116 protein-coding genes, 1 pseudogene and 1 other annotated feature (2 of these 118 only partly in view) are annotated in these 115343 nt (G+C 39.1%); of the genes and pseudogenes, 39 read left to right on the forward strand and 78 right to left on the reverse strand.

Translation table 11 applies throughout. From position 1 onward, the window contains the following. A protein-coding gene (locus KUV80_RS13265; RefSeq protein WP_222463228.1) for a serine hydrolase domain-containing protein crosses the window boundary here: on the forward strand, positions 1-758 show its final stretch. It extends 904 nt beyond the left edge of the window; only the last 758 of its 1662 coding nucleotides appear in the window; its start codon lies beyond the left edge, outside the window; its stop codon occupies positions 756-758. An 83-nt stretch (positions 759-841) separates the two neighbouring features. Here the strand turns inward: KUV80_RS13265 and fdhD are convergent, their stop codons facing one another. Both fdhD and KUV80_RS13275 read right to left on the reverse strand, forming a co-directional pair. Next, positions 842-1633, reverse strand: coding sequence for a formate dehydrogenase accessory sulfurtransferase FdhD (fdhD, locus tag KUV80_RS13270; protein WP_222463229.1), 792 nt, complete (start codon positions 1631-1633; stop codon positions 842-844). A 20-nt stretch (positions 1634-1653) separates the two neighbouring features. Further along, positions 1654-1998, reverse strand: a complete 345-nt coding sequence (locus KUV80_RS13275) for a DUF2294 domain-containing protein (RefSeq protein WP_222463230.1) — start codon at positions 1996-1998, stop codon at positions 1654-1656. Between the two features lie 340 nt (positions 1999-2338). Here KUV80_RS13275 and fdhF point away from each other — a divergent pair, with 340 nt between their 5' ends. Then, positions 2339-5266 (forward strand): formate dehydrogenase subunit alpha, encoded by a 2928-nt coding sequence (gene fdhF / locus KUV80_RS13280; RefSeq protein ID WP_222463657.1) that lies wholly within the window; start codon positions 2339-2341, stop codon positions 5264-5266. Positions 5267-5281: 15 nt separating this feature from the next. Next, positions 5282-5761, forward strand: a complete 480-nt coding sequence (locus KUV80_RS13285; RefSeq protein ID WP_222463231.1) for a DUF1641 domain-containing protein — start codon at positions 5282-5284, stop codon at positions 5759-5761. Positions 5762-5816: 55 nt separating this feature from the next. On the opposite strand, the gene KUV80_RS13290 is transcribed toward KUV80_RS13285, so the two are convergent. From KUV80_RS13290 to KUV80_RS13310, 5 genes are all read right to left on the reverse strand, one after another. Beyond that, on the reverse strand, positions 5817-6440 hold the full coding sequence (locus KUV80_RS13290; protein ID WP_222463232.1) for an STAS domain-containing protein: 624 nt from the start codon (positions 6438-6440) through the stop codon (positions 5817-5819). A gap of 12 nt (positions 6441-6452) precedes the next feature. Further along, on the reverse strand, positions 6453-6650 hold the full coding sequence (locus KUV80_RS13295; RefSeq protein ID WP_222463233.1) for a hypothetical protein: 198 nt from the start codon (positions 6648-6650) through the stop codon (positions 6453-6455). A gap of 194 nt (positions 6651-6844) precedes the next feature. Then, entirely contained in the window at positions 6845-8392 is a 1548-nt protein-coding gene (gene lysS, locus KUV80_RS13300) for a lysine--tRNA ligase (protein ID WP_222463234.1), read from the reverse strand. 164 nt (positions 8393-8556) lie between these two features. Then, positions 8557-8832: a binding site (T-box leader), on the reverse strand. A gap of 369 nt (positions 8833-9201) precedes the next feature. Beyond that, the gene (locus tag KUV80_RS13305; protein WP_222463235.1) at positions 9202-10056 is read right to left on the reverse strand and encodes an amidohydrolase family protein; all 855 of its coding nucleotides are present in this window, start codon (positions 10054-10056) and stop codon (positions 9202-9204) included. A 24-nt stretch (positions 10057-10080) separates the two neighbouring features. Further along, a complete protein-coding gene (locus tag KUV80_RS13310) occupies positions 10081-13200 on the reverse strand; it encodes a GNAT family N-acetyltransferase (protein ID WP_222463236.1) in 3120 nt (1039 codons plus the stop codon). Between the two features lie 499 nt (positions 13201-13699). Between KUV80_RS13310 and KUV80_RS13315 the strand changes: the two genes are divergently transcribed. The 8 genes from KUV80_RS13315 (at position 13700) to KUV80_RS13350 (ending at position 19783) form a co-directional block, all read left to right on the forward strand. Beyond that, on the forward strand, positions 13700-14422 hold the full coding sequence (locus KUV80_RS13315) for an HAD family hydrolase (protein WP_222463237.1): 723 nt from the start codon (positions 13700-13702) through the stop codon (positions 14420-14422). Between the two features lie 361 nt (positions 14423-14783). Continuing rightward, positions 14784-15143: a DUF4383 domain-containing protein gene (locus KUV80_RS13320; RefSeq protein ID WP_222463238.1), complete on the forward strand. Its 360-nt coding sequence runs from the start codon at positions 14784-14786 to the stop codon at positions 15141-15143. 130 nt (positions 15144-15273) lie between these two features. After that, on the forward strand, positions 15274-15945 hold the full coding sequence (locus KUV80_RS13325) for a YdeI/OmpD-associated family protein (protein ID WP_222463239.1): 672 nt from the start codon (positions 15274-15276) through the stop codon (positions 15943-15945). Positions 15946-16105: 160 nt separating this feature from the next. Then, the gene (locus KUV80_RS13330; RefSeq protein WP_222463658.1) at positions 16106-17392 is read left to right on the forward strand and encodes a serine dehydratase subunit alpha family protein; all 1287 of its coding nucleotides are present in this window, start codon (positions 16106-16108) and stop codon (positions 17390-17392) included. A gap of 129 nt (positions 17393-17521) precedes the next feature. Further along, a complete protein-coding gene (locus tag KUV80_RS13335) occupies positions 17522-18337 on the forward strand; it encodes a phosphotransferase family protein (RefSeq protein ID WP_222463240.1) in 816 nt (271 codons plus the stop codon). A gap of 42 nt (positions 18338-18379) precedes the next feature. Further along, positions 18380-18769 (forward strand): VOC family protein, encoded by a 390-nt coding sequence (locus KUV80_RS13340; RefSeq protein WP_222463241.1) that lies wholly within the window; start codon positions 18380-18382, stop codon positions 18767-18769. Position 18770: 1 nt separating this feature from the next. Further along, positions 18771-19181 (forward strand): hypothetical protein, encoded by a 411-nt coding sequence (locus KUV80_RS13345; protein ID WP_222463242.1) that lies wholly within the window; start codon positions 18771-18773, stop codon positions 19179-19181. After that, positions 19178-19783, forward strand: coding sequence for a GNAT family N-acetyltransferase (locus KUV80_RS13350; protein ID WP_222463243.1), 606 nt, complete (start codon positions 19178-19180; stop codon positions 19781-19783). Before KUV80_RS13345 ends, KUV80_RS13350 begins: the two co-directional genes overlap by 4 nt. A gap of 17 nt (positions 19784-19800) precedes the next feature. On the opposite strand, the gene KUV80_RS13355 is transcribed toward KUV80_RS13350, so the two are convergent. From KUV80_RS13355 to KUV80_RS13365, 3 genes are all read right to left on the reverse strand, one after another. After that, positions 19801-20388, reverse strand: coding sequence for a nucleotidyltransferase family protein (locus KUV80_RS13355; protein ID WP_222463244.1), 588 nt, complete (start codon positions 20386-20388; stop codon positions 19801-19803). A gap of 119 nt (positions 20389-20507) precedes the next feature. After that, on the reverse strand, positions 20508-21473 hold the full coding sequence (locus KUV80_RS13360; protein WP_222463245.1) for a LacI family DNA-binding transcriptional regulator: 966 nt from the start codon (positions 21471-21473) through the stop codon (positions 20508-20510). A gap of 52 nt (positions 21474-21525) precedes the next feature. After that, positions 21526-24870, reverse strand: coding sequence for a GH36-type glycosyl hydrolase domain-containing protein (locus tag KUV80_RS13365; RefSeq protein ID WP_222463246.1), 3345 nt, complete (start codon positions 24868-24870; stop codon positions 21526-21528). A 395-nt stretch (positions 24871-25265) separates the two neighbouring features. On the opposite strand from KUV80_RS13365, the gene KUV80_RS13370 reads away from it, so the two are divergent. The 4 genes from KUV80_RS13370 (at position 25266) to KUV80_RS13385 (ending at position 29060) form a co-directional block, all read left to right on the forward strand. Further along, a complete protein-coding gene (locus KUV80_RS13370; protein WP_222463247.1) occupies positions 25266-26519 on the forward strand; it encodes a sugar ABC transporter substrate-binding protein in 1254 nt (417 codons plus the stop codon). A gap of 89 nt (positions 26520-26608) precedes the next feature. Further along, positions 26609-27493 carry a carbohydrate ABC transporter permease gene (locus tag KUV80_RS13375; RefSeq protein WP_222463248.1) on the forward strand — a complete coding sequence of 295 codons (885 nt, stop codon included), beginning with the start codon at positions 26609-26611 and terminating at the stop codon, positions 27491-27493. A gap of 16 nt (positions 27494-27509) precedes the next feature. Further along, entirely contained in the window at positions 27510-28352 is an 843-nt protein-coding gene (locus tag KUV80_RS13380) for a carbohydrate ABC transporter permease (protein WP_222463249.1), read from the forward strand. A gap of 291 nt (positions 28353-28643) precedes the next feature. Further along, on the forward strand, positions 28644-29060 hold the full coding sequence (locus KUV80_RS13385) for a VOC family protein (RefSeq protein ID WP_222463250.1): 417 nt from the start codon (positions 28644-28646) through the stop codon (positions 29058-29060). Positions 29061-29115: 55 nt separating this feature from the next. Here KUV80_RS13385 and KUV80_RS13390 read toward each other — a convergent pair whose 3' ends face one another. Continuing rightward, a complete protein-coding gene (locus KUV80_RS13390; RefSeq protein ID WP_222463251.1) occupies positions 29116-30468 on the reverse strand; it encodes a glucoamylase family protein in 1353 nt (450 codons plus the stop codon). 259 nt (positions 30469-30727) lie between these two features. Between KUV80_RS13390 and KUV80_RS13395 the strand changes: the two genes are divergently transcribed. The 9 genes from KUV80_RS13395 to KUV80_RS13435 all read left to right on the forward strand — a co-directional run bounded on the left by KUV80_RS13395 (position 30728) and on the right by KUV80_RS13435 (position 37399). Further along, positions 30728-31249 (forward strand): DinB family protein, encoded by a 522-nt coding sequence (locus tag KUV80_RS13395; RefSeq protein WP_222463659.1) that lies wholly within the window; start codon positions 30728-30730, stop codon positions 31247-31249. 64 nt (positions 31250-31313) lie between these two features. Next, positions 31314-31697 (forward strand): hypothetical protein, encoded by a 384-nt coding sequence (locus KUV80_RS13400; RefSeq protein WP_222463252.1) that lies wholly within the window; start codon positions 31314-31316, stop codon positions 31695-31697. Between the two features lie 338 nt (positions 31698-32035). Continuing rightward, complete coding sequence (locus tag KUV80_RS13405) at positions 32036-32989, forward strand: ABC transporter permease subunit (RefSeq protein WP_222463253.1); 954 nt, start codon at positions 32036-32038, stop codon at positions 32987-32989. Beyond that, entirely contained in the window at positions 32990-34018 is a 1029-nt protein-coding gene (locus KUV80_RS13410; protein WP_222463254.1) for an ABC transporter permease, read from the forward strand. A 397-nt stretch (positions 34019-34415) separates the two neighbouring features. Next, complete coding sequence (locus KUV80_RS13415; protein ID WP_222463255.1) at positions 34416-34739, forward strand: hypothetical protein; 324 nt, start codon at positions 34416-34418, stop codon at positions 34737-34739. A gap of 205 nt (positions 34740-34944) precedes the next feature. Continuing rightward, positions 34945-35409 (forward strand): GNAT family N-acetyltransferase, encoded by a 465-nt coding sequence (locus KUV80_RS13420; protein WP_222463256.1) that lies wholly within the window; start codon positions 34945-34947, stop codon positions 35407-35409. A gap of 19 nt (positions 35410-35428) precedes the next feature. Beyond that, on the forward strand, positions 35429-36277 hold the full coding sequence (locus KUV80_RS13425) for an alpha/beta fold hydrolase (RefSeq protein WP_222463257.1): 849 nt from the start codon (positions 35429-35431) through the stop codon (positions 36275-36277). Positions 36278-36280: 3 nt separating this feature from the next. Next, complete coding sequence (locus KUV80_RS13430) at positions 36281-36676, forward strand: hypothetical protein (protein ID WP_222463258.1); 396 nt, start codon at positions 36281-36283, stop codon at positions 36674-36676. A gap of 21 nt (positions 36677-36697) precedes the next feature. Beyond that, entirely contained in the window at positions 36698-37399 is a 702-nt protein-coding gene (locus KUV80_RS13435; RefSeq protein WP_222463259.1) for an alpha/beta fold hydrolase, read from the forward strand. Between the two features lie 37 nt (positions 37400-37436). Here the strand turns inward: KUV80_RS13435 and KUV80_RS13440 are convergent, their stop codons facing one another. Both KUV80_RS13440 and helD read right to left on the reverse strand, forming a co-directional pair. Then, positions 37437-37883, reverse strand: a complete 447-nt coding sequence (locus tag KUV80_RS13440) for a DUF4385 domain-containing protein (protein ID WP_222463260.1) — start codon at positions 37881-37883, stop codon at positions 37437-37439. Positions 37884-38013: 130 nt separating this feature from the next. Beyond that, entirely contained in the window at positions 38014-40332 is a 2319-nt protein-coding gene (helD, locus tag KUV80_RS13445; protein ID WP_222463261.1) for an RNA polymerase recycling motor HelD, read from the reverse strand. Positions 40333-40626: 294 nt separating this feature from the next. Between helD and KUV80_RS13450 the strand changes: the two genes are divergently transcribed. Next, positions 40627-41502, forward strand: coding sequence for a phosphatidylinositol-specific phospholipase C/glycerophosphodiester phosphodiesterase family protein (locus KUV80_RS13450; protein ID WP_222463262.1), 876 nt, complete (start codon positions 40627-40629; stop codon positions 41500-41502). A gap of 45 nt (positions 41503-41547) precedes the next feature. On the opposite strand, the gene KUV80_RS13455 is transcribed toward KUV80_RS13450, so the two are convergent. Both KUV80_RS13455 and KUV80_RS13460 read right to left on the reverse strand, forming a co-directional pair. Beyond that, on the reverse strand, positions 41548-42024 hold the full coding sequence (locus tag KUV80_RS13455) for a DinB family protein (RefSeq protein WP_222463263.1): 477 nt from the start codon (positions 42022-42024) through the stop codon (positions 41548-41550). An 84-nt stretch (positions 42025-42108) separates the two neighbouring features. Next, positions 42109-42666, reverse strand: a complete 558-nt coding sequence (locus KUV80_RS13460) for an isochorismatase family protein (protein WP_222463264.1) — start codon at positions 42664-42666, stop codon at positions 42109-42111. Between the two features lie 186 nt (positions 42667-42852). On the opposite strand from KUV80_RS13460, the gene KUV80_RS13465 reads away from it, so the two are divergent. After that, a complete protein-coding gene (locus KUV80_RS13465; protein ID WP_222463265.1) occupies positions 42853-44031 on the forward strand; it encodes a NupC/NupG family nucleoside CNT transporter in 1179 nt (392 codons plus the stop codon). Between the two features lie 66 nt (positions 44032-44097). Here KUV80_RS13465 and KUV80_RS13470 read toward each other — a convergent pair whose 3' ends face one another. From KUV80_RS13470 to KUV80_RS13500, 7 genes are all read right to left on the reverse strand, one after another. Then, complete coding sequence (locus KUV80_RS13470; protein WP_246625220.1) at positions 44098-44613, reverse strand: GNAT family N-acetyltransferase; 516 nt, start codon at positions 44611-44613, stop codon at positions 44098-44100. Between the two features lie 63 nt (positions 44614-44676). Continuing rightward, positions 44677-45216, reverse strand: a complete 540-nt coding sequence (locus tag KUV80_RS13475; protein ID WP_222463266.1) for a hypothetical protein — start codon at positions 45214-45216, stop codon at positions 44677-44679. 198 nt (positions 45217-45414) lie between these two features. After that, positions 45415-45900 (reverse strand): methylated-DNA--[protein]-cysteine S-methyltransferase, encoded by a 486-nt coding sequence (locus KUV80_RS13480; protein WP_222463267.1) that lies wholly within the window; start codon positions 45898-45900, stop codon positions 45415-45417. Then, complete coding sequence (locus tag KUV80_RS13485) at positions 45893-46798, reverse strand: DNA-3-methyladenine glycosylase family protein (RefSeq protein WP_222463268.1); 906 nt, start codon at positions 46796-46798, stop codon at positions 45893-45895. The genes KUV80_RS13480 and KUV80_RS13485 overlap by 8 nt, the downstream gene beginning before the upstream one ends. After that, positions 46767-47345 carry a bifunctional transcriptional activator/DNA repair enzyme AdaA gene (locus KUV80_RS13490; protein ID WP_222463661.1) on the reverse strand — a complete coding sequence of 193 codons (579 nt, stop codon included), beginning with the start codon at positions 47343-47345 and terminating at the stop codon, positions 46767-46769. Before KUV80_RS13490 ends, KUV80_RS13485 begins: the two co-directional genes overlap by 32 nt. A gap of 140 nt (positions 47346-47485) precedes the next feature. Beyond that, positions 47486-48694 carry an MFS transporter gene (locus KUV80_RS13495; protein ID WP_222463269.1) on the reverse strand — a complete coding sequence of 403 codons (1209 nt, stop codon included), beginning with the start codon at positions 48692-48694 and terminating at the stop codon, positions 47486-47488. A gap of 53 nt (positions 48695-48747) precedes the next feature. After that, entirely contained in the window at positions 48748-49176 is a 429-nt protein-coding gene (locus tag KUV80_RS13500) for an NUDIX domain-containing protein (protein WP_222463270.1), read from the reverse strand. 102 nt (positions 49177-49278) lie between these two features. On the opposite strand from KUV80_RS13500, the gene KUV80_RS13505 reads away from it, so the two are divergent. Beyond that, positions 49279-51378, forward strand: coding sequence for a DNA topoisomerase III (locus KUV80_RS13505; protein ID WP_222463271.1), 2100 nt, complete (start codon positions 49279-49281; stop codon positions 51376-51378). Between the two features lie 49 nt (positions 51379-51427). On the opposite strand, the gene KUV80_RS13510 is transcribed toward KUV80_RS13505, so the two are convergent. From KUV80_RS13510 to KUV80_RS13540, 7 genes are all read right to left on the reverse strand, one after another. After that, positions 51428-52690, reverse strand: a complete 1263-nt coding sequence (locus KUV80_RS13510) for an MFS transporter (RefSeq protein WP_222463272.1) — start codon at positions 52688-52690, stop codon at positions 51428-51430. Positions 52691-52838: 148 nt separating this feature from the next. Next, positions 52839-54587, reverse strand: a complete 1749-nt coding sequence (locus KUV80_RS13515) for an alkaline phosphatase D family protein (protein ID WP_222463273.1) — start codon at positions 54585-54587, stop codon at positions 52839-52841. Between the two features lie 324 nt (positions 54588-54911). Beyond that, on the reverse strand, positions 54912-55442 hold the full coding sequence (locus KUV80_RS13520) for an RNA polymerase sigma factor (RefSeq protein ID WP_222463274.1): 531 nt from the start codon (positions 55440-55442) through the stop codon (positions 54912-54914). Positions 55443-55460: 18 nt separating this feature from the next. Beyond that, the gene (locus KUV80_RS13525) at positions 55461-57428 is read right to left on the reverse strand and encodes a DUF6449 domain-containing protein (protein ID WP_222463275.1); all 1968 of its coding nucleotides are present in this window, start codon (positions 57426-57428) and stop codon (positions 55461-55463) included. Further along, positions 57403-58302, reverse strand: coding sequence for an ABC transporter ATP-binding protein (locus KUV80_RS13530; RefSeq protein ID WP_222463276.1), 900 nt, complete (start codon positions 58300-58302; stop codon positions 57403-57405). Before KUV80_RS13530 ends, KUV80_RS13525 begins: the two co-directional genes overlap by 26 nt. Next, positions 58295-58684, reverse strand: a complete 390-nt coding sequence (locus tag KUV80_RS13535; RefSeq protein WP_222463277.1) for a GntR family transcriptional regulator — start codon at positions 58682-58684, stop codon at positions 58295-58297. Before KUV80_RS13535 ends, KUV80_RS13530 begins: the two co-directional genes overlap by 8 nt. A 126-nt stretch (positions 58685-58810) precedes the next feature. Next, positions 58811-60652, reverse strand: coding sequence for a PAS domain-containing sensor histidine kinase (locus tag KUV80_RS13540; RefSeq protein ID WP_222463278.1), 1842 nt, complete (start codon positions 60650-60652; stop codon positions 58811-58813). A 793-nt stretch (positions 60653-61445) separates the two neighbouring features. Between KUV80_RS13540 and KUV80_RS18625 the strand changes: the two are divergent. Beyond that, positions 61446-61788, forward strand: a pseudogene (locus KUV80_RS18625) (hypothetical protein); the annotation flags it as partial. A gap of 30 nt (positions 61789-61818) precedes the next feature. After that, positions 61819-62670, forward strand: a complete 852-nt coding sequence (locus tag KUV80_RS13545; RefSeq protein ID WP_222463279.1) for an HAD-IIB family hydrolase — start codon at positions 61819-61821, stop codon at positions 62668-62670. Positions 62671-62827: 157 nt separating this feature from the next. On the opposite strand, the gene KUV80_RS13550 is transcribed toward KUV80_RS13545, so the two are convergent. Next, positions 62828-64174: a hemolysin family protein gene (locus KUV80_RS13550; protein ID WP_222463280.1), complete on the reverse strand. Its 1347-nt coding sequence runs from the start codon at positions 64172-64174 to the stop codon at positions 62828-62830. 231 nt (positions 64175-64405) lie between these two features. Here KUV80_RS13550 and KUV80_RS13555 point away from each other — a divergent pair, with 231 nt between their 5' ends. Continuing rightward, complete coding sequence (locus KUV80_RS13555) at positions 64406-65215, forward strand: undecaprenyl-diphosphate phosphatase (protein WP_222463281.1); 810 nt, start codon at positions 64406-64408, stop codon at positions 65213-65215. A gap of 35 nt (positions 65216-65250) precedes the next feature. Here KUV80_RS13555 and KUV80_RS13560 read toward each other — a convergent pair whose 3' ends face one another. Further along, positions 65251-66024 (reverse strand): sulfotransferase family 2 domain-containing protein, encoded by a 774-nt coding sequence (locus tag KUV80_RS13560; protein WP_338083501.1) that lies wholly within the window; start codon positions 66022-66024, stop codon positions 65251-65253. A 181-nt stretch (positions 66025-66205) separates the two neighbouring features. Between KUV80_RS13560 and KUV80_RS13565 the strand changes: the two genes are divergently transcribed. Next, positions 66206-66619 carry a hypothetical protein gene (locus tag KUV80_RS13565; protein ID WP_222463283.1) on the forward strand — a complete coding sequence of 138 codons (414 nt, stop codon included), beginning with the start codon at positions 66206-66208 and terminating at the stop codon, positions 66617-66619. 120 nt (positions 66620-66739) lie between these two features. Then, a complete protein-coding gene (locus KUV80_RS13570) occupies positions 66740-67390 on the forward strand; it encodes a hypothetical protein (RefSeq protein ID WP_222463284.1) in 651 nt (216 codons plus the stop codon). Positions 67391-67439: 49 nt separating this feature from the next. Here the strand turns inward: KUV80_RS13570 and KUV80_RS13575 are convergent, their stop codons facing one another. After that, positions 67440-68888, reverse strand: coding sequence for an MDR family MFS transporter (locus KUV80_RS13575; protein WP_425308985.1), 1449 nt, complete (start codon positions 68886-68888; stop codon positions 67440-67442). 381 nt (positions 68889-69269) lie between these two features. On the opposite strand from KUV80_RS13575, the gene KUV80_RS13580 reads away from it, so the two are divergent. Beyond that, complete coding sequence (locus KUV80_RS13580) at positions 69270-69731, forward strand: OsmC family protein (protein WP_222463286.1); 462 nt, start codon at positions 69270-69272, stop codon at positions 69729-69731. A 119-nt stretch (positions 69732-69850) separates the two neighbouring features. Then, positions 69851-70078, forward strand: coding sequence for a hypothetical protein (locus KUV80_RS13585; protein WP_222463287.1), 228 nt, complete (start codon positions 69851-69853; stop codon positions 70076-70078). A 208-nt stretch (positions 70079-70286) separates the two neighbouring features. Here KUV80_RS13585 and KUV80_RS13590 read toward each other — a convergent pair whose 3' ends face one another. The 9 genes from KUV80_RS13590 to KUV80_RS13630 form a co-directional block, all read right to left on the reverse strand. Next, positions 70287-70526, reverse strand: a complete 240-nt coding sequence (locus KUV80_RS13590) for a gamma-glutamylcyclotransferase family protein (protein ID WP_222463288.1) — start codon at positions 70524-70526, stop codon at positions 70287-70289. 215 nt (positions 70527-70741) lie between these two features. Further along, on the reverse strand, positions 70742-71839 hold the full coding sequence (locus KUV80_RS13595) for a GerAB/ArcD/ProY family transporter (protein ID WP_222463289.1): 1098 nt from the start codon (positions 71837-71839) through the stop codon (positions 70742-70744). Positions 71840-71852: 13 nt separating this feature from the next. Then, positions 71853-72086, reverse strand: coding sequence for a hypothetical protein (locus KUV80_RS13600; protein WP_222463290.1), 234 nt, complete (start codon positions 72084-72086; stop codon positions 71853-71855). Between the two features lie 3 nt (positions 72087-72089). After that, complete coding sequence (locus KUV80_RS13605; protein ID WP_222463291.1) at positions 72090-73289, reverse strand: Ger(x)C family spore germination protein; 1200 nt, start codon at positions 73287-73289, stop codon at positions 72090-72092. Positions 73290-73298: 9 nt separating this feature from the next. Next, positions 73299-74861: a spore germination protein gene (locus KUV80_RS13610; RefSeq protein WP_222463292.1), complete on the reverse strand. Its 1563-nt coding sequence runs from the start codon at positions 74859-74861 to the stop codon at positions 73299-73301. 130 nt (positions 74862-74991) lie between these two features. Then, positions 74992-75276, reverse strand: coding sequence for a hypothetical protein (locus KUV80_RS13615; RefSeq protein ID WP_222463293.1), 285 nt, complete (start codon positions 75274-75276; stop codon positions 74992-74994). Between the two features lie 30 nt (positions 75277-75306). Next, positions 75307-75630 carry a hypothetical protein gene (locus KUV80_RS13620; RefSeq protein ID WP_222463294.1) on the reverse strand — a complete coding sequence of 108 codons (324 nt, stop codon included), beginning with the start codon at positions 75628-75630 and terminating at the stop codon, positions 75307-75309. 23 nt (positions 75631-75653) lie between these two features. Then, positions 75654-76094 (reverse strand): VanZ family protein, encoded by a 441-nt coding sequence (locus tag KUV80_RS13625; RefSeq protein WP_222463295.1) that lies wholly within the window; start codon positions 76092-76094, stop codon positions 75654-75656. A 182-nt stretch (positions 76095-76276) separates the two neighbouring features. Next, positions 76277-77026 (reverse strand): gamma-glutamyl-gamma-aminobutyrate hydrolase family protein, encoded by a 750-nt coding sequence (locus tag KUV80_RS13630; protein WP_222463296.1) that lies wholly within the window; start codon positions 77024-77026, stop codon positions 76277-76279. 157 nt (positions 77027-77183) lie between these two features. Between KUV80_RS13630 and KUV80_RS13635 the strand changes: the two genes are divergently transcribed. Next, complete coding sequence (locus tag KUV80_RS13635) at positions 77184-77408, forward strand: hypothetical protein (RefSeq protein WP_222463297.1); 225 nt, start codon at positions 77184-77186, stop codon at positions 77406-77408. Positions 77409-77534: 126 nt separating this feature from the next. On the opposite strand, the gene KUV80_RS13640 is transcribed toward KUV80_RS13635, so the two are convergent. The 20 genes from KUV80_RS13640 to KUV80_RS13735 all read right to left on the reverse strand — a co-directional run bounded on the left by KUV80_RS13640 (position 77535) and on the right by KUV80_RS13735 (position 95729). Next, positions 77535-77720 carry a hypothetical protein gene (locus KUV80_RS13640; protein ID WP_222463298.1) on the reverse strand — a complete coding sequence of 62 codons (186 nt, stop codon included), beginning with the start codon at positions 77718-77720 and terminating at the stop codon, positions 77535-77537. A gap of 389 nt (positions 77721-78109) precedes the next feature. Beyond that, a complete protein-coding gene (locus KUV80_RS13645; RefSeq protein ID WP_246625222.1) occupies positions 78110-79780 on the reverse strand; it encodes a M3 family oligoendopeptidase in 1671 nt (556 codons plus the stop codon). A 163-nt stretch (positions 79781-79943) separates the two neighbouring features. Next, the gene (locus tag KUV80_RS13650) at positions 79944-81350 is read right to left on the reverse strand and encodes a bifunctional metallophosphatase/5'-nucleotidase (RefSeq protein WP_222463300.1); all 1407 of its coding nucleotides are present in this window, start codon (positions 81348-81350) and stop codon (positions 79944-79946) included. A 19-nt stretch (positions 81351-81369) separates the two neighbouring features. Then, entirely contained in the window at positions 81370-81762 is a 393-nt protein-coding gene (locus KUV80_RS13655) for a VOC family protein (RefSeq protein ID WP_222463301.1), read from the reverse strand. A gap of 43 nt (positions 81763-81805) precedes the next feature. Beyond that, a complete protein-coding gene (locus KUV80_RS13660; RefSeq protein ID WP_222463302.1) occupies positions 81806-82564 on the reverse strand; it encodes a sugar phosphate isomerase/epimerase family protein in 759 nt (252 codons plus the stop codon). A gap of 25 nt (positions 82565-82589) precedes the next feature. Further along, the gene (locus tag KUV80_RS13665; protein ID WP_222463303.1) at positions 82590-83048 is read right to left on the reverse strand and encodes a GNAT family N-acetyltransferase; all 459 of its coding nucleotides are present in this window, start codon (positions 83046-83048) and stop codon (positions 82590-82592) included. Between the two features lie 13 nt (positions 83049-83061). Next, a complete protein-coding gene (locus tag KUV80_RS13670; RefSeq protein WP_222463304.1) occupies positions 83062-83832 on the reverse strand; it encodes an alpha/beta hydrolase in 771 nt (256 codons plus the stop codon). Positions 83833-84384: 552 nt separating this feature from the next. After that, positions 84385-85317 carry a VanW family protein gene (locus KUV80_RS13675; protein WP_222463305.1) on the reverse strand — a complete coding sequence of 311 codons (933 nt, stop codon included), beginning with the start codon at positions 85315-85317 and terminating at the stop codon, positions 84385-84387. 146 nt (positions 85318-85463) lie between these two features. Further along, positions 85464-86432, reverse strand: a complete 969-nt coding sequence (locus tag KUV80_RS13680; protein WP_222463662.1) for a ring-cleaving dioxygenase — start codon at positions 86430-86432, stop codon at positions 85464-85466. A gap of 36 nt (positions 86433-86468) precedes the next feature. Beyond that, complete coding sequence (locus KUV80_RS13685; protein WP_222463306.1) at positions 86469-87101, reverse strand: class I SAM-dependent methyltransferase; 633 nt, start codon at positions 87099-87101, stop codon at positions 86469-86471. Positions 87102-87119: 18 nt separating this feature from the next. Next, on the reverse strand, positions 87120-87446 hold the full coding sequence (locus KUV80_RS13690; RefSeq protein WP_222463307.1) for a YnfA family protein: 327 nt from the start codon (positions 87444-87446) through the stop codon (positions 87120-87122). Positions 87447-87519: 73 nt separating this feature from the next. Beyond that, positions 87520-88485: an L-histidine N(alpha)-methyltransferase gene (gene egtD / locus KUV80_RS13695; RefSeq protein ID WP_222463308.1), complete on the reverse strand. Its 966-nt coding sequence runs from the start codon at positions 88483-88485 to the stop codon at positions 87520-87522. Then, a complete protein-coding gene (gene egtB, locus KUV80_RS13700; RefSeq protein WP_222463309.1) occupies positions 88482-89756 on the reverse strand; it encodes an ergothioneine biosynthesis protein EgtB in 1275 nt (424 codons plus the stop codon). The genes egtD and egtB overlap by 4 nt, the downstream gene beginning before the upstream one ends. A 22-nt stretch (positions 89757-89778) precedes the next feature. Further along, positions 89779-90405, reverse strand: a complete 627-nt coding sequence (locus KUV80_RS13705) for a flavodoxin family protein (RefSeq protein ID WP_246625223.1) — start codon at positions 90403-90405, stop codon at positions 89779-89781. A gap of 275 nt (positions 90406-90680) precedes the next feature. Then, entirely contained in the window at positions 90681-90962 is a 282-nt protein-coding gene (locus KUV80_RS13710; RefSeq protein ID WP_222463310.1) for a DUF3817 domain-containing protein, read from the reverse strand. A gap of 204 nt (positions 90963-91166) precedes the next feature. After that, the gene (locus KUV80_RS13715; RefSeq protein WP_222463311.1) at positions 91167-91787 is read right to left on the reverse strand and encodes an SCO family protein; all 621 of its coding nucleotides are present in this window, start codon (positions 91785-91787) and stop codon (positions 91167-91169) included. Between the two features lie 32 nt (positions 91788-91819). After that, on the reverse strand, positions 91820-93193 hold the full coding sequence (locus tag KUV80_RS13720; protein WP_222463312.1) for a PepSY-associated TM helix domain-containing protein: 1374 nt from the start codon (positions 93191-93193) through the stop codon (positions 91820-91822). Positions 93194-93307: 114 nt separating this feature from the next. Next, positions 93308-93940, reverse strand: coding sequence for a response regulator (locus tag KUV80_RS13725; protein ID WP_222463313.1), 633 nt, complete (start codon positions 93938-93940; stop codon positions 93308-93310). Then, positions 93937-94755 (reverse strand): sensor histidine kinase, encoded by an 819-nt coding sequence (locus tag KUV80_RS13730; protein ID WP_222463314.1) that lies wholly within the window; start codon positions 94753-94755, stop codon positions 93937-93939. Before KUV80_RS13730 ends, KUV80_RS13725 begins: the two co-directional genes overlap by 4 nt. Before the next feature lie 77 nt (positions 94756-94832). Further along, on the reverse strand, positions 94833-95729 hold the full coding sequence (locus KUV80_RS13735; protein WP_222463315.1) for a manganese catalase family protein: 897 nt from the start codon (positions 95727-95729) through the stop codon (positions 94833-94835). 163 nt (positions 95730-95892) lie between these two features. On the opposite strand from KUV80_RS13735, the gene KUV80_RS13740 reads away from it, so the two are divergent. Continuing rightward, positions 95893-96360, forward strand: coding sequence for an NUDIX hydrolase (locus tag KUV80_RS13740; protein WP_222463316.1), 468 nt, complete (start codon positions 95893-95895; stop codon positions 96358-96360). 24 nt (positions 96361-96384) lie between these two features. Continuing rightward, positions 96385-97173, forward strand: coding sequence for a class I SAM-dependent methyltransferase (locus tag KUV80_RS13745; protein WP_222463317.1), 789 nt, complete (start codon positions 96385-96387; stop codon positions 97171-97173). 70 nt (positions 97174-97243) lie between these two features. On the opposite strand, the gene KUV80_RS13750 is transcribed toward KUV80_RS13745, so the two are convergent. The 14 genes from KUV80_RS13750 to KUV80_RS13815 all read right to left on the reverse strand — a co-directional run bounded on the left by KUV80_RS13750 (position 97244) and on the right by KUV80_RS13815 (position 109831). After that, on the reverse strand, positions 97244-97423 hold the full coding sequence (locus tag KUV80_RS13750) for a 4-oxalocrotonate tautomerase (RefSeq protein ID WP_222463318.1): 180 nt from the start codon (positions 97421-97423) through the stop codon (positions 97244-97246). 10 nt (positions 97424-97433) lie between these two features. Then, the gene (locus tag KUV80_RS13755) at positions 97434-98234 is read right to left on the reverse strand and encodes a 2-keto-4-pentenoate hydratase (protein WP_222463319.1); all 801 of its coding nucleotides are present in this window, start codon (positions 98232-98234) and stop codon (positions 97434-97436) included. Between the two features lie 3 nt (positions 98235-98237). Then, positions 98238-99266: a 4-hydroxy-2-oxovalerate aldolase gene (gene dmpG / locus KUV80_RS13760; RefSeq protein ID WP_222463320.1), complete on the reverse strand. Its 1029-nt coding sequence runs from the start codon at positions 99264-99266 to the stop codon at positions 98238-98240. Continuing rightward, complete coding sequence (locus KUV80_RS13765; protein WP_222463321.1) at positions 99253-100164, reverse strand: acetaldehyde dehydrogenase (acetylating); 912 nt, start codon at positions 100162-100164, stop codon at positions 99253-99255. Before KUV80_RS13765 ends, dmpG begins: the two co-directional genes overlap by 14 nt. 27 nt (positions 100165-100191) lie before the next feature. After that, positions 100192-100977 (reverse strand): 2-keto-4-pentenoate hydratase, encoded by a 786-nt coding sequence (locus KUV80_RS13770; protein WP_222463322.1) that lies wholly within the window; start codon positions 100975-100977, stop codon positions 100192-100194. A 67-nt stretch (positions 100978-101044) separates the two neighbouring features. Further along, a complete protein-coding gene (locus tag KUV80_RS13775) occupies positions 101045-102514 on the reverse strand; it encodes an aldehyde dehydrogenase (protein WP_222463323.1) in 1470 nt (489 codons plus the stop codon). A gap of 3 nt (positions 102515-102517) precedes the next feature. Then, positions 102518-102988, reverse strand: coding sequence for a RidA family protein (locus KUV80_RS13780; RefSeq protein WP_222463324.1), 471 nt, complete (start codon positions 102986-102988; stop codon positions 102518-102520). Beyond that, positions 102960-104006, reverse strand: a complete 1047-nt coding sequence (locus KUV80_RS13785) for an amidohydrolase family protein (protein ID WP_222463325.1) — start codon at positions 104004-104006, stop codon at positions 102960-102962. The genes KUV80_RS13780 and KUV80_RS13785 overlap by 29 nt, the downstream gene beginning before the upstream one ends. After that, the gene (gene nbaC / locus KUV80_RS13790) at positions 103994-104530 is read right to left on the reverse strand and encodes a 3-hydroxyanthranilate 3,4-dioxygenase (protein WP_222463326.1); all 537 of its coding nucleotides are present in this window, start codon (positions 104528-104530) and stop codon (positions 103994-103996) included. The genes KUV80_RS13785 and nbaC overlap by 13 nt, the downstream gene beginning before the upstream one ends. A 15-nt stretch (positions 104531-104545) precedes the next feature. Further along, on the reverse strand, positions 104546-106033 hold the full coding sequence (locus KUV80_RS13795) for a 4-hydroxyphenylacetate 3-hydroxylase family protein (protein WP_222463327.1): 1488 nt from the start codon (positions 106031-106033) through the stop codon (positions 104546-104548). A 208-nt stretch (positions 106034-106241) separates the two neighbouring features. Further along, on the reverse strand, positions 106242-107525 hold the full coding sequence (locus KUV80_RS13800) for a TRAP transporter large permease (RefSeq protein ID WP_222463328.1): 1284 nt from the start codon (positions 107523-107525) through the stop codon (positions 106242-106244). Then, complete coding sequence (locus tag KUV80_RS13805) at positions 107522-108004, reverse strand: TRAP transporter small permease (RefSeq protein ID WP_222463329.1); 483 nt, start codon at positions 108002-108004, stop codon at positions 107522-107524. Before KUV80_RS13805 ends, KUV80_RS13800 begins: the two co-directional genes overlap by 4 nt. Positions 108005-108027: 23 nt before the next feature. Next, complete coding sequence (locus tag KUV80_RS13810) at positions 108028-109047, reverse strand: TRAP transporter substrate-binding protein (protein ID WP_246625224.1); 1020 nt, start codon at positions 109045-109047, stop codon at positions 108028-108030. Between the two features lie 34 nt (positions 109048-109081). After that, positions 109082-109831, reverse strand: a complete 750-nt coding sequence (locus KUV80_RS13815; RefSeq protein ID WP_222463330.1) for an IclR family transcriptional regulator — start codon at positions 109829-109831, stop codon at positions 109082-109084. 410 nt (positions 109832-110241) lie between these two features. On the opposite strand from KUV80_RS13815, the gene KUV80_RS13820 reads away from it, so the two are divergent. Next, positions 110242-111396, forward strand: a complete 1155-nt coding sequence (locus KUV80_RS13820; protein WP_222463331.1) for a histidine kinase N-terminal domain-containing protein — start codon at positions 110242-110244, stop codon at positions 111394-111396. Between the two features lie 93 nt (positions 111397-111489). On the opposite strand, the gene KUV80_RS13825 is transcribed toward KUV80_RS13820, so the two are convergent. The 3 genes from KUV80_RS13825 to KUV80_RS13835 all read right to left on the reverse strand — a co-directional run bounded on the left by KUV80_RS13825 (position 111490) and on the right by KUV80_RS13835 (position 114231). Continuing rightward, the gene (locus tag KUV80_RS13825; protein ID WP_222463332.1) at positions 111490-112356 is read right to left on the reverse strand and encodes a dimethylarginine dimethylaminohydrolase family protein; all 867 of its coding nucleotides are present in this window, start codon (positions 112354-112356) and stop codon (positions 111490-111492) included. Positions 112357-112563: 207 nt separating this feature from the next. Then, on the reverse strand, positions 112564-113403 hold the full coding sequence (locus KUV80_RS13830; protein ID WP_222463333.1) for a DUF4037 domain-containing protein: 840 nt from the start codon (positions 113401-113403) through the stop codon (positions 112564-112566). A gap of 24 nt (positions 113404-113427) precedes the next feature. Next, positions 113428-114231 (reverse strand): aminoglycoside phosphotransferase family protein, encoded by an 804-nt coding sequence (locus KUV80_RS13835; RefSeq protein ID WP_338083502.1) that lies wholly within the window; start codon positions 114229-114231, stop codon positions 113428-113430. Between the two features lie 217 nt (positions 114232-114448). Here KUV80_RS13835 and KUV80_RS13840 point away from each other — a divergent pair, with 217 nt between their 5' ends. Next, positions 114449-115343: the 5' portion of a hypothetical protein gene (locus tag KUV80_RS13840; protein ID WP_222463334.1), read on the forward strand. Its footprint extends 11 nt past the window's final position; 895 of the gene's 906 nt are visible here — the first part of the coding sequence; its start codon is at positions 114449-114451; the stop codon falls past the right edge of the window.

The raw sequence follows: 115343 nt of genomic DNA on the forward strand, positions 1-115343 counted from the left end.
TCTTCTCAACGGCAAAAGATCTTGCTGTATTCGGTCATATGATTCTTAAAAAAGGAACATATGGAGGTACACAAATCTTACAACCTGAAACGGTACGTCTGTTAACGGAAAATCAGCTTCCGGAGTTCCCTCGTAACGCACACGGACTGGGTTGGGAGCTAAATCAAGGCTGGTACATGGATGCTTTGGCAAACGAAGAGACTCTCGGACATACGGGTTATACAGGAACATCAATGGTTGTTTCACCGAAAAATCAAATGATCGTTCTCACGTTAACGAACCGTGTCCATCCTTCTCGAGCAACTGTGTCGATGAATCCGATCAGGAGGCAAGTGGCACGTTTTGTGGCAGACAGCGTTCCCGTTCCTTTCGATCGCAAAGAGAAAGCATGGTTCTCTGGGTACGGTGACAATCTTGCGAAACCCTTAACGTTTGAGGTGGATGAGGAGCAAACCAAACTTCACTTCAATCATTGGTTAAGCATCGAAAACGGTAGTGATCAAGGAATCATACAAGCTTCTGAAGATGGGGAACAATGGACTTCCCTTTCCAAAACCTACACAGGAAAAGAGGAAAAGTGGACACATGATATGGTGGACCTTCCAGCAAATACACGGTATGTTCGTTTTCTTTACGAAACAGATGGTTCCGTAAACGGAAGAGGCTGGTATGTGAATGATGTGTACACAACGGATTCAGAACATGAAAAAGAAGAAGTTGAAGTGATTAAAACGGAATGGGAAAAACGAAGCTGGTAAACATGAGTATACAGCTTCCATATATAAGAAAAAAAGCAGTCAAGCCTGGCATGACTGCTTTTTACACAAATTATTCTGCTCTATTACGTTATAATCCTCTCATGCCCTGTATACACATTCATCGATTCTCCACGAATAAACCCGACAGTAGTAATTCCGAGCTCCTCAGCTGACTGCAACGCAAATTCCGTTGGTGCCGACTTAGACAGAACGATTTCACATCCGATTTTGGCTACTTTTAATAATATCTCAGACGAAATACGACCACTAAATACAAGAATTTTGTCACCTATGAATATATTATTTCTTAAGCAATATCCATAGATTTTATCGAGGGCATTGTGTCGTCCGATGTCCATCCTGCTAAGTACGATGCCATTCACATCACAAAGCGCTGCGTTATGCACACCTCCAGTTTTTTGAAAAACACCTGCTGATCCCTGCATTTCTTTCATCAATCGAAAGCAATCCTGTGGTGTCACTTTTACTCGAATATCTCGCATCTGTTTTGCGGTAAGAGCATCATTTGCAAACACAAATCCCTGCCGGCTCATTCCACAGCACGACGTTATATATCTTTTATTTTGCAGATTTTGATAGAATGGGTTCAGCTTATCCGTTTTTACATGCACATAGCTGCCAGCTTCTTCAACCCATATGTCATTTATATCTTCAAATTTGCGTATGATTCCTTCTGATGCGAGATAGCCTATGACCATGTCCTCTATGTACTCGGGACTGCATACCATCGTCACGAACTCATCCCCATTGATCTTGATCGTTACGGGAAGTTCCGTTACTATCATATCTTCAATCTCTGAGAAATTCCCATTGTTGAATTGAAGAATCTCTCGTTTGATGACTACAGGCTTCATATAAAGTGAACCTCCTTTTCTTACGCGATCGGTTTATCGAAAACAAAAACGGAAACGGCCATATCCTCATCTACTTTAAAATCTGAAAACAGATAAATAAACTTTGCCCCCGTCACCTCTTCTAAGCCTTCTGGAGGTGCTTTTGCATACACATCTTGAATGAGCCGGGTTCTTGCAGCATGCACCATTTCTTTGCCTTCAGCTGTTCTTGCAATAAACTTTTCCGTTGGTGTTAAATTACCATACATGGTGGAAATCGCCATGTTTTCAATAAAGACCGTATGGATTTTCTCAGGTCCTTTTCCTAATAAGTTCTTGCGCAGTTTTCGGATAATATCATTAAAGTCATGTACTTTCTTAGACATCTCAACCATCACCACTGTTCTCCATTTTTTACTAATCATACATGACGTACTTACTTTTCGCACGTGAAAATAATTGTTCAACTGAGTATGCTGTAGTTTAGTAGTTTTATTGTTCTTTTTCCATGTAAGCGCTATAATAAGAGAAAAGATGGAAAAGAAATAGATTCGTCTGTTTTTCTTTCTTTCGTAAATGATACATAACAAAATGATGGATTGGCCCAATAGTAAGCTCTGCTATTAAACTATTCCACCATGAACATGCATGTTCTGTACTTTGGGAACTGTACTTTCGTGGTGGATTTTTTTGTACGAATGAAAGGAAGGTTCTGACATGGAGAAAATGATTCAAATCAACCTGGATGGCAAGACGTACGAAGCACCGTCTGGCACATCCATCTTGGATATCATCAACATAAACAAATTATCTCATCCGCAAATCTGTTATACACCAGAAGTGGATCCGATTGAAACGTGTGACACGTGTATTGTTGAAGTTGACGGAAAGCTCATGCGTTCTTGTTCAACGATGGCACTGGACGGCATGACCATCGAGCGCTCCTCTTCACGTGCGAAGGACGCTCAAAATCAAGCGATGGACCGTCTTTTAGAGAACCATCTTCTTTATTGTACAGTTTGTGACAATAACAACGGAAATTGCAAACTGCATAACACCGCTGAACTAATGGAGATTGAACATCAATCCGTTCCTTATTCACCAAAAGAAGAGCCGGTGGATATCGATATGTCTCACCCGTTTTACCGGTATGATGCGAACCAATGTATCACGTGTGGCCAATGTGTGGAAGTGTGTCAAAATCTTCAAGTGAACGAGACACTTTCGATCGACTGGGAACGTGAACGTCCGCGAGTGATCTGGGATGCCGGTTCTCGTATTGATGATTCGTCTTGTGTGAGCTGTGGACAATGTGTAACCGTTTGTCCGTGTAATGCTCTCATGGAAAAGTCAATGCTTGGTGAAGCTGGTTTTATGACGGGCTTAGATGATGAACTGCTTGAACCGATGGTTGAGCTTGTAAAAGAAGTGGAGCCTGGCTATAGCGGCATTTTTGCTATATCTGAAGTAGAAGCAGCCATGCGTGAAACGCGTACGAAGAAGACAAAAACCGTTTGTACGTTCTGTGGTGTCGGCTGTTCATTCGAAGTGTGGACAAAAGGCAGAAAAATTCTAAAAGTGGAACCGAGTGAAGGTCCAGCAAACGCGATCTCTACCTGTGTAAAAGGAAAATTCGGATGGGATTTCGTAAACAGTGAAGAACGCCTTACTACCCCGCTTATCCGAAAAGACGGAGTGTTTGTTGAGTCAACTTGGGATGAAGCGCTGAATTTGATCGCTACCAAGATGCGCTCGATAAAAGAAGACTATGGCAGCAACGCGCTCGGATTCGTTTCTTCATCTAAAATCACGAACGAAGAAAACTATTTGATGCAAAAGCTTGCCCGCCAAGTATTTGGAACGAACAACGTAGACAACTGTTCTCGATATTGTCAGTCTCCAGCTACAGATGGTTTGTTCCGTACAGTTGGAATGGGCGGTGACGCAGGGACGATTCAAGATATTGCCCAAGCAGGCCTCGTCATAATCGTCGGTGCGAATCCGACCGAAGGACACCCTGTGCTTGCAACGCGTGTGAAACGCGCACACAAACTTCATGGTCAAAAGCTGATCGTAGCAGACCTTCGCAAGCATGAATTGGCTGAACGCTCGGATATCTTTATGAGTCCGAAACAAGGAACAGACCAAGTGTGGCTTATGGCCGTTACAAAATACATGATCGACCAAGGCTGGCACGACGAGAAGTTTATTGAAGAGAACGTTCATTTCCTTGATGAATTTAAGGATGTTTTAGAGAAGTACACATTGGAATATGCAGAAGAAATAACGGGGCTGTCTCAAGAGACGATAATCAACGTTGCTAAGATGATCCATGATGCAGATGGAACATGTGTCCTCTGGGGCATGGGTGTTACCCAAAATACAGGTGGAAGTGACACATCTGCCGCAATCTCGAACCTCCTTTTAGCAACAGGAAACTATCGTCGTCCAGGTGCTGGAGCTTACCCGCTTCGCGGACATAATAACGTTCAAGGTGCTTGTGACATGGGGACTCTTCCTGCATGGCTGCCAGGTTATCAGCATATTACGGATGACATGGCACGTACAAAATTTGAAAAAGCATATGGTGTAACGATTAACAGCAAACCTGGTAAGGACAACATTCAAATGGTAGAAGGAATCGGTAAAGGCGAAATCAAAGCGATGTACTTAATCGGTGAGGATATGGCTTTAGTAGATTCGAACTCCAACCACGTGCATGACATGTTATCTCAGCTTGATTTCTTCGTCGTTCAAGACATTTTCTTAACAAAAACAGCGCAGTACGCAGACGTGGTGTTGCCAGCCGCTCCTTCTTTAGAAAAAGAAGGAACGTTTACCAATACAGAACGCCGTGTTCAGCGCTTGTATCAAGCGCTCCCTACAACAGGCGGATCACGTCCGGATTGGGAGATCATACAGGCTATCGCAATTAGAATGGGCGCGGACTGGAATTACTCTCACCCGAGCGAGATTTTTGAAGAGATGGCATCCTTATCGCCATTGTTTGGAGAAGCGAACTATTCCGTGCTTGAAGGCTGGGGAAGTTTCTTATGGGGAGATTTTAGTGGGAAAAGCACACCTCTTCTTTACACAGATGGGTTTAACTTTCCTGATAAAAAGGCACGTTTTGCCCTATCGGACTGGGTACATCCAGCAGAGTTTGCAGAAGAGTTCGACTTGCACATCAATAACGGCCGTATGCTCGAACACTTCCATGAAGGAAACATGACGAACAAATCGAAAGGCATTCTGCATAAGGTGCCTGATGTGTTCGTTGAAGTGTCCCCATTATTAGCAGAAGAACGTGGTGTTATCGACGGGTCAGTAGTACGTCTGATCTCACCATTTGGAGCAGTTAAATTAAATGCACTCGTTACCGATCGTGTAAAAAATAATGAGCTTTATTTGCCGATGAACTCCGTTAATAATGAAACGGCGATTAACTTCTTAACGGGTCCAGCTGTCGACCATCGCACACATACACCAGCCTATAAACAAACAAAGGTACGTATGGAACTGATCAGCCGTGAAGGTGAAGTAAAGCTTCCGGGCAACAATCCAAGAAACAAGCCGCGCTACCCGCAAAACGGGGTGGAAGTCGAGCGTAAATGGAACCGTCCAGGCTATGTTCACCTGACGGATGAAGTGTAGGAGGGCTGATACGAGATGGCAAAACCCATTACAGTCGTGAAAAAAATCGTAAAAACCGACGAACAGATCCAACAAGAAAAAATCTCTGAACTGCAGGCTGCCTTAGCTGAAAAAGATGAGGCTTTAACCAAATCTCTTGAAATTCTTGGCGAACTGCACAAGATGGGAGCATTAGATGCAGCCAATGCCATGCTGGAGGCAAAAGAAAAAATCGCCAGCATCGCTCTCGGCCAGGCCACCCGTGAACCTGTCACAAATATAATCAATAACTTAATGGGAGCAGCTGGTGTCTTAACGAAAATGGATCCCGAGATGACAGAGATACTGCTGAATAGCGTGGTAGCTGGAGTAAAGCAAGGTGAACGTTTTGTAGAGAGCGAGCAGAGAATTGGCGCGTTTGATTTAGTTAAGTCACTCAAAGACCCTGACATCAACCGCGCCATCGGCTTCGGTCTCAACTTCCTTAAAGGAATGGGGCAGGAATTGAAGAAATAAAGCAAAAAACCTTGGAGACCCATTCTCCAAGGTTTTTTCGTTACTCCGTGATAGATTACGTCGTTAATGTAACCCCTATATAAGAAAGAGCTTGATTCAAATTTGAACGAAACGGAACTCCTTCAAGATTGTGATTGCTATGAATGGCTTTTTTTGCAATTTCAGGGCGCATGCCGCTAAAAATTACAGTTATGCCTAACAGTTTTAGTGTGTTCACAAGATTTAATAGATAAAAAGTCTCTTCATTTTCAATATTTGTAATTCCTGATAAATCCACGATTAAATGCTCTAAGTTACGCTTGTGACTTTCCTGAATCGTTGTAGCAATAATGTGTTCACCACGAATTTCATCGATCTCACCAATAATTGGTAGGATAGCAATCCCATCAAAAACAGGAACAATAGGCGTAGAGATATGTAACACTTGCTGAAAAGAGTAATCTAAATCAATGACGTATGTAAGAAGTGTTGCCATGTTTTTAAACAGGTTGATATGCTCTTCTTTAAAATCAAATGGAACATTATCCATACCGCAAAGAGTTCCAAAATGCTTTCCGTTTTTCAATATAATTGGTGCACCAATTAGAGAACCTCCGCCAAAAGCTTTCGTAACTTCCATTTCCTTTGTAAGTTCACTTTTGTTTAAATCAGGGATAACGAGTGGTTCCCGACCACCCATAACGATATGTATTCAATACGATTCTTGAAAATCGATTTGGAATCCCTCTTCTAGAAGAATTTTTTCCGTATTTTCAACGTTAAGTACATCCACTTTTATTCCATCGTTTTTAGCAATAAAGAAAGTGTTGATATTAATGCTTTGTTTGAGTAATTGAAAAACACTTTCTGAAGCCTCATTCAAACTTTTCGTTTCTATTAGTTCTAGCACATCTCACTCCTTTCTTACTACCCAAAAAGAAATGTAGTAAATTTGATCTATTTCCATTATAGAACACTTGGAGATACCAAACAATGAATTGCATGGATTTTATCTGTATTTAAATAAATATTCTGAATGATACATTGAAATATCATCAAAAATTTCTGCAGTCAAACAAAACCTCGGAGAAATTCTCCGAGGTTTTATTTATCAAAATCCAGCAACGATACTAATTTCTCTTTTCCAACAGAATGAACAAGGATTGGAATGCGAGGACCGCTGTTCGTATTCAGCACCAACTGATAGATAATTCGAAAGAGCGTTTTTTGATTGTTCCTTTTTATCTTGGAGTCTTCATTATTACAGATTGCATAAATGTCTGTCATCATATGTTCGCTATCTGTACTAACTTGTAACACTTTAATAAATTCCTTTATCCACTCTTGCTCTATTGCATTTAAATTTTGATAATACGGAACATTTTTTGTTGTATTTACGCTAATCACTTTTTTGGGGACCCAATTTCTGATCCAAAATTCAGCTTGATTTCCTACCTCTTTTATTAGATCGGAAGAGTAATCTTCTCCCATTTTCTTTAACACGTTCTTCAATACATCCTTATTAAAATTTACTAAAGGAAGAATACTGGCTACTTGACTAAAGGTAGGTCTGGCCGAATTTTTTAATGTTTCCACAGAAAGTGCTAGAGCTGTTATGATATCTTCATTCATTTGTTTAGCTCCTGATTCCCTATATCTTTCAAACTCTGTATAATTACGAACCACGTCATCATCTAAACCGATATGGAAAGCGGCACTCGGCTGATATTTTGCGAACATGAAGAGAATTACTTCGGGTGTATAAATGTTTAATAATTCTCCAGGTGTGATATTGTTTCCTGAAGAGCTCGACATCTTCTCACCAGTTCCTTTAATGCCTATAAAATCATACGGTTCATATAGTGGGGCTTGGTGGTTAAAAATCTTGGATGCAATGTCCATTGAAACTCTGTAACTCCCCGTTGCAGAAGAATGATCTCTACCACCAGGCTCAAACACCACATCTTCCACCATCCACCTCATCGGCCAGTCGATTTTCCAATTGAGCTTGATGTTTGTTGCTTCCTTTACGTCTAATACGTTCGAGTGGCTACATGTACATACATAACTTAATAAGTTATTTTCAAACCCCATTATGTGTACGATATCTTTTCGACATGCTTCACAATACACGTTCACCGGATAATATTCTTCTCGTTCATCTCCACCTGGTTCAGCCGTCTTGTATCCAATCACAATATCATAAATTTGCTTCCTTTCTTTTAACGCCTTTAGGATGTTAGTGTTATATCTTTTAGATTTGTACGCCTCGCTTTGATAAATAAATTCAGGAACAATTCCGAATTGTAAAAGCGAGAGCTCAAACTCTTTTTCAAAATGATCCGCATAGGAGCTATGGCACCCGTATGGACATGGAATTTCGGAATAAGGCATACCAATATATTGTTTAAAAGACGGGTCCACATTCTTAGGTACTTTCCGAAACCGGTCGAAGTCATCCCATGAAAAGATGAATCGTGTTTTTTTACCTAGATTCTGAAGTGCTTTAACCACAAAGAATGTGGTAACGACTTCACGAAAGTTTCCAATATGAACCGATCCGGATGGACTTATGCCTGAAGCACAAACAAAAGTTTCCCGATCGGGATGTCTTGCAATTAACTTTTCTGCAATTCGATATGCCCAATGCATCTTTCAATCACCTCTAATTATTTTTGATATTCTTAAACTCTGCTGCTTTTGGAAGTAGTTGAATTCCGTTCCAGGATGCTCCGTTTCTGATGGCAAAACCCTTTACAAAAGAAATTTTGTTTAAAGACAAACAAAAAAAGCCCTCACCCCCCAAGATTATTCATCTTGAGGACGAGAGCTTATGAGCATTCGTGGTACCACCTCAGTTTGTTAACATGTCGCCATATCAACCTCTTCAGGTACGGCAATGAAAAACAATCACTTAGCAATATACCCTATCTCTGTAACGGGAGATCCCGTTGTAGTATCAACAGGCACCCGCCTGCATCCGTACAAAGCTCAGAGGCTTTTTTCATTAAGACGATTATTGCTCTTTCCCACCAACCAAGAGCTCTCTGGAAATAATGTGACTTAACTACTTTTCTCATCATAGCCATAAATTGTTAAATTTTTAATAGTATAAGCAGTTTCATAGTAGATGTCAAAATTTTTTTGAAAAATACTGTTTAATTGTTTCTTCCCATCCTATAGGGGATTTGTTACTTAACCATTCATTAACAATTGTTTTAACGATGGAATTAGCCCTTTCAGTAGTCGTATCCACTTCAACATCGTAAATCTCCCCTTGTTGATGAACATAATTTAGTTGAGCTTTTGCTTGTTATATCGCTCGCCTTTACCAAAATATGTTAAATTATGTGATGAACTCCAATTTTTATGTGATGATGTCAATTTTTTATGTGATAGAGGAAAGAAATTATGTGATTAATATAAGTTATTATGTGATGTTCACAATCTATCAACTTTTTTTATAACAACGGCCTAATCTTCGGAAAAACCTTCACTGCTGTATTATAAAAAACATTCTCATGATGCTCCTCAGGAATGATTTCTTTTACAAAATCAATGTACGGCTGTACAGGCACAAGGGGCCAGTCTGTTCCAAACAAAAACTTTGAATAGTTATCCGTAAAAGTAAGTGCATGCTTTAGATGGTTGAAGAAACGCGGTGAATCTTTGTATCTCGCAATATCTTCCCGTGTTCCTACCACGAGCCCGGATAGATCCGCATACATGTTGCGATTCTTGTAAACGACTTCCGCTCCGTCGAGCGTCCACGGATCACCGAAATGAGCCATCATAAAATTCACATTACGATGCATGACCGCTACTTCATCCAGCGTCAACGGATGTGAGTATTTCAACAAACCACGCTCTGAATACGTGTCACCGGTATGAAAAACGACAGGCAAACCATACTTGGCCGCCAACTTATAAACCGGCTGGTACACTTCATCATACGCATAATAAGGATAATAACCGAGATAGATTTTAATGCCGACGACTTCTGGCTTTTGCACCGTTTTCTCAAGTTCGGCTAATTCTTTTTCGCCAAGATGGTACGGGTTAATTCCTGCACAATACACAATATTTCCAGGAATCTCTGAACTTAGATCAATTCCCATAGGCGTTGGGGCTAGAGGGTCTGGGAAACCCTCTACCTCTTTTTCCGTAAGCCCCATCGCAATGCCTAGTTCAACGCCCGCTTCACGATATTCTTTTACAATGCCATCATAAGAATAGTCCAGTTTGGACAGATGGATTGCTGTATGTTTAAAGCTTTCAATGTTTGAATAATGCATATGCGCATCGATGATTTTCATGGACTCTTCCTTTCTCGTAAACAATTAGCTGAATGAAAGTTTTTTCAAGTCTTCTAACGCTGTATCAGGAATTACTTTATTGTTAAATACATAAAACACAGGTGACGTAACATGAGTAGCACCATGCTGAAGGTTAAGTTTTTCGGCATACCCGATTTCAATAACTTCTAAATTAATATACGAATCCAAATAGGTCGCGTTTTGATTCACAACGATCTGAAGCAGGTTCTCATGATTATCAGATCCGAAGACAACACTGCGGTCCACGGTCATCTCCTGCTCGCCTTTTCCGCCATAAACCATTGCCCACTCACCGTTTTCGCCCTGAAAGCTTCCCCAGCTTTTTGTGAGTTCAGGTCCTGGACTCAAGAAACAACCTGTATAAAAATTCTTACCGTGCAGATAGCTTCCAGTATTTTGGACGATTTCCGTTGTAGATGCTAGAACCGGAACGCCTGGGAGCAATAAGAAATATTTATGGATTTCTAGGCCTTTAAACGTCTCGTGCTTTTTATAATGAGTCGATACCTTGAGACCTTTCCATACGTTTCCTTTATTGTCTACTTTCTCCACAAAATCGACTGCAGTCATTTCTTTTAATAAAGAGTTTAGACTGGTGCCTTCAACAAGACCGGCAATTCCTCCAAACCAAGGGTTCCACCATGATTTAGGTGCAGGCTTTGGAAACGATGAATCCATCCAATCGTGATTATTATACTGAAGAGAAAATAGTGTTGGGGCAAACTGTGCGGAAGCAGAAATGGTGATCTCACCATTATCTACACTCAACACTTCAAGATCATTTTGGGTCGTCTTTTCACACGTAACTGGGGTGTCACGCATAACAAAAGCAGCAGATTGTCTCGTAATATCAATGGAATCTAAATTCATTTTAGACGTTAAAACATGAACGGCTTTATCGTTTGGCACTTGTATGTCAAACTCTGCTCCCGTCAACTCTTCATCTGACGCAAAAAGATGGCTTTGTAAAATCTCGTCATCCAGTTTCATTTCAATAAATCCGTTAAAAAAGGAAGATTTATAATCTTTTGCAACAGCTTTGATTTCATTATCTTTTACAAAAGGATTGCCATCATTGACTGATAGGGTCATATGATTAGTTGTGCTAACGGCTTTCTTATCACTTTTCTCTGTCGCATACTCTCTGAACGACTGCCAGTCATGAAAAGCGCCGAATGAAATGGTTACAGGTTTCGTCTCAACTGTTTGTTGAGCAGCTAGTTTTCCAAAGTTATGTTCAAAGTACATAAACCAATTTGAGAAATGAACTTTTTCTTCTATTGGCCACGAGATTCCTCTTGGATTGTTCTGACCTTGAAGGAAGATCCAGTTCTCAGTTAGCTTACAGTTGTTCCAATAGGATAAAAAGGATCCCATGGAGTCATTTAACTCAATGTACTTTCCTTCATACGGCAGGACAGCTCGATCAAGCAAACGGCACATGATCGGAGAGTTTAACCACACTTCATCCGTAGACTCTGCTTCACTCGTATTGGTGATTTCATAATGCTGTTCCATTAGCCCTTCACTATACAGCTTCACGATGGTTGCCAGCTGCAAACCAGGAAACGCTTGCGATTGAAACTTCGCTCTAAACCCTGCATATCCTTCATTCATAAGAGGTTCTATCACTTCAGGACGAAGGAGGGAGATTTCTTCTGAAAAAGGTTTACCTAGTTTCGGCACCATAAACGCAATCTTGAAATCGACATCACCTTTACCCGGCGAGATCCAGTTGTTGAATTTATTTAGTTTCAATTGATATTGTCCGTTGCATACGTGATAATAAGTGTCGCATTCACCCGCGAGTTTAGCTCCCATTCCTTTTAAAGCCGTTCCGATTTTTTTTGTAAATTGAACCTCTGTACCATCTTTCTTTGTTGCTGTAATCTGAAGATCTGCCGAATAAAATCCATGCTTCAACAATGTGAACGAAACAGGTATCGACTGTTTAGCTTTTGCCGCCAACGTAACACTTACTCCACGATTATCAATTTGAACGAAGTCAGAGTGTGGCAGTTCAAAAGAAAACGTAACATCTTCATTGAAGTTGTTTTCGAAATTTAGGTAAAAAGCAGAAGACCTTCCTATGAAACTTAAATTTTCAGGTAATGTACAATCTAGTTTAACCGGATACTTAGGCCGGATTCCTACTTTGAACACAGCTTTTTTCCCATTGATCTTGAGTAAGGATGTAACCGCAGGATGTGTTCTCCATACACTTTGCTCTTCTGAAATTGGGTTTAACGTAAAAGGAATTTCGATAGTTTCCTCTTGATCAACACTTATCTTTTTAGAAACTTCAAAATGAATATTTTTATCGTTCATTCCTTCCATTTCAACAGCTAATGGCTTACCCGATTTATTTGTAATGTGGTATTGGATAGTATAGTCAGAACCAAAAACAAGATCAAAATCCTCTACAGTTGCCGAGATCTTATAATCGTCCGTTTCGATGCTACGAAGCCCTCTTCCGAAACGCTCGAACTCCATCTTTAGACTTCCATGTGCAGCGTGATTCCAAGAGTATTCATAGAAATGAAACTCATTTTCCTTCTTGCCATCAGGTATCGTTTCAATTTTCCGCGTGCTGTTTTCGTACCATAAACCATCTTCAAAAAAGGGTAGAACGGCTTCGGTCTGCATAACTGAGGGAATAAAATTCATAAGATGTGTCGTATCATCTCTGTCTTCCCAGAAGAAACCACATTTTTTATAAAGAGGAACAGCTTTCGTATTTCCTGGCCATGTGTAAAGATCAAGGCGCGGCCATTTCATTTCAATGGCTTTCTCGAGCGCTTTTAACACAAGCTTTTTCCCGATTTTTTTGCCGTGATAATCACTTCTCACATTTAACAGAGGAATGTAAAGCGCACCTTCATCTTCACGATACTCACCAAGACTGCAATAGCCGACTACCTTGTCACCATCGAGTGCCAAATACAAGTGGAGGTTCGTCGAGTTCGCTTCCTGCTTCAAAACTTGGTCTTCTGTCATGATTGAGTTGCCCCCGCCCCAGCCGTCCTGACTCTTGTTCCACATTTCAGCCACTGCTGCAGCATAACTTGGGTCGTATTCTACAATCGTGATTTGTTCGGTTTGCTGTTTATTTATAACTTCCATTATAATACCTCCAAAGATTTTTTCGTTTTTCTCTTATCCTATCTCTCGCTCCTCTTCAAACGTTTTCTGCTAAACATCAACATATTTAACACCCCTCTCAAAATGTGAAAAAGGCCACCACGATTCGGTTGACCTTTTTGTTTTAACCATAAAAATGCACAAAAAGGCCCCAGAATGCATACACATCCTGAGGCTCCTGTTTACGAAAAGAAACAAATTATAAACGGCATCCTTGAAGAAGGTTGTGTACTGGACAATATAGAGTTGATTGGATACTTCTTTCTAAGTTAAACGTTATCATGTCCATTACCTCCTTTTTTGGGATTTTTTACTAACTGTTACAAGTATACGGGACCCTCATTAAAAAGTAAATATAATTTTCGGAAAATTAGTGATTCCTTAATAAAAGTATAGAAACGCTGACAATCTTCATGTAAGTTAAAATAACAAAATAGGTTAAAGAGCACTAAGTATTCACATAAGAAATGAGGTGTTAAATTTGAATAAACATACATTGCTGTTGTTCGATTTAGATGAAACGCTGCTAGGTTCTGATTGGTTTAAAAACGGTTTGATTCAGACGCTCGGTATACATTCATTTACTAAAAAACTAGATGCCTCCCTTTTCCTTGAAAGAAAACTGAATGTTCCAAAGTCCTTAATCCTGCCATTTAAAAAACGTGAAATCACCCCGTTAGAATTTCGAAGAGCCAGATGGAGGCATGCATTCTCACACTTTGACGTAACACCTGAGGTTGAATTGCTAGATGAACTGGATGCACTTTTCGTAAAAACAGGGATGTCCTGTATTGAGCAGGACCCGTCCATCACCCACTTATTGTTTGATTTAACAGAGCACTATCAACTAGGCATCGTAACGAATGCTTTATACGATCCTCGGCAAAAAATTTATCATATGGGGTTGTCTGAGGTGTTTCCTGACGAAACGGTCTTTGATGCTGATGGGCTTGGTTATCGAAAACCAGATCGAGAAATCTATTCTGCAGCTCTTACTCATTTTCATAAAACGCCGGAAGAAACTCTTTTTATCGGAGATTCGTGGATACATGACGTGGCGGGTCCGATTGACGCGGGAATGGAGGCCATCTGGATTAATGCGCATAACCACTCTCCTTTAAGTGATCATTCTCCATTTGCTATCGTGTCAGACGTTAGAGAAATAAGAAAATTATTGCTTCCTCCTGCAATTCTTCCTAGATAATAAAACGATAAAAGTTGACTTAAAGAATTTATTTTCTTTTAAGTCTATTTTTTCACAGCTTTTTGAGCCAGTTTTCTATAAGAAATATCTATATATGAGTATTATAGTCTCTCTATAAGCGAAAGTGGGATTTCTAGGAGCATAAGTAAGAGTTTTATGAGCGAAAACAGACCCTCTATGAGCGAAAACTGGATTTCTATGATCAAATGTGTAACAAATAAAAGAACACGTACCGTAAACTAGCCTTCACTATAACAATTGCTCAATATCCATAAATTTTTTTAAAAAGTAATGATCCATTTTGTATTTTGAACCGTTATCTTTATGAAACAAAATATTGATAAAAGGGGATTGAGTTACCATGGCTCAAAAATTTGTTAAAGTCTTAGGTATTATCTTTATTATTTTAGGTATTGTTGGTTTTATTTTACCGTTGGAGAGCATTTTCCATTTAACACCGGTGCATAATATTGTTCACTTAGCTTCAGGATTTGTTGCTCTCTTAATGAGTGGAACAGAGGCAAAAGCGGTTCTTTATTTAAAGGTGTTTGGTTTTGTTTATCTGCTTGTTGCCATACTCGGATTGTTCACACATGAATTTATTGGAATTATGTTCTTGGTTGCTACAAATATCCTGCATTTTATCATTGCTTTTGGTTCCCTTTATGTAGGTTTTACATCACCTGCATCAAAATCGGCTAACAAAACTGTATCCCATTAAGCCTTACAACTTAACGAAAGTCAATTTCCTAATTTGGAAATTGGCTTTTTTCTTTTTTATAAGATTTTTTTTATCCCGCCTATTTTTGGTTTATCATATAGAAAAGACAATAATACTTTGGAGGTCCAGTATGAATTCTACGAAAAGTGTAGTGGATAAATTAAACTTAACAAAATACAATTCTAAGCTGATACTGAATAAACCTGATGACATTGAGGATTTTACTGGGTTGGACTATGACTCTTCTATCCAAAAGGAGAAGTATGACCTGATCTTTGTGTTTGTGTTTAACTTAGAGGAACTCTCAAAACATTTACATCTTGTAATTGAAAAGCAGTTAGTCCATGACAAAGGCTATATCTTTTTTGCTTATCCGAAAAAAAATAATTCCCAATATAAAGAGTACATTGAGCGGGATCAGATTTTCCCCTACATAAACGTAGATGAGGATGGGTATGTACCGGAGAGCAGCTTGAAATTCTCAAGAATGATCAGTTTAAATGATATCTTTACTGTGATTGGTTTGAAAATGGAGAAAAAGAAGGCTACAGCAAGCGTGAAAAAGAGCCAATGTGTGGATGACTATATCGTCCATGTCGATGACATCAAGCGTTATTTAATGAAGAATGAAGAAGTGTTAAACCTATATAAGGGCTTAACATTTGGGTATCAAAAAGATTGGGCGCGCTATGTGTACAGTGCCAAAAGAAAAGAAACACAAGAAAAACGCTTGCTTGAAATGGAAGACATCTTGGGAGAAGGCTATAAATCGATGGATCTGTATCGAAGAAAAAAGAAATAAATATTCAATTGAAGTGACGAGTTTTTTTATCGCTCTGTTTTTAGAACTCTGAGGATTATTTATGTTACTCTGTTTCAATTTTAAGCACGTAACATTTTCCTCTTTCCTTCCCCACACCTTTCCCGTTATTGTAAGAGGTAGAGAGTACATCAGGATGGAGATGAACCGAATGGAACAAATCTGTAACTTACTGGAAAAGGAACTTGTCGTTGCGCTAGGCTGCACAGAACCTGTAGCGATTGCATTGGCAGCTGCCACTGCCAAACAACATGTAAAAGATTCTGCTGTAACTTCGCTCACAGTTAAAGCAAGTGGGAATGTTATCAAAAATGCATTATCCGTAGGTATTCCTGGAATGCGTTTTACGGGGATTGATTTTACAGCGGCACTTGGTGTGATAGCAGGAGATCCTTTAAAAGAACTACAAGTTTTGGAGGGGATAACCTCTTCTGATGAAGAAGCTGCCGTTCAACTCGTGAATAAAGGCATTGTCTCCGTTCAGAATGCAGAGACCCATGAGAAATTATATATTGAAGTAACCTTAAAATCATCCGAAGAAACGGCAATCGTGGTGATTTCAGGAGATCATACAAACGTGAGCTATATTTCCTATAATGATGAAGTGTTGTTAGACCAGTCAGGCGACCATTCATCTTCTGAATATAAAAAGGAAACGTTTACTGCACTTTCGGTTGATGATCTCTATTCCTTTATTACAAAAGTTTCGCTTAACCGATTAAGTCTTGTTAAAAGAAGCATTGAACTGAACCGAGCCATTTGTGAGGAAGGTCTTACGAACGAGTATGGTTTGAAAGTTGGAAAAACATTGTATGACCAAACAAAATCAGGGATATTATCTGATGATCTCGCCACGTACAGCATGGCTTTATCAGCTGCAGGATCTGATGCGCGAATGGCTGGGTCCACTATGCCTGTTATGGCGAATTCGGGAAGCGGAAACCAAGGGATCGCAGTTACGATGCCCGTTGTGGCTGCAGCAGAAAAAATGGATGTCGATGAAGAAAAGATGGTAAGAGCGGTCACACTAAGTCATCTACTTTCAATCTATATGAAATCAAAATTCGGCCGCTTGTCTGCCCTTTGCGGCGTAACGGTTGCGGGGGCGAGTGCGTCTGCTGCCATTACTTACTTATTGAACGACGACTTGGATAAAATTAAAGCGGCCATCCAAAACACACTAGGAAACTTGAGCGGAATGGTTTGTGATGGAGCAAAAGCAGGGTGTGCTATGAAGGTTGCCACTTGTTCGAGCGCTGCCGTGCAATCCGCAATTCTTGCCTCACAAGGATTGTGCATCCCTTCCACGAACGGTTTTATTGAAGAAGACGTGGAACAAACGATCGAAAACTTCTGCAGACTCGGAAACGAAACATCTGGAACAATAGACAACGTGTTATTAGATATGATGGTTAATAAAAAACAGTAACACGTAAAGCTAACCATAAGGTGAATGAGTACTTTATGTTAGCTTTTTTCGTTTATAATAATCTCAAATTTCACATCTTCTATGTTAAAATTATCCATAATAAGTTTTAAAGTGGAATTGGGTGTACTTATGCTACAAGAACGTGTTATCGGCTATGGAAGCACAGCTGAAGTTTTGGAAATGGATGAAGGAACGGTAGCGAAAGTTTTTTATGACCATGTATCGGCCGCTTCTATCGATCATGAATGGTCAGTGAGCAAAAATGTCATGAGCTGTGGTCTACCTGTTCCAGCCGTCTATCAACAAGAACGGATAGACGGACGAAGTGCTATTTTCTTTGAAAAAATAAAGGGAAGTGCCTTAACAAAATGGTTAGAAGATAAGCCGTGGACAGCACTGCAACTTGTAAAAATAATGGCGGCGTTACACGCTAAGGTTCATGAGAAACAGGTTACTGAACTTCCCTTACAAAAGATTGTTCTTCAAAGAAAAATTGAACATGCAAAAGAACTCAGCAGAGAAGACAAGAGCAGTATCCTTACTTTTCTATCAAACCTCCCAGATGGTGATTCGCTATGTCATGGAGATTTTCATCCGGACAACATTCTTCTTACAGAAAAAGGACCTGTCATTATCGACTGGATCGATGCTACTCAAGGAAATAGAATGGCTGACTTAGCACGCACCGTTATAATCTTGAGATATGGAGGGTTTCCTGATAAATCATCCTTCCTTCAAAGAAGGATACTCGTTGCTGTTCGAGACATCTTAACCCGTCATTACATAAAAAGTTACAAAAGGTCCTTTCCATTTTCATCAGAATTATTAAAAGATTGGATGCTGCCAGTTGCTGCAGGGAGACTGAGTGAAAAGATTCCGAATCAGGAAAAAGAAAGATTAATAAGATTCATTCAGGCTCTATTATCTAGAGCTCAGACTCGTTAAAGATTTTTAGGAAAACCAAATTCATTTTAAGGAGATGTTCCTATGATTTACGAGATGACCGTCCAAGTTCGCGTTTCTAATATGGAAGAGGGGCAAAAATTTTATGAAACGTTATTGAATCGAGCCCCTGATTTTGTCCCACATGATGGTTTTGCTGAATGGGAGCTGATCCCCCACTGTTGGCTTCAGGTGGCTGAAGGAACACCAACTGAAGGAAACGGTCCCATTCGGTTAGGAGTTATTGATCTTTTCGCTGAACGTATGCGGCTTGTGAACTCTTTAGGTGTTGAACCATTTGAGATTTTTGAACGTGAGGAAGTGCCGGTAAAGTGGGCAACATTTAACGACCCGTGGGGAAACAGACTTGGATTATTTGAATACAAAGATGAAGCGAGTAAAATAGAGAAGCTTCAACAACTAGCTAGGAGATAATATGAGAATCATTCTGTCATCCGTAATATCTATCATTTGCGGAGCTTTATTCTTTTTTACCATTCCTGGTGGAAATATACTAGAAATTGACTTACAAGGTCTGTTATTTAGTCTATTCTTTGGGGTGGTTACGGCTTTGCCTTTTTTTCTTTTTTGTACTTTTCCTAGTGCTTTTATTATTGAATCTATCGCAACAAAAATCAGCTTGAGACTAAGAACCCGCATTTTTTTGTATGTCCTATTAAGTGTTCTACTTATTCTTTTTTATCGCTATACCATCTTTTATTTAATCAATTTTGAAGAAACGAATACATATGCTGTGTTTGGATATGGCATCTCTTGCTCACTCGGATTTGGTTTAAGTTATTCTTTATTCAAAAGAAAAAAGAAACATCAGGAGGAAATGGAATGAATAACGAACTGTTTATGAATCCCCCTACTCTTTCAGATGAGAGAATCGCATTGGTTCCGATGGAAGAAAAACATGCTGTTGGATTGTTTCAAATCCAAAGTCCTTCTGTTTGGGATCATATGTTGAGCAAGGTTGATACACTTGAAGAGATGGAATCCATTGTGAATCAAGCCATTTCTATGAGAGCAAAAGGACTTGCTCTTCCCTTTGTTGTGACCTTAAAGTCATCTGGCCAAGTCGTCGGAACTACGAGATTGTATGATTTTAATTTCCCCTATAAATCCTGCGAAATTGGCTATACGTGGTACGGTACGGATTACCAACGTACCTTTGTAAATCGGGCTTGTAAAAAATTACTTCTGCAGTTTTGTTTTGAAACCCTTCACTTTCAACGCGTTCAATTTCAAACGGATGAAACCAATATAAGATCCCAAAGAGCGATTGAACGATTAGGAGCTGTAAAAGAAGGGATACTTCGAAAACATAAAATCCGTGCCAGTGGTATAGTTAGAAACTCTGTTCTGTATTCTATCATTGACGATGAGTGGCCAGCCGTGAAGAATAACCTAGAGAAAAATTTAATACAAAAAAATGAAGCTTGAGGGTATGATGTCTTCCCTCAAGCTTTTTTGATGGTTTCCAATTCGATAACTCTCACCTTATCCCATGTCGTCATCCAGTTCTTTTTCTTCAATCGATTCCTAAAGTGTTTCATCCGTTCCTCCGTTTCCATAAAAACCTCAGTGGGCTTTACAACCATGTTAAGAACATCTTCAATTCCACAAGGAGCTGCTAAAATCACCTTATCTTCTTCATTTAATTTTACTCCTAGTGCGGTTGCCGTTTCTGGGAACTTCGAGATTGCATCCACCGCTGATGTGTAAGGTTCAAAACCATTGACGATATGCATTCTTGCTTCGTTTTTTACTGACCACGGTAGATTCGGCATACATGTATGAAGCTTTTTGTCGTACTTTTTTTCAATCGTTTTATCCATATTACTACGGTCGTAATAAACTACATCAATATCACCAAGTGGTGTCCTCTCCTTAAATCCATGCAAGGTATCCCATATTTTAGATCTTACAAAACCTGCGCAAATCCACCAATCTGGAAGATTCAACGATTGAGCGGCTTTTAGGATATCCATCATCCATTGGTCGTTTTCGATGAGTGCTGTCACGTCCTGTTTATTACGAATCTCCAAATAAGGAAGCCTCCTTTTTCTTTTCAAGAAAAAGAACTGACATAAAGGATAATAAACACCCTTCATCATCAGTTCTTCTACTTTTAGGTTTTGATCACTCTTCCTATAGGGCAATTTGTCTATCGATTACGCACAGAATCGCCTTCTACTAGACTAACATTAATGCGTTCATGCTCAGCGTCTTGCTTTTTGATCAATTTAAGAAGCAGTTCTGATGCTAAAGCTCCCCACTTGTGCTTGGAATAGTTAATGGTTGCCAGTCTTGGCTGAATGTATTGGGAGAGCTCGATGTTATCAAATCCAATCACATGAACGTCTTCCCCAATCCTCATATTCGTACGGCTAAAGTAGTTGAATACCCCAATCGCCATTTCATCGTTTAAGCAAAAAACACCCACAGGTTCTGAGAATTCTTTGTGTATTTTCTTAGCTGCTGATTCTCCTGAGGATTTGTTGAATTCCCCATTCAGTTCAACGTATTCGATGTGAGAATAACGCTGAACGGCTTTTTGGACAGCTTCTAATCGTTGACGTGCATCAAACGATTCTTCAGGACCCTTTATTACATAAATTTTCTTATGTCCTTTTTCAGCAAGATAATCTATGGCAAGTGTTGCACCTGCTTTGTTATCCAGCAGCACTTGTGAAATGTTCGGATGATCCATTTTCCGATCCATCACAACTAATTTATGGCCACGTTCTGCATGGCTCAGCAATTCTTCTGTTTGAAAAGTAGCATCTAGTATAATGGCACCATCGATCATCCGCTCTGGCAGGAACCGATGTGATTCTTTGCCGCTGCACACGATCAGTTCGTACCCGTTTTCACTGAGTGTTTCCATCATGCCTTGGAGCAGCTGACCATAGAAAGCCCCACTATAATTCGTTAAATAGATACCTATTATCTTTGTTTCTCTTTTTTTCAAAGAACGAGCGGCGGCACTCGGAATATAGTTTAGTTCTTTTGCAATTGCTGCAATTCGTTCAGATGTTTCCTTCGTCACTTTCGTACTGCCGTTTAAGGCATAGGAGACTGTGGATATGGAAACACCTGCTTTTTTTGCAATGTCTTTTATACTTACCAACACATTCTCTCCTATCTTTTTTTGTAAACGTTTTCTCAATTATAACGAATGATTACCAATAAATCTCTATTGTATTACCTTCGTCGTTTAACTGATTTATAACCTCATTCCGATTAACAACAACTCCACCTTGACGATACACGTTTTGGTAATGATCCACAGTCATTTCTTTACCGTTTACGACCAGAAGTTTTTCCTCTTCATCACTGCGTTTTCTGTACACAAACGTTACAGGCTTTTCATCCACCATGAATTGAAACTCTAATCCGTTCATGTCATGAGGTAAAACAGGGTCTATGATGAGATTTTCCCCATGTGGACGAATCCCTAAACAGTTTGAAATAAACTGATTCATGTAAATTCCAGGTCCGGACGAATAGATACGCCACCCACCTTTTACTTTTACATGGCCATCTTTCAGTTCGCCAAATCGTTCCTGTGCTTCGTAACGTGTTTTGAAGTCACCGTCTGAACTGCTGAAGTATGCGTTGCTTTGGCGACGTTCTGCGTTCTTTACCATATCCTGAATCATGACGGGGTTAATTTTTTCAAGTCCGCTCCATACTTCTTCAGATTTTCCAAGCTTCGCCATCGCTTCTACAAAACGAATATGTGCATGCACATATTGAAGACCAACCTCTCGTCCAAAGTTCGATGCTTGCTCAGCACGTTTAAAGTGAGTGCTCACACCACCTTTGTAATGTGCTGGCTTGTCCATCAACCTTACACCATCCGGACCATAAAATTTATCCATAATAACAGTCAGATGCTGACCCGCTTGCTCTGGTGTTAAGAGTTCTGCTATCATGCTGCGCGTCATTGGCAGCAAACGGTAGTTGATGCCTGTCGTGTTATCACTTGGATGAAGCATAAGTTTTGGTTCAAGAGCATTTTCCATATACACAAACCCTGGGACCACTTCAGAACTCAGCATGTATGTTTGGAAATCTGTCTTAATGTTTTCAGCTAATTGTCCTAATTCTCTTCCTTTCTCTTCATTCACATTTTTCAGCAATGCTGAGAACTGAGAAATAACCTGATATGTTAAGGCAACGGTCCACGAACTCACCATGAATGTTTTGAGCTGCGGGTTCGCTGGCTGAAGCGTATCATCCCAGTCACCATCACCATAAGAAGAAAGATGAGTATCGTGTAAAAAGTTTGACTTGATATAATCGATCTGTTTTTGAATATGCTCAAGCATTGTTACCTTTTTATCCGTATATCCAAACGTTTTGTCCGTATACGGCACTTTTTCATCTAATATACTAAAATCATTCGTTGCCGCAAGATAATCGGTTACCGCTTTTAAAGGCCAAACGATGATATCTCCATGAGATTCTTCCTGCTGTATTTTAAAATATTGATCAAACATGAACCACTGTGGCCAATTCCCTGTTTCTTCGTATTGATGGGCGTATACGGTCAGCAAAATCTCTTTTACCGCATCATAATGCTGTGTGGCTAGAAAATATTCAGTTGGCCCCTGACAGACATCGCGCGTTCCCCATGCCGCTCCTCCGTACTGTTCCAATCCGTGCGGAACCGAGTAATGGATAAGCATGTTGTGTGTGTACCAATGAGCTAACGCGTTCATCTTTTGAAGTTGTGCTGTTTCTTCTCCACCTAGAGAAAGATGAAAGCCCCGATTTGTCTTTTTAATAAATTGACGATATCGCTCACTCTCTCTTTCTGCTTTCTTTTCTGTAAAAGGAAACATTTGTCCGTCAATCAAACCTTGAACAGTTAACGTCCATTCACTAGCTGCCTTCAGATCACAAACGACGAGTGATGCTGATCCTGGTTCTATGTTTTCGCCAAACATCGTTTCATCTTTTAATGCCATCTCCGTTCCAGTCACTCTCAACGAATAGCTTAAGTTATTATACGTTTTTGCGCTGTCTGATGAGGAGTCTGCAAAGAACGAAATCACATTATCTTCCCTCTTCATGTTAAAAGGCACTTCGTATTCCTGATTGTTCATCGATACTTGGTTCGTTACAACAAACCTGTATTTCTTTCCGCTCTGAGATCGGACATGCAGCTCAACTTCAGGTGTATCGACCGTTGTGAAATTAGTTATGATAAACATTTCATCTTCCGTTTTGTAATACCAGCGTGCGTAATTGAAACCCATTTCAAAAAGAGACGGCATCGTTAACAGCTCTAGCCTCCCGTTTCGTTCCACATAGATACGCTGACCTGATGTTTTCATCACGTTAAGAGCATTTCGTGCATTTGTCAGCATTTTATGAAAAGAAGTATTTCCAACAACGAGCTGAGAGTTAAAGATTCCGTACATATAAGATGTGGTTGTGATCGTATCTTCTTTTAGGTGTACATTGTTTCCCGTTACAAGAATATGTCCGTGGGGTCTTTCTACTATTCTCTCTTTTTCTTTTAATACAATATGTTCGTAGGTTGGGGTGAAAAAGGATAACAACGTATCGTTTTCATACTCTTCTAAAATGCGATCAGGGAAAAGCTCCTGAACTTCTATCAAACTAAGATCCTTTGTTTTTAATGTCCCTGCAAACTGTTCGTTGGGTTTCACTCTCGGAAACAAAATTGCGTCTTTGTGAGGAAGACACTGTACGTCTTTCCATGCCATCACCACCTCATCTGTAAAATCAACAGAAGTTACAGCCTCTGGATAGTCCTTTTTAAAGCAGCCATAGAAGGTAAACTGTTCTATTCCTTGTAATTGAACACTTTCAGATTGAAGAGCAACGTACGCAAACTCATATTGATAAACAGAGTTTGGCAGATTCTCTTCATAAAGAGCTTCAGGTGTATCCGTTTCTTTAAATGAACGACCAAAGAACTGAAAGCCATCCGTTGCATAGCCGACAGCTTTCGTCAGGGATCCTTGCTGCAGGTAAGGGAAAGCTCCATTGTTTGGCTGGTTTTGTCTAGAACAAATGACAAATCCTGATAAATCTGTTTCAAAAACGTGATGGTCTACATACTGGGCGGTGAAAGCTTCATTCGTTCTAACAGCCCCCATATTCGCAAGACCTACATCTTGTCCGTAGATGATGTCGGCTTTTACGCCAAAGCCTTCAAGTTCTACATTCCAAAACCAAATACCGTGCTCTGTCAACGAAAAAATCACTTTATATGAAACGTCTTCAAATGTTCCTTTCCAAAACACCTGGCTGTCAGTGTGCGAAACCGTACTTTCTGAACGTGTGCCTAAAAGCGGTGTGACTGCTATTCCGTCTTTCTTGAATAAACGCAGGTATAAGTTGTTCAACGCGCCATCGATCGGGTTACTCATCCATTGGTTGATCATCGTCTCGTTGTGAGAAACTTTAAAAATATCACCGGAGTTTAAAAAAGAAAATGAAATATTTCCAGCTTTAACTTCAAAATTCCCCTTTGTTATAGTCGTCATAGAATACCCCTCAATTCATTAATTGATAAGTTTGAAAGTAGCACTTCTCCAAGGAAATCCTTTTACCTCGATTTTTTAAGTTCTAATTTTATCGAAACGTTTCTATTAAATTTACTGCGATTATATGATGTATAAGTAAGACTGTCAATTTATCTATATATCCAGCGAATTGTATAAGAAACCATTACGGTTATTAATAAAATGAAAGCTAACTGTTTTTTTAAATTCTAGTATTGAAAACGATTACATGTTGAATTATAATGTGCTTATCGAAACGTTTCAACAGTAATCTAACAAAGTACAGTTTATATTTAAAAAAGGAATGACTTGGCTACTAAGTTGTGTGGCTGTAAACCTATCAACAAACCATTACGTAAACTTTAGGGGGAACACTCATGGAAAAACGTTGGTTCAAAAAGTCAGTAGTAACATCAATGATAGGAGCTCTTATGCTATCGGGAGCTCTTGCAGGCTGCTCTTCTGGTTCAGGTGAAGATGGGAAAACGACCATTACGGTTTGGGGAATGGGGGAAGAAGCAAAATCTCTGCCTAAAATCGCCGAAGAATTTGAGAAGGAAAATCCTAAAATTGACGTAAAAGTACAAGCCCTTCCTTGGGATCAAGCTCATGATAAACTATTAACAGCCGTTGCATCTAAAAAAGGACCTGATGTTCTGCAAATGGGAACAACATGGATTCCTGAGTTCGCATCAGCTGGCGCGTTAAAAGATTTAACACCTCATGTGAAAGATTATCCAGAACTAAATTCGAAAAACTACTTTGAAGGTTCTGTTGAAACGACAAAATACGAAGACAAATTGGTCGGGGTACCTTGGTACATTGATACGCGCGTGCTCTACTATCGTACAGATTTGCTTGAAAAAGCAGGTTATAAAGAAGCTCCCAAAACGTGGGATGAATTAAAGGATGCTGCCGACAAACTAGCTGATCGAGGCAAAGGAAAATATGGAATCAGCATCGATGCTAAAGAACAAAGCTTAGGGTTCATGTTTGCCCGTCAAAATGGTGCTGAACTATTAACATCGAAAAATGAACCAAATTTTAACGAACCAAAATTCGTTGAAGCTGTGGATTACTTAAACAGTTTTTATAAAAGTGGAGCTGCTCCTAAAGAAGAATTAGGAATTGACATTATTCAGGGATTCCGTGATGAAGGCATTCTTCCTATGTTTATCAGTGGCCCTTGGATGATCAAGCTGATCAACGACCAAGCACCAGACTTAAAAGGAAAATGGTCAACAGCTGTACTTCCAACAAAAGAAAATAACCTTTCCGCACTAGGCGGGTCTAATTTATCTGTATTCGAACACACAAAACATGAAAAAGAAGCATTAAAATTTGCAGCGTATATGAGCAAACCAGAGACACAATTAAAGTGGATGGAAATGACGAACTCCCTTCCTGCTGTTAAACAAGCTTGGGAAGACGAATCATTAACTGGAAACGACTATTACAATGCGTTTGGTGAACAGATGAAAGCGGCTCAACCCATGCCTGTTATTAAACAATGGGAAGAAATAGCGCAAACGTATTTGAAGAGTTTTGAACAAATCTATCGTGGCGGAGCAGATGTGGAAAAAGAAATGGATGCTTTTAATAAGAAAGCTGAAGAGATCTTAAAGAAATAAGACCGATAAACAAAAGGCTAACGAGCAGTTCACTCTGCTCGTTACCTTTTTATGGTTTACAATCGGTCACCATGAAGGATGTGAAAACCATGAAAAGCTATTCAAAGACAACACCTTACCTCTTCATCGGACCTGCCCTACTTTTATTAGCACTTTTTTCTTTATTTCCGATCGTCGTTGCACTAGTAATTAGTTTTACTGATATCGATCTCGCTGGACTCGCCGACTATTCCAACATTAGCTTTATAGGAATTGAAAACTATCTTCACATCTTTAAGGATCCCATTTTCTTAAAATCAATCGGTAACACCATTTTTTATGTGGTATTCGGCGTACCTCTCGTTATTGCCTGTTCACTCGGGATCGCCTTGTTGATTAACTTTGGTACAGCACGAATCTTTAAAGCTTTTCGTCTTGTTTTTTATATGCCTTCCATTACTAACGTTGTCGCTGTAGCAGTTGTTTGGACGTATCTTTACAATCCGCAGTTCGGTTTGTTCAATTACTTGTTGGGGCTTGTTGGGATTCCAGCGATACCATGGCTGCAGGATCCTACAATCGCGAAAGGCTCATTGATTGCTCTTGCTGTTTGGCGGGCAATTGGTGTTAACATGATTATTTTCTTAGCTGCCTTGCAAGGTATTCCGAAAACGTATTACGAAGCAGCACAGCTTGATGGTGCGAATAATTGGAAGCAGCTAACAAAAATTACGATTCCTCTTCTTCGTTATGCCATTTTCTTCGTATCGATTACGACGATGATTGGTTGGCTGCAATTTTTCGAGGAACCATTCGTCATGACAAACGGCGGACCTTTAGACAGTACAACTTCAGTTGCATTATTCATTTACCGAAACGGCTTTCAATTAAGCAACTTTGGTTACGCTGCTGCAGGATCATTTGTCTTATTTGTAACAATTATCCTCATTACCATCATTCAGTTCAGATTACAGAAGAAAGATACCGATTTTTAGGATGTGAGGTGAGAACATGAAAACAAATGCATCAAATGCGAAAAAAACATATCAAATTCAGCAAGTGATCGCGGGTATTATCTTATTAATCGGCGGATTGCTTGTAGCTATCCCCTTTATATGGATGATTCTATCTGCATTTAAGCCTGAAAGTGAAGTGCTTCAGCTCACTCCAACATTGTGGCCTGAAACCATTACAACGAAAAACTTCATCTACCTCTTTGAAAATATGAACTTTGCTGTTTACTTGAGAAATACAATTATCATTGTTCTCTTTTCTTTTGTCGGCCTTTTCTTTAATGCAATGGCTGGGTATGCTTTTGCAAAATACAAGTTTAAAGGCCGAGATAAACTCTTTTATCTTGTACTTGCGACGATGATGATTCCTGGACAAGTAACCATGATTCCCGTCTACTTGATTTTAAATCAGATGGGGTTAACAAATACGATGGCAGGCGTTGTTCTTCCAGGATTGGTTGGCGCATTCAGCATCTTCTTGTTCCGCCAATTCATGTCTACCATCCCAGATGAGTTGCTAGAGGCAGCACGATTGGATGGAGCAAGCGAGTTTCGTGTGTTTATGCAACTGATTCTTCCAATCTCAAAACCCATCATGGCCGTGCAAGGAATCTTAACGTTTATCGCAGGATGGAACAGTTTTCTGTGGCCGCTAATCATCGCCAATGACGAAAGTCTTTATACGTTATCTGTCGGTTTAAGTCTTTTAAAAGGACAATATGGCGGAAATTTCGCCTTGCAGATGGCTGGTTCAACGTTTATGGTCATACCGATTGTCATAATATTCATCATCTTCCAGAAACACATCATCGAAGGATATACGATTTCGGGTATGAAATAGGAACAAAGGCTGAAACAAGAGTACTATTTACTTTTGCCTCAGCCTTTTTTAATTGTCTTTTGCTTTTATTGTCTGTTTCATTGTTTCGTTTTTTTTGTCTGATCAATCTGCTTTATTTATTCGATTCTGCTAATTTAAAAAAATAAAAAATAGGCTGATTATCACAAGGAAAATCAATCTAAGAAAAGAATTAATAGGGTGGTATTTCATTTGGTTTTGAGAGGAGGCTCGTTAACTACCAGGTTCAGTCAGAATGTTTTTCTACACTAAATCATTTTGAGGTGATTATTAATGGCAGTTACAGCTGAAAAGATTTTCGTAAATTTACCGGTAAAAGATTTGAAAAAATCTGTCGAATTCTTTACCAAAATCGGTTTTGAGTTTAATGCTCAATATACGGATGAAAATTCTACCTGCATGGTGATCAACGACAATATTTTTGCCATGCTGCTAGTAGAAGACTTTTTTAAAACCTTTACAAAAAAAGATATCTCTGATGCAACGAAGAGTACAGAAGCGATCGTCGCGTTAACGGCAAAAAGTCGTCAAGAAGTAGATGAGCTTGTGAATCGTGCTTTTGAAGCTGGCGGGAAACCTTCAAACGACCCGATGGACCATGGTTTTATGTACGGCAGGAGTTTCCAAGATCCGGATGGACACCTATGGGAAGTCTTTTATATGGATGAAAATGCTGCACAACAATCCTAGTCGTTAATTCCAACAAAAAAAGCACCCTTATCTCCTGGATATGGGTGCTCTTCCATTATTGAATTGAAAATACCTCTTTTTCTAATAATTTTTCAGGTTTATTTCCGATTGGATCGCTGTGAAAATAGTCCCTAATCACACCATCTTTTAAATAGTTTGCGATCGATACCATTATCATTCCTTGATCCAAGGCGAGATACGCTTTTGCAATCTCTCCCGTTTCTACATTAACAGAATCATAGAAACCGTATTTGCTATACGTATTTAATTCTTTAAGCGCTTTAATATTTTTACGAACCGCTTCCGGATCATATTCCAGTGCTAAGAACGAGGCATGTGCTGTTACTGTAGCACCATCTTTGTAGCCTGAGGTACCAAGTGGCGTCGCTGCAAACTCGCTGTACCCATCAGGAGTCGCTGCAGGTGAAAAGCCCCAAGCCGGATATCCTTTTTCTTTTGCAAAAGCTTGCTGCAGTTCGACATGGCGTTTGTTGTTTAACCCAAGTGCGTTTTTGCCCAGGTCTTTTTCTTTTAAAACTATTCCAGGCATCAGGCTTTCAAACATACTTCCTCCCCAGCTTGGCACAAATTTTACTCCGTTGTATTCGTAATGGCCTTCAAAGACCGTTACACCGTCATATTCAGCTTCATGACCTTTTGGTACTTGTGCTTGCCAATCCCAGCTTGCAGGCATGGTTCGATACATCTTCCACCAATGCTCTTTTGGTACGTCACCTTTACCAATTGAAATATAACTGGCTACTCGCGGTTCTGTGTTAAACAAACCGTAATGATGGTCTGTCAATTTACCTTTTGCTACATCATATCCCCCGCGGAATTGCCCCACTTCTGGATCATAAAGTGTCGTGTAGTTCATTTCTTCTACTAACTTGCTTGTTTGAGGATATAGCTCTTCATATGCTTGTCCAACAACAATCAGCCCAGCTGACAGCCAACCGTTATCGACTTGGGAAATGAATTGACCCCAGTCTTTTTTTATTGAACCATCATGTGTGTTGTACCAGTTATAGAAAAGACCGTTCCATTTCTCTAGTTTCTCTAACGTATCTAATGTTAGCTCAATACGTTTTACAGCCTCATCTTTCTTGATGAGCCCTAACTGTTGAGCAGAAACGGTGCTCATCATATACATTCCAATGTTCGTTGGAGAAGTATGTGTTGCATTTTTTTTGCCTTCTTCTGTATAGCGAGTTTCATCGTATGTCAAACCTGTTTTTGGATCTGTGTGATCTTGGTAAAACTTGTACGTTTTCTTTGCAACCGCTTTCAATTGTACTTGAAAAGCAAGTTCTTTTTCCCTGTCATCTGCTGATGCAGAAGGCATAATAAATAAGTTGGCAACAAGACTAAGCACCAATACATACCTTATTATTTTAGCTGTTTCCATGTTTCACTGCCCCTTTCAATTATCATGATCCATGTATATCGAAACGTTTCACTAATAGTTTAACATGGGTATTGCAAAAGAATAAGTCAATAATCCATTTTTCGGTCATATGGTACATCTTTTATTTTACTCGTTAGGTAAATGGACTCAGACAACTGAAGAAGTCATTAAAAAAAGGGTAATAGACATTTAAATGGAAGTGATACAAATCACCTCTAAAAGGAGTTATCTAATGAACACTGAAAACCATTCTGCTACGATCCACTTTCATCTAAACGAAGCCATTGAATTACTAGAACGGACACCTCTAACTCTTACCCATTTATTGAGCGGTCTTTCTGAGGGGTGGCTAACTTGTAACGAAGGAAATGAGACATGGAATGCGATTGAAGTTGTCGGGCATCTCATTGAGGGAGAAAAATACAATTGGATTCCACGTATGAAAATGATTTTAACGGATGGGGAAAACCAGACGTTTCCACCCTTTGACCGGCTTAGCTTTGTGAATGAGATAAAAGGCAAGACGATTCAAGAGCTCGTAAAAGAATTTCACCAGTACAGGGAGGAAAACCTAGCAACTCTTAAAATGGAAATATTGAATGAGACTGATTTTGAACGTACAGGACTTCACCCCGATTTTGGACCTGTGAGACTTCGTGAGCTCTTGTCCACGTGGGTGATTCACGATTTAACACATATTTCTCAAATTACGAGAGTCCTAGCAAAACGCTATAAAGAAGATGTTGGACCGTGGAAAAAGTATTTAGGAATTTTAAAATAAAAATGTCTTGTATCCTCCTCTCCTATGGAATATTATGTATATTAAAACTTATAGGAGGGGTTTTATGAAGACATTAAGATATGGTTCTGTAAAAGGATACAAGGATATGAAAGTTCCGTTTGCCATTCTCGGAAAATCGGAGACACCCCTCGGATTGGTTATCATGCTTCCTGGTGTTGGGTATACCGTTCATGCTCCTCTCTTTCACTTTGCAACTAGTGGATATATTAATAAGGGCTATGATGTTTTACACGTAAACTATCAATATTATATAGAGGCTTACGATGAATGTACGAACGAAGAACTGAGAAGTGCCTTAGTTCATGACGTTCATGCAGTTTTAGAAAACACATTATGTGATGTGCATTATGGGTCTTATTATTTGGTTGGAAAGTCATTTGTATGTTTTACAAAATGCGAAATCGGTGTGGCTGACTCCACTAATTAAAGAAGAAAAAGTGTTTCAGAGTATTCTTGAACAAAGAGAGAAGGCATTTTGTGTAATTGGGGACAAAGATCCATCCTTTAATCGAGAGCGAATGGAACAATTAAAAAGGAACCAGGTCACAACTTACATACTTCCTAATGGAAATCATGCCTTAGAAATTGATAATAATCTATCTGAATCCATAGATTCTATTAAATCCGTCATACAAAAAATTAGCCACTTTTAAAACCGTTGCTTCTGCAGCGGTTTTATTTTTTGGGGAGGTAAATATTGGTTTTTGTCGAAAGGTAAATTTATACGAGAAAAAGAGAGAGAAAATGCTTTAGGGGGAAATTTTCATGTTTTTTTCTGTAATGCGAAAAACGGGTAGTTTTTTGCTGCCTATTTTTGGCGTGTTTTTGATTGGCGCGCTTCCTTATCTATTCTTTAGTAATGTGAGAGGAATTGAAGCCGTGGCACGTTTGCTTGAAATGGGCTCCATACAGAATGCGCTTTTCCTTGATCAGAATCTTGGTTTCTTTATAGATCCTTATTTTAACAAAATAGGCGAGCTCATGAAAAAGCTTTTGACGTTTTCTAATGTTGAATATTATGAAAGTCAGCAGATGAAGTTTATCTTTCCAACCATTCTACCTTATTTCTTTTACTCTTTAAAACTTGTAGTGGCCGCTTTTCTGTTTTCTGGAATTGCCGCTATTTTTCTGGCACTATTGGTTAAAATTCTACCTGACGTCCTTCAAAGAGCGGTTCGTTTTTTGTTCTTCACTTTTGAATCCTTGCCAGACATTTTTATCGTGGTTATGATTCAATATTTCATTATTGTCTTTTACCGGAATACTGGGGATCTCCTCTTTCCTATCGTTCATAGTGATCAAAATCCGACTTACCTTATTCCTATATTAAGTCTATCTATCTTGCCTACCTTATTTTTAGTGAGAACTTTATTATTCTTGCTTGATGATGAAGATTCAAAAACATATGTAGATTTTGCTCGCGCTAAAGGGGTTCGATACACCTTAGTGCTCTATGTTCATATGCTCAGAAATTCTCTTCTCAGCCTTTTTTATTATTCAAAGACCGTTTACTGGCTTTTGATCTCAAGCCTTTTTATGGTGGAATACGTCATGTTCATACCTGGTATCACGAAGTTTATGCTGAACAATGGGCCAACTACACCTGATGTTATTACGGTAAGCATTTTATTGATGTTTGTCCCTTTTTACTTGCTTTTCACCCTCCTTTCTTATGTGTTAAAGCTTAAACTTGGTCAAAAAGAAGAGGAGGTGGCGTAAATGTTTGTTTGGAAAAGCCCATTATTTTTAACTGGATTTTTAATCATTCTTTCCATGTTTATCGGAAGTATTGTTTATACCCATTATGTGCCAAACGAAAAACAGCCTGTGTTGAAGATTTTGTACGATAAAGATGATAAGCCCGTCGATTCTGCCCCACTTGCACCTTCAAAAGAAATGCCGTTTGGTACCGATCAATTTGGGGTGAGCATGCTTCATAGAGTCATTGATGGTGCAAAATACACACTTGGTTTTGCTTTTCTTATCGCCTTTATGAGACTTTTTGTCGGCACCTTATTAGGTCTTATTCTCAGCCAATTGCCAAAGAGCATTCAGCGGAATACAAGTAAACTCTTTGAAGCCTTCTATTATGCTCCAGCTACAATTATTAGTTACTTAATTCTTTTTCCGGTTCTGCAGATCTTTACTTGGTCGATCACACGGACAGAACAAACCATTTTTGCCATCCTCTTTTTGATTCTCATTGCCATCCCTCCCGTTATGGTCACGGTTGCCAATGAGACATCCAAGTTTTTGGAGAATGAGTTTATTTCATCCGTAAAAGTACTCGGAGGCAGAAGACTCCACACCCTTCGAAAGCATGTGCTCCCCTTCCTATGGCCGCGTTTAAGCATCGTGTACAGTCAGCAAGTTATAGCAACACTTTTACTTGTTGCACATTTAGGGGTATTAAAAGTGTTTATTGGCGGGACAGACTTCATTACTCTTGAACCTTTGAGCAATAATACCGTACCCTTTGCAATGATTAATGAATGGTCAAGCATGCTTGGCGCGAATATTCACCAAATCCGCAGCAATCGTTGGATCGTTTTCGTTCCCTTGGCTGGATTTGCTCTTGCCATTTTAGCTCTTAACTTTATGGTAGAAGCGCTGAAACAGAAATACCTGGCACAAGGGTCTTACACGAAGGTTCGTCGATCAAAACGAAAAAAAACTACAGCTATTCCTGTGAAGGCACTATCTAAGAAACAGTTTGAGAAAGTGATGAAAACGGGGACAGACGGTTAAGAAAAAGAACTCATGCGGAAGGATATTGACCGTCATGAGTTTTCTCTATTATGGGGGATGTCGATTACTTGGGGTTTTTGTCGAAAAATGGATATATTTAAAATAACGTGGGAATATCCTAAATAACGTGTGAGAAATCTCAAATAACGTGGATAAATTCAAAATAACGTGGATATTACGTAAAGGTTATTTTTCGTGTCTCTCTTAAAAAAACACATGCAACGGTAGTCTCCCTTATACGTACATATCTACTCCATCTTGAACTCACGACTTATAAAAGAGTGAAATTTATACATAAAGATCTAAAATTGCACCATTGAAACCTAAAAATCTATTGCTAAGACTGTGATAAAATAAGATTCTACATAAAAATCAGTTTTATAGGAGGAAATCGCACATGTCTGCTTTAATTACAATGGCTCTTTACCGCCCACATGAAGGTAAGGAAGCACAGTTGAACGAGATATTAACCAATCATGTCACCACGCTAGAAGCAGAAGACCTTATTACTTCCCGTGAACCGATTCGTGCTCAAGCTTCTGATGGTACCGTTTTGGAAATTTTCGAGTGGAAATCTGAACAAGCCAAAGACGCTGCTCATGAGTCACCAGCGGTAATGAAGATTTGGAATGAGATTATGGAAGTCGCTGAAATAAAAAGCCTATCCTCTTTAAGTGAAGCCAATCACCCGTTCCCCAACTTCACACCATACTCTCTATAAATAAGGGCAGAATCTTGCCCTTTTTGTATGCCTTCTCGCTCGCTTCATAGATTTTTCCGCCCTCTACCTTACGTTAGCAACGTATGTGTCTTTCATTAAAAACCATCACGAAAAATGTTAACCATTTCCATAACCTTCTCTTGTTTTATGTTAAAATAAACAAATAACAAAAAATTCTTACATTTAAACGGAAGGATTCTTCAACATGAACATTTTCAGGACCAAAGATTACGAAACGATTGCTAAACTGAACAAAACTGTCCAAGACCTGCATGTTGAACTTTTCCCTGAGAGTTTTACCCCTTACCATTATGAATCGATCCGTGATTTTTACAAAGGGATAGTCGATGATCAACGGCACATCTTCCTTTTGGTCGAACAGGATACACTTCCCGTCGGTTATGTGTGGATGACCATTCGCGAATCTGGAGATACCCCTTTTAAAAGAGCGGCAAAATCCCTTTACATTCATCAGATCAGTGTGGACGAAACCGTCAGCAATCAAGGAATTGGAACAAAGCTTATCGATTATATTGAACAGATGGCAAAAGAGATCAGTGCAACCAAAATTGAACTCGATTACTGGGTCGACAACACCATCGCAAGAACTTTTTATCAAAAACGAGGCTTTGTCATTTATCGAGAAGTCGTACATAAAGAATTTAGCTAAAATACTGAAGAGGTGACCGATGAAACGATATTTTTTGGAGTATAACAGAAAAAAAGTGCATGTAACGGAATGGAGCAATAACGATAAACCTGTCATATTTTGCTTGCATGGATTAGGAAGTACAAGTTTTAGCTTTTTACATATAGCTGAACGATTAAAAGAGGATTTTCACATCATCGCCATCGATGCCCCTGGTCATGGCAGAACAGAGGAATTAGCTTCAGCAGAAGAATATGAGATGCCTCGATTGGCAGATTGGGTCTATGGGTTGATTCAGCAGCTCAAGATCGGAAAATTCTTTTTCTTAACGCATTCGTGGGGAAGTTTTGTTGGACTGCATTTTTTGGCGAAGTATCCTAATAACGTGATTGACACGCTTTTAATCGATGGTGGTTATCAGACGAAGCGTATTTGGGCAACATCCATGGAAGATGAAATGGATGATCTTGAAAAAGATTTCGACGAGTATGTCTTTGAATCGTGGGATGATTTTTACAGATCAGAAAAAGAAAACTATCTGACATGGACACTAGCAATAGAAATGGCTGTCAAAGATTTAGGTGTAGAGCGAAACAATAGAATTCATTGGCACGCTCGTGGTGAAACGGCAAGACATATCATTCGCGGCATGCACCTGAATGAAACAGAGAACATCTATCATCTATTACCGAAAAATATCACATTGCTCGTTGCCACCTTACCAGAACATCTGTTAAAAAAACGATTAGACACAGCTGAAGTTTTTATACAAAATGCTTCAGGTCATGTAATACTGGTCGAGGATTCCACTCACATGCTGCATTGGGATCGTCCGGAAGTGGTTGTAGATGAAATTAAGTCAAGATGGTTAACAAAAATAGGAGGTTAGAGAATGGCGCATCTGCTTGTCTATTTTTACAAAATTAAACCAGAAGTGAAAGAGAAATTTCTTGATATCTGTGCACAAACGAACAAAAAATTTCAAGAATACGGCGGAGTGACAGAACAGATTTTCAAACTTTCCAGCATGCCAAAAAACTATGGAATTTCATCGATCTCAGAAAGCTTGGACGTAGAGGAAGGCGAAGAACTGTGGATCGGCTTACTTCGCTTTCAATCAGAAGAACACGCACGTATGACGATGCATGACTTCGATGGAGACCGTGAAGTAAACGAACTGTTAAACGAGTTCGTCACATACGTTGCGCCTCTTGAAAAACTATTATTTGGGGAGTTTGATTCAGGGCAAGAAGTAGTTGAACATGCAGGGATAAACAAGACTAAATAAACAAATACTCGGAGGAGCATTATGAAACAACGTTTATATTTAATACACGGATTAATGGGGACAGGCGAACAACACTTTCATCCACAGCTAATGAATTTAAAAGATAAATTTGACCTATACCCTATTGATTTACCTGGTCATGGCTCAAATCAAGAACCTGCAGCTGATCCTTATTTTGAACATGCTCTTGAATGGGTCGCACAACACATACGAATACAAGGTAAAGGCCACATCATGGGGGTATCACTCGGGGCATCTATCGGGATTCATCTTGCTATAAGATATCCAGAATTAGTAGAGAGTTTAATACTAACAGGTTATGCCCCTTTTATACCCCAATACTTAGAAGAGACAATGGAAAAGCAATATCATTCCTTTTTGGCTATAAAAGAGACAGCCCCAGAAACAGCCTCACATTTTCAATCACTTCATGGTGACAGGTGGTATAAAACGCTTAAACTTGTGTTAGATACTTTCACGTATCACTATCCCACTATGACAAAAGTTGATTTCGAAAAATTAATCGTACCTACTCTTCTCCTTAATGGTGAAAAAGAAAAACACGAATGCGAAGCAGCTATTCTGTTAAAGGAGTATTCTAAAAATATACATATCGGATTAGTCCCTTTTGCAGGCCATGTGGCAAATCTTGAACAGCCTGAAATGTATAACCACCTTGTTACAACTTTTATTAATAAAATAAGTACCCTTCAACAAGCATAGGTCACTAAAATAGAAAAAAGCTCACAAGTAATGTTATTTATCCAAATTCTTTTTGATGTGCTTTTTTCATTTTTAAGTACTCTTCGTCGGTCCTTGCAAGCTTCCACTTCTCTTCAAAGATTTCTGCTGATTTTGCTTTAACTGGATCGATTTGGCGTTCGTTTATCTCACCGTTCTTATCATATTTTCTTCCGCCTTTGTAATTCGTATATCGGCGGGCACGTGTATAACCCATCTGCAAAAACTTTCGAGCCATATCGGCTCCAACAAACTCTTTGTTCTTTTTGTAATCAAGAAACTGCTTATAAATTTTCTCTGATGATTCTTCTGCTTCTTCAGGCGTTTTAAACCGCCAATTTGGAAGAATTTCGCTCTTATATGGCTCAACAAGAAGTACACCCTGCTCTCCTCGGCCTACACGGTATTTTTCTGGATTCTTTCTAAAGTCAATATTCTCAAAATCAAGATCATAATTAAATGCCATCGTTACCCTCCTTCTTTGTTATCTTTACCCGATATTGTGTAAGATAAAAAGGATTAATGGTTGAATTGCTTGTCATGTTATAAAAATAAAAAATCCGTTGCTTACTCCACAACGGATTTTGAATGTCCTTTTACAATTTAACTTTTTCGTATCGTTCCTCTGAAGCCTCTTCTATAAACGGACATGCCTTTCCTCGGTAAAATATAGAGAGTTCATGCATGGCACGGGTACACACTGTATAAAACAGCTTTCGTTCCCTTTCGTTTTGATAGCCAGATGCATTATAAATGGCAACAGCATCAAATTCAATCCCTTTTGCTAGATAAGAAGGGATGATGATAATCCCTTTTTGGAATGCTGCATCCTCATCGACCATTAGCCTTACATCCAGTCGCAGTTTCATTTTGTCATACACTTTATAGCATTCTTTTGCTGTTCGGCAAATAATCGCCACAGTCTCATGTCCATCGTTTCTCCAGGAATAGAGAAGCTGTTCTAACTGCTTATAATGCTTTTCTTCGTTATCCACACTTACAACAGAAGGCTTTTTCCCTTGACGGTTAAACGGGATAATCATGCTATCCTCTTTTAAAAGAGTCTTCGTAAATTCTACGATTTCTCTTGTCGAACGGTAGCTTCTCGTCAGTGTAGTCATTTCAGCATTCTTTGTATTTAATAGAGTTTTTAGCATGCTAAACGATTCATCAGAAGCGTGTGCATAGATAGACTGATTTAAATCTCCAAGTACTGTTAGATTGGCTCTCGGAAAAATTCGCTGAATAAACGCAAACTGAAACGGCGAAAAGTCCTGAGCTTCATCAATAAAAACATGTTTTACCGCCGCATTGTTTTGAAAACCGATCAACAATTCTTTTACGTATAAAAACGGGGTAGCATCTTCATTGGCTAGGTGATTTTGTTTAAGATTAAACAAGGTTTGAGTGCAAATTGCGCTCCAAGTGGTGTAATCATTTATGAGATCATTATTTCTTTGAAATATTTTTTTATATAAACTCTTCATATCTAAAAAAGCAAAGGACTCTATCGTTTCTCGTACCTGTCTAAAAGCAATTCTCGTCACATAAGCGGACAGTACTTTTTGTTCGCTCGCTAAATCATTAAAAGAATCGTCAGCGTACTTATTTCGTTTATGTAGCTGTTGATAAAGCTTTGTGTACACAGACTTATCCAAAAACTGAATTTCTTTTTCAACCCAAGGTTTCTTTCGTTCACGTCTCTCGGCTTTTTTTAACTCATCTAAAATCCAGGACGCTGTTTTCTTCATCCTATAAGGGATTGTTTCCTGTGGATCTAAAGAGTAAAAGTATGCATGAATTTGTTTTGCCCGTACGACAGTCTTATCACGGAATTTAACATCAGAAAACGGCAAACCCGATTGACTTAGTTTTTCTGTATATCGATGAATGGCTTCTAGAAAGTGAACAGAACTCTTAAACTGAATGCCTTCTAATCGAGAAGACTTACCGTTTCCTGATAAAAGATCTTCCATTTGTTCAAATGGTGTTTCGACTGAAAATTCATGAGCCAAGTGATGATTGATATAAGATTGAAAAGTGGTTTGTTCCATATTTTCTTCTCCGAGCTCTGGAAGAACGTTAGCCACATAACTATTAAACATGTTGTTAGGAGAAAACAACACGATGTGATGTGATTGCAACGTCTCACGGTCCCGATACAGCAAATAAGCCACTCGTTGAAGTGCAGCAGACGTCTTTCCGCATCCCGCTGCTCCTTGTACGATAAGAAGGTCGCTCGTTGTGTTTCGGATGATGCTGTTCTGCTCTTTTTGAATGGTCGCGACGATGCTTTTCATTTGGGTATTCGCTTGGTTCCCAAGCACTTGTTGAAGCAGCTCATCACCAATTGCTTCCCCAGTATCAAACATGCCTTGGATGCGGCCATTTTTTATGATAAATTGTCTTTTCAGCTCCAGCTCGCCTTTTATTCGGCCACCTGGTGCCCTGAAAGCTGCTTCTCCAAGTGAATGATCATAATACAAACTTGAGATGGGCGCACGCCAGTCATGAACAAGGAAGGTACTTGTCTTTTCATCATAATAAGACGCGATCCCCAGATAGACCTTTTCTGTTTCACTCTCACCCTCTTCTTTAAAATCAATTCGTCCAAAATAGGGTGAATGTTTCAATTTTTCATAGGTTTTTAGGCGGCTTTCTGAAGAAATATGACTACGCTCAATTTCCGACAACAGTTCGGATTGTTGTTTAATACTAGCAGCCGTTTCTGCTGCTTCGTGAACATCGTCTACATTCACCGTTACATCGGACCAGAAATTTTTTCGTATCTGGACCACATCGGCTAATTTACCGCCTAAGTGCTCTTGAAGCTTGCTAGACGCTTGAGAAAGTTCGTTTATTACTTCATCTACTCGCATTTGTTCATTTTGTTGCTCCCGATTCCAAATGGTCATCCGATCTCTCCCTACACGTAAATTTATTGTTGACACTTCATTCCATTTTTGCGTATAATATAATTGGGTATATTTTTACACTAAAAATTAAAATGAGCGTGCTTTATTTATATTAGCATACTCCTATTTCATATGTACATATTTATTTTTCCTACAAACAGCGGAACCTTCATGGGCCGCTGTTTTTTGTTTTTGTAAATTTTTTTAATCTTATATTAAGATTGTCATCTAATCGACCCTTTTAACTTGGAATGTTTTATGATGAAAATGATTACATCGCAAGGAGGATTATGAATGAAAAAGTGGATCAGCATACTAACTTTAAGTCTTACTGTTTTTGCATTAACGGTCACTCCTTCACATGCAAAAGATAGGAGCAGCCTTTCATCCATTACCCCTCTATCTAAAGCCCATGCTCATAATGATTACGAGCATAACAAGCCGCTTCAAGATGCTCTCGATCATGGATTCACGAGTGTAGAAGCGGATGTTTGGCTGAAAGACGGCAAACTTTTAGTCGCTCATGATCAAATTGATCTAAAACCTGACAGAACACTAGAGTCCCTTTATTTAGCTCCTTTAAAAAAGCGAATTAAAAGCAACGGGGGCTCCGTATATAAGGGGTATAAAAAACAAGACTTTTTATTGTGGATTGATATCAAATCAGAAGATGCAGCTACCTATAAAGCCATTCATGAAAAGCTTACAGCCTATAAGAACATGTTAACGCGCATTTCAGGCGACGATGTGGATCAAGGCGCTGTTACGGTTATTATTTCGGGTAATCGCCCGTACGAACTTATGAAAAGTCAAAAGACACGCTACAGCACGAATGACGGAAGAATGAGCGATCTGGGAATGAACTTTTCTAATACCTTCATGCCTGTGATTAGTGATAATTGGACAAAGCATTTCACATGGCAAGGGATCGGCCCTATGCCAGAAGAGGAAAAGAAGAAGCTCCACCATATTGTAAAAACTGCTCATACTAACGGACAAATTGTTCGATTTTGGGCGACTCCAGACGCTGCTCTTCCAAACCGGGAAGCGGTTTGGCAAGAATTAATGAACGCTGGCGTGGATCTTATTAATACGGATGATCTTCCAGGTCTTCAGCAATTTTTATTGAAAAATGATACTAATCCAACTTCACGACATATAGACTGGTAAAAAAAAGACACTTTCCCTTTTAGGTAGAGTGTCTTTCTTTCTATATTAAATCGTTTTAGCGGTTTGTGAGTTTTCAATTACCTTCTTCATCGCATGCATTTGACCAAGATGATACGTTTCATGGAAAGCAGCAAAATTTACAAGTTCGCCGTATGTTGTAAAATCAAAAAACGGTCTCTCTAGCTTTTCTTGAAGTCGCTCTTCTGGAATCTCTTTCACTCGATTTAGTTGATCTTTCAGTTGAGAAGTCAATTCTGCTAAGGTTGGCACTTCACTTTTCCAATCAGCAGGGCTCGTTCCTTTATTAAACAGCTCCAAATAGTTCATAGGAATAGATGCAGATTTTTGAGGATAACCAAACATGAAATATTCCGCTGTCGTTAATACATGACCAATGTTCCAAAGAATGTTGTTCTTGAATCCCTCTGGCTGTATGTCAGCCATTTCAGCATCCATGCTTTCAACATGCTTCATAAAAAAACTGCGGGATAATTCAAAGTTCTTAAACGTTAATTCACTCATCTTTACGCCTCCCTAAAATTTGATAAAGCACTATCATTGTTCATTATACAACCTCAATTCGCTTCATGACTATACGAAATATGATTAACGATAAGTATTGTGGATGGGTCTAAACAAATCTTCTTCAGCATTTCTTACCATTGAAAAATGATCAACATTGTAATGCCCATGAAGTATTTTATTGTGGTGATCCACAATCTGCTGTGCAGTTAAAACTTCTGAATTTGTTGTAGAATGACCATCACCTACTAATGTAACATCGAAGCCATTTACGGTCGCCATTCTTACTGCCGTATCTATACAATGTTCTGTCTTGCATCCCATTATAATGATATGATCAATCTCACTCTCTTTGAGATGGTTCAAAAGAGGTGTTCCATAAAAAGCATTTGTTGCCCTCTTATCAAAAATAATGGCTTCTTGTGGAACATGTATATCTGAATGGACTTCAAATCCTCCGCCAATACCCTCAGCAACATCTAAGTCCCGAACAAAAATAATTTCCGATTCCTCTTTGATTCCTTTTTCAATCACAAGATTAATATGGTGTAATACCATCTCTTTGTTATGTACAGCATTTTCCTGTTTATTTCCATCCATTAATTCCTGTTGTGCATCTATTACTAAAACGGCGTGGTTCAATGTAACACTCCCTTTTCTTTGTCTCTAGTATAATTTCGACGCAAACAATCAAATCCATTTTTTAGAAAGAGTTTTATAAAAATTGGTCAATACTAACAAAGCAGTATATTTTTTCGCTTGCACTTACTCGAAATTTGTCGAATAATAGTAAAGTTAAATGAGTTAAATGTTTTGGAGGGAAATGAAATGAAGTATATTATATTTCTGGCTGGACTGGCAGTTGTTTTCTTGTTAGCCTTTTTAGTCAGCAATGATCGAAGAAAGATTAAATATAAACCCATCTTAATCATGTTAGGATTGCAGCTTATCTTTACATACTTTCTATTAAATACAGGAATTGGTCTTGTTATCATTAAAGGAATCTCTGCACTTTTTGAAAAGCTGCTGGGGTATGCACGCGACGGAGTTGACTTCGTGTTTGGTGGATTGGCCAATGAGGCGGCCATGCCGTTTTTCCTAAATGTTCTCTTGCCTATCGTCTTTATTTCTGTTCTTATCGGAATTGCACAGCACTTTAAGATTCTTCCATTTATCATTAAATGGGTAGGCTTTGCTTTAAGTAAAGTGAATGGTCTTGGAAGACTGGAATCTTATAACGCTGTTGCTTCTGCTGTTTTTGGTCAGTCTGAAGTATTCATCTCTGTGAAAAAGCTTTTAGGTCATCTGCCTAGACATCGTTTATATACTCTTTGTACGTCAGCCATGTCAACTGTATCAGCATCGATTCTTGGTGCATATATGACGATGATCGATCCAAAGTATGTCGTAACAGCTCTCGTTCTTAACTTGTTCGGCGGCTTTATCATCGCTAACATTATTAATCCCTACGAAGTGACTGATGATGATGACATCATCGAAATCGAAGAAGAGAAGCAAACATTCTTTGAGATGCTCGGAGAATACATCATGGATGGTTTTAAAGTAGCAGTCATCGTTGGGGCGATGCTACTAGGATTCGTCGCTTTGATTTCCATGATCAATGATGTGTTTAACATGGCGTTCGGAATGACGTTCCAAACGATGCTTGGATACGTATTTGCACCATTCGCTTTCCTTGTGGGTATTCCTTGGGCAGAAACGGTATCAGCAGGTACGATCATGGCAACTAAGCTTGTATCGAATGAATTTGTGGCGATGATGGATCTTGCTAAATACGCAAAAGATATGTCTGAACGTACAGTCGGCATTGTGTCTGTATTCCTCGTTTCTTTCGCCAACTTCTCATCTATCGGTATCATTACCGGTGCTGTAAAAGGTCTGCATGAAGAGCAAGGTAATACCGTTGCACGATTCGGCTTAAAACTTCTTTACGGTGCAACCTTGGTAAGTATTTTATCTGCAGCGATCGCAGGACTGTTTTTATAAAATCGAGCTGGCTCAAAAGGATATGTTTCCTTTGAAGTCAGCTTTTTTTCGCTATCTGTAAAACTCCTATGTAACCGCATTGAAAGCAGGAGGGTATACAACCGTTCCTTTTATATGATTTAGAGAACCTTTCTTCATCTCATGGACCATAAAAACTTCTTCAAGTACAGGAAATGGTGGTTTAATTCCTTTTGTCATAGCAGACACGAATCCGAATCTAGGATAAAATCCCGGATGCCCCAGCACTACAACATGTGAAAACCCGAGTTTTCCCGCCCTTCTCAACGCTTCTTCTACTAACTTCGATCCGATGTTTTGATTTTGGCAGTGTGGAAGAACAGCCATCGGAGCAAGTGCTAGTGTCGGTATTAACGACTCCTCTGTTTGGATATGAACTACGCTTAACAATATATGTCCGACAATTTCGTCTGAATCCGCAACTAAAGATAATTGTGGAACAAAAAATTCTGATTCTCTAATTTTATTCACGAGTCTTGCTTCGTTTTCCCCTTTAAAGGCAAGGGAATGTATGTTACCAATAGCCACATGGTCTTCCTTCTGCTCAGCCCTAATCTCTATCATATCGGCACTCCCTTTCTATAGAAAAAACTGCCCTCTCTTTTCGAGACAGCAGTTTTATTACAATTATTGTAGTTCGTTTGCGAATTTACCTGGAATTAGTTTAAGGTCTTCGTGAATTGTGTTTAATTTTTCTTCGAAAGCCGCGAACAATTCGTCAGCTTCAGTCGCTTTTGCTTCGTCTTCTAAACCAGCAACTCTTGCTTCATAAGACTTTTTCAGTTCTTCTAAAGCACCTTTAATAGTTGCTTGGTTTTCTTCTGACAAGTCAGTTGGAACTTCAACAGAAGGAATTTCAGCTACCGCTTTTTCTCCAGCCGCTTTTGCATCAGCTTTCAACTGATCAAGCTCTGCTTGAGGAAGTGCTTTGTCTCCTTCTTTTTCTAATCCTGCAGCATACGCATTGAATGCAGCATGATATTGACGAAGTTGTTGCATCAGTTCTCCTTCAAATGTTAAAAGAGTAACCTTTTCATTGCTGCCCTCTTCTTTTTTATCTGTAGTTGCTGCTGGTTTTGTTTCTTCTTTTGGCTCTGCTTCTTCTTTGCTGCAACCTACGCTAAGTGCCAGAACCGCTGCTGCTGTTAGTGCTAAGAATTTTTTCATCGAGAAAGCCCCCATATATTTCTATTTTTTGGAACTTTCTCATTTTAATACTTTTTCTTAATATTGTAAATAAAAAATCATTATTTCTTATGAATTGAGGAAAAATTAATGCTTAAGCCTTAATATGATTGAATTATCAGACTATATGAATTTCTATTACAATCTATTGCTTTTATAATAAAAGCTATATCCCTATTTTTAATTATTCACCTTATTAACTGTTTTTTCGTGATTGAGCAGCCACTCTTTTCTCCATAAGCCTCCCGCATACCCTGTCAAAGTTCCATTGGAACCAATAATTCTATGACACGGAATCACGATACTTAATCGATTCCTTCCATTTGCGTTCCCTACTGCTCTATCCGCTTTTTCTTTTTGAAGGCTGTTTGCAATATCCCGATAAGAAGCGGTATGGGCGTAAGGAACAGTAACGAGTGCAGCCCAAACTTCCTGCTGAAAAGGAGTCCCCTTATATTCAAATGGAAATGTGAATGTATGACGCTCTCCTTTAAAGTATTGATGAAGCTGATGACAACAATCTTTCAGAACGTCAGGAGCATTCGATCCATGCTCAAGAACCGTTTCTCTATCACTGAACATGATTGATGTCACCACTTCCTTGTTTCCAACGACCTCAATAACCCCTATAGGAGATAGATAATCGAGTGTGTACTGTTCATTCATACAATGACCTCCAAAGATAAAAAGTAGCGTACGCTTCCCATCCACTCCAATTGCTCGCCATTTTCTTAATCTCGTCTAAATCCGGTTTAACGTCTAATCCTAACTGAGCTTTTAACGCAAGATGTAAGCCAACATCTGTCATGGGAAAGGCCGATTGTGTTAGCAAACATTTCATCATCACGTAATGGGCAGTCCATGGTCCAATCCCTTTTATATTTACGAGCACTTCCTGTTGTAGTTCGGCATCTAATTCGATTAGTAATTGCTTGGATAATTTCCCCGTTGCGATTGCTCTTGCAGTACCTATTACATACTCAGCTTTTCGAGTTGTAAATTGAAGCTTCCTCAAAGCATCTACTTCTAGAAGTGCTATCGCTTCAAACGTGGGGTACAACCAAAAGGTATCTCCTTCAATATCAATTTTTTCTCCAAAATGTTCAACGAACCGCTTTTTTAATGTATAGGCAAAACTTAAATTGATCTGCTGACCCATAATTGCCCATGTCAGCGCCTCAAATAAGTCTGGAATGCCAATGATACGCAAGCCATCATATTTTGTTATCAATGATTGTAAAACGGTATCCTTAGATGCCATTTCATAAAAGCCTGAAAGATCTCGTTCGAGGTCAAACCAATTACAAATATAGTGAACTACTTCTTCTTTTATCAACCAAGTTGGTTCTCCCATTGGAAACTCAATGGTCATTCTATGATTCTTCCAGCCTATTTTTAATAAGATGAGCTCATTCATTATTTTCACAAGTTTAAATAGCTGCTGGTTTTGAATGCGATGGAGTACTTCTTGATTAGAACGTCCAAGAAAAACTAGACATTCCCGAAAGCTAAATTCTTTAGGTGGTACTATTTCAATCAACGTTCCTTGATCTCTCCATTGCATGGGTAGACTCCTTTGAATTTCGGTATTCATTTGGTGAACACCCTATTACATTACGGAATGCTTTGTAAAAATTAGAAGAACTATGAAATCCCACTTCATAACAGATTTCGAGATTGGTTTGTTTTGTATGTTTCAACAAAAAGGCCGCTTTATCAATACGTATATTCTCTATATATTCTCGAGGCGTTTTCTTCATCTCCTCTTTAAATAACCGCTCCAAATAAAACGCACTTACACCAACATGATCGGCAATATCTTGTAATACGATTTTCTTGTCATGATGATTGATGAGATAGGCTGCGGCTTTTCTTACTAGATTCGTATGGGGATTGTGTTCAACTTCTGGCTGACACCTTTTGCAAGCACGGTATCCAGCGGTTACGCATTCTGATATTGTCTCGTAAAATTCCACATTGATTTTTTTAGGTTTGCGCGAACGGCAGGATGGACGGCAATAAATTTTTGTCGTTTTCACAGCGGTATAGAACAATCCATCATATGAACGGTCACATTCCATAATTTTATTCCACTTTTCTTCAAACGACATATTGACGATTTTCACTTCACATCCCCCGTTTCTTTTTTCTTTATTTTATCAAGGTTTTTCACCTAAATCGTCCTCAATCTTGCTGTTATGGTCAAGATGAATTAAAAAAAGACAGTCGATTGACTGCCTTATTTAGAGTATTACTTTATAAGAGCGACTCTTTTTGCGGACTTCTTTCCTTTATACTGAAAAAGAATGATCGCTGCAATGACAAACGAGCTGACTCCAAACCCAATGACCATTTTTTCAAACCCAATCGTATCCAAAAATAAACCTGTTAATAGCATCAAGACTTGGAAGATGATATTATCAACCATTCCCTTGATAGAGAAAAACCGGCCATGATACTCAGATGGGACGTCGGTTTGGAAGATGGTTGTCACCACTGGAAAAAGTGTTCCCGCAGCAAGACCAAACAAGCCAAATGATAAAATGGACATGATTGGATGATCGGCTAGAAATAAGGAAGTATGTGCAGTTGCAATAATAAACGTGATGGCAACCATGTAAGACAATTTCGGATCATCACGAAAGAACCTTTTGGATAAAAACGTTCCAATAAATACACAAATTCCTTCTGTTGTATACAAAATCCCCTTAATTCCCGGATTATCCTGGAACTCGCTGATCTCGATCACCATTAAGTTGAATCCCGACAAAAAGAGATAGGCAGGTATTAACAAAAAGATACCGTAAACCACTTTTGACTGTTTTCTTACAATCGGATACAGCTCGCCAAGTGTTCGGAAGAAGCTTTCCTTTTTTCCGCTTTTGTCTGCCTCTTTTGGTTTTTCCTCAACGTTTAAAAAGAACGTGGAGATTAATAGAATGATATAAGAGATAAGCGTTGCTGTGTATACAGCGAATAGCGACATGCCAACAAGCATCACACCGCCCAATGCAGTCCCTACGATGCGAGAGGCTGTAAAGATATTCATGTTCACACCGTTCGCATCCAGGAGCTCTTCTTTTTTCACGATTAAAGGAAGCATCGTCTGCATGGCAGGCTGTGAGAAGGTACCGGATATCCCGATTACTAACGTATATACGACCATCCACCAAACATTGTTAGTAGCGATTGCTATGTACATGAAAAACACGGCTATGCATCTGGCAAACCCAGCATAAATCAGTATTTTTTTCTTATTGTTTCGATCAATGATTCTTCCAGCCATTGGTGCTAAAAAGATTCCCACTAAAAAACCTGCGAGAATAATAAGTGCTTGTAAAAAAGATGATTCTACATTTTTTTGCAGAAACTCAAGGTTTCCGATGATTCCTACCCACAACCCTGTACTTGATACGGCCAGGCCAAACATCAAAATTAAAAAATTCCGGTTTCTCCACATGTTTTCTTTCCCCTCTCAGTAACCGAAAAAATACTATAAATAGATGAGTAAGTTCATAAGTGCATTAAAAGTTCACGATCCACTTTATCCATATTTCCAATGTCTTCTATAGTATCCCATAATAGTATTCGTGTTGTTTCATCATTTTCTATAAAAGGACGTAAACCTTTTATTTGGGCAACATAAACAGGATTGTATTTAATTAAGCTAGTGTCTACATTTTTAACTTTCATAAGCCCTTTCAAGGTAAGACCTTCAACTTGCTGACCCGTTTCTTCATATAGTTCTCTTATTGCGCAATCTTTTGACGTTTCATCAGGCTCTCTTTTTCCTGCAGGAATTTCCCATTGCTTTCTCCATCTGTTATAACAAAGCAGGTATTTCTCTTCACATTGTAAAACAGCATATGAACCGGCAATAGGGCGGAAAAATGGCAAGTCTTTTTCATCAAGAAGAATAAGATCAAGGAATTGAAAGTTCATCTTCTCACCTCACCATAGTGATTATACCATTATTATACAAAAGGGTATCTCCCTCCAACCTCTGTTATAATGACTAAAGTAGATTGTGGAAAGGGGTACGTTATGAAACAACTGATTCTCGCTGAGAAGCCGAGTGTGGCGCGTGAACTTGCCCGTGTACTCGGATGTAAGCAGCAAAATAAAAGTTATATCGAAGGACCGAAGCATATCGTAACTTGGGCGCTCGGCCATCTTGTAGAATTGAAAATGCCTGAAGACTATGACAAACAATATCAGCAGTGGCGACTGGAAGATCTGCCCATCATCCCAAAACATATGGGGCTAAAAATTATCCGTCAAGTAAGTCACCAGTTTCGGGCCATCGAACAGCTTGCCAAAAGAAAAGATCTTACAGAGCTCGTTATCGCGACAGATGCAGGACGAGAAGGGGAGCTTGTTGCTCGTTGGATCATGGAAAAAGTGAAGTGGCAAAAACCGGTGAAACGCCTTTGGATCTCCTCTCAAACAAATAAAGCGATTCGTGATGGATTTAACCAGCTTAAACCTGCTAAGCAGTATGACAATCTGTATCAGTCTGCTGTATGCCGTTCTGAAGCAGATTGGCTGATCGGTTTAAATGTGACACGTGCCCTCACGACGAAATACAATGATCCCCTATCGGCAGGACGAGTGCAAACGCCGACACTCGCCATGATTTTAGAGCGTGAACAAGAGATCAACTCGTTTCAGCCAAAGAACTTTTGGACGATTGACGGCACATTTGGTTTGTTAAAAGCTTCTTGGGAAAGAAACGGTGAAAAGCGCATTTTTGATGAAAAAACCGCCCAAGACATCGTAAATAAAGTAAAGGGCCAAACAGCAACCGTTGATTCTCTTCAAAAGAAAGAAAAAACAGAAGCTCATCCGATGCCGTACGACCTTACTGAACTGCAGCGTGATGCGAACCGCCGTTTTGGTTTTTCTGCTAAAAAAACATCCTCTGTGCTGCAAAAACTTTACGAACAATACAAGCTTGTCACCTATCCAAGAACAGATTCCCGATACTTAACAAAGGATATGGAAAACACGATGTATGACCGCCTTCAAGGCATGTCAGCGGGATACCGTGAAGAGGTACAGCCTCTTTTGAAACAAAAAGGAAATGTGGTAGCAAAAAAAGTCTTTAACGATGCAAAAGTAACTGATCACCATGCCATTATACCGACGGATGAGCCGCTTCACCTTAGCGATTTAGACAATGATGAGCGTAAACTCTATGATTTAATTGCACGCCGTTTTCTTGCGCTCTTCTATCCCGCTTTTACGTCTGAAACGTTAACAGCTACTCTTAAAGTCGGTGGGGAAACATTTACCGCTCGGGAAACGCTCGTGCTTAATCCAGGCTTTAAAGTGCTGTCTGGAAAAGAAGAAGAAACACCAAGAGCACTTTCCAGCTTAAAAGAAGGGCAAACGTTATCTGTGAAAGATGTTTCTTCAGAAAAAAAACTGACAGAACCACCTGCTCGCTTTACGGAAGCTGATCTTCTTTCTCGAATGGAAAAATACAGCTTAGGAACTCCAGCAACGCGTGCGGATATCATTGAACGCTTATTAGGATCAGAAGTGCTCGACAGAAAGAACAACAAACTGCATCCTACACCAAAAGGAAAGCAGCTTATCGACCTTGTGAACGACGAATTAAAGTCACCTGAACTGACAGCCAAGTGGGAGCAAGAACTTGAAGCCATTGCACGTGGCAACGGAAATCCGAAAGAGTTTCTAGAAAATATCCGAAAGCAAACGAAGCAGCTCGTGATGGAAATCAAGACGAGCTCTCAAGAATACCGCGCCCATAATTTAACGGGTTCAAAATGTCCGGAATGCGGAAAGCTTTTAAAGGAAATAAAAGGACGTGACGGCAAAGTGCTCGTTTGCTCTGACCGTGAATGCTCTTATCGCCGCAGGAAGGATCCGAAGCTTTCTAACCGCCGCTGTCCTCAATGTAAGAAAAAGATGGAACTGCATAACGGAAAAGCGGGTACGTACTTCCAATGCAAGCCATGTAACGTGGTAGAAAAAGCGGACGCTACAAAAAAGAAAGTAAACAAACGGGAAGAGCGGCAACTGATGAAAAAATACAGTGCCAACAACAACAATTCTGACGAGGGCTTTGGCAACAGCTTAGCTGATGCATTAAAAGCTGCGATGAAGGATAAAAAGTAAAACCACTCAATAAGGCTGATCAAACAAAAATCCTGTTTGTCAGCCTTTTTTATATCTTCTTTGGAGCATTTGCCATAAAAGCAGCAACAAAACCAACGATAGGAAAGATTAACATAGCCAGGATGATTTCGTTATAACCACCAAAATAATCATATGCTAAGCCAAATGGCAAAGGTCCAAAAGCGGATCCTAAAACCATAGCAGTCATGGAGACGCCTCTGATGCTTCCCAGATGCTTTCTTCCAAAATAATTTGCCCAAATAATGTTTAACGTTATCTGCTCAATTCCTCCAACAATTCCCCATAACACTCCAAAAGAGATTAAGGCTGGAGAAGAATAGCTGTTAAACAATAGAAGAATAAATGCCCCTTGACCTAGAAATGACAGAGCCAGCATACGATTTGCTTGTATTCTTTCTAACACAAAGCCTGATGCAAAAGATATCGGAAAACCCATAATAGCCATCAAACTTAATACGAGTGCCGCCGAAGTCGTTTCAAATCCTCTTTCTGACAAGATGGAGATAAGGTGAAACGTAAACCCTGTATTTACTAGTGCAGGAATACTCGCACACATTAAGACTAACCAAAAGGCTTTTGTTTTCATGGCTTCTTGAAGGGTCCAATTCGTTTCTAAAGATACATGGCTGCCTTCAGTTTCAACAGCCTTTCTTGGTGCATGATCTGGATACAATCCTAGATCTTCTGGTTTATTCCTGATAACAGCAAAGGCCAATGGAACAAAGATGAATAATAGCATGGCACCAAGTACTCGCCAGCTTGTCTGCCACCCAAACTGTTCCACCATCCAAGCGTTAACAGGAGGGAAAGCTGCTGACCCAATAAAGCCGCCTATGGCCATAAAACTTAAAGCTCTACCTCTTTTTACAATAAACCATTGAGGAATTAAGGTGTTCGGTATTAATGTCATAGATCCTTGACCTAGGATACGAAGAAAGAAAAAGCCAATAAAAAGGGCTATGGGACCTGCAATCGTACTGTTCCAGAAACAGGTTAACGCTAAAAGAGTGCCAATGATTACTGCCATCTTTCTTTGCCCATATCTGTCAATCCAAATACCTATAAAAGAAAGCAATAATCCAGCCAGTAAAGTGGCTACAGAATAAAGACCTGAAACGAGTGAACGGCTCCAGCCAAAATCACGAATATAAGCATCAATAAAAACGGATATTGAATACGTTTGGCCAGGTCCTGAAAAGAAAAGACCAAGTGCTCCAATAAAGACAATATACCATCCATAGTATATGGGACTGTTCGTTTTGATTTGTTTTTGGTTTGTATGTAAGTACAACCTATCACCTTCTAACGGAGTAATTCATAAGTAACCAGCCCTTTTTTTCCAAATCATATCCATTATAAAGGAAAGATTGACTGACCTAAAGAAGTGTGGGTACTCAAAAAGAAAAAAGCAGACCAGCGTCTGCTTTTGAAATGTTGCTTTATTGGATATTCTGCAATTTTTTCTTCATTTGCTTTTCATGTGCTTTTCCATGTGCCTGGTTTCGATCTTCTTCCACTTCAGCTGACACCTTTACCCCTTCTGCTACCATTGCAGATGAAACCTGTTTTAATCCTGTCTGATCCTTGTGGTAGACAAAGGAAGCCCGTGTTGAAATTGCAGCTCCTGGTGAAGTGACAAAAGGAAGAACCCTAAAATCTGCACGCCATTCGTCTGGCTTAACGGTACACCGGACATAACCACGGTAATCGTTAAAGAATTTGATATGCGGGTTTAACTCTATTATTCGATCCGTATCCGCTCTCTTGTCTGCACCATTTCCACCAGATGTAATCGAAGTTCCTACCAATTCTGCTCCGATGACTTTTGAATCTGGGTCATCATAATCAGCCTTTAAGTCGCATGCCCAGCTTGCGTGAACATCTCCTGTTAACACCATTACATTATTCATGTTTCTAGATTGAACAAAGTCAGTAATCCGTTGTCTTGACGATGTATACCCGTCCCACGCATCCATGCTGAATTTTGGCGATGTACTTGTTCCATAATTGCGTTGAGCAAAAAACACTTGCTGTGCGAGGACATTCCAGTGTGTTTTTGAGTCCCCTAGATTTCTAAGCAGCCAAGCTTCCTGTTCTTTTCCTGTTAACGTACGATTAGGATCCTGGGATTCATCTGACGGTGGTTTACTTCCATCTCCATTTGCTTGGTCATCCCGGTATTGACGGGTATCCAATACATTGAAAGTTGCTAAATTTCCATACGTGAAGTCACGGTATAACAGCATGTCCGCTCCATTTGGCAGTGAAGATCGTCGTAATGGCATATGCTCATAATAGGCTTGATAGGCAGCTGCTCGACGCTTAACAAAAGCTTCGACAGACTGACCTTTTTCAGGAATCATGTTGGCATAATTGTTTTCCACTTCATGATCATCCCATGTTACCACCCACGGAAACGCAGCATGAGCAGATTTTAGATTAGCATCCGAACGATATTGGGCATGACGATTACGATAGTCTTGAAGTGTGATAATCTCAGGACCGCTATGTGTACGAACGTTGCCTGAACCTGATACATATTCATTTGGTCCATATTCATAGATGTAGTCACCAAGGTGAAACACCAGGTCCAAGTCTTCTTCTGCCATATGCTGATAAGCAGTGTAGTACCCATGTTCATACTGCTGACAAGAGGCAAACGCAAATGTCATGCTGGAAACCTCTTCACCCTTTAAAGGAAGTGTCTTTGTTCTTCCGATCGGGCTTAGTTCGTGTCCGCTCTTAAAGCGATAATAGTACACTTTGTTTGGCTTAAGGCCGTCTACCTCTACATGGACGGAATGTGCAAGGTTCGGCTGCGCTAAAGTCTTACCGCTTTTAATCACTTTCTTAAAGTTCTCATCTCTTGCAATCTCCCATTTTACAGGTACCGCTTGGTCTGGCATACCTCCACCGTTTAGAGGGTCTGGTGCTAGTCTTGTCCACAATACAACACTGTCTGACAATGGATCACCTGAAGCAACACCAAGTGTAAATGGATAACTGCCAAACCTAGGTGCAGCATTTACTTCAAATGCACCTACTGACTGCGCAATCGTCAGTCCTAGGGAAAGTCCTGCAATTTTACCTGCACCTGATAAAAATTTCCTTCGATCTAATTTTTTCGTCTCAAAACTTTCTTCCGTTAATTTCTTAATCCATTCATCCATCGGTCTTTCATCTCTCATGATGTTACCCCTTTCAAAATGAATATTTTAACAACACTCATTATAGATAGAGATTGTTAAGAAACGATTTCGATTTATAAAGGAGAAAACACGCAGCAAGATAAAATCCAGGACCTTTTTATTACCATTTTTCAATGAATTGACATAATGATAATCATTCACGTCGTAAAAATCAAAAACAGCTTCCATCTTTTATCCTAATTTTCTTATACTATTTTTTACAAAGTTTTATTATTAGTGTAAATCCTATACTAAGTTCCAATTATGCGTACAAACAAAACCCACCTCCATACAGAGGTGGGGAATTGGTTTAATAAGCTCTCTTTAATTCTTCATTAATTCTGTTTTCAGGTTTTGTCTTGCCCGGTACAGTCTGGATTTTACAGCAGCTCTTGATATATGGAGTTTGCAGGCAATCTCTTCTTCTTTCATCCCTTCATCGTATTTCATGATAAAGATATGGCGTTCTTGCGGTTTCAGATTCCTGACCTCTGCTATGATTTCCTGTTCACTGAAACGCTCCGTTTCCTTTTTTTGATAGCAGGTCACGCACCAATTATTCTCTGTCTGGTTGTAGGCATTATAGTCCGTAAGTGTTTCGTTAGCTCTTTTCCCTTTTCTCATAAAATCTATAGCTGTGTGAGAAGCAATGGATGATAGCCACGGTCCCATCTTGTTTGGATCAAGAACCGAATCTAGTTTTTTATACGCTTTAATAAACGTTTCTTGAATAATATCCTCTGTAAGGTGAACATCCCTGCTAATTTTAAAAGCAATGGTATACACTCTCTTATAAAACATTTGATAGATTGTTGTAAAATCCAATAATTCTAAATGAAGGCTGCTTGTTGGCACGCGGTTCTTCTCCCTCCTTTACTTTAGCTGCTGTTTTACAAATTCGGGTACAAACGGTTCTGTAAAATGACCTACTTCTGTATAACTTCCATTTTTATAATAAAGGGCTAATGTATACTCTCCTTTATCTCCATGGCTGTAATTGCTCAATACTTTCTCAAGATCGTCTTTCTCAGTAACTTTTATTGCATCTCCTTGCTGTATCTTTTCATCAACCCATTGTTCATCTACTTCTTGTGTCATTGGGTCTCTTTCCACCTTCGTCTCTTTAAATATAACGGCATAACGCAGATCATCCCCAGTAACAATAGCATCCTTAAGCATATCTTTAGATTTCAACAAGTCTTTAAGTTTTTGATAACTTGGTTTGAATTCGAGTTGAACCATTTTTTTATGAACAGACACCTCTATAAAAGAAAGAGAGGCGCGCTCTGTTGTCATATCTTCAAATGTTTGATTTTGCATATCTGCTTGAATCACTTCAATGATTTCAGAAACTTCTTTCGGATCAGAAACAGTCAACATTTTAGAGATACGACCAGAAGGCTGGAACCGTATTAAGTCTACATCTGGGCCGTCAACCGTTAATAGTGGGTAATTATGTTCTTTATATTCCATTGATTCATAAATAGGCTTTAAGTAAGAGCTGTATGACTGTTTAGATGCTACTTTAAATTCACGTACTTGCTTGCTGCCGTCTTTAAGTTCATAAAGAATAAAAATCTGTTCATTCGCGTTTTTCGGAATTTTTTCCGAGATTAATTGTTGATGAAGATCATGTACGGCTTGTATATTTTCTGGATCTGAATAACTCTTTTTCTTATTCACAAAAAAGGTTAAGTCATCTTCCCTTGCTTCGTACTCATAATGATTATCACCTATATAAAAACTTTGAATTTCCTCTATTTCTGGCAATCTACTTTCATAGCCTGTTATATCGAATTGGAAAAGTAAAAAGAAAATGGCTGTTGTCGCAGCATATATGCCAAACCCTCTTATATTCTTGAATACTCTCCATGTTTTTTCCACAATCATTTGAGCTACGAAAAATCCGATTAATGAACCGATTGCGTAACCGAACAATATCCATAAAAAGTGGTGCTCGGTTTCTCCAAAATACACTCCTCCAAAAAGCATCATGCAAAATGTTGTCCCATAGATAAAGACTGGCTTAAGTTGTGGAAAACCAAGAGCTTGTGAAACCATTTCAATTTTGCGGAGCTTGTAAAGCTGTAAGGCAAATATATACAGAAGAATACTTAAAAGAAAATAGATTAGGATTTCGATAGACTCCATTGTATTGTTCGTTAATCGATCCACAATTGTAAACGGCGAGTATTTCTCAAACTGTTTATTTAAATAATAATCACCAGGAAAACCGTGCAATAGAAACGATAAATTAAACGCAATCAAAACACTAATGCCGAGGGGAAAAATCAGTAATATGAATGAAAATAGCCCCTGGATAGCCGATATCCCTGTTATCATGCCAACGAATACGGTCGCCAAAAAGGTAAACACTGTCATGACCACCGTAATTAACACCCATTCTCCCAGTTGGATTAAAGTAAAATAATTCTCTGTGTTCAGTGAGCTATACAAGATCAAAAGAATGATACTGACCATGATTATAGGGACTATTAAAATGAGAACGCCCATACTTACAAAATGATTGTATAAATTTAAGCGTTTTATCGGTAAGCTGTGCATAAAATCAGCAGCGTTCTTTACATGCAAATAACGAAACAAGAATATGGCGAGAAGAATGGGTATTCCGAACATAAGAAAAACTTGAATCTCTAATTGATAATCAAATAAATTGGAAGGAGATTGATAATAATCTTCATTTACACTTGTATAATTCATCAACATCCTTAGTGGAATTGCAAAGACCAACCCTAAAAAGTAGACGATTCCAAGCCATCCTGTATTTCTAAGACTCTGTTTAATTATTTCTCTATTAAACCAAGATGTTTTTGATGGCATATCCCACACCCCCCATTTCATAAATAAAGATCTCTTCTAGAGTTAGAGGCAATATATCGAAAATGTCGGGTTCAAACGTTTTAAAATGCATCATAACGTCGGCTTGATTTCCTCTTACGATACACAATAAAACACTTCCTCGTTCTTCTTTAAATAAAAGATCAACATTATCAAAGAGCTTGTTCGGCACGTTCTTTTTAAAAGCAACCTGAACTTTATGAACATCGGACTTTAAGTCGTCCAAATCTTTTTCAAGGATAATTGAGCCTTTATGCAAAATCCCGATGTGATCGCAAATATCCTCTACTTCCCGCAGGTTGTGAGAAGAAATCAGCACCGTCATTTCTCTTTCCGCAACATCTTGAACGAGCAGGTTTTTAACTTTTTTTCTCATAACCGGATCTAATCCATCTAACGGCTCATCCAACACTAGAATTTCAGGCATTGCAGACATCGCGAGCCAAAAAGCAACCTGCCTCTGCATCCCTTTCGATAATTTATGGATTTTTTTATCTATGTCAATCTCAAAGACATCACTTAATCTTTGGAATCGCTCTTCATTCCACTGTGTATAGATATTTCTATAGAACTCTGCCATTTGTCTAATCGTATATTGCGGAAAGAAATATAAGGTGTCTGGCAAGAAAACAACTTTATCTTTTATTTGTATCTGTTCAAATACCGGACTGTCATCAATGAACACATGGCCTTTGTCTTGAGTTAAGATGCCGCTAATAATTTTTAGAAGAGTCGTTTTTCCCGCTCCATTTGATCCAAGCAGCCCATAAATCGAGCCTTTATCTATTGAGAAATGGACTTCCTTTAATACGGATTGATTCTCAAAACGTTTGCTTACATTTTTAACGTTAATCAATCGAACTGCCTCCCCCTAAAGATGATTCAATATCAGAAATGATTGTTTCCAGTTCATTTGAAGTAACCCCCAAATACATGGCTTCTGTTAATAATCTGATTAGTTCTTTCTTTACTTTTTCCAGCTTTTCCGTATTTACAGATTTGACCGTTGCATTGACAAAACTGCCTTTTCCTTTAATGGAATAAATGTATCCTTGTGTTTCTAGTTCTCTATATGCTTTTTGTATCGTATTAGGATTAATCGTTAACTGCTGGGCAAGTGTTCTTACGGATGGTAGCTGCTCATCTACTTTTAATACGTCATTCATAATTAGCTCCTTTAGCTTATCAACAAGCTGTTCATAGATCGGCTTTCGGCTTCGAACGTCTAAGTCGAACATTTACACCCTCCCATCTCAACAATCTGTATTTACTGTATTATTATTATTAGTACAGTTTTGATTATATACCATATATGTATAATGTGGAACTTTTTTCAAAAAAAAAAAAACAACTCTATAGAGTTGCTATCCTTCAATAACGTTTTCTTTATTTTTCTTCAAGGTTACAGCTACTGTCGTTCCTTTTCCGGAAATGCTTTCTACCTTTAAGCTTCCCTCATGCTCCGTAATAATTTTATTGCTAATAGTAAGGCCTAGACCAATTCCTTTTTCTTTATTCGTAAAAAACGGGACACCGATACTTTTCAAACGTTCTTTTTCAATACCGACACCAGTATCGGCAAAAAGCAGTTTTACTGTATTATCCTCCATTTCTTCAATGGCAATTGATAATACACCACCTTGGCTCATTGCCTCAATTGCGTTTTTTATAATGTTAATAAATACTTGCTTGATCTGATTCTTTTCACATGACACGAATACATTCTTTTCCTTAAACAACAAACGAATTTCTACATTATATAAGTTGGCTTCTGAAGAAAGGAGCATCACGGTATCTTGAAGCAGTTGAACTAGATTCACTTCATTTTCATAATGCATGGCATCCGGTTTCGCCAGTGCCATAAATTCGTTCACAATGTGCTCAATCCTGTTCAATTCTTCATAAATAACTTCATGATAAAAATGGTGTTTTTCATTGTCGATCTCCCCATTTTTTAACAGGGTAAACAATCCTTTAATAGAGGTAAGAGGATTGCGGATTTCGTGTGCCACACCTGCTGCCAGTTCTCCAACTACCGCTAACTTTTCACTATTCCGAATGTATTCTTCTGATACTCTCTTTTCAGTAATGTCACGTGAAATAAAAACGAGACCTTCAACTTCGCCCGCTTCAGTAAACATCGGCATTCCTTTTCCTTCAAGGTACACAGCATGACCTGACGCATGTATTTTACGATAAACGTGTGGAGGGGGCTTTTCTGAGTCACAAATTAATTTAAGATATTGCCGTACGGAAGCATGATCTTCAGGATGGATAAAGTTGAACACGGAATGACCCATAATCGATTTCGGATCGATTCCCAAAATGTCACTATAGGAACGGGAAGCGAAAAGATATTCTCCATGAGGATTCACTAAACAAATAAGATCATTACTATGTTCAAGGATAATTCTGTGTTTGTATTCGCTTTTCTTTAATGCACGTTCTGCTATTTTGCGCTTTGTTATTTCTCTAGACGCAACAATCGCATATCGATATGAATGATCTTCATTTACTGGAGTTCCCTGTGACTCGAGCCAAATGTAAGAACCATCCTTTTTCCTATACCGATACTCGACCGTTAATGGAATTTGCTCGCTAATCATTCGCATAAACTTGGAAATTACATAAGGTTGGTCTTCCGGGTGAACGAGTTCAAAAGGTGATCTTCCAACTGCTTCTAGCTGCGAGTATCCTGTCACCCATTCATAGGAAGGCGTCAGGAACGTAAAAACACCCTGATCATTAACGATTCCAACAATATCAATCATATTTTCGGTTATAAGCTTTAAATGATTTAATGTTTCCATTTTCTCATTTTTTTGTTTGGTAATATCTCGAATAAACATTTGAGTAGCATTAGATGAAAACATTAGCGGAATTCCAATCACTTCTAATAGTACATGGTTTCCTTTTTGGGTAATCCATGTCTGTTCAATGGGTAATTGTACAATACCATTGTTACAAGACTTTATTCTTTCTTCTACAATCCCATGTAATTCTGAAGGAAGATTGTCCCAGATTGGCTTTCCGATGATGTCTTCTTCCACTTCTAATATCTTTTTAGCTGCAGGGTTTAAATAGATCCATTTGCGGTCTTCCTGGACAAGAAAAGGAGTCTCAGAATGTTCAACTTGTATATCATATCTTTTAATTTGATTAATGAGTTCGTCTGCTGTATTTAGATGACCATCTGGAAATTTCATATCCACCCTCCAACGTTTATCATTTTTTCAAGAGACGTTAGTCTACTTATTTAAATTATAAACATACGTGGTTTTATTAATAAAGAAATTTTTGTTTATTTATTCTGTATGTTAAAAAAATTCACATAGAGTAAAACTAAAGGGAATCATTTATTACATGAGGGAGTTTTAGCTTTTTTTCGAAAATACGTTTGCTTTGTTCGAAGGAAAGATGTGCATGTTTAAGCGCCGTTCTTCTATCTTTGTTCGTTTGACTAGCCACTATAATTTGATCATGATTGATATAAAGCATGCTTATAATGACGGTAGTTTTGTGAGGATATTGAAAGATATCAATATCTATTAACTCGCCTCCTTTTATTACTCGAAAAAAACGGTACCGCGGGGAACTCTTCATCTCCTCCAACCCCTTTTCATTTTTTCAAGCATGATGTGTTATTCATAAAAGTTTTATTAATTATACAATAATAGAATGAGTAAAAATTGTCAATATATTCTGTCAATTTAAGTCGATTTCCTGGGGAATAAGTAGTGGATTTTGTAATTATATAGAAGATAGTTAAGAAATAACGGGGAAAATGACCTGTCTTTTACTAGTTTTTCATACGGAAGTATTCTTTCTTTTCTTTTCTTCGATTCGTCTAATACAAAGACGAGTATTTCCTCTTTCCTAAAGCTATCTTTCACCTTGTTCTAATTTACGAAATAGAGCAGTCATCTTTGATGACACTGAAAAAATCTACTATTATAATGTTTAGTGGGGTAATCTCCGCTACTGGTACTCGTTTTGTTGGTTGGCTCAAAATTATCAAAAACGAATGCCCTTTTTACCCACGTTTGGAGTGTATTTATGACTTATGCAAAAGAAAAAGGTTTGGAGCACTATCGATTCAAATCAGATGGTAAAGAACATGTAAAAGCTGTGTACCCTATCCAAAACGCAAATAGGTACCACAGCCGTCTAAATGGCTGTATTAGAAGATTCAATGGCGTGGCGAGTAAGTACCTCGACCACGTTTCTATTCTCCACCTAATCAGACATCGGAATGACAATAGAACTGTAAGTAATTATCGTGGATAGTTGCCTGTTCCCGACGGGTGCTGAGGATTGCCTTTGTATCCATGCTTTTCAATAAGGAACAAAAGAGAGTTGGAGGGGCTAAAACATGTACATAAGTAAAATCAGCCAATTAAAGCGAGTGAATGAAGTTAGAAATCCTAGGAATATCGTGTTTTTTGATTTTGACGAGACTTATTTCCCTCATGAAATTGATTCATATCGATATGAAAAGCTTAGTGAATTAGAGGACTATTTGTTACAAAAAGCAGAGGAAAAGCAACTGGTTTTTGGATGGGTCACAGGTAGCAGTATTGAATCGGTTATCAATAAAATGGAGAAAGGAAGACTTACATTATTGCCTCATTTTATAGCAAGCAACTTAGGTACTGAAATAACTTATTTTTACGACAATTGTTTTAATAAAGAAGACTCCACTTGGGAAAAAATGTTAAACGATAAGGAGTTCTCATCTTCCGTAGTCGAAAGTATCGTGAACGTACTGTATAAAGAGCACGGAATTATGTTAGAAGGACAAACTAATTTAGGTGGTTCTAAGTATAAGAAAAACTTCTATTACCGAGAGGAAAGCCCCTCAATAGATGTGCTAAACTTAGAAACAATAAGAAGGTTAGCAAACAATAAAGGCATATTAGTGAATATAAACAAATGTAATCCTATGGCTGGCGATCCTGAAGATTGTTATGATATTGATTTCATCCCCTTAGGAACTGGTAAGGATAAAATAGTAGAATTTATGCTTAATAAGTATCAAGTTACCAAGAATAATGCGTACGCTTTTGGAGACAGTGGCAATGATTTGCTAATGCTCAATTCAGTGGAAAATGGATTCTTAGTAGAAAATGCTACTGTAGAAGCTAAATCCAAGCATAGTAAAATTTCGCTTGGGAGTTATTCTGAAGGAATATTAAACACATTGCACTCTTTAAATCAGAATTAATGGAGAGTTTAAATATAAAGAAAATCGGAATTGTAGGTGTCTATTACATTTTTTTATGAAAATGTTTTATTCCATTAATGAAGGGAACCCAATCGTAGGGTTCCCTTTCTTATCAACAATAAGCTTAACATAGCTTTCCATTTTGACTGTTTTTTCATTATGCTTCTTTTTCAACTAAGCTTTGTTCTTGTTCTTGTGGTGTATCCGTTTGTTCTTGAAGTGCTTTTTTAGACACTTCAATTTTTTTCACTTGATGTCCATCAATTTCAATGACTTTAAAATCATAACCTTCATAGGTAATGACTTCTTGTTCCTGAATTTCAGAATTCTGAGACAGAACCCAGCCGCCAATTGTATCCAGCTCACTGTCGTCCATGGAAAGCCCGTAAATATCATTAACCTCTGAAATCAGTACTTTACCATCAAGATGCTTTACATTTGGACCGATTGCTTGAATCATTGGTGACTCATCATCATCAAATTCATCACGAATTTCTCCAACCAACTCTTCCAAAATATCTTCAATTGTAACAATACCTGCTGTACCACCATATTCATCAACAAGTACAGCCATATGAAAACCTTTTTTCTGGAGCTTTAACAATGTTTCTTTAATTGGTGTATTTTCAAAAACATTAAGTGTTGGGCGAATGTAGTGGTCAAGAGGGAACTCTTTACCTTTAATCAAATCAAAAAAGATCTCCTTAGCATTCACCATACCTAGTACATGATCTTTATCTTCACCCACAACGGGGTAGCGTGTATATTTTTCTTCAGCAATGATATCGATGTTTTCTTGCATTGTATTATCAACATACATACAAACCATTTCTGTACGAGGGACCATAATCTCTTTTGCAGTTCGGTCATCAAATTCGAAAACCTTTTCTACATAACTAAATTCTGATTTATTGATCTCACCGCTTTTATAGCTTTCACTTAAAATTAAACGCAATTCTTCCTCTGTGTGTGCCATATCATGTTCTGATGCTGGTTTCAGCCCGAACAGTCTTACTAAGAGCTGAGCACTTCCGTTTAAGAACCAGATAAAAGGATACATCACTTTGTAAAAAGCAATTAATGCAGGTGATAGCAATAAGCTTATTGATTCAGCTTTTTGAATAGCAACCGTTTTGGGTGCCAGTTCACCAAGAACCACATGTAAAAAAGTAATGGACGAAAATGCAATAGCAAATGACAACGTGTGAACAATTGCAGGACTTAATTCCATGCTTTCAAAGATAGGACCGAGTAGTGCTTCTACCGTCGGTTCACCTAACCAACCTAATCCAAGGGCTGTAATCGTTATTCCCAACTGACAGGCAGATAATGATCCATCAAGGTTTTCGATAACCTTTTGTGCAGCGATTGCCCGTTTGTTTCCTTCCTCAGCTAGCTGGTCAATACGTGACTTCCGGATTTTAACGATAGCAAACTCTGCTGCAACGAAAAAAGCGGTTAATAGAATCAAAATTCCTACTGCAAATAATTTCAATAAGGTCAAACTGTCCAAAAAGACTCCTTATACCCCGATGTATTCTGGGATATAAGTTGTCACCTCCTAGGTTTTATAAATTTTATTAATTTAGAAAAGTATATCATAAAATACAAGAACTTACTGATAAAACAACTTCCACTTCTTTTACATCCTCAAAAAAATAGTAGTGATATTTCCATTTCACATTTTATCATGATATATTTACGTTGATTTCTTTGTTGAAAGGTGACCTTGCATATGGATTTTAAAGAATTTTTGATTTATGTTTTTTTAGGAATGGTTCAAGGATTTACTGAACCGATTCCCATCTCGTCGAGTGGACATCTTGTTATTGTTCAGCATTTTATGGGGATCCAAGTAAAGGATCTAAATTTTGAGGTTTTGGTGAACTTTGCTTCGTTGCTGGCTGTCCTGCTCGTTTATAAAGAAGATCTGTACAAGCTTGTAAAAAACACGTTCTCTTTTTTACTAACACGAAAAAAGGAATACAAAACGGACTTTCTGTTTTCTGTATACCTTATTTTAGCGACCATTCCTGTTGCTGTGCTGGGTATTTTGTTCGAAGATTTAATTGGGACAAAATTAAAAGGCATTCAGCAAGTTGGTTTCGCACTCCTTGCTACAGCAGTTGCTTTGTATTTAATACGAAATCTAAAAGGCTATAAAGGAGACAAACGTTTAACTGTAAAAGATGCAGTTGTTGTTGGTTTCGCACAAGCCGTAGCTTTAATTCCAGGCATCAGCCGTTCAGGTGCTACCATCGTAGCTTGTATGGCACTCGGTATGAAGCAAGATACTGCATTACGTTTCTCTTTCTTCTTATATATCCCTGTTAGTCTAGGAACTTTTATTATGTCAGCTGGTGATCTTGCGAGTGCAGATAATTTCCGAACTATGCTGCTTCCTTATATAGGAGCGTTCATAGCCTCGCTGGTTTTTTCCTATTTTTCATTGAAATGGTTTATGGGGATCATGAAACGAGGAAATCTTGGTTATTTCGCTTTATATTGTCTACTAGCTGGAGTGTTCATCGTCTTTTATTTTTAAAAAAAGAGTGCTTGAGAAACTTCTCTCAAGCACTTTTATTTTGTGAATGTATAGCGGTAAAGTGAGATATCATCCGCATAAATTTCTTCTACTAGCTTAACTGCCTGTTTATCATATAGACTCTCATAACTAGGCAAGGGTTTTACGTTATTCAGATCTTTTAGTTGGATAATTGTATTTTGGTGCTGTCCCATAATCTTCATATGATGGTTATGATGATGCGGTGACTCTTTAAACAACGAAAGAGGTGACTTCGTCAAACGATATCTTCTTTCAATGTTATTTATGGAAGCTTGAAATGACTCTAGTCGAATGTACCGGTTTATGGCCGTTTTTTCTCCAGATACCGATTGTTTATAAAGGTGTAGATCAGGCTGTACATCTTCTGTAAAAACCTCTTTTACTAAGTTTAGAAATTGAATAAAAGATAGTCCAGATTCCGCTAAATGTTTACGATTCATTCCTAAGAAATGAGGGTTTTTGATAACGGCATAAAAGGAACTGACCGCACGTTTATACGGATTACGGATAAGTTTAATGTATTCTTTTTTTGAATGTAAAATGTTCGTAGCGAAAGAGGGATGGTTTCGATTTGCCTGAAATACTTCTAACCGATATTTATGCACCCATGGACTGTATTCCAGCGCTTTCTCTAAATGACCTATATGATAGAAAAACCATTTCATGAGGCTAGTACAACCACTTTTAGGGGTCCAAAATAAGACAACCGGAAAATTCTCATGATACAGCGGGGGAGTTTTCTTAATTAGTTGTTCAACAACTTGTTTGTTTGAAAGCAAGGTTAACAAATCCCATCATTTTTTCTATATTACATGCGAATTCTGTATAAAATGTGAATCTGAATCCACCCTCTGTTCTTCTCCTTCTGTTAAAAAACTTTTCCATAAAAATGTATGCATCCACCCTGCCAAATGTACAAGCTATTTCTGCTAAACGACGTATTCTAATAAGTGAAAGGAGTTGATCATCATGCCTATCATTTCTTTCGGAGCAAGCGTTCCTACTAATGGAAGTCAATCACTGAATCGTGTGATTCCTAACACACCAAAAGCTATACGTGTAGCTGAATTTGGCCTAAGTGTCCCTCGGCCACAAGCAAAGGTACATCTTCACGCAACTATTGGCGTAACTTCCCTCGTAGTTAACCCGACTATTCTATTTCAAGTATTTCGTAATAGCCAAGTTATCTTTTCCATGCGCCACCAGACTACTGTAGCGGTTGGCGAAAGTGAAAGCGTCAGTTTTCATGCTGTAGACCTTAATCCGCCAACTGGTTATCACGCATACTATTTTACAGCGAAAGTTGAAAACCCTACACTCGGAACAAACCAAGCAAGTGAAGTTGGTCCTGTTACTTTTACTGGTTTAAATTACACGGAATAACTAAGACAGCACCTCAAATTTGGGGTGCTTTTTAATGTCTGCTTTTTAAAATATGGAAGACATATCCATATGGAAGTGGTATCTTTAGATAAATACTAATAGAAAGGATGCTGACCTTTAGTGGATTTTGTTTTAGACAACAAGTGGGCTTTTCTAATTCTTGCAGAAGTTATTTTCTGGGTATCTACTCTTTCATTTTTAATCGTGAGGTATTGGTTTAACCTAAAACGATTGAGCCTTATTTTCTTCATCCTCTTTCTCGTAAATGATCTGTGGATAGCTACAATGGGGTACTTTGATTACTTGAGGACAGGTGAATTTTCAGCGTATCAGATTATTATCTTGATCGTCATTGCATACGCTTTTCTTTACGGTAAAAGTGATTTTAGAAAGCTGGACGGATTTATTCAGCGTAAAGTGGCAAAGTGGCGCGGTTTGTCAGAGCCTGAATTGGTACATCAAGGTTCTTTACACGGAATGGAACATGCCAAGCAAGAAAGAAAAAACATGTATGCTCACTTTGTCGTTTTTTTCACCGTTCAACTTTTGTTTTTTTTCATGTTCGGCTTTTCTGATGAAGTGAGAAACATTAAAATGGATACCTTTTTTAGCGAATGGTATCAACAAGCTGAAACTTCTTTATTTTATCGAAATGATACAGCAAACAATATTACCCGCATATGGGCTCTTATCTTAATGATCGATATAGTCATTTCCCTTTCTTATACGTTGTTTCCGAAAAAAGAAAAGTTCCCTTCTCGGGCAGCATAAATAAAAAGAGTGCCACCAAAAGATAATAGACTTTTGGAGCACTCTCTTTTTATGCCTGTTTACTTGTTTGTTTAGATGTTTCCACTCGTTCATTCCCCATAAAAAAGATGACCACTGCAGAGATAACAATAGGAATGAGAGCATATGTGAAAACGGTTGTAATGGATTCTGACATAGAGGTCGTCAACCCGTTAAGGATATCCTCAGGAATCTTTGATCGTTCTTCCGCTTGAAAAACTTTTTGTGGATCGATGTCACCTAAAGCCCCACCTTGTCCTTTAAGGTTTTCACTTAGTCTTTCATAAAAGAAACGGTTCTGTAAGGCACCGAAAATGGTAACACCCAGTGTCATACCTAGTGAACGAAGAAAAGCATTTGTTGAGTTGGCAGATCCTCGGAAACGAAACTCCATGTTATTGATTGTGGCAGCTGGCAGCAGTGAGAAGGAGAATCCCATACCGAAGCCTACTGTAATCATAAACAGGGTCAGCATCATGCGTGACGTTTCAGGCGTCATCCCACTCAGCATAAACATCCCTGTGAAATAAGCGATAACGGAAACGATCATCAAATTACGGAACGTGGTTTTTGTTTGAAAAATACCGCCTACCATGCTCCCTGCAACTGATCCAAGCATCATTGGAGTCAATACCATCCCCGCACTTGTAGCGGAACCTCCATAAACGGCCTGGACGAAAATCGGAATAAAAACTGCCAGAATGATAAACGTGCTTCCATATAGAAAGCCAAGAATTTGTGAGGTTGCAAAAAGGCGTTTTTTAAACATCCAGAATGAAATAATGGGTTCAGACGCTTTTTGCTCTACTGCAAAGAAAACGATAAAAAAGACAGTAAACGTCGTAAACAATGCAACGATCGGCGTGGAATCCCACGCATATGTTTTTCCACCCAGCTCAAGGGCGAACATTAAACTCACAACAGCTACGACTAAAGTGGCTGCACCCCACCAGTCGATTTTTTGTTCCCTTGGCTCAAGCGATTCTTTGTAATATCGGAAAATGAAATAGAAGGAAGCTGCTCCAATGGGTACGTTTATATAAAACACCCAGTGCCAGCTGATAGCATCTGTAATGAAAGCTCCAAGCAACGGACCTAGCACACTCGATGTTCCAAAAACAGCTCCAAGGAGTCCTGTCATCTTTCCACGTTTCTCAGGCGGAAAAATATCAAATACAATCGTGAACGCGATCGGTAAAAGCGCTCCTCCACCTATTCCCTGAATCGCACGAAAAGCAATGAGCTGTTCCATCGTTTGTGCCAGTCCACAAAGTGCTGAACCAAAAAGGAATACAACAAGCCCAAAGATAAAGAAACGCTTTCTTCCATACATGTCAGAAAGTTTGCCGTAGATCGGCATCCCCGCCATAACAGCGACCATGTATGAACCTGTGACCCAAACAAATTTATCGAATCCACCAAGATCGGCAACGATGGTCCCCATCGCTGTTGCAACAATGGTATTATCCATAGCAGCCATTAAAATACCAAGCAATAAGCCAGCTACAACTAATTTAAGATTACTCTCCTTATGTACCAATCTAGCCATCTCCTAACCTGTAAACCCATATCAAGTATACTTAATAAAATTAAGTATACTTGATTAATGGGGGACTGTCCCCCAACAATTTATTTCCCATTTTAATTTTCAGATTTTGCATAGGGTGTTTTCTTCTTTTACTATACTAAATTTAAATCCTTTCTCTTTTCGCTCCTATCCATTAGCCATTATTTCCTAAACTTCGTAAATATAAAAAGAAGACAGCACTTCAATGAGCGCTGTCTACCTTTAAACAAGAAGTGTGACGTGAAACATTCTTTCCTTTACACTAGAAACAAGTGAAGAAAAGGAGAAAATCAGATGACTCAACATGTTTTTCATTTACAAGCACATTGGCCAGGCGGACGAAATGATACGGGAACATTAGAGACGAAAAACCTAAAAACATCCATTTCTATTCCACCTGAGATGGATGGACCAGGCGTTGGGACAAACCCTGATGAGATGCTGCTCGGTGCAGCGGCGACTTGCTACATTATTACATTGGCTGCGATGATGGAAAGAAGCAAAATAGAAAAGCTTGATTTAACGATGGAATCAGAGGGTTATGTTGAGGTTATCAATGAAATTATTACGTATAAGAGAATTGTTCATAAACCAGTTGTTACATTAAAAAAAGAAACATCTAAAAAAATTTCGACAATGCTCCAAAAACTTGCGATAAAAGCTGAAAATTCGTGTATGATTTCGCGGGCATTGCAAGGTAATGTCGACGTGGAAGCTATTTTGACGATAACATATCATTTGGATGACGGTTATTAGGACTTAGGTTACCTGTACTTTCCAAACTTATTATGATAGCATAAAAGTTAAGAAAGTAAAATATTTCATTATTTGGGTTCCTAGCGAGATCCCCCATAATAGAAAGGGGATGATGTATCATGAACCAACAAGATGTGAAAGCTATACTTTTAAATTTACAAAGCAAACAGTATATCGAATCTGATATCACTCACACTTTTAGCGAAAACAACGCAGCCGTTTTTTCAGTAAAGTACATGAAAAACCTAAAAACATTTGAGGTCATCCGGATTGAAACAAATTCCCTAGAAACGTTTCATGACGTCGATTCTGCTGTTGATTGCATCAGTGCTATGATTTATAAATAGAAAAAGTTTTAACTCTTATTATAAGAGGTTCTCATTAAATGAGCAGCCTCTTTTTTGTTTATTTTTTTCTGTAAAGAACCCAGTCATTATCATGAATTACATTGAACTCGGGTTGTGTGTTTGTCATTACATAAACCATACCTTCGTGCTCCCCGTTATTTGTTTCCACTTTTACTAATACCCTCTCATACAGATTATCTTTGGCTTTTTATTGAAAACCTTCCAATCTGTCCAGCTTTTTAAGCTGATCAGAAGTTACCTTATATAGATCACCTTTTACTGGCAGAGCTCCTTTTTCCAACAGCAACGCAGGATAGCCCCACCTTGTGTCAAAAAGTTGTCCTTGAATCCAACAATTTTCCTCCAAACACACAGCCTGATGTAACAAATGGTGATGTTGTTCGCCCTTCCTGAGCGTTCCATAGACAAAAATAAGGTGATTACTCATGCGGTACCTCCTTTATTGCTAGATGAATACCTATTGCATGTAGAGAGAAAATTTATGAGCCCTAAACGAACATTTATGAGCCTTCAAATTTGTTTATGAACCCTAACTAAAAATTTATGATCCTTCAAAATAATTTATAGGCTTTTCGACAAAGCTCCTGCACCAAATCAACAAAAAAATAATCAAAAACTCACCCTTTTGGCATAAGTCTTTGATTATGTTTTTTGTTTTTTCAATTTTCGGGTCCCAATTATCAACAAGATCAATAATAGAACGATACCAAATGTAAAATCATAATAGGGCCATTGTTCTACAAATACTGTCCCTAAATACAGACTGTTATCTGTAATGATTAAGGATAGGGAGAGAGTAATGATACTCATGGGAACAACAAGAAATTTATAGTCTTTAAACTTAAACAATTGGGTTGTCCCTAAACAAGATGCATAAAAATAGAGAATCATCTTAAAGAAGATTGTAATGAACCAGATACCCGCAAGGAGGGCTTCTACCCTTTCAATAATGTCACCTGCTGTGATTTTGGTGGCTAATTTATATCCAGAATACGTTTGATTTGACGTCATTTCAGAGCCCAATACAAGAATGGACAACAGGGTAAATACAACCAGCACAAGTCCACCAAGTCCCGCTCCAATAAACAAACTTCTTTGGATCTCATGTTTGTTTTTCACAAATGGCAAGTACATCAGGATCATAAAAGTTTCTATAAAAGGGTAAGAAGTAAACGGTATTGCTCCCCTTAAAATGGGTTTAATTCCACCTTCAAAGACTGGTTTTACATGTTCTGGATCGATTTGAGGTACTAATAACGCTAGTAAGAAAGTAAACAATAACACAAGCCAAGGGAAAAATATCTCTACACTTCTTGCGATTGATTCTAATCCCATTCTTACAGCGTAGCCCACAACTACGATCATTAATATCATAATAGCGGTAATAGGCGTCTCGACCATAATTTGAGAAGTCATGAAATCTCCAATTTCTCTTAACAATGCGCCAATTGAAATCATTCCATAAAAGATAACGAGTAATGCTACGATTGAGCCAATCCATTTGCCCAATAAAGTGAGGATGTTTTCTATCAAAGTATGTTCTGGATACATTCTTCCAACTCTGTGGTAGAGAAAGACAATAGCCGCTCCAAAAAAAAGGCTAAGGATTCCTGATATCCAAGCATCTTGTTTAGCTTCACCTGCTACAATTGTGGGAAGAATGAGGACAGAATCACCCATTGTAAAAATTAAAAATAAAATACTCAACTGTCGAGAAGAAATCTGCCCGTTATCTAGCATTCGCTTTCCCTCCTTACGTTAAAAATCCATAAACCACTTCACTGATCGGTGTATAAATGTACTCCATCGCTTTTAAAGGATTTGGTATCGCAACGCCCATAAGGTTTGCCGTTAAAAGTCCTGACCCAAGCAGAACAAAGCCGATATAAAACATGCGCTCTCTCTTAAATTCTTTCTTTTTCAGTTGAGGAATTTCAATGAGAGAAATTATTAGGAGACAGCTAACGATGTAAAAGAATTTCAACATGAGTTATTCTTCCAACTCCTTCAATAACGATTGATTCACTTTACCGAATACCCGGATTTTTGTTTCAACTTTTATGTCTACCTCTAATGATGTAAATTCTTGATCCCAGTTTTTCTTTAATGCTGCCCATTCTTTAGGATTAGACTTATGAATAGTAGAACCGAAGCCAAAGACATCCGTTTTTTCCTTTTGAGCTTTTTTTATCGCTTTGTCCATCAATGCTATTATCTTTTTTGCGCTTTCCTTTTCAATTTGTTTAATCGTAGTTTGTTTTGAAATGTCCCAATCACATTCCACATCGGCAATGTTCTGATCTAGTTTTAAAGAAATAGAAATCTTAGGTTTGTGGTTTACGACATTTCCTTTGATTTTAGCCTCTGTACGGATCACTTCCATCGTAATGTTCCCGCCACCTGGACATTCCAAAAATCCAACCGTACTCTTTACATTACCTAAGATGTAATTGTAACCTTTACTTTCATCCACATTTAACCAGCCTACTAGCTTATCTTTTTTAAATAAAGCGATATCTGAAGCAACCAATCGGGCATCTGGATAGATTTTTGATACACTTGATGAATTTTTACCACTCTCTTTGTTACCATGTACTTGAATCCCTCCTAAAACAGGATTCTTGCCTTCTACTAGTAAATCTTCAATAAATTCATCAATATCAATTGCTACGGTAGGTGCCCATGCTTTTTCTGAAACTTCTAGCGTCTGAAAAACATGGTTTGCCGGTATTTTTTCAACAGGCGTAAAAATTTGCAATATATCTTTAGCCTTTTTTGTTTTCGAAACGACCATAAAAAAGTCGGAACGAAATTCCTGGTCTCTCCAAATCATATCAAGCGTTTTTCCCACACCTTCTTTTGCGATCTCCTTACTAAAGATGAGTAACCTTAGGTGACCAAAGTACGTTTTTCTCGAAGAGGTTTTAATGATTTTACGAATGGCTTCAAACAGCGTTTTACCTGATGCAGAGTAAACGGAAACCGGTGTATGTAATGCCCCACCGTTTTGTTGATTAGAGATCTGACTGGGATTTACCACTTGAACAGAAACATGATATCCCTTTTTCGATTTGTCCACTGCCATTGCTACAGCAAGAGACATCTCATTTAGTTCTCTTCGATTCCAACAACCTGATAAAACGGAGAGCAATAAAGCGGAAATTACAAACAATGTAACAAACCTTTTCATGATATCACCCTAATGCTTTTGAGACTTTTTATTATCAACACGTGTTGTGTTGTGTTGAGCGATTAAGCTCGGACGGTTAAGTAATCCCCACTGAGGCAAGCGAAAAATGGTATCTTTTTGATCTTTTAAAACAAAAGGTCCGAATGGCGTCATGTAAGGAACACCGAACGATTTTAAACTGCTCAAATGAAGAACGAGGGCAAAAATTCCTACTGTAATCCCAAGTAATCCGAAAGAAGCAGCTAACATCATAAAAATAAATCTCAAAATTCTAAGGGAGATGGCCATATTATAAGAAGGAATAACAAAGCTTGCGATTGCGGTTATGGAAACGACGATTACCATTGATGGGGAAACAATTCCTGCCATAATAGCAGCTTCTCCAATAACGAGGGCTCCTACGATAGAGACCGCCTGTCCAACGGTTCTTGGCATACGAACACCCGCCTCTCTTAATATTTCAAATGCGACCTCCATCATTAATGCTTCAATAAGAGCTGGAAATGGAATACCCTCCCGTTGCGCAGCGAGGCTGATAAGAAGAGAGGTTGGCAGCATTTCCATGTGATAGGTCGTTATCCCAATATATAAGGCTGGACCAAACAAAGCGATAATAAAGCAAAACAAGCGAAGCATCCGAAGCAGTGACGAGATATCAGCACGTTGATAATAATCTTCTGACACCTGATAAAACTGAATAAATAATGCAGGCACCAAAAGAACAAAAGGAGTTCCATCTACAAATATCGCAATTCGTCCTTCTAGCAATCCTCCGGCAATCACGTCTGCCCTTTCCGTACTAAATACAGTTGGAAATGGTGAATACGTTGTATCCTGAATGAACTCTTCAATATTGCCACTTTCTAATATTCCATCTACATCAATTTTATCTAACCGTTCTCGTACTTCCTTAAGTGCCTTTTCATTTGCGATGCCTTTCAGGTACATGATGGCTACATCCGTATGTGTAATACGGCCAACCTGAGTAGATTCCACTATTAATGATGAATCTTTAATCCGTTTTCTTATTTGGGTGATACTCGTTTCAATATTTTCTGTAAACGCTTCTCTCGGACCACGCACGACCGTTTGGGATTCTGGCTCATCGATGTTTCTACCTTTCCATCCTTTCGTATGTACAGCAAACCCTTTAGAATGACCGTCTAAGAAAAAAAGGGTATTTCCAGAAAGTAATTGAGTTTTCACCTCTGTTACATCACTTACTTCAACTACTTGCGAAACGGTAAGGATTCGATTTATGAGAAAATCTACTACTTGTTCAGCGGATTGGTCATTCCCTTTCTCGGCAAATGTACGTTCATGGTCCATTAACATGGAGTTTAAAACGGATTCTTGAACAGCTGTGTCCACTAATCCTTCTATATAAATAATGGCTAAGTTCACTTTTTCATAAAAATGCAGATGAGTGTTACGTATGATTAAATCGCTAGTTTGTCCAAAAACCTCTTTAATCGTGGAAATGTTTATCGTTAGCTCTCTAGAAAGCAGGTCAGCGTTTGAACGATTTTGTTGTTCTTTAGTAAACGTATTGTTTTTCTTAAAAAAGCTCATACTACTCACCCTATCCTTCCTTTTCTCATTCCTTAATGTCTCCGGGTAGAAGGGTATATATGTATTGGAAATAAAAAGTCTGTCCCACAAAAAAACACTTTCAGCACTAAGCTAAAAGTGTTCGATCTACTTATTTTCTTGTTAAAATCGTCCGCTGCATCGGGACTCCACCTATAGGTACAGTACGTTCTATAAACACATATGGCTTTCCATTTACAAAAATATCTCGATCTCCTTTGTAAACCGCCTGCTTCCCTTCTCTTTCTAATTCGGCGACAATCGCATCTCCGTGTGTTTTTAAATCATAATAACGATCATCCAAAGTCAGGGTAATGTTTCCTTTCTTATAACCCATCAGCCAGTTAAAAAAGAGCAAAGAGAGAAGGAATGTTATAAGAATATAGATGAACATCATTTTGTTAATCACCCTTTTTTAAAAAAAATTTCATTTCACATCAATAACATGTTCGTTCTTCTTATTACGGCTTCCCCTCGATGCGTCAATGAATAACACAAGTGCGGTTACGATGTGCATGAGCATTCCAAGGATCGGCACATAGCCCACTACTGAAGTAATCAACCCTAATATACTTCCATGAAATCTTTCTTTTTGAACGATACAAATGATGAGTGTTACTAAATGAAGAAAGAACATGACTTGAAGCGGTGCCCAGGCCGAAGCTAAAATAATGGAACCTCCTAAGAAAGGAATTCCTAAAAATGCTTCAATTCCACCTGTCACCATTTTCAAGAGTCTCGACACATTCATGAGACAACCTCCTCGATTAATTTCTATCCTATTTTACGGACGAATAAAGAAAAAGTTTCCTTTTTTGTGAGTTTTGAAGTAAGAGTAAAAGTAAATGCCCCTATCCCTGTTCCTGTCGTATTAAGAATGAGATCATCCACATCAAACGAACGATAGCCCATAAATAATTGACAAGTTTCCACCATCAATGAAACAACAAAGCCTATTCCGACAGCTCTCCAACCCGTTATAGTATGAAATCGAAAAAGCAAAGCAAATCCAAGTGGAATAAACAAAATGATGTTTCCACCTATATTACGTAAAGGAACCATATAATAAAAGTGATTGAGAGAACCCCGGATACTATCCAATGGAACCACATTATGTTTGACTACCATTTCGAATCCTGCATAAGGATTGAAAAAAGGAAAAGGGAATACCGTTAGAAGATAAATGAATGCAAGTGATAATGAAATTGTTAGCACCTTTAATTCTCTTTTTACTGAAAATCTTCTTTTCCATAATAGAATAACACCTCGAAATAGTACCCAGAACAACAAAAACATCAACATCATTTCTTGAAAATCTCTCACTGTTAAAACACAACCTTATTTTTCTTTCATCGTACCAAAAAACCTCCAGAAAATGGAGGTTTTTGTAAATGTATCTATTTTGATTTTTTTGCTGCTTCTATAAAAGTCTTAATAATTTCCATCATATTTTCATTTTCATGTCGCAGCTCTTCAGGATGCCATTGAGTGCCTAATAAAAATGACTCCTCTTGATTTTCTAACTCCAGCGCTTCTATGACACCGTCTTCTGCTCTTGCGGCTATTTTCAATCCCTTTCCAACCTTACCGATCGCTTGATGATGGAAACTGTTCACGTCCACTTTCTTTTCTCCAACAATTTTATAAAGCAGGGTATCCTCATCAATCTCTACCGTGTGTGATGGTTCTGTTCTTGTTGTTGATAACTGAAAGTGGTTGATGCTGTCGTCTAACTCACTTTTTACGTCTTGTACGATTGTCCCTCCAAAGCTCACATTTAATAAATGATAACCCCGGCACATCGCTAAAATTGCTTTGTTTTCTTTTCTTGCTTCTTTGACTAATTGCATCTCAAAATCATCTCGGTGTTTATTTACTTTTTTCGCATTCGGATGAGGCTGTTCTCCATAAGTAATCGAGCTGATGTCTTCCCCTCCTGTAAAGATAAATCCGTCACAAAGCTTCGCATAATGAGCTGCTTCTTCGGGCTTTCCTATTGGAATAACAATAGGAATCCCCCCGCCATCTCTAACGGTTTCAGCAAATTTATTATAAACGACGACAGTTGGTATGGATTGTGTCTCGTTTTCTATCGTATTAATGGTCATAATTGTACTTGTAAGTCCAATCAAAGGTTTATTTTCCATTTTGTATACTTCCTCTCGTTTGAACGGCTTCCTCATATTTATCCCAATCTGATGTTTTCTAAACCCTAGGTACTTAATATCCAAATATAGGTAGTTTTCTCCCCCTCCATTTCGTACACTATGAATATAACGTTTTACTTGGAAGTGGGGTTTTACAATGAAGCTTTGTCCACACTGCCGGTCAGATTTGATCGAACGTAATAACTTTTATTGGGTAAAGATTCCGATTGCCATTATTTTATTGTTTATTCCGTTTGGCTTTTTTATTTGTTGGGTGCCATTCGTTATATCAGGTGACTACGAATGTAAAAATTGCAGAAGAAGTTTTACAAATGCAAAAGAGGTTGACTGGAGAGAATTCGAGAAAATGAAGCAAAGTTAAAAAGGAGATAAGGTAAGGTCAAAAAAAAAATAAAGACATCGCATGATATAAACATGCGATGTCCTTGTTTTTTATTCATTATGAGAGAAACCGGTAAAACTTAACCGGTTGTTCAGTAGCCCTCCATTATTGCAGGGGGCTTTGTGGTCTATTGGCCGAATATTTAAGTTCAATGTCACCGTTTTCTTTAACACTTTTGACAATATAGGTTTTCTCAATGCCTTGTTCGGTATTGTGAAAAGTTATTCTATCGCCCTCTTCAAATTGAGAAGTACCTGTGTCCCAAATTTTTTCATCATCATGTTTCCTCATTACCCCATCACCCCTTGTTCCGAATAATCAGCCGATTTAAATATGCAAGACAACAATCATTTCCCTGTTGAAAGAAAAAATAATCACTAAAATGAAGAATTAAGTCTTATGATGCATATTTTGCTCCTCGTTATTGAGAATCCAGTGTATATTCTCCATCGAACACTGGGGATAAAGTCCGGCTCAATATCGGATTAGGTATGTCGAAGTATTAAAAATCGAAACTCTCTCACCAACCGGTTTTGACAAGAATTTATGGACACCTTTACCGTGACATAAAAAATTATGCGAATGATGTAAAATATAGGCGCCTTGACTCATTATTCGACTCAAATGACGATTTCCCTTTATTTTAATTAAATTCGTTAAATAATTAGTTTGTAAATTTTTTAAACAGACAGTAATTCTAATTCTTGGGCAACGAATTCCATAATTTGCGAAATGGTTTCAGGTGAAAAATCAAACGTGATTCCAGCTGCCTTGTATACTTCAGGAAGTGATTTGGAACTTCCAAGCTGCAACGCCTTTCTGTAATTTTCGATCGTCTCAATAGGATTTTCTTTATACAACTTATACATTTGAAGTGCACCTAGTTGAGCAATTGCATATTCAATAAAGTAATATGGAAGCTCGAAAATATGTAGAATATACATCCACTCTTTTTCCTTCAAGTCCTCAAAACCATCCCATTGAACAATCGTTGCATTGTATCTGTCCTTTAACTCCCCAAACTTTTTATTGCGTTCTTCCCACGAATGGTTCGGGTTTTGATAAAGCCAATGCTGGAACTGATCAACAACCATAAAAAACGGCAGTCCCATAACAGCCTGTTTCAATTGGTCTTTTTTTGCACGATTCAGCTCTTCTTCACTTTTGTAGAATGCATCCCATCGATCCATCGTAAAGAATTCCATACTCATGCTTGCCAATTCTGCGGACTCCATGGGAATCTGTTTATACGTATATAATTCTTGATCTCTCTTCATCAAATCATGAATGGCATGACCCATTTCATGCATAAACGTTAGAAGATCTCCTTGTGTGTTGTTCATATTCATAAAAATAAAAGAAAGTCCCGTCTCAGGTAAAGGTTCACAAAAACCACCTTGTGTTTTCCCTTTGCGGCTTGTTAAATCCAGCAGTCCTTTTACATTCATTTCATGTACGAGTGTCCCAAAACCTGGATGTATCTCCCCTAAGACAGCAGCGGATTTGTTTACTAATTCTTCTGCTGATTCAACGGGCTTCAAAGGTTTCTTGCCAAGAGGTTCTCCCCTCATGTCCCATGGTTTGTATACTTCAACCTGTAATTCCTTCTTATGCTCTTTCTCTAATTGGAGAGCGAGTGGCATCACATGTTCACGAATCGATTCTGCTAGCTGTGTGCAATCTTCAGGAGTATAATCAAAGCGGTTGTACTTATTGAACATATAATCAGCAAAACTGCTTAAACCTGTATTTTCTGCTTTTTTTACCCGAAGCCGAATGAGTTCATCCATTAGTTTTTGAAGCGTTACTTCCTCTTTCAGGATAGGAGCATATATGGCCTCCATCGCCTTTTTACGTATATCACGATCTGGATTCTGAAAATGCTCGAAAAGGTCACTAACCGTAACTTCTTCACCCTCCCAAATCGCTGTCATACTGCCGGTCGTTTCGAAGTATTGATTTACGATCCTGTCTTCTTCCTTTTCAATCTCTATATTGGCTTCTTGAAAAAGAGCAAATTGCGTTCTCAGCTTCTTCTTAAATTCCCCGTACTCTTCATCAGACAGAGTGGCTAAGAAAGGAGATTCAAGAACCTTTTCATCCAATAAAGATTGATACTTCTTAAAAAGAGGCTTTATGTGCTCCTGATCAAACTCATAACGTTGTTTGTTTTCCTCACTATCACTTTGGCATTGAAAAGCAATATAATGCTTTAACAGATTTTCTTCAACTTTTTCATACCATTTCTTTTGCTCTGCTAAGAAAGTCTTTAACTCTTTTTCAGAACCTATCTTTTGGTCAAGTAGATGATCGAATTCCTGTTTTAAAAGCTCCACTTGCTGCTCACTCAAGGTAATCCCTCCCAAATCATTCTATCTTTCACTCTATCACAAAACAGAGTATCATTTGTAATAGATTACCATGTTACTTACTTACTATGAATGTCTGACCGTAACAAAAAAGCTAACTCATTCTAGGGCGGTTTTCCCTCCATTGAGTTAGCTCTCTTCATTTCTATACGGACGTTCTTGAATATGCATCCTTTTTCTTCATTGCATTCATAAACAAATCTTTAACCATGATATCTTTACCAATCTCTATCAACCTGTTTCCCTCGACACTTGGATACCCGCAAACTTCTTCGTAGAGAAGAGGAGTTCCCGTGCCTACCGTATAAACTTTTGTGTCCTCTACCTTCTCACCATTTACACGTATATCAGTTGCACTTCCATTTCCTTCTGTCCAACTTACTCCTGAAAATTCTAGTTTTCCAATGGGGATACCATGTGGCCGGAATCCACTACCATATACACGTTTAGATGTAATGGTTTCGTCATACGTTTCGCCAATGAGGCCTGTAAGCTGTTTACCCGTTACCTCCATCAATACAGGTGTGTGCATGCTTTTACAAACATCCAGCACGCCGCCTTTTGTAATATCTCCCCGTTTTAACCCTTCTGTTACTCCTCCACCATACATGATCCCGATATCAGAACCCCAGAACTCTTTTAAACTATGAGCTGTCATTTTAACAAGTTCTTCATGTGAGAGGTCATGTTTGGAATGATAAATTACCTCTGATAAAAATTGAACAGCCTGTTGCCTTCCTTTTTCCACTACTGCTTCTAACTGTGGGTCAACTTCATCATCCAATGTTATTTTGGTAAGATTTCCATGATGACTCACTACTTTCTTTTTCTCACTGTCCACTGTAATTCTTAACTCACCCACATATTGTCCGTAGCAACCTGCTTGTACGATGATTACATCTGAAACAACTTCTGGTTTTTCAATAACGGTATGTGTATGAGCGCCAACAATTACGTCTACTATTCCTGACAATTCTTTTGCCAGTTTCCGGTCTACATCGTACCCCATATGAGAAAGAAAGATTATCACATGTGCGCCATCTTCTTTTAATTTTTTTACCGTTGATTTTATCGTATTCAGCGTATGTCGATTTCGAAAGCCGTGTTTCTGCTCATACACATCTTCAAATTGATCTGTTGCACCAAACATACCAATTTTAAGTGACTTTCCAACCTCAAGAAGCAAAGACTCTTTCATACCACCGATCGTTGAGCCGTCCTCTTCTTCCAAGTTGAGCATGAGCCACGGTACTTTTGAATCTTTGCTTAATTGTCTGATCTTCTCTTTCGATGTGCGCAACAGTTCATTATTTCCGACTGACATCGCATCATATCCAGCTGCAAAGAGCATATCCAGATGAATATACCCTTCCGTTGCCAGACATTCACTCATACTCATATCCATATGATCGCCGCCATCAACAACGATAACTTTTTCATTTTGGCGTTCTAGTTCTTGTTTTCTCTTTTTTATAAATGCAGACTGCCTTAGCGCAAGATCATAATGTCCATGCAAGTCGTTCGTGTGAAGAATCGTAAGTGTTTCTTTCATCATAACCCCCCGTTTATTCTTAGCAATTACAGATCATGACCACATTTCCATCAGGATCTTCTACATTGAACCAAGCAACTTCTTTATGCCACTGAATTTCTGACAGTATTTTTATTTTCTTTTCTTTGATATCCTCAAAAGCTGCGTCAATGTCTGGAGCAAATAAATTAAACATAGGCCCTGATCCTGGTGCTCGGTGAAAGGAGGGGTCAAATGTATGATCGTCAAGTGATAAACCAGTTTGTCCTGTAACTGGAATGTTATGAACGGGAGACTCGACAGCATCAAGATTAATGGTTATTCCTAAAACGGCAGCATACCATTCTACCGATTTCTTTAGATCAGAAACATGCACAAATACGTTATTGATGTGACTTTGAATAGGGGCAATGCTCGTTACTTTATCATTCATTTGATTTCCTCCTCATGATTTGAATTATTTATGAAGCATTTTCTTACTTCAATAAAAGAGCTTTTATGTTTTGTACTCCTTGTTCAACTTCTTTGAGTGGATTTCCTTGAAAATGTTCTTGTTCTATCACACAATAATCCACTTGTTGCTCATCAGCCAATTGAATGAATCCTTTCAAGTCCAAAATGCCTTTTCCTGCAATCGTACTTGTTTTTTCATTCCCTTTTTTAACCATGTCTTTTAGATGGAAAGATACACATCGGCGGTTGTACGTTCTGAGAAGTTCTTCAGGTTCAAACCCGGCGAATTTTGCCCAATATGTATCCAGTTCCATTTTTACAAGCTCAGGATCGGTTTCACGATAAACCACATCAAACGGCATCTCACCATCCATTTCATAAAACTCAAAATCGTGATTATGATAAGCCACACGTATCCCATATTCCTTTGCTCTTAATCCTGCTTCGTTTAACGTTTCTGCTACTCTTTTGTAATCATCGATCGACTTGCGCTGTTCTTCTGTTAAATAAGGCATAATCATTAAATCATTCCCTAACAAAAGCTGATCTTCCATCTGACGTTTGTAAGCCTCTCCTGAAAAACGGTCGAGTGGAATGTGTGCGCCAGCCACTGTCAAACCAGTTGAATCAAGAACTTCCTTCACTTCTTTTGCTGCTATTCCAAAAAGACCAGCAAACTGGACACTGTCGTAGCCCATGGATTTTACAGTCTCAAGTGTCCCAAGCAAATCTTTTTCTGCTTCAGATTGAATGGAGTATAGTTGTAGTCCAATTTTACGCATTGTTGTTGTCTCCTTTTATGTGGTTTTATAAAATTTTGTTCATCGAGATCGCTGCAGGGAAGTAACCCAGTTTTTTATAAAGTTCAAGAGCGTTCTCATTGCTGCCAAATACATTTAGACCAAGTGAAGCAACATTTACCTTTTTTGCTTCTTCTTCAAAAAACGTTAATGCGACTTTTGCGATGCCTTGCCTTCTGAATTTCTCGAGAATAAAAATATGATACAAATATGCTTTGTTTTCTTTAGCATCTACGTGATACCAGAGATAACCTGCTATTTCATTCTTCTTCTTTACATGATAAAAATAATGCCCTTCTGTTTGCACACCATCTGGAAGCAGCTTTTCCATCTGTTGTTCTGCATCTTCTGTCGCTGTTTCTAAAGAGATGAGAAAGTGTGTGGCGATGTCCTGCGCATAATCCGGCAGCATAAATTCCATATAGTCTTGATAGGCTTTCTCGTTCATTCTCTCAAACGTTATCATGATTGTGAACTCCTTATTTCATTAAATATTGTATGATCTCAGGCATTCTTTCCCGCCATGATGATTCATGATGTTTTCCACCACTTACAACTTCAAAACGCAAATCAAATTCTTTTTTCTTTAATTTTTCATAAACACTTTCCAATGATTTGATTTGACGGTCTGACCCCTCTTTTGATGAGTCCTCTTCTGTTCCTATATCCATATAAAACTTTTTGATTCCAGTCATATCACTCTGTTCTATAAAACTCTCAATCTCTTCTTGGTTAAACCAATAAGATGGCGAAAGACTGGCCACTTTTCCAAAAATGTTGGGATAGCGACAGGCTGCATATGTAGAGATCAATCCGCCCATGGAGCTTCCTGCCAACAACGTTTGATCAGGCATTGTCCGATACTTTTCCTCAATTAATGGCTTCACGGTATGAATAAGGAACGCCATATACGCGTCTCCTTTTCCGCCAAATTCCTCATCTACCTTAAGAAGTTCAGGTCCGACTTCCGTGTTCACCCAAGGACCATACTCATTTAATCGTTCATTTCCTTCATGGTTACAATCGATGCCAACAATAATTAATGGTGTTTGACTTTCTCGTAAAAAGTCAGCCAAACCCCAAGAGGCGCCATAGCTAGCATCTTCATCTCGAAATAGATTTTGTCCATCATGCATGTATAAAACGGGATAACTTTCTTTGGACGCTTCATACCCTTCAGGTAAACAAACGCGGATCATTCTTTCCTCCCAGCCGAATTGTTCAATTTGAATCTTGAATTCTTGTAACATTTTAGTCTCCTAACATCGTTTCTTGTAAACCATTATATATCATAATAATCTTTATATAGTAAAATAATGGGTTGAAAATAAAATGGAGGTCCAAATGAAAACGTATCTTAAAGGTGCTCCCATGTCTTACCTTCTTTTTTCTTTTACCTTATTTCTTTTTTCAGTAACAAGTAGCGATGATTTGGGTTTTTACATTCATAATCATCTATGCTTTTCCTATCGTTTACACAGTTTGTTTGGCAACTGAAGGGATCATTGCTTTTAGTCAACTAAGATGGGCTGACCGGACGTTTGAATGGGTCATTGTCCCTGCAGCACTTCTAGTTAGTACTCGTTTTTGGAATGCGCCCCCTCTATATGTTTCCATTTTCGCTGGTGCTTTTGGCTACTTCATTGGTCGCAGGCTCCCTGACAATTCAATTGTTTTTGCAATCACGCTCTTACCCTTTCTTATCTTACTTTTTCTTTTCAAGATTTCTTAAAAGCGCTAAAATTTGTATACACTCGTTTATTTCTTGGAACGGTTTCGTTTTCCCTCCACGTAATTTATCTTCAAGGATTCGGATAATGAACATTTTGTTCTATAGGGATTTCTTTAGGTAACTGAGTTGAAGCATTGGGAACCTTTCGTGGTTCAACATTAATGACATCAGAAGAGTATAGTTTCACAATCATACTTCCCCCATATCTTTTCGCTCTGATTAAAATGGGCTGATTATACTCATTCTGAAATTGAAAATCAGGTCCATACCAGCTAACGGTTGCATCGCGTCCAGGTGGAACGTACGGAACACGTTTACTGTGAGAATAACGCTGAACGATTCGCAATCCCGCTCGGTCAACAGCATTGAATAAGGTTGAAGATACCTGACAAATGCCACCGCCAATTCCTTCGGATAACTCTCCTCTTACAATGATAGGTGCTTGTAAATACCCTTTATGGAGTGTTCTCTTACCGACGACTTTGTTAAATGAGAACGTTTCGTTCGGGAAAACAACATGGCTATCAAGGGCTTTTGCGGCAATTTCAATATTGTTAGAACGGCTTTTATTATTCGGATTAAAGAACGTTACATATTGACCAATCTGCTGGGTGCTGATATTGGCAAGTAACTCAGCATCCACTCTCGGATGTAATTTCAATAGAGGTACGTCTATTTCTGATGAACCTGTTTTAAAGAAATATGTATAAAATTTTTCTTGAAACGCATTTCTGTTTAGTCTATAACCTACTTTTCCCTGTGTAATGCTTCCGCCATCAGCAATTTTAGCGTTAATGGGTGCTTTGAAAGTTTTTTGTTCAAGGTTTTTTATAAACTGAAGATACTTTTCCTCGTCTACCAAAGGAATCCCTGGAAACGGCACGGTAAAGTAGGCCCGATCCACAATAGCGAGCGTCTTCCCTTGCTGGTTTACTGTTAAGGTATTCGGTAGATCAACAGGTTGGGCAAAAAGCAACAATCCAGCAAGCCAAGTTAATATCATCTATAAAAACCTCCATATATCTCCCGATTACACTAAACCATAAAGAAGCTCTAGCGTTTTTTACTTTTTCCTAATCTGACATTTTTATTACGATTTCTATAAAAAAACACTTGAATCGAAGTGATCCAAGCGCTTTTTTAACCTATTTATTTCGTATCGAGCGGCTTTAGTTTCGCTTCGATCTCGTTTCGCTCATGTTCTAAAAATGGCGGCAATGCAAGAGATTCTCCTAAGTGATCTAGCTCTTCGTCTGTATCAAATCCTGGTCCATCTGTTGCTAATTCAAAAAGAATACGGTTCGGTTCGCGAAAATAAAGAGACTTAAAATAAAAGCGGTCCACAAATCCTGAGTTTGGAAACCTAGATGTTTTGACTTTTTCAATCCACTCACGAAGTTCATCCTCATTATCCACCCGGAATGCGACATGGTGGACTCCTCCGCGACCGAGTCGTTCTTGCGGTAGATCTGACCGTTCTTCAACGTGAATTTCTGCCCCTGATCCGCCATCGCCTGTTTCAAGAACAAGAATTTCAGGCTGTCCTTCAACTTCAGCAGAATACGTTCCTTTTTTCCGAAAGCCTAAAAGCTCTGTTAACACTTCAACAGTACGTTCAGCTGCCGGGACGGTTAATCGAACAGGTCCAAGACCAACTATGGCTACTTCCTCTGGAGTTGTGCTCTTATGCCAAGGCTTTCCGCCAGCTACACCTTGATTGTTTTCATCTGATACAAGAATAAGCCGCTGCCCTTCTAAGTCACGAAAAGCAAGGGTGAGACGTCCTGCACGATTCTTCATTTCTTCCTTTTCAATTCCATTGTCTTGCAAACGCTTTTCCCAATAATAAAGAGCAGCATCATTTTTTACACGCAGTGAAATGGCGGAAATACTGTTATTGCCATCATGATTACGACCAACCATCGGGATCTCAAAAAACGTGAGCTCTGTTCCAGGGTTCCCTTTTTCATCTCCGTAAAACAAATGATAAACGCTAGTGTCATCTTGGTTTACCGTCTTTTTAATAAGGCGAAGTCCCATCACTTCTGTATAAAACGTAAAATTCTCAGGAGCATTAGCCGTCAGGGCCGAAACGTGGTGAATCCCCTTCAGTTCCATCATGTCTACCTTCTTTCCAGCCTTTTCGTCCATTATCTACTTTTGCGCAGAAAATGCCCAGTGAAACGGTCCGGTGTTCTTCCAGCTTATATGTTTAAAACCGACGTGACGGAGCATCTCGTCCAATGTTTGAACAAGTGGATAGTTCTCCGTCGAATCCCAATAGTGTCCAATCTGTTTACGTGCGTTGTTCATTGCCGATTGGGAAGCAAACATAATATCTAAAACGAGAAATTTTCCGTCTGGTTTTAATAAAGTATACATCTTCTCACACGCAGTTTGTCGTTCATCTGGCAAGACTTCATGAAAACAAAAACTTGAAGCAATCACATCAAAAGACTCGATTTTATCCTTTAAACCCGGCTCTGTAAACGTTCCTTGATGCAGTATGTAAGTCGGGTAACGTTTTTTACACTCTTTAAGCATGTTTTCCGAAAGATCGATACCCCAAACCTCATTTCCTTCATCTGAAAGAGAAGCGGCAAATGCCCCCGTCCCGATTCCTACATCTAAGAGTGTGCTACCCTTACTAAGCTGAATCATCTTGCATGCTTCTTCTAAGCTGTGTTTATAACCAAATAGTGGTCCTGCAGCATTTTGTAAATCCTCTGTATATGTTTTCGCCCAATCATCAAATAAGTTTTGTGTTGCATCTTTTGTTCGTAACATAATTCCTCCTATAATGGATTAACTTCTAGGGGCAAAGAGCATGATTAAAACACCTATCATACAAATACCTGCACCAATCCAGTCATACAAATCCGGTGTTTTCCGGTCAATAAACCATCCCCATAAAACAGCCAGCACAATAAAAACGCCCCCATACGCAGCGTACACTCTTCCAAATGACGGAAAGTTTTGGAAGGTGGGAATCACACCATATAAGATTAAGATGATGCTTCCTGCCAATCCATATGTAAATGGCTTTGATTCACGCAGCCATAACCATACTAGATAGCCGCCGCCGATTTCAGCAAGGCCCGCAATAACAAATAAAAAAATGGCTGTCAGCACGTATCACGCTCCCCCTTTACATCCATTCTACAGCATGAAAAAAACTCCTTTAGCAAAAGGAGCATTTTTCTTCTTATCGAACCTCTAAGTAGTGCATGCTAAACCATTTTCTCTCGTCACACCATACTTTTTTAGGCGTAAAGCCACATTCTATGACGATGTCTTGAAACTCTTTAATCGTAAATTTATACGAATTCTCAGTGTGTATAGTCTCACCCTCTTTGAAGGTGATCTCTTCATTCCCTATAGTGATTCTTTGATCTTTTAAACTTACAAGATGCATCTCGATCCTGCCTTTTTCTCCATGATAAAACGCATGGTGACTGAAATGTTCCAGTTGGAAGTTTGCGAGCAGCTCACGGTTTAACCGGTTTAACAAATTCAGATTAAACTTTCTCGTGATTCCTTTTTTATCGTTATAAGCTGCGTTTAAAACGGCATGGTCTTTCTTCATGTCTACCCCAATCAGCAATCCCCCGCCTTGTTTTAAAAACAGAGCCGTTTTCTTCAAAAATTGCATCATCTCTCTGCGCTCAAAATTGCCAATCGTCGATCCAGGAAAAAACACTACTTTTCGTTTTGATTGCAGTGATGGCATTTCAAATTTTTCCGTATAATCTGCTGAAACGGCATGAACTTGTAAGTTAGGATATTCCATTGAAAGAGCACACGCAGACTGATATAAAAAATCCTTTGAAATGTCTAAAGCGATATATTCTTTTAAATCTGTCATAGCTCCAAGAAGTGTCCTTACCTTTTCACTGCTGCCACTCCCGAACTCAATGAGTGCACTATCTGCTCCAACCGCTTTCGCCATATCGCGTTTATACTTGTTTAAAATGACCATTTCGGTTCGGGTTGGATAATACTCAGGGAGCATCGTAATCTCTTCGAACAGCTCTGAGCCTTTTTTGTCATAAAAATATTTAGGCGACACTTTCTTAGGTGAGGATTTTAACCCTTGGATTACCTCGCTATACATGTCGGTTTCGGCTTTATTACCTACGTGATAATGCACGTTATGTTTTACCGTTTTCATGATAAGTCCTCCGCTAAGCGCAAACCACTGAACTGCCAGCGTTTATCTGCTGGGAAAAAATTGCGGTACGTAGAACGAATGTGTGATTTTGAAGTCGCGCACGAACCACCTCGTAACACGATTTGATTACACATGAACTTCGCGTTGTATTCACCAAGTGCACCCTCCAGTGGTTTGCTTTTCGGATACGATGTGTACGGGCTACTCGTCCATTCCCAAACATCCCCATAAGCCTTCTTAAAAGCTGAGGAAGAAAGGGATTCGTCAACAACCGGATGGTAATCTTCACTTTCTACAAAGTTTCCATCTCGTGCTACAGACGACATCGCATGTTCCCACTCTGCTTCTGTAGGCAGTCTTTTTCCGCTCCACCTCGCAAAGGCATCAGCTTCATAAAAGCTGACATGGCAGACTGGCTCATCAAGGTTCAGCTTTTTTTCACCTCTTAACGTAAACGTGTACCATCCGTCTTCTGTTTTTCGCCAATAAAGGGGATGTTTCCATTTCTCTTTTTTTACGGTTGCCCATCCATCAGAAAGCCAATGTTCTGGCTGATCATATCCACCTGCTTCAATAAACGCGATATATTCACCATTCGTTACAGGATGAGATGCCAGCTTATAAGGCTCAAGCCACACTTTGTGGCGAGGACGTTCATTATCAAATGAGAAACCAACTCCTGTAAATCCGATCTCGACCAGTCCGCCTTCCCTATTTACAAATGTCGTTTCTGACTTTGTATTTGAATCGTTATCACTTTTTTCTTCCGCAAATTTAGGAAGCAGTGGATTGCAGGAGAAGTTATATTTCACATCGGTTAAAAGAAGTTCTTGATGCTGTTGTTCGTGCTGAAGACCAATCTCGATCAAATCATGAATCTGTTGCGGAAGCTCATCATCATAATCTTCTAGCAGCTGTAATATTCCATCATCTACGTGTCTTCTATATTTATACACATCATTCATTGATGGCCGTGACAGCACACCTCTAGAGTGACGGGGGTGATAGGAACCGATTGTTTCGTAGTATGAGTTGAACAAATAATCAAACTGATCGTTGTAAGGCGTATAGGAAGGGTTTTTCTCTTTTAAAATAAACCGCTCAAAAAACCATGTCGTGTGGGCTAAATGCCATTTAGGAGGACTAACATCAGGCATTGCCTGAATGATCGTATCTTCATTTTGGAGTTTGGATGCCAGTTTTTCTGATAATGACCTGATCCGCTGGAATTGTTCGCTTAACCGTTCTACTGCTACATGTTCAATCGCCATAAAAATCCTCCCTTTTCTAGCTTCAGTTTTTCACAACATTTCCTTCTGTTGGAATAGGATGCTCTTTTAAAAGTTTGGCAAAATGAATCAGGTTGTACGTCATAATCTGATTGTGCTGCATCGTAAATTCATTTTGTTTTCCATCGGCTTCAATAAATGAAGGTCCTGGCCCTGCTTCACCAACCCAATATGTATCTACATTTGGCGGAATTGTGAATCCAATGTGAGATAAACCGTATAGAATGGAAGCACTTGCATGTTTTGCTCCATCTTCATTCCCGGTCACAACAACACCTGCCACCTTGTTATAGAATATATATTGGCCTTTATCGTTCGTCATGCCACTTGCTCCATAAAGTCGTTCAATCGCCTGGGTTGCGAGACTGCTTTTTTCCCCTAGCCATAGTGGTGTTCCGATGATCAGAATGTCGGCCTCTTTCACTTTTTCAAAAATCTGAGGCCACTCATCACCTTTTCCTTCGTCTGCTGTTACACCGTATGCGATATTATAATCTCTAAGTCTCACAATCTCCGTTTCTATCTTGTTTTTATTAAAGATGGAAACTGCTTCATTCATCAAACTTTCCGTGTTAGAAACCTCATCCCCGCTTTTAAGAGATGCATTAAGTAAAAGGGCTTTAATAGTCAAAATAGACCTCCATTTATCAATTTCATATTAAGGTATAAATAACCGAAAATAAGGAAGTTAAAACAAACTATAGGAATCTTTAACAAGAACTTCATAATCCGAATTGGAACTTTCTTTCGGAACAACGTAAAAGAGTTCCTCCTGATGTGCACTCTCTGAATGTGGGGATCCAAGACAATGGCTGTCCCGTATTCCACTCAAGATTTTAGAGAAGCAAACACAAAAGTAAAATAAAAAATAGCAGCCAGCAGCTGCTATTTTAGAGTTTGTATTAACTATTCTTTTAAAAATTTTGAATCGAAAATAAACGGTCCAAACGGAATCACTGACGATAGCATCGCCAGAAATGCACGCATGAACGGCCACTTTTTCACATTCCACACGTAAAGGATTGCTAGAATGTATAAGACGAATAATAGACCATGAAGAGCTCCAACGATTGAAACCGCCATAGGCTGATCAAAAAAGTACTTTAAAGGCATAGCGATTAAAAGAAGAATAAGAAACGACCAGCCCTCTAAGAAGCCGACGGTTTTTAATGTTTTTATTGGGTTCATATCAGATAAATACCTCCATATTACAATTCTTATCTATAGTTTTAACACAAATGATATGGAAGTAGACTTGTCATCCCTTACTTTTGTGTGAACAAATGGTAAAAATAATAGTTGGGGTCAGTCCCCCAACTATTATTTCCCCTCTATGTTTTTGGGATTTTGTAGAGGGGGTTTACTGAAGTTCAACCCACTTTAAGAGTTGATTTATTTTTTCGCCTCTTTTTTCATGTCTTCGATAATCTGTTTATAAGGAGTATTTTCCACTCCGTCGTATCTTGATACTACTTTTCCGTTCTTATCTACTAAGAAAAATGCCGTCGCATGAATGAATTGGTCTGAATTTGGATCAGCGGTAATTGGTGTTTTAAAGGATTCCTTTGCAAATTTTTCAATCTCGTCTTGCTCGTAACCTCCTACAAAGTGCCAGTTTGAAAAATCAGCATCATAATTTTCACCGAACTTTGTTAAGGCTTTTGCGTTATCTCGCTTTGGATCGATTGAGAATGAAACAAAATCTACTTCTACTCCTTCTTCCTTAGCCATTTGCTGAAGTTTCGCCATATGAGCGGTCATCGGGGGACAAACCGTTTCACAATTTGTAAAGATAAAATTAGCCATCCATACCTTATTCGTTAAATCAGTCGATCCGAATGACTCGTTATTCTGGTCTTTAAATGTGAACGACTGAACGTCCCAGTCTAATGACTGAGACGCTTCTTCTTTACTGCTATCCTGTTGTTTATGATTTTCATGTTCGTCGTGTGATTTGGAACCACATGCAGAAAGTACGAGAGTTAAACATAATACGACTATCATTTTTTTCATGACATTCACCTCTTTACATTCTTTGAAGCTTTTTACGATAACCATTGCTGTAAAGGTTTTATCCTCGGTATTACAAAACGATCTAAAATAAACACAATAATAAAAGATAGACCTGCAAGCGGCATGACAATACCGGTTATAATCATAATACCAATCAGGAATGGCTTAAGCTTTTTATCTGATTTTTTTGGAACTCCAAGTTTGCCTGAGGGTTTTCTCTTTTTCCACATGATTAACGAAAAGATAACAATTGCGACAAGACCAAGGGCAGCAATCGTTCCTAAAATCTGATTGGCTAGTCCAAAATAATGCCCTTCATGCAAGGCAATCCCAATGGAAACAGCTTTCGCCATCCATCCATAATCGCTAAATCGTACATCTTCTACAATCTCACCGGAATATTGATCAAAATAAACGGTTGCTTCATTTTCAGGTTTGTCTCTTGATGACGCTACCGTATAAACACCGTCTTTTCCTTCAGGAGGAGAAATCGTGTACGGCTTTTGTATCTTATTTTCTTGAGCCAAGTAAGTAATCTGATCAAGGTTCAGATTACCTGATCCATCTCCTGAAGTTGGCGCAGGAACATTTTCAGTCGCCCACGGAACATCATCAGCGATCTGTTCTGTTGTTACATCCGATTTTGGAGCCATAAAGGCATATGTCGGATAACCCGTATTGGTTTTCGTCGCTATGCTGTTGATACCTTCTCCCATAACCCCTGACCACGGTAACCCGGTCACAATTAGTATAAGGATCATCAGTGACAGCCAAAACGCTGATACCGCATGAAGATCACGCCATAATACTCTTCCCTTTGATTTCAATCGCGGAAGAATCGTACCCATAAAAGAAGCCCGATTTCTTGGCCACCATATGTAAAGGCCAGTTGCCAAAATAATAATCGTCCAACACGCTGCCAATTCTACTATTCTATTAACGAAAGTACCTCCAACAATCCATTCGCTATGCAGACTGGCAACGACGTTCTTAAAATGCTTCTCATTAAGAATCGTACCCGTGATGTTACCGTTATAAGGGTTTACATACACTTGAGTCACGACATCGTTTTCAATTACTTTTATTAATGTTGCTCTATTGTTCTCTTTCGGAACTCGTATCGAGCCGATCTCTGCGTCTGGATACTTTGTCTGTACTGCATTGACTTGTTCAGATACGGGAATTGTTTTATTCCCTTCGTTAACGATAAGTTTGTCTTTATAGATCATCGTTTCAATTTCAGATTGATATAAATAAAGGGCACCGCTTATCGCTAACATGATCAAAAACGGTGCAAAAATGATACCGCCATAAAAATGCCAGCGCCAAAAGGTTTGGTATAAATTATTAGACTTCTTTTCCGGTTCTGCTTGCTTGTCCGATAATTGCCTCGCTGATGCTTCCATAATAGCCTCCCTAAATTATTCTCCATAGAACGAGTATAATCAAAGAACCATTAACGGAAATCACTCTAATGGGTGATTGCACAAAAAAAGTGTGTCAAATCAATGACACACTTCTCATACCATTCCATTATCATATGCATAACTCGCTAGTTGAACGCGGTTTTGTAAATGAAGCTTACCTAATATATTCTTCATATGTGTTTTTACCGTATTTTCAGAAATGTTCAGCTCTTTAGAGATATCTTTATTAGAATAACCTTTCGCAACGAGTTGCAGCACATCTTGTTCTCTTGAGGATAAGGTTTCCTTCACTTCCCCATCTTTTTTGAACTCCTTCCAAATACGGAATGCCATTTCCTTTGACATCGGGATCTCATCCAAGGCGTACGCTTTTAATCCGTTTAAGAGATCGTCCGTGTTTAAGTTCTTTAATAAATAGCCTTGCGCCCCCCGCTTGAGTGCTTCAAACCAGTCCGTGATATCATACGAGACCGTCATGATGACTATCTTTACGTTTGGAAAAAGCTGTTTGATCTCCTTTGTTGCTTCGAACCCGTCCATTTTAGGCATCGAAATGTCCATCAATAGTAAATCAGGCAACAGCCTTTTCGTTTTCTCTATGGCCTGAATCCCATTACATGCTTCGCCAACAATCTCAAACTCCTTTTCTCCATCAAGGATTTCCTTAATCCCTTCCCGAGCAAGCAGGTGATCATCCACTAACAAAATTCTAACCGGCTGTGTCATGCGGCTTCCTCCTCTTTTTGGATCCGTATAACCGTTTCTCCTTTTACACTTTTGATACTAAATTCCCAGCCCATTGAAGAAGCGCGATCTTCTAAAATTTTTAAGCCAAATCCTTCCCGTTTCTGGTCATTTGAAAAGCCTCTGCCCTTATCCAAAACTTCACAAAACCATCCTGTTTTTTCACGCTTCGTACTGACCCACACGCTGTCCGTCTCAGCATGCTTAATGACATTAATTATCGCTTCTTTCACACAAGAGAAGAGTTCTACTTTCTCCTTAATGGTCAGTTCCTCTTCACTCAAATTCCATTCCCTATGTATTTTTATGGAATGGACGTTCTCAATTTCATCAAAAAATTGGTGCAGCGAGCTGGTCCACGTAATACCCGTTATCGCCGACTGAGTCCGGAGGTTCTGAATCGCACTTCGTGTATCATCATGTATGTGCTGCAGGGTTTTTTTCATTTTTTCATAATGACTGTGATTGCTATTCTTGTTAAGTTTATTTACCTGAACCGATAAAAAAAACAAGGATTGAGCAATGCCATCATGAAGTTCTTTCGCAATATTGCCACGCTCTTCCAAAACCGCTTTTTCTGAACGCTCTCTTTGCAGTTCATTCTGCATGCGCTCCAACTTTCCAAAAAGAATATTTAATAAAAACAAAGTCACTAAAAAGACAATAACAGCTGATAGCCAGTTTCCTGAACTCATTGAAATATAATTTGCTAATACGGTATGCCGCAAATACTCCCATAACCCTACAGAAATCGTGGGCAGCAAAAGAATAAGCCACTTTATTTGTTTATATGTCATGTAAAGGAATTCCCTTCTTCGTCACTATTAATTAAATAAATAGTAACACAAAAAAAAGGGCGTACAATACGCCCGAATTAGATGATTCCTGCATTCTTTTGCAGTCTTTTAGCGATTTCCATAAAATCTTCCTGTGAGATTCCAGGTGCAAACTCTTCAGGTACGGAACGAAGATCTGGAATTGGACCGCCCTCTGGTGCACCAATAACCACTTCTAATGGACCACCTGAGGGATGTTGACCGCTCCAAATGTATGCAATATCACGATAATCGTCATCACTAAATGTATACAGTTTACGATGACTGCCTTCTGCTTCAAACTTGCGCGTCGTTTCGAATGCTGCATTGTCTAGACTAGGTACAGGGAGCATCTTCTTTACATCCACACCAGTTACCATCTCAATCGCCTTTGCATAGGCTAAAACGTGGACTCCGCCTCGAACGAGCAGATAACCAATCATTTCACGTGCGACCGGGTTACTTGTCATCTCGTAAACTCTCATCTTATGTGTTCTTGCACCGCATTCTAAGAAAAAGTTGTGAAGAAGATCGAGCAATAAGTTTCCGCTGCTAAACACGTAATCCCCACTCCATGATTTGCCCATGGAATCAAAAGGAAAGGACGTTTGGGCCGTTGAAATAAAATGCTCTGTATTTCGTTTATCTGTTGCCGCTGCCATTGGTGTATCATTCACATTTCCTGCTTCTGTCGTGCCATAGATCATTAAGTTGATCGTATTCGAAACTAGTTCTACATGCCCAAACTCTTCTGCTGTAATACTTGCAACCAAATCATAAAACGGCTTCAGCTTTCCTTTTTTCCGAAAGTTAAACGACTGATACATATAGTTATTTAATGTAGACATCTCACCAAACCGTCCACCTAGAAGTGCCTGAACAGCAGCTGCTGCATTTGCATCTGGGTTAGTTGGTGTTGGAAGTGCGATCTGCAGCTTGTTCATCCGTTTAATCATGATGCTCCCTCCTCACATTCACATACTGTTTAGTTGTATGACGCAGAGGGTTTGTATTATTCGTCATTTCTCTGTACCAAAAGAAGGAAGCTTGTCTAACAAAAGAGAATGTTCTTTTTTATGAAAGACTCTGTTCTATATGAAAAAACCAAAAGGAGAAACAATGGATTATATTAAACATATTCGCTCTTTAGTCGGAAAAGAAAAAGTCATTATGGTCGTTTCCGGTGCACTGGTTTTTGATCAACAAAACCGCGTTCTTTTGCAGAAGAGAAGAGACAACCAACGTTGGGGTATACCGGGTGGATTTATGGAATTTAATGAGACGGTTCAAGAAACTGCTCGGCGAGAAGTGTTTGAAGAAACGGGACTGATCATAGGAAAACTTGATTTATTCGGCATCTATTCGGGCTCTAATCATGAAAAAACGTTTGATAATGGCGATCAAGTATCGATGGTTCAAATCATGTTTTCATGCAGAGAGTATAAAGGAAATTTGATTAAACAAAACGACGAATCCCTTGAAAACCGATTTTTTGAATTAAACAGACTACCTGCCGATTTATTTTTAGAGCATCAGTTATTTTTTGATGATCTGTTCTCCAATAAAGAAAAACCGATAATCGAATAGAGTTTTACGAATGGAGGAAATTAGATGGAGAACGTAAAAGAACAATATAAAAATGCTTCAAACCTGGATATCCGAATCCGTATCCATGAACAATACAGTACAAACCAAAAAGATTGGCACGAATGGCTATTTGAGCAATATGAGATTCCACCAAACAGCAGAATCCTTGAATTAGGCTGTGGCAGTGCAGCCTTTTGGATCAAAAATAAATCTCGAATACGTAATGAATGGAATATCACACTTTCTGACTTTTCACTAGGGATGCTGAAAGATGCTCAAACTCATCTGCAAGATGTATCGGGACTATCCTTTAAACAAATAGATGTTGAGACTATTCCGTTTGCCGAGGAAACATTTGATGTTGTTATCGCGAATCACATGTTATACCATGTACCGAATCGGCAAAAGGCTCTTTCTGAAATTAGAAGAATCTTAAAACCATCAGGGGTCTTCTATTCATCAACCATAGGTTTGAATCATTTAAAAGAGTTCGGAGATTTAATTTCTAACTATACTTCTAAACTGGATTACGGATCAGCCTATTCCCACGCAGAAGCTTTTGGGCTTGAAAATGGAGAGCGGCAGCTGAAACCTTTTTTTGATTCTGTAACATTAAAAAGTTTCCCTGGAGATCTTAACATTTCGAATACTGACGCGATTATTACGTACATCTTGTCTTCAGAAACCCCTGCCGCCAAGGCTCTTTATGGTGAAACTTTGTGCGGATTTAAACAATACCTTGAAAAGCAAAAAGAAAAAAATGGCGGTTACATTCACATAACAAAAGCATCTGGTTTATTTGTTTCTCGCTAAGTGGATTAAAAAAGAAGCTTGCCCATTCAAGCGGGCAAGCTTCTTGTCATGTACACTCTGGATAAAGCCTTTATTTCTTTGGCTTTCCGCCAACACCCCAATGTTTGTTCGGAACTTCCTGAATCAACACCCGGACTTGCTCTTTCTTTACTTCTAAGCTTTCTGCAGCTGCGTTTGTTAAGCTTTCCATCAAGTTACGAAGCTGTTCCTCTGTTCTTCCTTCAATGACATGCACATGAATAATCGGCATTTATTATCTCCTATTTTACATATCTCGAGGATAGTGTGACTGATCCTAGTCCCTCAAACTGCGCAACAATCGTGTCATCCATATCGAAAGAAACCGCTTCTGATAATGCCCCGCTTAATACGATATCACCTTTTTTCAAACCATCATTTCTCAGAGCTAGCTTTTGTACAGCCCAAGCAACAGCTTCTGCCGGATGACCGAGAACTGCCGAACCTGCACCAGTTGCAACCATCTCACCGTTCTTGCTCATCACCATGCCAATCCCCGCTAAATCCAGTTCCACTGGCTTAACCATCTTGCTCCCTAGTATCAGTTTCGCGGATGAACAATTATCTGCCACAACATCTGGCAGTGTAAAACGGAAATCTTTGTAGCGGCTGTCGATTACTTCAATCGCAGCCACCACATATTTTGCCGCCTTCATGACATCATCTGCGGTTACGTGTTCACCCATCAAATCTTCACCCATAATAAAAGCAATCTCTGGCTCTGCCTTCGGATGAATGAGTCGATGCTGCTGAAGGGGCTCCCATTCGAGTGCGAGCATGTCACTTAACAGATATCCGTAGATCGCTTCGTGAACCCCCATCATCTCCTGCTTTGCTTTGCTTGTTAGCCCAAGCTTAATGCCAAGACGTTTTGATTTTGTTTTATCCATCCGCCTTTCGATTAGCTTTTTTTGCAGATCATATGCTTCTTCTATTGAAAGGTCGGGGTATTGATCTGTAATCTTCACTACTTCTTTTACATCACTCTCAGCACGCAAAAGGGTTTCGATCACTTCTACATGAGATCGGTTTGTTACTGTCATTGTTTACACCTCCAGCTTTGCTTGTTTTGCTAATTCAGCGGCTACTTCAATGATGAGATCTTCTTGACCGCCAACTGCTTTTCTTTTGCCAAGCTCAATTAGAATATCCCGAGGGTCTATGCCAAACCGCTTTCCTGCTCGTTCTGCATGTAAAAGGAAGCTTGAATAAACGCCTGCATAACCCATTGCAAGACTGCCTTTTCGAATTTCCTGTGACCCAGGCAGCATCGGACCAATCACCTCTTCGGCCAAGTCCATCATTTTATATAAATCAATTCCTGTCTCTATTCCCATTCGGTCCAGAACGGCGAGCAAGACTTCGGTTTGCGTATTTCCAGCTCCGGCCCCTAAACATCGTACGCTCCCGTCGATTCGGGTAGCTCCTTCTTCCATTGCAACAAGCGTGTTGGCTACGGCCACTGACAAATTGTTATGTGCATGAAAGCCAACTTCGATACCAATGGAGCTTTTTAAAGCAGAGATGCGCTCTTTTACCTCATGAGGAAGCAATGCGCCCGCTGAATCGGTTACATAAACGCCTTGTGCACCATACGACTCCATCAGCTTCGCCTGCTCGACCAGTTTTTCAACAGGTGCTGAGTGAGCCATCATTAAAAAGCCCATGACTTCCATCCCAAGCTCTCGTGCCATTTGGATATGCTGTGCGGAAACATCTGCTTCCGTTACATGTGTCGCAACACGAACAAGACTTGCACCTAACTCATGGGCTTTTTTTAACTCATGAACCGTTCCGATCCCTGGCAGCAGCAAGACCGCAACTTTTGACTGATTGCAAGCAGCTACTGCTGTTTCAATCAGTTTCATCTCGTTCACAAGTGATTTTCCGTACTGTAGTGTGGAACCTCCTAAGCCATCTCCATGACTTACTTCTATATAATGCATTCCCGCTTCGTCAAGAGCTTTTGCTGCTTCATATACCTGCTTTTCCGTAAACTGATGTGCCATTACATGACTGCCGTCTCGTAGACATACTTCTGTAAATTTTAGCGGTAATTCACTATTTCGTCTCATGTGTGATCACCGCCTTATTCAAAAATGGCTCCTGGCCTAACAGATGCCCCGCGACCATCTCTCCTGCTCGTTTGGCTGCAGCTGTCATAATATCAAGGTTGCCTGCATAATTCGGAAAATAATCACCCGCTCCTTCTACTTCGACAAAAACGGTTACCCGGTTGCCCTCAAAAAGAGGCTCTTGTTTAAGCCTATAGCCAGGAACATAAAGCTGGACCTTCTTCTCCATTTCAGAGATGTATTTCTTTATTTTATCTTCATCCATTTGTTTCACTTCACAATAAATGGTCGCTCTCATTAAAATTGGCGGGTCAGCTGGATTTAAGATAATGATTGCTTTTCCATGATCTGCTCCTCCAACTTCTTCGATGCCTCTTCGGGTTGTAATCGTAAATTCATCAATGTTCGCACGTGTTCCGGGACCTGCACTTAAAGAAGAAATGGTAGCCACAATTTCACCATACGTAACGTCAGCAGCACGATTTACTGCATGGACAATTGGAATGGTCGCTTGACCGCCGCATGTAATCATATTGATGTTAGGTGATTCCAAATGATCCCTTAAATTAACTGGCGGACAAACGAATGGTCCTATTGCTGCAGGGGTTAAATCAATCACTGACTTACCCATGTCTTTTAAAAGGGGAGCATGACGTAAGTGTGCCTTTGCTGAGGTTGCATCAAACACAATGTCAGCGAGATCCGGCCGTTGCACAAAATCGTCAATACCATTCGTGAATACTCTGTAGCCTGCTGAGTTCGCACGCCTAAGTCCATCCGACTCTGCATCGATTCCAATCATGGCGGTCAATTCAATACAGTCACTTTTTTGAAGCTTGTACATAAGATCTGTCCCAATATTTCCTGAACCTATAATAGCTGCTTTTATCTTTTTCACTGTGAAAGACCCTTTCTACAGAGATTTTTAGTCTTGAAAAGTAATAGAGACGGAACCTAGTTTGCCAAATGTCGCTGTCACTTCATCTCCTGCACCCACGTCGATCGCAGCAGACAGTGCCCCTGGAAGAATCAATTCACCCGCTTTTAAAGAAATGTTATAGTCAGCAAGTTTATTTGCAAGCCATGCAATGGCATGAGCAGGGTGTCCAAGTGCGGCAGCCCCTGCTCCTGTTGCCGTCACTTCACCATTCTTCATTAACGTCATGCTCACCGTTCGCAAATCTATTTTTTCAATCTCTCTAAAAGGTTCACCTGTAACGGCTCGCGCAGAAGATCCATTGTCTGCCACTGTATCAATTAGCTTAATCTTCCAATCTTCTATTCTGCTGTCGATGATTTCAAGAGTAGGTACAAGTGCTTCAGTCGCCATTAGAACATCGACGTACGTCACATTCGGGCCCTTTAAGTCTTGGTTTAAAATAAACCCGATTTCTGCTTCTATTTTAGGTTGAATAAAATCTTTTCTTGATAAAACACTTCCAGAAGAGATCAGCATGTTATCGAGCAGATGACCGTAATCAGGTTCATCGACCCCAAGCATCTTTTGCATCGCTTTGCTCGTAAGCCCAATCTTTTTTCCAATGACTGCTCGTCCTTCTTTTAGCTGTCTCTTTACCCACTCTAGTTGAATTTCGTAAGAATCTTTAACAGACAGTTCAGGAAAACGAGTGGATAACGCTTCCATTGGCATTAATTTCTTTTCGGCTTCCATAAGTTCTTCTGTTAATCTTGAAAGAATTTGTTGTTGCATAATTTATTCCTCCCTTCTTTCTCCAAAGAGCAAAACGCGACTGGAATCCAATCACGTTTTACCATTTTTATAGTTTCATTGTTATCGTTTTCGCTTCTGAATAAAATTCAAAGCTATGTCTTCCGCCTTCCCTGCCGATCCCACTCGCTTTAGAACCTCCAAAAGGTGTGCGAAGATCACGTATGTACCAGCAGTTGACCCAAAGTAAGCCCGAATCTACACTTGCCGATACCCGCTGTGCTCTTCGAATATCGTTAGTCCAGACAACTCCCGCTAACCCATATTGTGAATCGTTTGCTATAGCGATTGCATCCTCTTCTGTTTTAAACGGAATTACGACTAGCACGGGACCGAATATCTCCTCTTGAGCGACTCGCCACTTGTTGTTCACATCATACAGCACAGTAGGTTCATAAAAGTTTCCGTTGCCGAGTCCTTCTATCCTTTTCCCTCCGCAAGCCAGTTTCGCACCTTCTTTTATACCGATATCTACATACGTTTCTACAGTCTCAAGATGGCTTTTAGAAACGAGTGCCCCCATATCGGTATTCTCATCGGTAGGATCTCCTACTTTGATTTTCTTTACCGCCGAAACAAACTTGTCCAAAAACTGATCGTATATACTTTCTTGCAGGAGCAAACGTGATCCTGCTAAACAAATCTCCCCTTGATTACGATAGATGGCATCAATCGATCCTTTTACCGCTTCATCTAGATCTGCATCTTCAAACACAATATTTGCCGATTTTCCGCCGAGCTCTAAAGAAACTGGAATCAAATTTTCTGCAGCATTTTTCATAATCGTTTTGCCTGTATTCGATTCACCGACAAACGAAATGCGGCGAACGTTCGGATCTTTCGTCATCGCAGCACCCATCGTACTCCCCGGTCCCGTAATGATATTTAACACACCTGGTGGTAGTCCTGCTTCGTTTGCGATATCACCAAACATAACTGCAGAAAGTGGGGTGTACGACGCTGGCTTTACAACGACCGTATTCCCTGCCGCAAGCGCCGCGGAAGCTTTCCATGTCATCTGCATAAACGGAAGATTCCAAGGGATGATTAGACTCGTAACCCCTGCCGGACTGTATTTGGCATATGACATTACGTTGTGTTTGTCATAATGCTCACTCACCATGTACTTGGACATCTCGGCAAAAAAACGAAAATTGGATGCGGCTCTTGGTATATCGAACCCGCGGCTTTCTTTGATCGGCTTCCCTACGTCAAGCGTTTCTATCATCGCCAGTTCGTCAACGTTTTTCATAATCAAATCAGCCATTTTACATAAAATATCAGATCGTTCTTCTACAGGCATCTTGCTCCAAACGCCGCTGTCATAGGCATTTTTAGCAGATTGAATAGCCCGTTTCGCATCTTGTTCACTGCCGTTTGCAACAAGCGCTAACCTTTCATTTGTTGCTGGGTTAATGGATTCAAACGTGTCGCGTGACAGAGCATCCACGTATTCTCCATCAATAAACAGTTTTGCATTTTGAACATTTATCTTTTGTGCAAGGGTTTCGAATTTCACTCTCTAGTCCCCCTTCTCTTCATCGATCTCGACAATCATTTCAATCTCAATGGCCGTTCCTCCAGGAAGCTGTGCCATTCCTACTGCGGATCTCGCGTGTTTTCCTTTTTCACCAAAAATGTGAACTAGCAGATCTGATGCACCGTTGATGACTTTTGGCTGATCTGTAAAATCTTCTGTACAGTTCACGAAACCTAGCAGCTTAACAATTCGTTTCACTTTGTTTAAACTGCCAAGTTCGTTCTGAACAACGGCAAGCAGGTTCAACATGGACTGTCTTGAAGCTGCATAGCCTTCTTCAAGGGAAAGAGTATCTCCCAGTTTTCCATGAAACTGATCTACACCTTGTCCTGCTGTAAATAGCAGATTGCCGACTCTTACACAACTCACATAATTTCCAACAGAAGGACGAACTTCTGGCAAAACAAGTCCTAAACGTTCAAGCTTATCCTCCGGTGTTTGAATGACTTGCAACAGCTGCACCCCGCTTTCGTTTTTCAAGATTTAAAAAGCTTGCAGCATTTCCTCCGAGCATGCCCTTGCGCTGTTCCTCTGTCAGCTCGAGTGTCTCATCTAGTACTTTTCCCGGGTTCACTTCACGTAAAAGAAAAGGATAATCCGACCCCATGAAAATTTTGTCTGAACCAAATCGTTCCATCATGTAACGGATGTTCATTGGATCATAATTTAACGAATCAAAATAAAACTGTTTCGCATAATGACTAGGTGGATGAGTCGTTAGCCGTAGATGCGGCCACACCTGCCACCCTTGATCAAGTCTTGGTATCAAATATGGAAACGAACCTCCACCATGCGCAAAACAGATCTTCAGCTTTGGGAATTTCTCCATCATCCCACTCCATATAAGTGAGGCAGCAGCAAGTGCTGTTTCGCTTGGCATTCCGATCGTGTACATAAAATTATGGGTGGGCATACGTTCTCGTCCTAACGTTTCCCATGGGTGGATAAACAGCGGAACTTCCCAATGCTCTGCCATTCTAAAAAACTCGATAAACGATGGATGGTCCAGGTTTTGCCCGTTCACGTTCGTTCCGATTTCAATACCATGAAGACCCAGTTCATTCATGCACCGATCCATTTCTCGAATCGCTGTTTCGGCATCTTGCATCGGAACAGTTCCTAAACCCGCAAAACGATCCGGATATTCATTCACCGTCTCTGCAATAAAGTCGTTCTGAATCCTCGCCATCATTTCGGCTTGTTCAGGAGGTGCCCAGTATGAAAAGGTTACGGGAATGGGAGAAAGGACTTGAATGTCGACTCCTTCACGGTCCATATCAAGAATTCGTTTTTTTGGATCCCACACTTGGTCCGTGACGTCTCGAAAGTTTTTTCCGCCTACCATAATGGCAGCACCGCACGTGCATGTCCGGTTTAGTACCGGCCACCTTTCCCCACCATACTTTTTTGCAAAGTCAGGAAACGACTCTGGAATAATATGTGTGTGAAAGTCGATTCTTAGCACTTCCATTCCTCCACATTCTCTGGCATGTGATAGCCGCAGTCCTTGCACAAGCGAACACGTTCATTGGAATTAAAACTATGAATCGCTTCCTTTACTTGTTTTTCGATATCACTTAATTGAACGGTTACACGGTGCATTTCCGAATCACAGCGGTCACAGAACCAAACGAAGTCTTCTAGTTCTCCTTGACCGCGTTTTCGTTCAATTACAAGTCCATAAGAATCGGCAACACGATGTGGTGAATGCGGAACCATTGCTGGAAGCATGAAGACGTCTCCTTCTTTTACTTCAACAACCTCACGCTTGCCTTGATTATTGATGATCTCTACATAACAGCTTCCTTTGATCTGATAAAAAAACTCATCTGATGGATCCACATGAAAGTCGCGCCTTTTGTTTGGTCCGCCCAAAATCATAGCGATAAATTCAGAATCCTGCCAAATGACTTTGTTGTTTACCGGGGGTTTGAGCAAGTCTTTGTTTTCATCGATCCACTTTAATAGGTTAAAAGATTTTAACGTTGTACTCATTCTAATGACCTCCTTTTATTTCGCCAGCTTAGGCTGGTCGGTTACGAAGTTTTCCGTTACTGAAAGTGCTTCCTCTACCATGGAGAATTTTGCTCTTCTTTTATATCCGTTATAAAAAATGGCTCTCTTACGGATTGGGTCTCCTGTATAGTACCTTTCGTACTGAACGAGACGCTGTCCAAATGCTTCTCCACATAAGTCCCATGCAAGTTTAAACAGTTTAACGCGTTCAAGAGAATCCACACCATCTCGACCTAAATAATATTTATCAATCTCACCGCGAATCTCTGGTGCATTAAAATCATTACCAGTCGGTGACATAAGTAAGCCACCCGCCCCAATGATCTGAATCACCTCAATGGCTCTTGGATACATTTTCGGCAGCATGCCGCGAATCGTTTCAAGCGCTGCCGCACTTGGCATCACCTCACCAGAAGCTGTCGTCTCATACTCATATTCAGCAACCCTCAGCAACGACCGAATCACTTCTACGTTCTGAACGAGCTCTCCAAGGTCATTTTGTACGTTAAGGTAGCCATCTACGCCGATAGAATCTGCGAGTTTACAAGCGACTTCTGTTGCAAACGCAAGCTTCACATACCCTCTAACCCCTGATTGATGGGCTGGCTGCTGAGCAATTCCTGTTTTCGGGTATAAAAGGTTCGCCGCTTCGACGTTGTTATAGAGAAAAACACGATCCCACGGAACAAGAACATCGTTAAATACGAGGAGTGCATCCATTTCTTCAAACCGTGATGCGAGTGGATGATCAAACTGCGAACGCTTTCCATCCTGCATCGGCTCGCGGCAGATCAGTTTAAGTCCTGGCGTGTCAACCGGTAACGCAAAAGCCAGCGCATATCGCTCGTCACCCGGAGCAAAGCCTGGGAAGGAGTAGATGATGACTTCGTCGGTAATCGGTGCTAACGTCGCAAGCATTTTTGCTCCACGAACGATTAATCCCTCAGGTGTCTCTTCCACTGCTCCTAGATGAGTGAACATGTCTTGTTGTCCATGGGAGTTTTTGCTGCGGTCATTTTGTGGGTTGATGATGGCATGAGTTAAGAACAGATCATTGTCTCTTATATAGTTGTAATAACTTTTAATATTGGTGGACCAATCGGGATTGTACTGATCCAAGAACCATCCGTTGTGTGCCATACCTGTTACGACGACGTTTAGAAAATCTGGTGTACGACCCATGAGTCCAAACGTTGACTTAGCATAGATCTCAAACAGCTGACTTCTAGCCATCATCTGATCGTAGCTTGTCGGATGTAAAAATGCGTTGTTCACCCGTTCACCCGTCTCTTCACAAATGTGGGTGATTGATTCTTGATAGGCCGGATCATGCTGCATGTCGTACAGCTTTGCGATCTCTACAATCGGCTGTTTAAAAACAGGTTCGTTTACAATATCCGTAACTCTTCTGCCCTCTAACCAGATTTCTGGCGAACGCGATTTCAGTCCTTCGATATATTGAGCCCCAGTTCTAATTCCCACTCAATCTACCTCCTATTTTTTTGATGTTCGAATTTGTTACCACTATATAAGAAAGCGCTTACAACGCTCAATGGAGTAATTTCATATTGTGAAATGTTCAGAAAATTTATTTATTTCCTAAGCCCACACAATACCCTATTGCATCATAGTTTACGAGTACATCCTTTCCAAAAAAAAGAGCTCCTTGTTAAAAGAGCTCTATTCCTTTTTAAAGACCGATCATTCTTGGAATCCAAAGAACCGCATCTTCTAAATATGTGATTAAAAATAATACAGCTATGGCCAGTGCCAGAAATGGTGCAGATGATTTAACTAATTTTTCAAACCGTACTTCAGCGATAGAAGAGACGATAAATAAACCTGTTCCTACCGGTGGTGTTAGAAGTCCGATCGTTAAGTTAATACAGATGATCACCCCAAAGTGTATCGGATCAATTTCAAAAGCAGTAAGCAATGGCATAAACACGGGCACTAAGATAATGAGTGCAGCAATCCCATCTAACACCATTCCAACGAGCAATAACATGATATTGACTAAAAGTAAGAATACTAAAGGATTCTCAGAAAGTGACAGCATGCTGTCTGCGAAAAGCTGCGGAATCTGTTCAAACGCGATCAGCCAACCAAATATATTAGCCATGGCAATTAAAAATGTAACGGTCGCAGTGCTCACAACGGTGTTAATCATAATCTGCGGAAGCGTCGTCCATTTTAATTCCCGGTAAAAAAACATGCCAACCAAAAATGCGATCACACATGCTACAGCTGCTGATTCAGTCGCTGTAAACGCTCCGCTTAAGATTCCAACGATAATAACGAAAGGCACAACTAAAGCAGGCAATACTTTAACCGTACTGTTCCACATCTCTTTTCCTGTGGCACGCTCGCTTTTTGGGAAATTGTATTTATACCCCATAAAAGCGATCAGACTGATAAATCCTGCTCCATAGATTAAGCCTGGTATGATTCCGGCCATAAACAGTCCACCAATGGAAGTGCCAGAAAGTGTCCCATAAATAATAAAGATCATACTAGGCGGAATGATGGGAGCTACGATCGATGAGGCGAGTGTTAGAGAAGAAGAGAATTCTCGTGAATATCCTTCTCTCTCCATTTCAGGCACCATGATTTTACTCATCATGGCTGCTTGCGCGTTCGCTGACCCGAGAATAGAAGCTAAGAACATGTTGGCTACAACTGTTACGTATGCCAGTCCCCCTCTTACGTGACCCACGAACACCTTTGCAAACTTCACAAGGCGTGTCGTGATTCCCCCGCCATTCATAAGTTCTCCTGCTAACATAAACAGAGGGATTGCCAGCAACCCAAAGTTATCAAGACCTGAATACAATCTCATAGGGGTAGAATCTAACAGCGCCGTATTCCCATTCAGAAAAAAATAAACAACCGTAATCATTCCTAGCACTAAAGAGATAGGGATACCCATCAATAGAAACAGAAGAAAAATTCCAATAATGAGAACAGCGGTCATAATCCTGCCCCCTTTGTTTTAATGACTTCTACCAAATGTGCAATCACATGGACACACGCAAAAGTTAAACCAATCGGAACAGCGCTGTAAGGAATCCACATCGGCAGTAAAATACTTGTAGATTTCTGAAACGCTACACCATCTGAAAGAATCCACGTGTACGTGTATGTCAGAATGAGTACGAGAAAGAGGATGATGAATATTTGACTAAACACTACGATCCACATCTTTACTCGTTTTGGACAATAATCAAGCAATAGCGTAACAGCAGCCTGGGACTTATTCTTAAGCCCCAAGCTCCCTCCAATAAAACTGATCCAAATCAACAAAAACACAGCAACTTCCCCCGACCAAGATAGAGGTGCATTCAGAAAGTAACGGAATGCGACAGAAAGGGCGACGATTACTGCTAATGCAAACATGAGGATTAGAGCAAGAAATTTTTCAATCTTAGATATTCCGTTGCTTAAGCTCATCATGCTGATTCCCCCTTTCCTTCAACTTACTTTCTTACAGAGTCGATAAATTCTTGAATTAGCGGGTTAGTCGGTCCATATTTTTTATCAAATTCTTCTATAAACGGTTTGAACATATCCGTGTCAATCGAATAGATCTCCATTCCGTTGTCAGCTAATTCTTTTTTGAACTCTTCTTCTTGGCCAGATCTTGTCTCTACAGCAAAGTCAGCTGCAGCTTTTAACGCTTCACGAACAATGTTCTGGTCTTCTTCTGACATGCCTTCAAACGTCTTGCTGTTCACCATGGCAACCGCCGGCCACACCATATGATTAGTTACTGCACCATATTTTGCAACTTCATAGTATTTATTTGTGATTGCTGCATCGAGGTCCATATCCATTCCATCGATTACCCCAGTCTGTACGGCAGAGTACACTTCAGGCAATGGAAGCCCTTCTGTGGAAGCACCCATTGATTTGTAGAAATCCTGCATCGGCGGACTTGGTGTTACACGTAGTTTCAGTCCTTTCATATCTTCAGGTTTTTTCACTTGCTTGTCTTTAAACAACATAACGCGCTGACCGGCAAACAAATAATCAAGCCCTGTAATTCCTTGTTCGTCAAGTGTGGCTAAAATCTTTTTCGCAGGTTCCGATTCTCTTGCTTTATGTGCCTCCTCTAGATCTTTAAAGGCATATGGCGCGAACCAAGCTGCAAATGAAGGAGAACGTGAGCTTGTGTAAGCCGCAGTGATAAAGCCAAAATCAACCGAACCCGACTCAATCTGCTGCATCATATCCGCTTCACTTCCGAGCTGTGATGAAGGATAGATTTCTAGCTCAATTCTTCCGTCTGATCGTTCAGCTAACTCTTCCTTAAACTTCTCAGCCGCCTTATGCCACATGTGTGAAGGCGGGGTAATATGAGCTAACTTGAACTTGTATGTCTTATCATTAGCTGAGGCATCACCGGAACTCGCTGAATCTTTTGCTCCACTATTGCATGATGTTAGAAGAATCAAAAGCAAGAAGAATGAGAGAATCACTTGCAATTCTTTTTTCAATTCTATTTCCTCCTTTTTTATTATGTAAGCGCTGTCATAATACGCTAATATAACCCAGTTCTTTTGAAATAGACTCAGCTGTTTTTACTACATGATGAATCATGTAAGGTGTATCCTGCCCAAGCATGTAAGATACGGGTCCTACCATATTTAGTGCAGCTATGGTCTGTCCGGTATACGATTTTATAGGTGCTGCAATACCATAAAGACCAAGCTCATTTTCATTATTGCTTATTGCATATCCGTTTGCTCTGATTGATGAAAGTTCATCTTTCAGTTTTTCAACACACGTAATCGTGTTAGGAGCACGGCGGAGAAGCCCTCTTGAGATGGTTGGCTTTATCATTGAGGGGTTAAAGCTAAGCAAAACTTTTCCCGTACTTGTACAATAAGCTGGCTTTGTATCTCCGATAAATGTAGGTACTGGGACTGAATTTGAAGAAGCAACACGCAAAACAAATCGTACTTCCCCACTATCGAGCATCCCAATATGTACGGTTGTGTTAAACCGTCGAACAAGGCCTTCGCATAACGGCAAAGCCTCCGTGTTAATGTCTTGCTGATACATCACATGGTTGCTCCATTCTAAGAGCTTCCATCCTAATCTATATTTTTTCTGACTGTCTTGAATCAGTATGCCTTCTGAGCAAAGCGTCCGTACTAAGTGATGTACTGTGCTCGCATTCATGTTTAGTTTCTCTGCAATCTGCAAGTTTCCTAGTGCTGGTTCATCCTTGGTGAAACAGTTTAATATCCTTGAAATTTTCTGAACAGATGAGATCACCAATTCTCCCCCTCAAACGGATACGATTTAAAAGAATGTCAGCTTAAAGACAACCACCTCTTCCTTCACCAATATGGGTTCATGGTAATGATAAAGATGATGGCATACAATGGTGTAATTTCATAATATGAAATCTCTTAAAATATTTTTTGAATAGTTAGAAAATTATTCGGACTATTGAAGGATAGTGATTATTAGTAAAGAAGAAGTATAGGTAAAGTAGTTCACCTTACATTTCGATGTTGCCCTTCCTTTTACCTACTAGAAGATTTCACTTTTTAATGAAAAAAATGTAAACTGTATATAGCTTTTACTTTCTCATTCAATTACTATATGTAGTATAATTACTTTTACATATAAAATAATTTTGGTTGTTTTTTCATGATCTTACATTGAAAGAGGTGTGAGCGTTGGACATTACCGAAAATTTGATTTCGTATATGGATAAGAATCTGCCTACTTATTTACAAGATTGGTATGGAAAAGTTGTCATATCAAACCTTGACATACATAAGGACAAAGTGATTGAGAATGCTTTACATATGGTTGGTTTAGTTAAACTTTCATTACGCGGACAGCTTTCACCTGAAAAAATTAAGGAGCTCGCGTATGAAGTGGCGCATCAACGACTTGAAGCCAAGATTAACATTGGGGAGTTTGTTTACAACGTAAATTTGGGCCGTAGTGAAATTGTTAGGTTTGTAACAGGCTCTGGTATCTCAATTGAGCAGCTTCAGCCCGTTATTGAAAATATTAACTCTCTTTTCGACGAGTTTTTATATCATGCTGTTAAAAAATACACCCAGCTTAAGGATGCGGAGATTCAAGAAAAGACCCTTTTTATTGATCAAAGCCATAAGGAACGATTAACCATTCTAGGGCAGATGTCCTCCAGTTTTGTTCATGAATTTCGGAATCCCTTAACTGCTGTTATGGGTTTCGTTAAGCTCATGCAGCAGGAGAATCCCGGGATGAAGTATATTGATATAATCAGCCATGAGCTGACTCAGCTGAATTTTCGAATCTCCCAATTTCTTCATGCCTCAAGAAAAGGGGTACAGGAAAGAGAAGCAGAAGAGTTTGCACTGGAGGATCTATTCACAGATATACTAGATTTCATGTATCCAAGTCTTGTAGATGCTGACGTCAATGTGGTACCAAGAATCGATCCGACTATAACTATTCGGGCACACAAAGATGAGCTTAAACAAGTATTGTTAAATCTCATCATGAATTCCATTGATGCTCTGAGACAAAAAAAACAGAATCGCCGGCTTATGATTTATAGCAAGATTGAAGCCGAGTCAAACGTACATATTATGATTTCAAATAACGGACCTGCTATTCCTCCAGAAACGATCAAAACCATTTTTGAGCCGTTCTTTACTACAAAGGAGCTTGGTACTGGCATTGGACTTTTTGTGTGCAAAAGTATTATTGAAAAACACAACGGAACGATCCATTGTTCTTCCACTGACGAAATTACAACGTTCACCATCGTGCTACCGCTCTATGCCCCAACTGAAGAAGAAGATACTTCACTCATTAAGGTAGAAAAAGCTTAAATGTCTGAGCTTTTTTCTTTTGCCTTCATCATTTCAAGCAAGTTGCGCTCATATAAAAAAGCCTCTGCATAATGTGCAGAAGCTTTTGTCTTTTTAATGCACCGTTCCTCTGTATAGCGGCATCGAACAGCAACGGAATGAACCGCCAGACTTTATGATTTCTGAAATATCTACTTCGATGACATCATATCCTCTTTCGTGAAGTGCTCTATTCACTTTTTCATTGCATGGAAGACTTAGAACTTTTTTGTTTCCAATGGATAATACATTAGTCCCCATCGTAAATTGTTCCTCTTTGTTCACTTCAATACAATCAAAACGGGAAGTGAGAAACTTCAGGGTTCGTTCATCAAACGCCTGAGGATAAATAAGGGCTTCTTGTTCAGATAAAATATTAAACACACAGTCCAAATGCAAATAGATTGGGTCAAAAGGTACTGGAACAACCGTCATATCAGGCAATTCGGATTGCAATTGCCGAATCGTTTCTTCTGATGTTCGGCCACTAACACCTATGAAGACAGTTTGGCCATGAATGATTACGTCACCGCCTTCTATTCGATCACCTTCAATAAGTGACAGATTGATCTGGTGTTCAAGCAGCCAGTTCCGAAGTACTTTTTCCTCACCATCACGAATGGTGCTTCCCATTTTTGAAACAAAAACCGTTTCACCTATTGTAAAACCGATATCACGGGTAAAGACTTGTTCTGGAAATTCTTCCATCGGTGGAAGTTTATATACATCCACTCCGTTTTCTAATAACTTTTTTACAAATTGTTGATGCTGTTTCATTGCTCGTTTCATATTGATATTGTCTTTAGCAAAATGTCGTTGCGTTTCATTAATCACTTCATCGATCTTCATAAATCTAGGTTCACAAACAATCACTTTTTTTAACACGCCATATTCACTGTCACAATTCACGAGTTGGTGTTCTCCTTTTATAACGGTAGCCATTTAGAATCCTCCATGTAATCATAAGGTATGTATTAGGCTCTTCCCGAAATCATTAGTATGGTAAACGTTTTTTGCACCTTTCATTATTCTATTTTTATTTTTCCCAAAAATGGCTAAAAGTTAACTGCTTACTGAATTGAAAAAAACCACCCGAGCAAACGAATCCACTCGGATGGCTATCCTTATTTTGTATGGTTATCTTACGTTTTATTCAGCGCTATTTTCTGGTCGAAGAAATGCGTTCTTTTCTTTGTATTTTTTTATTTCAATATGAGGATAGTGGACGTCCACAAGTGTTAAAATTTCATCCAGAAGTAACTCAAGTTCAGCTACTGAGTTTTGTATGTTATCCACTAGAATGCTTGTTAGCCGCTTGTCCAAGTCATTAGGCTTAATCTCCATAGAGCTGATCGTTTGATGCATCCATTTAAATGCTGGGTGATGTACATACTTCTGATTTAACCCGAATAGGATGCCAAGCAAATTTTTCTGAGTAGAACATATAACATCCATTAACATTAACCAGTCTTCCCGATCCTCAAGTGCTCTCCGATTGTTCCAGCGACTACCAAGCTCGAGGTTTTCAAGAATCATTTTTTCAGCAAGTTCACTTGGGTATTTTTCAATTTTCTTTTTTAAATCAAGAATCAATTCATTTCCATATAAACTATGACCATAAAAAATGGATGCTAATATACACTGTTTGTCATAATTCGTTTCGTGATGAAGAACAACATCCTCAATGTACGTTTCTATAGTAGTTACTAAGAAATTACTGATCTCTAACTTAATGTTGTGAGTCAGATAGGTTTCTGACCACTCTTCTTCTTCATAAGGATAAAAATCTAAAACGTTCCCGTTTACCACATGGATTGGGGACATCCGTTCTGAATCAGTTGGTGCTTCCTGCCAAAAAATATGCAGTTCAATATCTGAGTGTTTGTCTTGCCATCCCCTTGAAACAGAACCCGCGAGCAAAACCGCTTTTACCTTTTCGTTCCTTTTATAGATCGATGCCATTTCTTTTGCTACATTCATTAAATGCATTTCTATACTTTCCTTTCATGATAATTAAAAAAAGTTATATAAACCTTCTTCAAAATAATGATAATCTGCTTCTGTTATAATTTTTTTACCGTACCCTGCAAAAAACATTTCTTTATCTTCTTTCGTTTCAAAGGCGTTTGGCTTTGGACGTATGGCTAAGGAAACATCGTATCGCGGATCACCAAAAGCTCCCCCGCTCCAATCAATGATACTTGTCACTTTCCCGTCTTTTACTAAAACATTATCTAACGTAAAATCACCATGAATCAGCGTTTGAGGATGAAAGGATGGACGATCTCGCCTTAACTTATCCAACAGATCTCTTGTGCCTTCCGTTCCGTAATTTTCAAGATTGAACTGTGCATTTTCTAATTGTTCATCAAGCCAAAGTTTATCTCCCATTAATTCATTCGGGCACGTTGTAATATGTACCTTTGCTAAAGTTTCGCCAAAACTATAAATCGCCTTGTGCCTGTTTTGTTGATCTTTTTCTTCATATAAATAGTTTCTTAGCGTAACACCTTCTAAATGTTCGGTTAACGTCCATGATTGCATAGAGTCAGCATCAGAAACAAAATGAAATAGTCTCGGTACAGATAGATCTGTCACCGATAAGGCTACAAGAACCGATGCCTCTTGAGACAACCACGTTCTGAAAAGTTCCCCTTTTGCTCTTTTCACCACATATCTTTCTTTATCCGTATGAAGGATACCCACATCAGAAGTGTATCCTTGCTTAGGGAACGTCATATTATTTATTTTCCCCGTGATATTTTTGAACTGCAATGGAATTTCATCAATCGTAACTGGATTCATTTCAATTTTCACTCCCCCATAACACCCTACTAACAAATGGGAATTATTGATAAGATTAGATTATCATAAAAATAAGAGGAGAAATACACGTGTTTATAGGTGATAGAATCATTTTAAAAAATATAGCTTCTAAAAAAAGTATTAATGAAATGACATATATATTGTGCGTTAGAGCAGGATGGAAATAATAAAAGTAAACAGATAATAAGAACTTTGCTAGGAGAAAATGATGAATTCTATTAAAGGTTATCAGGTTCCACAGAATGTTTTATGCAACTGGGAACAGAATTGGGTTCCAGACTTTGATCTTTTTTACTTTGTAGAGAAACCGGAGTGTATTCCTGTTTATACAATTGAGGAGATAAACAAAAAATTTCTCACATTAAATGTTCGAACTTCTTTTCTTACGTGGTCTATCGATAAAAGGGCTAAGTATGTCAGTCATGTTTCCAACAAAGATTTTTTAGCGTTGCTTCCACATGTCAAACGAGAAATTATAGCTGAACAAAAAAGATTAAACAGAGGTCTCATGTTTACCGAAATTGAAATGAGGAGTTTGCTTGAAGGACTCGACTTGACCGATCAAAACGAATGTTTAGTTATGTTAAAACAAAACGCTTATAATGATGAAATCGTCTCTTTGCAAGGTCACATTTGGAGAAGACTTTCTTATAAAACGCGTCAAACTATCTTGGTAAACTATGCAGATTTGTGGGTGGATGAACATGCTTTAGATAATGGGGAAATAGTTCACTACAGAAATAAGTATCCCAACTTATCTGCATACATCAATGTTTTTCCTGGACAAAACGGGCCTAATTGCCTTGCCTCTGTTATAGCAGGCATCACGAATTCTGCGTCATCCATTCATCAATGGATGCAACAAGATACGTTTTTACAGCTTCTTTTTGATAGCAAGTATGTGGAAAACGAAACAAACCGTTTATCAGCCTCTGATGTAATCGTTTGGTTTGATTTACATGATCGTCCTGTACATGCAGCCCTTTTATTGAGTGAGGAACACGCGTTTAATAAAAATGGGCAAACGATGTTTCATCCGTGGCAAATTATACGAATAGATCATTTAATGGATTGTTGGCAAGGGTATCGTTTCACAATTTACA

It is taken from the genome of Fictibacillus nanhaiensis (assembly GCF_019801215.1).
GTDB classification, from domain to species: Bacteria; Bacillota; Bacilli; order Bacillales; family Fictibacillaceae; genus Fictibacillus; species Fictibacillus nanhaiensis_C.

Excerpts from the sequence above, each read along its gene's own strand:
- KUV80_RS13380 (WP_222463249.1), top strand. The coding sequence starts at position 27,510 with ATGAAAACAAATGCATCAAATGCGAAAAAAACATATCAAATTCAGCAA.
- fdhF (WP_222463657.1), top strand. The coding sequence starts at position 2,339 with ATGATTCAAATCAACCTGGATGGCAAGACGTACGAAGCACCGTCTGGC.
- KUV80_RS13485 (WP_222463268.1), bottom strand. The coding sequence starts at position 46,798 with ATGCAATGGAGAGATCAAGGAACGTTGATTGAAATAGTACCACCTAAA.
- helD (WP_222463261.1), bottom strand. The coding sequence starts at position 40,332 with ATGACCATTTGGAATCGGGAGCAACAAAATGAACAAATGCGAGTAGAT.
- KUV80_RS13585 (WP_222463287.1), top strand. The coding sequence starts at position 69,851 with ATGAACCAACAAGATGTGAAAGCTATACTTTTAAATTTACAAAGCAAA.
- fdhD (WP_222463229.1), bottom strand. The coding sequence starts at position 1,633 with ATGAAGCCTGTAGTCATCAAACGAGAGATTCTTCAATTCAACAATGGG.
- KUV80_RS13535 (WP_222463277.1), bottom strand. The coding sequence starts at position 58,684 with ATGTTCGACTTAGACGTTCGAAGCCGAAAGCCGATCTATGAACAGCTT.
- egtD (WP_222463308.1), bottom strand. The coding sequence starts at position 88,485 with ATGAAAACGGTAAAACATAACGTGCATTATCACGTAGGTAATAAAGCC.
- KUV80_RS13735 (WP_222463315.1), bottom strand. The coding sequence starts at position 95,729 with ATGATTAAACGGATGAACAAGCTGCAGATCGCACTTCCAACACCAACT.
- KUV80_RS13785 (WP_222463325.1), bottom strand. The coding sequence starts at position 104,006 with ATGGAAGTGCTAAGAATCGACTTTCACACACATATTATTCCAGAGTCG.
- KUV80_RS13455 (WP_222463263.1), bottom strand. The coding sequence starts at position 42,024 with ATGAGTGAATTAACGTTTAAGAACTTTGAATTATCCCGCAGTTTTTTT.
- KUV80_RS13285 (WP_222463231.1), top strand. The coding sequence starts at position 5,282 with ATGGCAAAACCCATTACAGTCGTGAAAAAAATCGTAAAAACCGACGAA.
- KUV80_RS13565 (WP_222463283.1), top strand. The coding sequence starts at position 66,206 with ATGCCTATCATTTCTTTCGGAGCAAGCGTTCCTACTAATGGAAGTCAA.
- KUV80_RS13325 (WP_222463239.1), top strand. The coding sequence starts at position 15,274 with ATGAATTCTACGAAAAGTGTAGTGGATAAATTAAACTTAACAAAATAC.
- KUV80_RS13670 (WP_222463304.1), bottom strand. The coding sequence starts at position 83,832 with ATGTTACAAGAATTCAAGATTCAAATTGAACAATTCGGCTGGGAGGAA.
- KUV80_RS13655 (WP_222463301.1), bottom strand. The coding sequence starts at position 81,762 with ATGAATGATAAAGTAACGAGCATTGCCCCTATTCAAAGTCACATCAAT.
- KUV80_RS13440 (WP_222463260.1), bottom strand. The coding sequence starts at position 37,883 with ATGGCATTTAATTATGATCTTGATTTTGAGAATATTGACTTTAGAAAG.
- KUV80_RS13450 (WP_222463262.1), top strand. The coding sequence starts at position 40,627 with ATGAAAAAGTGGATCAGCATACTAACTTTAAGTCTTACTGTTTTTGCA.
- KUV80_RS13435 (WP_222463259.1), top strand. The coding sequence starts at position 36,698 with ATGAAACAACGTTTATATTTAATACACGGATTAATGGGGACAGGCGAA.
- dmpG (WP_222463320.1), bottom strand. The coding sequence starts at position 99,266 with ATGAGACGAAATAGTGAATTACCGCTAAAATTTACAGAAGTATGTCTA.
- KUV80_RS13410 (WP_222463254.1), top strand. The coding sequence starts at position 32,990 with ATGTTTGTTTGGAAAAGCCCATTATTTTTAACTGGATTTTTAATCATT.
- KUV80_RS13595 (WP_222463289.1), bottom strand. The coding sequence starts at position 71,839 with ATGCTAGATAACGGGCAGATTTCTTCTCGACAGTTGAGTATTTTATTT.
- KUV80_RS13720 (WP_222463312.1), bottom strand. The coding sequence starts at position 93,193 with ATGGAAGCATCAGCGAGGCAATTATCGGACAAGCAAGCAGAACCGGAA.
- KUV80_RS13620 (WP_222463294.1), bottom strand. The coding sequence starts at position 75,630 with ATGAATGTGTCGAGACTCTTGAAAATGGTGACAGGTGGAATTGAAGCA.
- KUV80_RS13755 (WP_222463319.1), bottom strand. The coding sequence starts at position 98,234 with ATGACAGTAACAAACCGATCTCATGTAGAAGTGATCGAAACCCTTTTG.
- KUV80_RS13710 (WP_222463310.1), bottom strand. The coding sequence starts at position 90,962 with ATGAACCCAATAAAAACATTAAAAACCGTCGGCTTCTTAGAGGGCTGG.
- KUV80_RS13600 (WP_222463290.1), bottom strand. The coding sequence starts at position 72,086 with ATGTTGAAATTCTTTTACATCGTTAGCTGTCTCCTAATAATTTCTCTC.
- KUV80_RS13390 (WP_222463251.1), bottom strand. The coding sequence starts at position 30,468 with ATGGAAACAGCTAAAATAATAAGGTATGTATTGGTGCTTAGTCTTGTT.
- KUV80_RS13805 (WP_222463329.1), bottom strand. The coding sequence starts at position 108,004 with ATGATGAGCTTAAGCAACGGAATATCTAAGATTGAAAAATTTCTTGCT.
- KUV80_RS13575 (WP_425308985.1), bottom strand. The coding sequence starts at position 68,888 with ATGGCTGCTATGGATAATACCATTGTTGCAACAGCGATGGGGACCATC.
- KUV80_RS13500 (WP_222463270.1), bottom strand. The coding sequence starts at position 49,176 with ATGAACTTTCAATTCCTTGATCTTATTCTTCTTGATGAAAAAGACTTG.
- KUV80_RS13540 (WP_222463278.1), bottom strand. The coding sequence starts at position 60,652 with ATGAAATTTCCAGATGGTCATCTAAATACAGCAGACGAACTCATTAAT.
- KUV80_RS13630 (WP_222463296.1), bottom strand. The coding sequence starts at position 77,026 with ATGGAAAATAAACCTTTGATTGGACTTACAAGTACAATTATGACCATT.
- KUV80_RS13640 (WP_222463298.1), bottom strand. The coding sequence starts at position 77,720 with ATGAGGAAACATGATGATGAAAAAATTTGGGACACAGGTACTTCTCAA.
- KUV80_RS13405 (WP_222463253.1), top strand. The coding sequence starts at position 32,036 with ATGTTTTTTTCTGTAATGCGAAAAACGGGTAGTTTTTTGCTGCCTATT.
- KUV80_RS13400 (WP_222463252.1), top strand. The coding sequence starts at position 31,314 with ATGAAGACATTAAGATATGGTTCTGTAAAAGGATACAAGGATATGAAA.
- KUV80_RS13675 (WP_222463305.1), bottom strand. The coding sequence starts at position 85,317 with ATGATATTAACTTGGCTTGCTGGATTGTTGCTTTTTGCCCAACCTGTT.
- KUV80_RS13320 (WP_222463238.1), top strand. The coding sequence starts at position 14,784 with ATGGCTCAAAAATTTGTTAAAGTCTTAGGTATTATCTTTATTATTTTA.
- KUV80_RS13730 (WP_222463314.1), bottom strand. The coding sequence starts at position 94,755 with ATGACATATAAACAAATAAAGTGGCTTATTCTTTTGCTGCCCACGATT.
- KUV80_RS13430 (WP_222463258.1), top strand. The coding sequence starts at position 36,281 with ATGGCGCATCTGCTTGTCTATTTTTACAAAATTAAACCAGAAGTGAAA.
- KUV80_RS13555 (WP_222463281.1), top strand. The coding sequence starts at position 64,406 with ATGGATTTTAAAGAATTTTTGATTTATGTTTTTTTAGGAATGGTTCAA.
- KUV80_RS13660 (WP_222463302.1), bottom strand. The coding sequence starts at position 82,564 with ATGCGTAAAATTGGACTACAACTATACTCCATTCAATCTGAAGCAGAA.
- KUV80_RS13825 (WP_222463332.1), bottom strand. The coding sequence starts at position 112,356 with ATGGCTACCGTTATAAAAGGAGAACACCAACTCGTGAATTGTGACAGT.
- KUV80_RS13830 (WP_222463333.1), bottom strand. The coding sequence starts at position 113,403 with ATGCATTTAATGAATGTAGCAAAAGAAATGGCATCGATCTATAAAAGG.
- KUV80_RS13545 (WP_222463279.1), top strand. The coding sequence starts at position 61,819 with ATGTACATAAGTAAAATCAGCCAATTAAAGCGAGTGAATGAAGTTAGA.
- KUV80_RS13685 (WP_222463306.1), bottom strand. The coding sequence starts at position 87,101 with ATGTTACGAACAAAAGATGCAACACAAAACTTATTTGATGATTGGGCG.
- KUV80_RS13745 (WP_222463317.1), top strand. The coding sequence starts at position 96,385 with ATGGAGAACGTAAAAGAACAATATAAAAATGCTTCAAACCTGGATATC.
- KUV80_RS13605 (WP_222463291.1), bottom strand. The coding sequence starts at position 73,289 with ATGAAAAGGTTTGTTACATTGTTTGTAATTTCCGCTTTATTGCTCTCC.
- lysS (WP_222463234.1), bottom strand. The coding sequence starts at position 8,392 with ATGCATTGGGCATATCGAATTGCAGAAAAGTTAATTGCAAGACATCCC.
- KUV80_RS13305 (WP_222463235.1), bottom strand. The coding sequence starts at position 10,056 with ATGAAAATCATCGATGCGCATATGCATTATTCAAACATTGAAAGCTTT.
- KUV80_RS13665 (WP_222463303.1), bottom strand. The coding sequence starts at position 83,048 with ATGATAACGTTTGAGAGAATGAACGAGAAAGCCTATCAAGACTATATG.
- KUV80_RS13335 (WP_222463240.1), top strand. The coding sequence starts at position 17,522 with ATGCTACAAGAACGTGTTATCGGCTATGGAAGCACAGCTGAAGTTTTG.
- KUV80_RS13275 (WP_222463230.1), bottom strand. The coding sequence starts at position 1,998 with ATGTCTAAGAAAGTACATGACTTTAATGATATTATCCGAAAACTGCGC.
- KUV80_RS13610 (WP_222463292.1), bottom strand. The coding sequence starts at position 74,861 with ATGAGCTTTTTTAAGAAAAACAATACGTTTACTAAAGAACAACAAAAT.
- KUV80_RS13800 (WP_222463328.1), bottom strand. The coding sequence starts at position 107,525 with ATGACCGCTGTTCTCATTATTGGAATTTTTCTTCTGTTTCTATTGATG.
- KUV80_RS13635 (WP_222463297.1), top strand. The coding sequence starts at position 77,184 with ATGAAGCTTTGTCCACACTGCCGGTCAGATTTGATCGAACGTAATAAC.
- KUV80_RS13470 (WP_246625220.1), bottom strand. The coding sequence starts at position 44,613 with ATGATAGAGATTAGGGCTGAGCAGAAGGAAGACCATGTGGCTATTGGT.
- KUV80_RS13495 (WP_222463269.1), bottom strand. The coding sequence starts at position 48,694 with ATGTGGAGAAACCGGAATTTTTTAATTTTGATGTTTGGCCTGGCCGTA.
- KUV80_RS13420 (WP_222463256.1), top strand. The coding sequence starts at position 34,945 with ATGAACATTTTCAGGACCAAAGATTACGAAACGATTGCTAAACTGAAC.
- KUV80_RS13515 (WP_222463273.1), bottom strand. The coding sequence starts at position 54,587 with ATGAGAGATGAAAGACCGATGGATGAATGGATTAAGAAATTAACGGAA.
- KUV80_RS13465 (WP_222463265.1), top strand. The coding sequence starts at position 42,853 with ATGAAGTATATTATATTTCTGGCTGGACTGGCAGTTGTTTTCTTGTTA.
- KUV80_RS13580 (WP_222463286.1), top strand. The coding sequence starts at position 69,270 with ATGACTCAACATGTTTTTCATTTACAAGCACATTGGCCAGGCGGACGA.
- KUV80_RS13330 (WP_222463658.1), top strand. The coding sequence starts at position 16,106 with ATGAACCGAATGGAACAAATCTGTAACTTACTGGAAAAGGAACTTGTC.
- KUV80_RS13350 (WP_222463243.1), top strand. The coding sequence starts at position 19,178 with ATGAATAACGAACTGTTTATGAATCCCCCTACTCTTTCAGATGAGAGA.
- KUV80_RS13310 (WP_222463236.1), bottom strand. The coding sequence starts at position 13,200 with ATGGAAGTTATAAATAAACAGCAAACCGAACAAATCACGATTGTAGAA.
- KUV80_RS13480 (WP_222463267.1), bottom strand. The coding sequence starts at position 45,900 with ATGAATGAACAGTACACACTCGATTATCTATCTCCTATAGGGGTTATT.
- KUV80_RS13345 (WP_222463242.1), top strand. The coding sequence starts at position 18,771 with ATGAGAATCATTCTGTCATCCGTAATATCTATCATTTGCGGAGCTTTA.
- KUV80_RS13475 (WP_222463266.1), bottom strand. The coding sequence starts at position 45,216 with ATGAAAAAATTCTTAGCACTAACAGCAGCAGCGGTTCTGGCACTTAGC.
- KUV80_RS13490 (WP_222463661.1), bottom strand. The coding sequence starts at position 47,345 with ATGTCGTTTGAAGAAAAGTGGAATAAAATTATGGAATGTGACCGTTCA.
- KUV80_RS13680 (WP_222463662.1), bottom strand. The coding sequence starts at position 86,432 with ATGGAACTGAAGGGGATTCACCACGTTTCGGCCCTGACGGCTAATGCT.
- KUV80_RS13370 (WP_222463247.1), top strand. The coding sequence starts at position 25,266 with ATGGAAAAACGTTGGTTCAAAAAGTCAGTAGTAACATCAATGATAGGA.
- KUV80_RS13425 (WP_222463257.1), top strand. The coding sequence starts at position 35,429 with ATGAAACGATATTTTTTGGAGTATAACAGAAAAAAAGTGCATGTAACG.
- KUV80_RS13650 (WP_222463300.1), bottom strand. The coding sequence starts at position 81,350 with ATGAAAGAAACACTTACGATTCTTCACACGAACGACTTGCATGGACAT.
- KUV80_RS13725 (WP_222463313.1), bottom strand. The coding sequence starts at position 93,940 with ATGACACAGCCGGTTAGAATTTTGTTAGTGGATGATCACCTGCTTGCT.
- KUV80_RS13615 (WP_222463293.1), bottom strand. The coding sequence starts at position 75,276 with ATGATGTTCATCTATATTCTTATAACATTCCTTCTCTCTTTGCTCTTT.
- KUV80_RS13740 (WP_222463316.1), top strand. The coding sequence starts at position 95,893 with ATGGATTATATTAAACATATTCGCTCTTTAGTCGGAAAAGAAAAAGTC.
- nbaC (WP_222463326.1), bottom strand. The coding sequence starts at position 104,530 with ATGAGTACAACGTTAAAATCTTTTAACCTATTAAAGTGGATCGATGAA.
- KUV80_RS13770 (WP_222463322.1), bottom strand. The coding sequence starts at position 100,977 with ATGCAACAACAAATTCTTTCAAGATTAACAGAAGAACTTATGGAAGCC.
- KUV80_RS13385 (WP_222463250.1), top strand. The coding sequence starts at position 28,644 with ATGGCAGTTACAGCTGAAAAGATTTTCGTAAATTTACCGGTAAAAGAT.
- KUV80_RS13715 (WP_222463311.1), bottom strand. The coding sequence starts at position 91,787 with ATGAAAAAAATGATAGTCGTATTATGTTTAACTCTCGTACTTTCTGCA.
- egtB (WP_222463309.1), bottom strand. The coding sequence starts at position 89,756 with ATGGCGATTGAACATGTAGCAGTAGAACGGTTAAGCGAACAATTCCAG.
- KUV80_RS13290 (WP_222463232.1), bottom strand. The coding sequence starts at position 6,440 with ATGGGTGGTCGGGAACCACTCGTTATCCCTGATTTAAACAAAAGTGAA.
- KUV80_RS13415 (WP_222463255.1), top strand. The coding sequence starts at position 34,416 with ATGTCTGCTTTAATTACAATGGCTCTTTACCGCCCACATGAAGGTAAG.
- KUV80_RS13505 (WP_222463271.1), top strand. The coding sequence starts at position 49,279 with ATGAAACAACTGATTCTCGCTGAGAAGCCGAGTGTGGCGCGTGAACTT.
- KUV80_RS13340 (WP_222463241.1), top strand. The coding sequence starts at position 18,380 with ATGATTTACGAGATGACCGTCCAAGTTCGCGTTTCTAATATGGAAGAG.
- KUV80_RS13375 (WP_222463248.1), top strand. The coding sequence starts at position 26,609 with ATGAAAAGCTATTCAAAGACAACACCTTACCTCTTCATCGGACCTGCC.
- KUV80_RS13590 (WP_222463288.1), bottom strand. The coding sequence starts at position 70,526 with ATGAGTAATCACCTTATTTTTGTCTATGGAACGCTCAGGAAGGGCGAA.
- KUV80_RS13365 (WP_222463246.1), bottom strand. The coding sequence starts at position 24,870 with ATGACGACTATAACAAAGGGGAATTTTGAAGTTAAAGCTGGAAATATT.
- KUV80_RS13525 (WP_222463275.1), bottom strand. The coding sequence starts at position 57,428 with ATGCCATCAAAAACATCTTGGTTTAATAGAGAAATAATTAAACAGAGT.
- KUV80_RS13750 (WP_222463318.1), bottom strand. The coding sequence starts at position 97,423 with ATGCCGATTATTCATGTGCATGTCATTGAAGGAAGAACAGAGGAACAG.